General features: G+C 56.7%; 104 protein-coding genes and 1 tRNA gene (1 of these 105 cut by a window edge). 51 read left to right on the top strand and 54 right to left on the bottom strand.

Annotation, left to right across the window (positions count from 1 at the left end):
• Positions 1-192: 192 nt before the first annotated feature.
• The 3 genes from LA5095_RS25725 (at position 193) to LA5095_RS25715 (ending at position 3,341) form a co-directional block, all read left to right on the top strand.
• A complete protein-coding gene (locus tag LA5095_RS25725) occupies positions 193-1,194 on the top strand; it encodes a taurine ABC transporter substrate-binding protein (RefSeq protein WP_055120237.1) in 1,002 nt (333 codons plus the stop codon).
• An 81-nt stretch (positions 1,195-1,275) separates the two neighbouring features.
• On the top strand, positions 1,276-2,082 hold the full coding sequence (locus tag LA5095_RS25720; protein ID WP_055120235.1) for a taurine ABC transporter ATP-binding protein: 807 nt from the start codon (positions 1,276-1,278) through the stop codon (positions 2,080-2,082).
• Entirely contained in the window at positions 2,079-3,341 is a 1,263-nt protein-coding gene (locus LA5095_RS25715; protein WP_055120233.1) for an ABC transporter permease subunit, read from the top strand. The genes LA5095_RS25720 and LA5095_RS25715 overlap by 4 nt, the downstream gene beginning before the upstream one ends.
• Positions 3,342-3,389: 48 nt before the next feature.
• Here LA5095_RS25715 and LA5095_RS25710 read toward each other — a convergent pair whose 3' ends face one another.
• A complete protein-coding gene (locus LA5095_RS25710) occupies positions 3,390-4,403 on the bottom strand; it encodes a LacI family DNA-binding transcriptional regulator (protein WP_082442969.1) in 1,014 nt (337 codons plus the stop codon).
• Between the two features lie 107 nt (positions 4,404-4,510).
• Here LA5095_RS25710 and LA5095_RS25705 point away from each other — a divergent pair, with 107 nt between their 5' ends.
• Positions 4,511-6,838 (top strand): trimethylamine N-oxide demethylase, encoded by a 2,328-nt coding sequence (locus tag LA5095_RS25705; RefSeq protein WP_055120231.1) that lies wholly within the window; start codon positions 4,511-4,513, stop codon positions 6,836-6,838.
• A gap of 192 nt (positions 6,839-7,030) precedes the next feature.
• Here the strand turns inward: LA5095_RS25705 and LA5095_RS25700 are convergent, their stop codons facing one another.
• The gene (locus LA5095_RS25700) at positions 7,031-7,927 is read right to left on the bottom strand and encodes a hypothetical protein (RefSeq protein ID WP_055120229.1); all 897 of its coding nucleotides are present in this window, start codon (positions 7,925-7,927) and stop codon (positions 7,031-7,033) included.
• A gap of 610 nt (positions 7,928-8,537) precedes the next feature.
• Between LA5095_RS25700 and LA5095_RS25695 the strand changes: the two genes are divergently transcribed.
• The gene (locus tag LA5095_RS25695; protein WP_055120227.1) at positions 8,538-8,789 is read left to right on the top strand and encodes a hypothetical protein; all 252 of its coding nucleotides are present in this window, start codon (positions 8,538-8,540) and stop codon (positions 8,787-8,789) included.
• Positions 8,790-9,071: 282 nt separating this feature from the next.
• Positions 9,072-11,117, top strand: a complete 2,046-nt coding sequence (locus tag LA5095_RS25690) for a trypsin-like peptidase domain-containing protein (protein WP_055120225.1) — start codon at positions 9,072-9,074, stop codon at positions 11,115-11,117.
• Between the two features lie 3 nt (positions 11,118-11,120).
• Here the strand turns inward: LA5095_RS25690 and LA5095_RS25685 are convergent, their stop codons facing one another.
• Both LA5095_RS25685 and LA5095_RS25680 read right to left on the bottom strand, forming a co-directional pair.
• The gene (locus LA5095_RS25685) at positions 11,121-12,425 is read right to left on the bottom strand and encodes a S8 family serine peptidase (RefSeq protein WP_158510440.1); all 1,305 of its coding nucleotides are present in this window, start codon (positions 12,423-12,425) and stop codon (positions 11,121-11,123) included.
• 274 nt (positions 12,426-12,699) lie between these two features.
• Positions 12,700-13,614: a LysR family transcriptional regulator gene (locus LA5095_RS25680; RefSeq protein WP_055120223.1), complete on the bottom strand. Its 915-nt coding sequence runs from the start codon at positions 13,612-13,614 to the stop codon at positions 12,700-12,702.
• A 116-nt stretch (positions 13,615-13,730) separates the two neighbouring features.
• Between LA5095_RS25680 and LA5095_RS25675 the strand changes: the two genes are divergently transcribed.
• Positions 13,731-14,153 carry a hypothetical protein gene (locus LA5095_RS25675; protein WP_144436166.1) on the top strand — a complete coding sequence of 141 codons (423 nt, stop codon included), beginning with the start codon at positions 13,731-13,733 and terminating at the stop codon, positions 14,151-14,153.
• A complete protein-coding gene (locus tag LA5095_RS25670) occupies positions 14,137-14,781 on the top strand; it encodes a class I SAM-dependent methyltransferase (protein ID WP_082442967.1) in 645 nt (214 codons plus the stop codon). The genes LA5095_RS25675 and LA5095_RS25670 overlap by 17 nt, the downstream gene beginning before the upstream one ends.
• A 136-nt stretch (positions 14,782-14,917) precedes the next feature.
• Here LA5095_RS25670 and LA5095_RS25665 read toward each other — a convergent pair whose 3' ends face one another.
• The 4 genes from LA5095_RS25665 to LA5095_RS25650 are packed head-to-tail and all read right to left on the bottom strand — an operon-like array spanning position 14,918 to position 19,216.
• Positions 14,918-16,111 (bottom strand): CaiB/BaiF CoA transferase family protein, encoded by a 1,194-nt coding sequence (locus tag LA5095_RS25665; protein WP_055120217.1) that lies wholly within the window; start codon positions 16,109-16,111, stop codon positions 14,918-14,920.
• Positions 16,112-16,138: 27 nt separating this feature from the next.
• Positions 16,139-17,662 (bottom strand): tripartite tricarboxylate transporter permease, encoded by a 1,524-nt coding sequence (locus tag LA5095_RS25660; protein WP_055120216.1) that lies wholly within the window; start codon positions 17,660-17,662, stop codon positions 16,139-16,141.
• Position 17,663: 1 nt separating this feature from the next.
• Positions 17,664-18,176, bottom strand: coding sequence for a tripartite tricarboxylate transporter TctB family protein (locus LA5095_RS25655; RefSeq protein WP_235808897.1), 513 nt, complete (start codon positions 18,174-18,176; stop codon positions 17,664-17,666).
• Positions 18,177-18,235: 59 nt separating this feature from the next.
• Positions 18,236-19,216, bottom strand: a complete 981-nt coding sequence (locus LA5095_RS25650) for a tripartite tricarboxylate transporter substrate binding protein (protein ID WP_055120443.1) — start codon at positions 19,214-19,216, stop codon at positions 18,236-18,238.
• Between the two features lie 114 nt (positions 19,217-19,330).
• Between LA5095_RS25650 and LA5095_RS25645 the strand changes: the two genes are divergently transcribed.
• Genes LA5095_RS25645 through LA5095_RS25635 form a run of 3 tightly spaced genes read left to right on the top strand, consistent with a single transcriptional unit; the run spans position 19,331 to position 22,388 of the window.
• Positions 19,331-19,996 carry a response regulator transcription factor gene (locus LA5095_RS25645; RefSeq protein ID WP_055120212.1) on the top strand — a complete coding sequence of 222 codons (666 nt, stop codon included), beginning with the start codon at positions 19,331-19,333 and terminating at the stop codon, positions 19,994-19,996.
• Complete coding sequence (locus LA5095_RS25640; protein ID WP_055120210.1) at positions 19,993-21,378, top strand: sensor histidine kinase; 1,386 nt, start codon at positions 19,993-19,995, stop codon at positions 21,376-21,378. Before LA5095_RS25645 ends, LA5095_RS25640 begins: the two co-directional genes overlap by 4 nt.
• The gene (locus LA5095_RS25635; protein WP_055120208.1) at positions 21,348-22,388 is read left to right on the top strand and encodes an ABC transporter substrate-binding protein; all 1,041 of its coding nucleotides are present in this window, start codon (positions 21,348-21,350) and stop codon (positions 22,386-22,388) included. Before LA5095_RS25640 ends, LA5095_RS25635 begins: the two co-directional genes overlap by 31 nt.
• Positions 22,389-22,394: 6 nt before the next feature.
• Here the strand turns inward: LA5095_RS25635 and rraA are convergent, their stop codons facing one another.
• From rraA to acnA, 3 genes are read right to left on the bottom strand one after another with little or no spacing between them, the layout of a single operon-like run.
• Positions 22,395-22,907 carry a ribonuclease E activity regulator RraA gene (gene rraA / locus LA5095_RS25630; protein ID WP_055120206.1) on the bottom strand — a complete coding sequence of 171 codons (513 nt, stop codon included), beginning with the start codon at positions 22,905-22,907 and terminating at the stop codon, positions 22,395-22,397.
• Positions 22,904-24,058, bottom strand: a complete 1,155-nt coding sequence (locus LA5095_RS25625) for a 2-methylaconitate cis-trans isomerase PrpF family protein (RefSeq protein ID WP_208992859.1) — start codon at positions 24,056-24,058, stop codon at positions 22,904-22,906. Before LA5095_RS25625 ends, rraA begins: the two co-directional genes overlap by 4 nt.
• Complete coding sequence (gene acnA, locus LA5095_RS25620; protein ID WP_055120203.1) at positions 24,058-26,637, bottom strand: aconitate hydratase AcnA; 2,580 nt, start codon at positions 26,635-26,637, stop codon at positions 24,058-24,060. Before acnA ends, LA5095_RS25625 begins: the two co-directional genes overlap by 1 nt.
• Before the next feature lie 89 nt (positions 26,638-26,726).
• On the opposite strand from acnA, the gene LA5095_RS25615 reads away from it, so the two are divergent.
• On the top strand, positions 26,727-27,398 hold the full coding sequence (locus LA5095_RS25615; protein ID WP_029062097.1) for an IclR family transcriptional regulator: 672 nt from the start codon (positions 26,727-26,729) through the stop codon (positions 27,396-27,398).
• A 101-nt stretch (positions 27,399-27,499) separates the two neighbouring features.
• Positions 27,500-28,375 carry an isocitrate lyase/PEP mutase family protein gene (locus LA5095_RS25610; protein WP_055120201.1) on the top strand — a complete coding sequence of 292 codons (876 nt, stop codon included), beginning with the start codon at positions 27,500-27,502 and terminating at the stop codon, positions 28,373-28,375.
• A 585-nt stretch (positions 28,376-28,960) separates the two neighbouring features.
• Here LA5095_RS25610 and LA5095_RS25605 read toward each other — a convergent pair.
• On the bottom strand, positions 28,961-29,230 hold the full coding sequence (locus LA5095_RS25605; protein ID WP_144436165.1) for a hypothetical protein: 270 nt from the start codon (positions 29,228-29,230) through the stop codon (positions 28,961-28,963).
• Between the two features lie 54 nt (positions 29,231-29,284).
• Between LA5095_RS25605 and LA5095_RS25600 the strand changes: the two genes are divergently transcribed.
• From LA5095_RS25600 to LA5095_RS25590, 3 genes are read left to right on the top strand one after another with little or no spacing between them, the layout of a single operon-like run.
• Positions 29,285-29,572, top strand: coding sequence for a hypothetical protein (locus tag LA5095_RS25600; RefSeq protein ID WP_055120196.1), 288 nt, complete (start codon positions 29,285-29,287; stop codon positions 29,570-29,572).
• Entirely contained in the window at positions 29,565-30,695 is a 1,131-nt protein-coding gene (locus tag LA5095_RS25595; protein WP_055120193.1) for a WD40 repeat domain-containing protein, read from the top strand. Before LA5095_RS25600 ends, LA5095_RS25595 begins: the two co-directional genes overlap by 8 nt.
• 18 nt (positions 30,696-30,713) lie before the next feature.
• On the top strand, positions 30,714-30,902 hold the full coding sequence (locus tag LA5095_RS25590; RefSeq protein ID WP_196879117.1) for a hypothetical protein: 189 nt from the start codon (positions 30,714-30,716) through the stop codon (positions 30,900-30,902).
• Here the strand turns inward: LA5095_RS25590 and LA5095_RS25585 are convergent.
• Positions 30,899-31,840: a hypothetical protein gene (locus tag LA5095_RS25585; RefSeq protein ID WP_144436164.1), complete on the bottom strand. Its 942-nt coding sequence runs from the start codon at positions 31,838-31,840 to the stop codon at positions 30,899-30,901. The genes LA5095_RS25590 and LA5095_RS25585 overlap by 4 nt on opposite strands.
• A 670-nt stretch (positions 31,841-32,510) precedes the next feature.
• On the opposite strand from LA5095_RS25585, the gene LA5095_RS25580 reads away from it, so the two are divergent.
• From LA5095_RS25580 to LA5095_RS25545, 8 genes are all read left to right on the top strand, one after another.
• Positions 32,511-34,175 (top strand): aromatic/alkene/methane monooxygenase hydroxylase/oxygenase subunit alpha, encoded by a 1,665-nt coding sequence (locus LA5095_RS25580; protein WP_055120189.1) that lies wholly within the window; start codon positions 32,511-32,513, stop codon positions 34,173-34,175.
• A gap of 85 nt (positions 34,176-34,260) precedes the next feature.
• A complete protein-coding gene (locus tag LA5095_RS25575) occupies positions 34,261-35,319 on the top strand; it encodes an NADH:ubiquinone reductase (Na(+)-transporting) subunit F (RefSeq protein ID WP_055120187.1) in 1,059 nt (352 codons plus the stop codon).
• A 50-nt stretch (positions 35,320-35,369) separates the two neighbouring features.
• Positions 35,370-36,434, top strand: a complete 1,065-nt coding sequence (locus tag LA5095_RS25570; RefSeq protein ID WP_055120185.1) for an aromatic/alkene monooxygenase hydroxylase subunit beta — start codon at positions 35,370-35,372, stop codon at positions 36,432-36,434.
• A 17-nt stretch (positions 36,435-36,451) separates the two neighbouring features.
• Positions 36,452-36,823, top strand: coding sequence for an MmoB/DmpM family protein (locus LA5095_RS25565; protein WP_029062090.1), 372 nt, complete (start codon positions 36,452-36,454; stop codon positions 36,821-36,823).
• 89 nt (positions 36,824-36,912) lie between these two features.
• Positions 36,913-37,938 carry an amidohydrolase family protein gene (locus tag LA5095_RS25560; protein ID WP_055120183.1) on the top strand — a complete coding sequence of 342 codons (1,026 nt, stop codon included), beginning with the start codon at positions 36,913-36,915 and terminating at the stop codon, positions 37,936-37,938.
• Positions 37,939-37,942: 4 nt separating this feature from the next.
• Positions 37,943-38,740, top strand: a complete 798-nt coding sequence (locus LA5095_RS25555) for an iron-sulfur cluster assembly protein (RefSeq protein WP_055120181.1) — start codon at positions 37,943-37,945, stop codon at positions 38,738-38,740.
• A gap of 57 nt (positions 38,741-38,797) precedes the next feature.
• Entirely contained in the window at positions 38,798-40,435 is a 1,638-nt protein-coding gene (locus tag LA5095_RS25550) for a molecular chaperone GroEL (protein ID WP_055120439.1), read from the top strand.
• 65 nt (positions 40,436-40,500) lie between these two features.
• Complete coding sequence (locus LA5095_RS25545) at positions 40,501-41,544, top strand: NAD(P)-dependent alcohol dehydrogenase (protein ID WP_055120179.1); 1,044 nt, start codon at positions 40,501-40,503, stop codon at positions 41,542-41,544.
• Between the two features lie 123 nt (positions 41,545-41,667).
• Here the strand turns inward: LA5095_RS25545 and LA5095_RS25540 are convergent, their stop codons facing one another.
• Together LA5095_RS25540 and LA5095_RS25535 are read right to left on the bottom strand one after the other, a co-directional pair.
• Entirely contained in the window at positions 41,668-43,704 is a 2,037-nt protein-coding gene (locus LA5095_RS25540) for a sigma-54-dependent Fis family transcriptional regulator (protein ID WP_082442966.1), read from the bottom strand.
• A gap of 67 nt (positions 43,705-43,771) precedes the next feature.
• The gene (locus tag LA5095_RS25535) at positions 43,772-44,257 is read right to left on the bottom strand and encodes a hypothetical protein (protein WP_055120177.1); all 486 of its coding nucleotides are present in this window, start codon (positions 44,255-44,257) and stop codon (positions 43,772-43,774) included.
• Positions 44,258-44,789: 532 nt separating this feature from the next.
• Between LA5095_RS25535 and LA5095_RS25530 the strand changes: the two genes are divergently transcribed.
• Positions 44,790-45,380, top strand: coding sequence for a GNAT family N-acetyltransferase (locus LA5095_RS25530; protein WP_055120175.1), 591 nt, complete (start codon positions 44,790-44,792; stop codon positions 45,378-45,380).
• On the opposite strand, the gene LA5095_RS25525 is transcribed toward LA5095_RS25530, so the two are convergent.
• The 7 genes from LA5095_RS25525 to chvE form a co-directional block, all read right to left on the bottom strand.
• Positions 45,373-45,627, bottom strand: coding sequence for a hypothetical protein (locus LA5095_RS25525; protein ID WP_055120173.1), 255 nt, complete (start codon positions 45,625-45,627; stop codon positions 45,373-45,375). The two genes, LA5095_RS25530 and LA5095_RS25525, sit on opposite strands and share 8 nt — an antisense overlap.
• A 959-nt stretch (positions 45,628-46,586) precedes the next feature.
• The gene (locus LA5095_RS25520) at positions 46,587-47,510 is read right to left on the bottom strand and encodes a Gfo/Idh/MocA family protein (RefSeq protein ID WP_055120171.1); all 924 of its coding nucleotides are present in this window, start codon (positions 47,508-47,510) and stop codon (positions 46,587-46,589) included.
• Positions 47,510-49,252 (bottom strand): L-arabinonate dehydratase, encoded by a 1,743-nt coding sequence (araD, locus tag LA5095_RS25515; protein WP_055120169.1) that lies wholly within the window; start codon positions 49,250-49,252, stop codon positions 47,510-47,512. Before araD ends, LA5095_RS25520 begins: the two co-directional genes overlap by 1 nt.
• 5 nt (positions 49,253-49,257) lie before the next feature.
• Entirely contained in the window at positions 49,258-50,253 is a 996-nt protein-coding gene (gene araD1 / locus LA5095_RS25510; protein WP_055120167.1) for an AraD1 family protein, read from the bottom strand.
• A gap of 4 nt (positions 50,254-50,257) precedes the next feature.
• Complete coding sequence (mmsB, locus tag LA5095_RS25505; protein WP_055120165.1) at positions 50,258-51,511, bottom strand: multiple monosaccharide ABC transporter permease; 1,254 nt, start codon at positions 51,509-51,511, stop codon at positions 50,258-50,260.
• Between the two features lie 9 nt (positions 51,512-51,520).
• The gene (gene mmsA / locus LA5095_RS25500) at positions 51,521-53,035 is read right to left on the bottom strand and encodes a multiple monosaccharide ABC transporter ATP-binding protein (protein ID WP_055120163.1); all 1,515 of its coding nucleotides are present in this window, start codon (positions 53,033-53,035) and stop codon (positions 51,521-51,523) included.
• 76 nt (positions 53,036-53,111) lie between these two features.
• Complete coding sequence (gene chvE / locus LA5095_RS25495; RefSeq protein WP_055120161.1) at positions 53,112-54,176, bottom strand: multiple monosaccharide ABC transporter substrate-binding protein; 1,065 nt, start codon at positions 54,174-54,176, stop codon at positions 53,112-53,114.
• A 174-nt stretch (positions 54,177-54,350) separates the two neighbouring features.
• Between chvE and LA5095_RS25490 the strand changes: the two genes are divergently transcribed.
• Positions 54,351-55,280, top strand: coding sequence for a LysR substrate-binding domain-containing protein (locus tag LA5095_RS25490; protein ID WP_055120159.1), 930 nt, complete (start codon positions 54,351-54,353; stop codon positions 55,278-55,280).
• A gap of 266 nt (positions 55,281-55,546) precedes the next feature.
• On the opposite strand, the gene LA5095_RS25480 is transcribed toward LA5095_RS25490, so the two are convergent.
• Positions 55,547-55,915, bottom strand: a complete 369-nt coding sequence (locus LA5095_RS25480; RefSeq protein ID WP_055120154.1) for a VOC family protein — start codon at positions 55,913-55,915, stop codon at positions 55,547-55,549.
• Between the two features lie 290 nt (positions 55,916-56,205).
• Positions 56,206-56,295 (bottom strand) — tRNA-Ser (locus tag LA5095_RS25475).
• A gap of 328 nt (positions 56,296-56,623) precedes the next feature.
• Here LA5095_RS25475 and LA5095_RS25470 point away from each other — a divergent pair.
• The 5 genes from LA5095_RS25470 (at position 56,624) to pabB (ending at position 61,922) form a co-directional block, all read left to right on the top strand.
• Positions 56,624-56,950 carry a hypothetical protein gene (locus LA5095_RS25470; RefSeq protein ID WP_208992858.1) on the top strand — a complete coding sequence of 109 codons (327 nt, stop codon included), beginning with the start codon at positions 56,624-56,626 and terminating at the stop codon, positions 56,948-56,950.
• Positions 56,951-57,111: 161 nt separating this feature from the next.
• Positions 57,112-57,765 carry a peptide-methionine (S)-S-oxide reductase MsrA gene (msrA, locus tag LA5095_RS25465; RefSeq protein ID WP_144436163.1) on the top strand — a complete coding sequence of 218 codons (654 nt, stop codon included), beginning with the start codon at positions 57,112-57,114 and terminating at the stop codon, positions 57,763-57,765.
• A 251-nt stretch (positions 57,766-58,016) separates the two neighbouring features.
• Complete coding sequence (locus LA5095_RS25460; protein ID WP_208992857.1) at positions 58,017-58,340, top strand: hypothetical protein; 324 nt, start codon at positions 58,017-58,019, stop codon at positions 58,338-58,340.
• Complete coding sequence (locus LA5095_RS25455; RefSeq protein ID WP_055120152.1) at positions 58,337-59,827, top strand: methyl-accepting chemotaxis protein; 1,491 nt, start codon at positions 58,337-58,339, stop codon at positions 59,825-59,827. Before LA5095_RS25460 ends, LA5095_RS25455 begins: the two co-directional genes overlap by 4 nt.
• 238 nt (positions 59,828-60,065) lie before the next feature.
• Positions 60,066-61,922, top strand: coding sequence for an aminodeoxychorismate synthase component I (gene pabB / locus LA5095_RS25450; RefSeq protein ID WP_055120150.1), 1,857 nt, complete (start codon positions 60,066-60,068; stop codon positions 61,920-61,922).
• A 229-nt stretch (positions 61,923-62,151) separates the two neighbouring features.
• Here pabB and LA5095_RS25445 read toward each other — a convergent pair whose 3' ends face one another.
• Both LA5095_RS25445 and LA5095_RS25440 read right to left on the bottom strand, forming a co-directional pair.
• Positions 62,152-62,904: an SDR family NAD(P)-dependent oxidoreductase gene (locus tag LA5095_RS25445; protein ID WP_055120148.1), complete on the bottom strand. Its 753-nt coding sequence runs from the start codon at positions 62,902-62,904 to the stop codon at positions 62,152-62,154.
• Positions 62,905-63,235: 331 nt separating this feature from the next.
• Positions 63,236-64,465, bottom strand: coding sequence for a diaminopropionate ammonia-lyase (locus tag LA5095_RS25440; protein ID WP_208992856.1), 1,230 nt, complete (start codon positions 64,463-64,465; stop codon positions 63,236-63,238).
• Positions 64,466-64,527: 62 nt separating this feature from the next.
• Here LA5095_RS25440 and LA5095_RS25435 point away from each other — a divergent pair, with 62 nt between their 5' ends.
• Positions 64,528-65,007, top strand: a complete 480-nt coding sequence (locus LA5095_RS25435) for an Lrp/AsnC family transcriptional regulator (protein WP_055120427.1) — start codon at positions 64,528-64,530, stop codon at positions 65,005-65,007.
• Between the two features lie 170 nt (positions 65,008-65,177).
• Here LA5095_RS25435 and LA5095_RS25430 read toward each other — a convergent pair whose 3' ends face one another.
• On the bottom strand, positions 65,178-65,834 hold the full coding sequence (locus LA5095_RS25430; RefSeq protein ID WP_055120146.1) for a nucleotidyltransferase family protein: 657 nt from the start codon (positions 65,832-65,834) through the stop codon (positions 65,178-65,180).
• 183 nt (positions 65,835-66,017) lie between these two features.
• On the opposite strand from LA5095_RS25430, the gene LA5095_RS32505 reads away from it, so the two are divergent.
• The gene (locus tag LA5095_RS32505) at positions 66,018-66,359 is read left to right on the top strand and encodes a hypothetical protein (protein WP_144436162.1); all 342 of its coding nucleotides are present in this window, start codon (positions 66,018-66,020) and stop codon (positions 66,357-66,359) included.
• Positions 66,360-66,415: 56 nt separating this feature from the next.
• Positions 66,416-66,751, top strand: coding sequence for a hypothetical protein (locus LA5095_RS25415; protein WP_104704663.1), 336 nt, complete (start codon positions 66,416-66,418; stop codon positions 66,749-66,751).
• 102 nt (positions 66,752-66,853) lie between these two features.
• Here the strand turns inward: LA5095_RS25415 and pheT are convergent, their stop codons facing one another.
• From pheT to LA5095_RS25395, 4 genes are all read right to left on the bottom strand, one after another.
• Positions 66,854-69,271, bottom strand: coding sequence for a phenylalanine--tRNA ligase subunit beta (gene pheT / locus LA5095_RS25410; protein ID WP_055120142.1), 2,418 nt, complete (start codon positions 69,269-69,271; stop codon positions 66,854-66,856).
• Positions 69,272-69,333: 62 nt separating this feature from the next.
• Positions 69,334-69,987, bottom strand: a complete 654-nt coding sequence (locus LA5095_RS25405; protein WP_055120140.1) for a hypothetical protein — start codon at positions 69,985-69,987, stop codon at positions 69,334-69,336.
• Between the two features lie 27 nt (positions 69,988-70,014).
• Complete coding sequence (gene pheS / locus LA5095_RS25400) at positions 70,015-71,097, bottom strand: phenylalanine--tRNA ligase subunit alpha (protein ID WP_055120136.1); 1,083 nt, start codon at positions 71,095-71,097, stop codon at positions 70,015-70,017.
• 493 nt (positions 71,098-71,590) lie between these two features.
• Complete coding sequence (locus LA5095_RS25395; RefSeq protein ID WP_055120134.1) at positions 71,591-72,508, bottom strand: LysR substrate-binding domain-containing protein; 918 nt, start codon at positions 72,506-72,508, stop codon at positions 71,591-71,593.
• A gap of 136 nt (positions 72,509-72,644) precedes the next feature.
• Between LA5095_RS25395 and LA5095_RS32945 the strand changes: the two genes are divergently transcribed.
• The 3 genes from LA5095_RS32945 to LA5095_RS25385 all read left to right on the top strand — a co-directional run bounded on the left by LA5095_RS32945 (position 72,645) and on the right by LA5095_RS25385 (position 73,972).
• The gene (locus tag LA5095_RS32945) at positions 72,645-72,782 is read left to right on the top strand and encodes a hypothetical protein (RefSeq protein WP_173937411.1); all 138 of its coding nucleotides are present in this window, start codon (positions 72,645-72,647) and stop codon (positions 72,780-72,782) included.
• A gap of 231 nt (positions 72,783-73,013) precedes the next feature.
• Positions 73,014-73,376, top strand: a complete 363-nt coding sequence (locus tag LA5095_RS25390; protein ID WP_055120132.1) for a MerR family transcriptional regulator — start codon at positions 73,014-73,016, stop codon at positions 73,374-73,376.
• Positions 73,373-73,972, top strand: coding sequence for a short chain dehydrogenase (locus LA5095_RS25385; RefSeq protein ID WP_055120130.1), 600 nt, complete (start codon positions 73,373-73,375; stop codon positions 73,970-73,972). The genes LA5095_RS25390 and LA5095_RS25385 overlap by 4 nt, the downstream gene beginning before the upstream one ends.
• 191 nt (positions 73,973-74,163) lie before the next feature.
• On the opposite strand, the gene LA5095_RS25380 is transcribed toward LA5095_RS25385, so the two are convergent.
• Together LA5095_RS25380 and lepA are read right to left on the bottom strand one after the other, a co-directional pair.
• A complete protein-coding gene (locus LA5095_RS25380; RefSeq protein WP_055120128.1) occupies positions 74,164-75,345 on the bottom strand; it encodes a glycosyltransferase in 1,182 nt (393 codons plus the stop codon).
• 334 nt (positions 75,346-75,679) lie between these two features.
• Entirely contained in the window at positions 75,680-77,485 is a 1,806-nt protein-coding gene (gene lepA, locus LA5095_RS25375; RefSeq protein ID WP_055120126.1) for a translation elongation factor 4, read from the bottom strand.
• Between lepA and LA5095_RS32500 the strand changes: the two genes are divergently transcribed.
• Positions 77,460-77,642, top strand: coding sequence for a hypothetical protein (locus LA5095_RS32500; RefSeq protein ID WP_144436161.1), 183 nt, complete (start codon positions 77,460-77,462; stop codon positions 77,640-77,642). The two genes, lepA and LA5095_RS32500, sit on opposite strands and share 26 nt — an antisense overlap.
• An 80-nt stretch (positions 77,643-77,722) precedes the next feature.
• Positions 77,723-78,241, top strand: a complete 519-nt coding sequence (locus LA5095_RS25370; protein WP_055120124.1) for a GNAT family N-acetyltransferase — start codon at positions 77,723-77,725, stop codon at positions 78,239-78,241.
• A gap of 123 nt (positions 78,242-78,364) precedes the next feature.
• On the opposite strand, the gene mepA is transcribed toward LA5095_RS25370, so the two are convergent.
• Positions 78,365-79,399: a penicillin-insensitive murein endopeptidase gene (mepA, locus tag LA5095_RS25365; RefSeq protein ID WP_408010426.1), complete on the bottom strand. Its 1,035-nt coding sequence runs from the start codon at positions 79,397-79,399 to the stop codon at positions 78,365-78,367.
• Between the two features lie 125 nt (positions 79,400-79,524).
• On the bottom strand, positions 79,525-80,610 hold the full coding sequence (locus LA5095_RS25360; protein WP_055120120.1) for a patatin-like phospholipase family protein: 1,086 nt from the start codon (positions 80,608-80,610) through the stop codon (positions 79,525-79,527).
• 303 nt (positions 80,611-80,913) lie between these two features.
• Between LA5095_RS25360 and LA5095_RS25355 the strand changes: the two genes are divergently transcribed.
• Positions 80,914-81,957, top strand: coding sequence for a M42 family metallopeptidase (locus tag LA5095_RS25355; protein WP_029062054.1), 1,044 nt, complete (start codon positions 80,914-80,916; stop codon positions 81,955-81,957).
• A gap of 217 nt (positions 81,958-82,174) precedes the next feature.
• Here the strand turns inward: LA5095_RS25355 and LA5095_RS25350 are convergent, their stop codons facing one another.
• From LA5095_RS25350 to LA5095_RS25330, 5 genes are all read right to left on the bottom strand, one after another.
• On the bottom strand, positions 82,175-82,789 hold the full coding sequence (locus tag LA5095_RS25350; protein ID WP_055120425.1) for a hypothetical protein: 615 nt from the start codon (positions 82,787-82,789) through the stop codon (positions 82,175-82,177).
• Positions 82,790-82,907: 118 nt separating this feature from the next.
• Positions 82,908-83,570 carry an alpha/beta hydrolase gene (locus LA5095_RS25345; RefSeq protein WP_055120118.1) on the bottom strand — a complete coding sequence of 221 codons (663 nt, stop codon included), beginning with the start codon at positions 83,568-83,570 and terminating at the stop codon, positions 82,908-82,910.
• 6 nt (positions 83,571-83,576) lie between these two features.
• Positions 83,577-84,830: a TCR/Tet family MFS transporter gene (locus LA5095_RS25340; protein WP_055120116.1), complete on the bottom strand. Its 1,254-nt coding sequence runs from the start codon at positions 84,828-84,830 to the stop codon at positions 83,577-83,579.
• A 118-nt stretch (positions 84,831-84,948) separates the two neighbouring features.
• Positions 84,949-86,256 carry a tetratricopeptide repeat protein gene (locus LA5095_RS25335; protein WP_055120114.1) on the bottom strand — a complete coding sequence of 436 codons (1,308 nt, stop codon included), beginning with the start codon at positions 86,254-86,256 and terminating at the stop codon, positions 84,949-84,951.
• Positions 86,257-86,320: 64 nt separating this feature from the next.
• Entirely contained in the window at positions 86,321-86,521 is a 201-nt protein-coding gene (locus LA5095_RS25330; protein ID WP_029062142.1) for a cold-shock protein, read from the bottom strand.
• 487 nt (positions 86,522-87,008) lie between these two features.
• Between LA5095_RS25330 and LA5095_RS25325 the strand changes: the two genes are divergently transcribed.
• Positions 87,009-87,416, top strand: coding sequence for a DUF5071 domain-containing protein (locus LA5095_RS25325; protein WP_055120112.1), 408 nt, complete (start codon positions 87,009-87,011; stop codon positions 87,414-87,416).
• A gap of 104 nt (positions 87,417-87,520) precedes the next feature.
• Here LA5095_RS25325 and LA5095_RS25320 read toward each other — a convergent pair whose 3' ends face one another.
• The 7 genes from LA5095_RS25320 to LA5095_RS25290 form a co-directional block, all read right to left on the bottom strand.
• Entirely contained in the window at positions 87,521-87,979 is a 459-nt protein-coding gene (locus tag LA5095_RS25320; protein ID WP_055120424.1) for a YtoQ family protein, read from the bottom strand.
• Between the two features lie 149 nt (positions 87,980-88,128).
• The gene (locus LA5095_RS25315) at positions 88,129-89,934 is read right to left on the bottom strand and encodes an adenylate/guanylate cyclase domain-containing protein (RefSeq protein WP_055120110.1); all 1,806 of its coding nucleotides are present in this window, start codon (positions 89,932-89,934) and stop codon (positions 88,129-88,131) included.
• Between the two features lie 36 nt (positions 89,935-89,970).
• Entirely contained in the window at positions 89,971-90,834 is an 864-nt protein-coding gene (locus tag LA5095_RS25310; protein WP_055120108.1) for an SDR family oxidoreductase, read from the bottom strand.
• A 4-nt stretch (positions 90,835-90,838) separates the two neighbouring features.
• Positions 90,839-91,666, bottom strand: coding sequence for a TrmH family RNA methyltransferase (locus LA5095_RS25305; RefSeq protein ID WP_055120106.1), 828 nt, complete (start codon positions 91,664-91,666; stop codon positions 90,839-90,841).
• The gene (locus LA5095_RS25300) at positions 91,663-92,616 is read right to left on the bottom strand and encodes a class I SAM-dependent rRNA methyltransferase (protein WP_055120104.1); all 954 of its coding nucleotides are present in this window, start codon (positions 92,614-92,616) and stop codon (positions 91,663-91,665) included. Before LA5095_RS25300 ends, LA5095_RS25305 begins: the two co-directional genes overlap by 4 nt.
• Positions 92,617-92,760: 144 nt before the next feature.
• On the bottom strand, positions 92,761-95,196 hold the full coding sequence (locus tag LA5095_RS25295; protein ID WP_144436160.1) for a methyl-accepting chemotaxis protein: 2,436 nt from the start codon (positions 95,194-95,196) through the stop codon (positions 92,761-92,763).
• 191 nt (positions 95,197-95,387) lie between these two features.
• Entirely contained in the window at positions 95,388-96,146 is a 759-nt protein-coding gene (locus tag LA5095_RS25290; RefSeq protein WP_055120100.1) for an SDR family NAD(P)-dependent oxidoreductase, read from the bottom strand.
• Positions 96,147-96,271: 125 nt separating this feature from the next.
• Between LA5095_RS25290 and LA5095_RS32170 the strand changes: the two genes are divergently transcribed.
• Both LA5095_RS32170 and bfr read left to right on the top strand, forming a co-directional pair.
• A complete protein-coding gene (locus LA5095_RS32170) occupies positions 96,272-96,514 on the top strand; it encodes a (2Fe-2S)-binding protein (protein ID WP_082442963.1) in 243 nt (80 codons plus the stop codon).
• Between the two features lie 15 nt (positions 96,515-96,529).
• Positions 96,530-97,015 (top strand): bacterioferritin, encoded by a 486-nt coding sequence (bfr, locus tag LA5095_RS25285; RefSeq protein WP_029062134.1) that lies wholly within the window; start codon positions 96,530-96,532, stop codon positions 97,013-97,015.
• 4 nt (positions 97,016-97,019) lie between these two features.
• Here the strand turns inward: bfr and LA5095_RS25280 are convergent, their stop codons facing one another.
• The 7 genes from LA5095_RS25280 to LA5095_RS25250 all read right to left on the bottom strand — a co-directional run bounded on the left by LA5095_RS25280 (position 97,020) and on the right by LA5095_RS25250 (position 105,813).
• On the bottom strand, positions 97,020-97,733 hold the full coding sequence (locus LA5095_RS25280) for an ATP-binding cassette domain-containing protein (RefSeq protein WP_082442962.1): 714 nt from the start codon (positions 97,731-97,733) through the stop codon (positions 97,020-97,022).
• 6 nt (positions 97,734-97,739) lie between these two features.
• Entirely contained in the window at positions 97,740-99,440 is a 1,701-nt protein-coding gene (locus LA5095_RS25275) for an ABC transporter permease (protein WP_082442961.1), read from the bottom strand.
• 6 nt (positions 99,441-99,446) lie between these two features.
• A complete protein-coding gene (locus LA5095_RS25270; RefSeq protein ID WP_055120098.1) occupies positions 99,447-100,664 on the bottom strand; it encodes an ABC transporter substrate-binding protein in 1,218 nt (405 codons plus the stop codon).
• Positions 100,665-100,812: 148 nt separating this feature from the next.
• Positions 100,813-103,284, bottom strand: a complete 2,472-nt coding sequence (gene hrpB / locus LA5095_RS25265; RefSeq protein ID WP_055120420.1) for an ATP-dependent helicase HrpB — start codon at positions 103,282-103,284, stop codon at positions 100,813-100,815.
• A 10-nt stretch (positions 103,285-103,294) separates the two neighbouring features.
• Complete coding sequence (locus LA5095_RS25260; RefSeq protein ID WP_082442960.1) at positions 103,295-104,335, bottom strand: ROK family protein; 1,041 nt, start codon at positions 104,333-104,335, stop codon at positions 103,295-103,297.
• On the bottom strand, positions 104,332-104,763 hold the full coding sequence (locus LA5095_RS25255; RefSeq protein ID WP_055120418.1) for a methylglyoxal synthase: 432 nt from the start codon (positions 104,761-104,763) through the stop codon (positions 104,332-104,334). The genes LA5095_RS25260 and LA5095_RS25255 overlap by 4 nt, the downstream gene beginning before the upstream one ends.
• A gap of 198 nt (positions 104,764-104,961) precedes the next feature.
• On the bottom strand, positions 104,962-105,813 hold the full coding sequence (locus LA5095_RS25250) for a DUF1194 domain-containing protein (protein ID WP_082442959.1): 852 nt from the start codon (positions 105,811-105,813) through the stop codon (positions 104,962-104,964).
• A gap of 548 nt (positions 105,814-106,361) precedes the next feature.
• Here LA5095_RS25250 and LA5095_RS25240 point away from each other — a divergent pair.
• From LA5095_RS25240 to LA5095_RS25205, 8 genes are all read left to right on the top strand, one after another.
• Positions 106,362-107,345 carry a sugar-binding transcriptional regulator gene (locus tag LA5095_RS25240; RefSeq protein ID WP_029062127.1) on the top strand — a complete coding sequence of 328 codons (984 nt, stop codon included), beginning with the start codon at positions 106,362-106,364 and terminating at the stop codon, positions 107,343-107,345.
• 70 nt (positions 107,346-107,415) lie between these two features.
• Positions 107,416-108,417: a BMP family lipoprotein gene (locus tag LA5095_RS25235; RefSeq protein WP_029062126.1), complete on the top strand. Its 1,002-nt coding sequence runs from the start codon at positions 107,416-107,418 to the stop codon at positions 108,415-108,417.
• A 79-nt stretch (positions 108,418-108,496) separates the two neighbouring features.
• The gene (locus LA5095_RS25230; protein ID WP_055120093.1) at positions 108,497-109,492 is read left to right on the top strand and encodes a BMP family lipoprotein; all 996 of its coding nucleotides are present in this window, start codon (positions 108,497-108,499) and stop codon (positions 109,490-109,492) included.
• Between the two features lie 64 nt (positions 109,493-109,556).
• Positions 109,557-111,110, top strand: coding sequence for an ABC transporter ATP-binding protein (locus LA5095_RS25225; protein ID WP_055120091.1), 1,554 nt, complete (start codon positions 109,557-109,559; stop codon positions 111,108-111,110).
• Positions 111,107-112,213: an ABC transporter permease gene (locus LA5095_RS25220; protein WP_029062123.1), complete on the top strand. Its 1,107-nt coding sequence runs from the start codon at positions 111,107-111,109 to the stop codon at positions 112,211-112,213. The genes LA5095_RS25225 and LA5095_RS25220 overlap by 4 nt, the downstream gene beginning before the upstream one ends.
• The gene (locus LA5095_RS25215) at positions 112,210-113,184 is read left to right on the top strand and encodes an ABC transporter permease (protein WP_408010368.1); all 975 of its coding nucleotides are present in this window, start codon (positions 112,210-112,212) and stop codon (positions 113,182-113,184) included. The genes LA5095_RS25220 and LA5095_RS25215 overlap by 4 nt, the downstream gene beginning before the upstream one ends.
• The gene (locus tag LA5095_RS25210; protein ID WP_055120089.1) at positions 113,181-113,579 is read left to right on the top strand and encodes a cytidine deaminase; all 399 of its coding nucleotides are present in this window, start codon (positions 113,181-113,183) and stop codon (positions 113,577-113,579) included. The genes LA5095_RS25215 and LA5095_RS25210 overlap by 4 nt, the downstream gene beginning before the upstream one ends.
• A 6-nt stretch (positions 113,580-113,585) precedes the next feature.
• Positions 113,586-114,149, top strand: partial view of a purine-nucleoside phosphorylase gene (locus LA5095_RS25205; protein ID WP_055120086.1) — the 5' portion only. The gene runs 246 nt beyond the window's last position; only the first 564 of its 810 coding nucleotides appear in the window; it begins with the start codon at positions 113,586-113,588; its stop codon lies off the right edge, out of view.

Here is a 114,149-nt window from a genome sequence, read left to right as displayed (position 1 = left end):
AACACGGGGGCGTGGGGACATATAGGGCCAGATCTGGATTTACTTTAGATCCAGTTGAGTGTTTCTATTGTAACCGCGTCGTTCTGCCGTAACCATTTTCATATGCAGGCAAGCCAACGTTCGACGAAGGTGGCAAGAGACAGGAATACCTGCGCGTCTGCAAAGTATCGAGGGAACAGTGGGAAAGCATAAATGACCTACAAATCTAAACTAATCGGCTCTCTGGCAGCTCTGGCATTCATGAGCGGCTTGCCGGCAACGTCCGCGGCTCAGGAATTGACAGTCGCGTATTTCCTGGAATGGCCGATGCCGTTCCAATACGCCAAGGAAAAGGGCCATTACGAAGAAGCCCTGGGCGTTCCGATCAACTGGGTTTCGTTTGACACAGGCACTGCAATGTCCGCAGCGATGGCGTCTGGCGATGTGCAGATTGCCGTCAGCCAGGGCGTGCCGCCATTTGTTGTCGCAGCTTCCGCCGGTCAGGATCTCATCCTGACGGACATTGCGGTCAGCTACTCGGAAAACGACAACTGTGTGGTTGCCGAGGCTCTGGAAATCGACAAGAACAATGCCAAGGAACTGGAAGGCAAGCAGGTCGGCGTGCCGATCGGGACAGCGGCGCACTATGGCTTCCTGTCACAGATGAAGCACTTCGGCGTCGACATTTCGACCATGGAGATCGTTGACATGGCTCCGGCCGATGGTGCGGCAGCCTTCGCGCAGGGAAGCCTTGACATGGTCTGCGGTTGGGGCGGTGCCCTGCGCCGCATGGTGGAACACGGAAATGTCCTCCTGACCGGCGCCGAGAAGGAAGAGCTCGGTATTCTCGTTTTTGACGGTATCAGCGTTCCGGCTGATTTTGCCGCTGAAGAATCCGAGATGCTGACCAAGTTCCTGAAGGTGACAGCCGAGGCGAATGCCATGTGGAACGCAGGTGAGAACAAGGCGGAAATGATCGAAGTCATCGCCAAGGACGCCGGCATGGATGTCGATGCGACCGAAGCCACGCTTGCGACATTCACGTTCCCCAACGTTGAGGACAAGCTGAGTGACAAGTGGATGGGCGGAAATGTCCAGACATTCATGCTCGGTGTTGCAGATGTCTTCCAGGAAGCCGGCTCGATCCCGCAGGCCCTCGACAGCTATGTCGATGCCGTGGACTCAAGCTACCTGGCTGCGACGGGAACAGAATAAGCCAGCATCCCTGCAAGTCTTGGGGCGGCAACTGACGTCGCCCCAATTTCCCATTCTTCACACTGCAGGAGATGACTCTCAATGGACGGCCTCCATATCGAAAATTTATCCATGCGTTTCGACCTACCCAACGGAACGCACGTTCAGGCACTCAAGGACGTTTCCATTGAGTTGAACACCGGCGAAATCATGTCGGTACTGGGTCCTTCGGGCTGCGGGAAAACCACCCTTTTGAACATTGTCGCCGGATTTCTGGCTCCAACGGACGGACAGGTGCGATTGAATGGTCACATCGTCACCGGTCCCGATGCCGAACGTGGCATGGTGTTTCAGAAAGGCGCACTCTTCGAATGGATGAATGTCCGCAAGAATGTCGACTTCGGTCCACGCATGAAATCCATGCCGAAGAAGCAGCGTGACGAGATTGTCGATCATCTGCTTGAAACAGTGGGTCTGCAGGACTTCAAGGAAAAGGCTGTCTATGAGCTTTCAGGCGGCATGCAGCAACGCGTTGCTCTTGCACGGTGCCTGGCCAATGATCCCGACGTCATTCTGATGGATGAACCCCTGGGAGCTCTGGACGCACTGACGCGCGAGAAGATGCAGGGTCTTGTCCTGAAGCTCTGGAAAGAAACCGGCAAGACCGTCATCCTGATCACCCACTCGGTGGAAGAGGCCCTGCTTCTGGGAGAACGCCTTCTGGTGATGGCCCCGAGACCGGGACGCATTCACAAGGAATACCGCTTGCCTTTTGCCGATCGCGGTGTTGAAGCCGATCTCAGGGAAGTCAAAAAAAGCGAGGGTTTTGGTGAAACCCGTGAAGAAATCCTCTCGATGATCTGGGAAATGGAAGAGGAAATCATGGGTCGATCGGAGACAGCGGCATGACCGGGTCAATTGTTTTTCTGACTTACGCTGCGCTGTTTCTGGCGAGCTATTTTCTGGTCAGTTATCTGAGCACGCTGATGCAGCGAGGGCAGTCTTACACCAGCCTGAAAACGGTGACGTTTGGCGACGAGAGCGCAATCCGCCCAAACAGGGCTGCATCCGTAATTTCGGTGCTCGTTATCTTCTTCATCTGGGGTGCGTTCACCGGTTCGAAGCTGGTTCCTTTCCACGTGCCCGGTCCCTTTACCGGTGAGACGGGTTTCAGTTACACCGTTACCAACGAAGCTGGTGAAACCAGTGAAGCCAATGTGGACGTCATCGTCCACGAACCCGGCAAAAAGATCGATGCTCCCGAGGTGGCGCCAAAGGAAGGCTTTGCACAGGACGATTCAGGAACTGTTGGTGCCTGGCGCTCCGTGCTTTTGCGTGTAACCCGCAATGACGGTGAGGGCGCGCGCGTTACGGAAGTTGACGGTCAGCCAATCGCACCTGGCGAAAGTGTCAGCGTTTCCAACGGCAGGGTAAGCATGACACCCAAGGGGTCACTGAATTTTGAACCCAGCAAGGGGCTGCAGATGGAACCCATCTGGATGCCTTCACCGGAAGCTGTGGTCAGTCGCTTTGCGGAGATCGCTTCCGAAGGGTATCAGAATTTCACGCTGTGGGAGCATCTTGGCTGGTCGCTGCTGCGCGTTATCGGTGGCTTTGTCGCCGGTTCGATTATCGGGATCCCGCTAGGATACGCCATGGGCCTGTCCAGCTGGGTGCGCGGTTGGTTCGATCCGATCGTGGAATTCATGCGCCCGGTTCCGCCGCTTGCGCTGATCCCGCTGGTCATCATCTGGTTCGGTATCTGGGAAACCGGCAAGATCGTGCTGCTGTTCCTGGCAGCGCTCTGGATCATGACGATTGCAGCCAGGGCCGGCGTTTCAGGTGTCAATATCAGTAAAGTCCACGCGGCCTTTTCGCTCGGTGCCAACAAGCGCCAGATCCTGCGCTATGTCATCGTTCCCAATTCCCTCCCCGAGATCTTTACCGGTGCACGCGTTGCCATGGGCGTCTGCTGGGGAACGGTCGTGGCCGCCGAACTGGTTGCCGCGCAGAAAGGTGCGGGGATGATGATTATCGCTGCATCGAAGTTCCAGCTCACGGATATCGTCATCATGGGCATCATCCTGATCGGTATCGTCGGCTACAGCATCGATATCCTGATGCGCATGGCCGAGCGGGTTCTGGTGCCCTGGAAAGGCCGGGCCTGACACTGAGAAGATTACGGCAGGCGCGGTGATACTGCGCCTGTTCCTGTTTCAAGCAGGGCGCCGGATACCGGTCGAATCCCTGGCGACCAGTTCAGTTGCAAGTAGCATCCCGGACGGCTTCAGTCCGTTTTCAATCCATTCGGAAATTGCAACGGCTGTTGCATGCCCCATTCTGACGACAGGAAGGTGAACTGTTGTCAGGCTGGGTGACGCATGCGCCGATCCGGGCAGATCGTCGATCCCGATGACCGACACGTCCTGCGGCACTCCGACGCCCTGGCGTTGCATTTCATAAAGGACACCGGTCGCAAGCACGTCCGACAGGCACAAAATGGCTGTAGGCCTGTGTGCGGCCGAAAGGATGGTTTGCGCGGACTTGCAACCGTCTTCAATTGATAGATCGGCTTCGACAAAACTCAATTCAGCATCGCCCGTATCTTCAAGACCCTTGAGACGCGCAAGTGTGCGGTCATTACCGATCAGGGAGCCATGCACCACGGCAATGCGTGAGTGTCCAAGGTCAAGCAGGTGCTGCAGCGCGATCCGGCCGGCGCCGGCATTGTCGTAACCGATGGTCGGCAGGTGAAAGTCCGGATCGTAGTAGGATGTCGCAACAGCAGGCAGCTGGCAGCGTTCGATCAGATCATAAAGCCCGGGTTCATGGGTGACCCCGGAGACTATCAGTCCTTCCGCGCCGATATCGACAAGAGTTTGCGCCTTTTCGGCTTCAATTGCCGCGTCGCCCTTCGTGGTGGCAACGACCAGGGAGAGACGATAGCCGGACAGCGTTTGTTCAATCGCCGCCAGGTAACGTGCAAAGATCGCATGATCGAGCGTCGGCACGAGTGCGCCCACCACGCGGGACCGACCGGAATTGATCGCGCGGGCCGCGGCACTCGGCACGAAACGCAGCTCTGCGATCGCCGCGGTGACGGCGGCCTTGGTGGCCTCTGCAACGGAATCTGGTGTATTCAGGACACGGGAAACGGTCGCAACCGATACATTCGCCAGTTTTGCAACATCCCTGAGATTGGCGCGTTTGCGGGATCTGGTGTTCGCCATGTGCCTCTGAAATTGCCCAATGAGTAAATCGCAATTGAGAAAAACTTGACATAGGCACTCCGGGTAAACAAGCTGTGTAACTAGTTACATTCGGCGGAAACCCTGAAATGCGCGGCCAATCCGTACTTTACGCTTTCAACAATGTCGGCCATGAAACACCGGGAAGAAGCTTTCCCGGCTTCAGAAAGCCGACGCATGCAAGGGACTATTGGCTGGCCCCGCGTGAATCTGTCCATCTCGAAGTGAAACCCGGTGATCTTCTTTCGCTCGAAGATATGTCCGCGAAGGACCAGTTGGCATTGGTCGCTTTTGATGGGGCAGGAGGCGACGCTCTTGATGCGCTCGGGCTGATTTCAAATTCCAGAATGAATTTTAGCAAATTCGACAGTGCCGAACTCGCTGGCTGGATCTCCACAAACGGCGGTCGGGACTTTGATGCAATCGCCGCTCACGTGGTTGCGGTTTCGTCGGGAGTGCTGGTCCTGAAGGCAGAACGGCCTGTTGACCTGTGGCTGATCTACCAGTCGACCTCGCAGGACCTGGTCTGCGGTTCTTTGGGTGGACCCGTGTCTGTTCGTCACAAGCCTGCAGTGGTTTCAGGTCCTGTTCTGCCCCCACTTTTGGGCGAAACGCGCGACGAATTCACCGTGTCTCGGGGTACGGGACTGGCCTATGAATTGAAGAAGGGTGAAATCGTTCAGATCATTGATGTTGAAGGCCAGCAATGTTCCGACTTTACGGCCTTCAGATCGGACGCCCTGATGGCCGGAGAGGAGTGGATGATAGACAGCACCGCGACACGGTCGATGGTGCGACGCGCCTATCCCGGCCCTGGTCTGTTCGACAAGTTCTATGATCGCGAAATGCGTCCGATGCTCAATGTCGTACAGGATACCTGCGGCCGCCACGATACGTTCGGCCTGGCCTGTACAGCACGTGGTTACGAGGAGCGGGGTTATCCGGGGCATGTGAACTGTTCGGACAACATGTCAGAAGTACTCGACCCATATGGTATCGCGCGACGGTCGGCCTGGCCTGCGATCAACTTCTTCTGGAATACCTGGATAGATCCGGACGACCACACGATCCAGACCGCCGAATCCTATTCGCGTCCCGGTGACTATGTCGCCATGCGGGCGATGGAAAATCTTGTCTGTGTGTCTACGGCCTGCCCGGATGACATCGACGCGATCAACGGCTGGAACCCGACGGATGTTCACGTGCGCATTTACCGACCGGACCAACCTATGCGACGTGCCGTGGCCTATCGCGAAAAGGAAGACGCTCCCATGACCACCAGTCAGAACTCCGCGTTCCACGAGCGGCTGTCTGTTCTGACACAGCATTTCGCACCCGCACGCAATCTCTGGGCTCCGGTCAGCTATCCCGCTTTTGGAACCTTGGGCGAATACTGGGCTTGCCGGGAGGCTGTGGCGATTCAGGACATGAGCGGTTTGCGCAAATACGACATTGTCGGCCCGGACGCCATGAAACTGATGCAGCTCGCAACGACGCGCAATGTCGAGAAACTTGCGGTCTGGCGCGCCTCCTACACGCTGATGTGTGACGACAGCGGAACCGTTATCGATGACGGCACCCTGTTGCGCCTGGGACCGGACCTGTTCCGCTGGTGCTGCGGTGCGGAAGAAAGCGCCCGGGCGCTTGAAGCGCTTGCGCATGAACTTGGCTTGCAGGTTCGTATTCACGATGTCCGCGAAAGCCTTCCGAATCTGGCACTTCAGGGGCCGAAAGCGCGGGATCTGCTGCGCAAGATCGTGTTTACACAGCCTCAGGTCCCGGCTCTCGATCAACTGAAATGGTTCGGTGTCACAATGTCTCGCCTAAGGGATCGCGAGGGAGCGCCATTTCTGCTGTCCAGAACCGGATACACCGGTGAGCTCGGCTATGAAATCTTCTGCTCCAAATCCGACGCGATTGAAATCTGGGATGCAGTCATGGCAGCCGGTGAGGAATTCGGCATTGTACCGATGGGAAGTGCTGCCCTCGAAATCGTGCGTATTGAAGCCGGGCTGGCCGCACGGAACGCCGAAATCGCGCCGGGTATAGATGCCTTCGAGGCCGGTTTGGGATTTGCGGTCGATCTTGCCAAGAAATCTTTCACCGGCAGGCGGGCGCTGGAACGGAATGCCCGCGACCCTCGCCGATTGCTCAAGGGGCTTCTGATCGATAGTGATGATGTACCTGCGCATGGTGCCCCGGTCTATGCCGGCGAGCGGCAGGTTGGCATCGTCACCTCCGCCACACGTTCGCCAACGCTGGAACGTGCAATTGCAATGGCTCGGATCGCCGTCGAGCAGGCGGGAAACGGAACGTATCTCGAAATCGGTCAACTCGACGGGCGCATGAAGCGTCTTGGTGCCAGCGTTTCCGACACTCCTTTCATGGACCCGCAAAGAACGCGCGCGAGCGCCTGAAAGACGCTGATCACGTCAGCCGACGTAACGGAAAACGGAAGTCGGTACGGATGAGACGTGAGTCGGTGTATGCCTTTAACAGCTGACGAAAGCGCTGATAGATGGCCAATCGCCAAGTCACCCTGACGCAGTTACCTGCGTCAGGGTGACAGGAAGAGTAAGCTTGAAGTTATTGTCTGTCTGAGCTTGGGCTTAACCGGTCTGTGTTGTCTTTCTGCGGCCGAAAAAGAAAACAGCCAAGCCGCCGGCAAGCAAGGGAAGTGTGGCTGGAAGAGGAATTGGAACAGGGCCGTGCGGCGGGACGCCGACAGAATAGTCAAATCCGCTCTCCGAGCTCGTAAAGCCACCGGATACCTCTTTGCCATCCGTATCGAAGACGGACGACCCGATTAGCCGCAAGCTGTTGAAGGCGTCTACCCCGAGCAGGCATGAGCCGGTCTTGTTGAAAAAGTTCCCGGTATGCATGGCTCCGCATCTGGATTCCGAAAAAAGGCTTGCGTGCAGGTCGAGCGATCCTCCGGTAAACGCCAGATCGACGAAACCTCTTCCGGCTGACCCGAAGTCGTCGGTGGACGACAGACTGGCAACTCCCGTTGTCAAACTGTTCGTGTATTCGTGCCTACGCTGGAAGATCGTTTCATCGCCGATCCTTACAGAAAAAATGTTGCGGCCAAAGGGCAGGGAACTGCCGCCGAAAGAACCGCTGACTTCCTCGATCAGGGAGATCGCGATATCGGTGAAAAGCCGGAAGGTTCCGCTGTCGACCGAAAATGAAAGCGTGTCGTTCATGGCTGCTGCGCCGCGCCAGAAGTCATTTTCCTCTGGTGTGCCTGTGCCGATGACACTGCTCGGTCCTGCAGCCTTCGTTCTGATGCCGATGCTGCCGAAACTGGCACGGGCATCAATGCCATCGCCTGAAGAATAGGACCCGCAGGAGGCCGCAACGCTCCCCGAAGCGGAGGAATTGAAACTGCAGGTCGAGCCGAGAGTAAATTGCGTATTTGCAAGAACAGACGGCGCTGCGTTCGCGCTCACAGGCATGATTGCAATCGCGCCAAGCAGGAGTGCAGGTCCAAAAATGGTTTTCATTGGAATTCCCCCTCAAAATACATTCATTAAGTAATTGTTAAATTATATCGCGTGCTCGAGACGGTACATCACCCGAATGGGCTATGAAATTTTTCGCGAAATCTGATGCGCCTGAAATACGCGTAAGCTGACGGGACGATGCAACTCAAAATCTGAGTGCTCAATCTTCTTCCTCTGTTTACGCATGGATGCTGAAAGTCGGAACTTGATGTTTCCCTTGCCTCTTATGCCAAGTTGGCACTGCGTCCCAGGTGCTGACTGTCACAGTCACTGGACATCCGCGATTGATCAATTCGGTCTCGACAGGCCAATTTGAACGGGGATGTGGCGTTGATGAGCCAAAATTGAAATTAGGTAACTTTTCAAGTAATATTCCATAGGTGGCTTTTGCAGTGAAATTGTCACCTGTTAAGTGCGTGTCTGATTATTGAAATTCACGCTCTATTGTTAGTAGTGCTTAGTATTGTTTGGAAGGTGGCGACCTTTGTTGGTTGACCCGAGCGGTTCGTGACGCCTTCTTTCACCCGATTGCAACATGACGAACATCCGGCCTCGAGCCGAATTTTGATGGTGAATTGTTTTTTATAGTGCGTTTAGAGGAAGTTAGGTCATGAAGTATGCTGTCCCGTCGAACACACATTTTACTCTGCGTCAGGAGTTGGTCGGAGTCCTTTGCAAATACCAGGATACGCTCTGCCCTGCAGAGTTGCTTGCAGTCTCCAGCCAGGTTGTCGGCAACCTGATTGCCCTGCAGGACGAAACGCGATTGTCACCGGAGCATGCCATAGAAATTGTCATGTACAACATCGAGGAAGGCAATCGTGCGGCACTTGGCGATCTCGACCAGACCGACGCGGCCTGACGAAACGAACTCCGGAAAGCAGCTTTGCCGAGTGACAACCTCAGGCTCATGCCGGGTCAGATGAGCGCGGGCTTGTCTTGGGTAGGCTACTGTTTCGAAGCTTCTTGGTTACAGAGTTTCGTTCAGGCTTGCCCGGTTCGGGGCGCCATGCATGTCAGTCCGTGTCACCAGCTACTGACAGGTCGAAGATGTCAGGGCCGGCTTTTCGACAAGCTCCGATAGGTCTAAGTTCAAACGACCTGAAAACGTGACTTGCGTTTCATCCCAATTCCGGAGCTTTGGATGCCTCGTCGTACTGGTTTTTCTGTTTTTTTTGCCTTGATTGTGTGCCTGTTCCTGACCACGGCTCCGTTATCGGCAACGCCTGAGGAAACGCTGGAACACGTCGTCTCCGTCCTTCCTGTATGGCCCGGACACGAGCAAGGCGGACAAGGCGCGTCTCCCGGTACCGCGCCGGAAGGCAGTGGCGTGGTCGTGCGGCGCGGAGTAATCGCAACCGCCTTCCATGTCGTGGAACCTGCAGAGCGTGTCGATATTCGTCTTTCAGATGGAAGAGTATTGCCGGCTCGCCTGATCGCCGGCGATGCGGCAAGCGATATTGCGCTGTTGTCGGTCGAGACGGATCTGGTGCCGTTTGAAATCAGCCCTGCCCCTGGTTTGGCGCAGCCGGCCTGCGCGATCGGCAATGCATTCGGACTTGGACTATCCGTCACCTGCGGCGTCGTTTCAGCGGTCGGGGTCACAAATGCGGGCTTCAATGCGGTCGAGGATTTCGTTCAAACAGACGCCGCGGCGAACCCGGGCTCCTCTGGTGGCGCATTGGTCGACGCGCAGGGCCGGTTGATCGGCATGATGTCCGCCATTTTTGCGTCCGGAGCGGATGCGAATATCGGCGTGAATTTTGCCGTATCAGCCAAGTTGTTGATGCGTGTGACCGACGCCCTTCTTGCAGATGGCAAGGTCGAATACCTGTCTGCTGACTGGAGACTCGGCTCCGCGGACAACGCCCAACTTGCAAAGGTTGCCGCACCCGTTGTTGGAACGGTGCGCGCAGGTGGCAAGGCGCACGCCGCCGGTATCGAAACCGGTGACCTGATATTGGAGATCGGATCCCGTCGAACACGCACACCACGCGACGCGCTCACGGCGCTCGCGCTTTTGCCACCACAAACGACCGTTGTGGATGTCGGGGTGCTGAGAGGTGGTGCGGAGAAGACTGTCAGTTTGTCGTTCGTTGAGCCGACCAGGCAGCCGGATTTGGATGTACAAAAAAATTCCGATCCGGATTGCCCGCATCCGTCTGCAGTCTGCGCGCTGCGCCAGGCTGTCTTTCCGGTGTCCAGTTTCGATCCGGTCGGCAGTGCGACCAGGATCGCGAGCGACCTGCTCGTCACCAACCGGCATGTGGTTGGGAACCGCAAGGATGCAACGGTTCATACTCCCGGCGGTTCGAAAACCGCCAAGGTCGTTCCGTCAGCCTTTCGCGGTGATCTTGTCCTTTTGAAGGTGGATGGATTGCCCGAAGACGGACAGATACTAGATCCGGCGTCGGCAAGACCGGCAGAAGGACCATACTACGCAATTGGTGCCGACATTGCGCGACGGGAAGTGCGTGTCTTCGAGCCGGGTGAACTTATTCTGGCACCTGCGGAAGGAGCCGATCTCGGGCGGCTCCACGTGCGTGCCCGCATGCAACCCGGCGTCAGCGGTGGAGCTCTGGTCGACGGGGACGGAGACCTTGCAGGCATCGCAGTGGGTGGTGGAGACGGCAGGTACGAGGCCATACCTGTCGCGGCGATACAATTGCTCCTCCAGCAGCGGGAAAGTCCCGAAGCCACCAGGATGACGAACCGGCTCGGGATCAATTTCGCCGCGTGTGCGACCGCCATCGATTCCGTTCTGGCAGGTGAACGGCAGGAAGAGGCGCTTGGACAGCTTTCCAAAACATGCAAAGCGTCGTCGAACCATGGCCAGCTCCTGGAAGCAGGACGCCTTCTGGCTCAGGCGGGGGACTTCGACGCCGCGATAAGCCTTCATGGACAAGCGTCTGATCAGGTGCCGAACTCCATCAATTCCCGGATGTCTCTTCTGGTTTCGCTGCAACTGGCGACCCGTTTTGAAGACATGACCGACCATGCCCGCTGGCTTCTCAAGGCTGCGCCCGACGACCCGCAGGCGCTTCGGTTTTCCATTCAATCAGGTGTTTGGGGCGGCGATCCGGAACTGGCCGAAGCGGGATATCGGGCGTTGCTGAAGGCAGATCCGAGGCAAGCACAGGCGGCACGCCGTTTCATTGACAGTGCGCCGCCCGCGCCGCGGCGCAGGTAAGGCTCAATCTGTATCCGGGTCGGGAATCCATCCTGTCGCAACAGCGCCTTGCCGCTCAAACGGGGAAGGTGATGCGCGTTCGAGGATCCTTGCCTTGAGTTCCGGTACCGTAAGACCCGGGTCATCGGCAAGAATGCGCGCTGCCAGCGCGGCAAGTCGAGGCACCGCATAACTTGATCCCGATGTCACGCCGGTGGCGCCTCTGAAATCCGTCACCTCGATGTTTTCCGCAGGCAGCATGATGTCGACGCTTTTGCCACCCCAGTTGGAACCAGTCGCCAGTCTGCCGAAGGCATCTGCGGACGTGACCGTCAGGATGTTCTCAAGCTCCAGCCCCGCCGGGTAGACAGGGTCATTGTCGATGTCCCGTCCGTCATTGCCGGCGGAGACGATTGCCAGAATGTCCTTGTCTTTCAGCGCGTCTTCGAATGCTTTCCGATCATCCGGGTTCCGGCTCCCGAGCGGCATGGCGATGATCTTTATCCCATGTTCGAGAGCGTGTTCGACCAGGTCGGTCAGTCTGCTCATGTCCGGCCGTGGATAGCGATAGGGGACGAGCGCGGCGTTCGGGGCCTCTCGTGCCAATATGGAGGCAACAGCCGTTCCGTGCCGTATCGGCAGAAATGGCCCGCGGGAAGTGTCTCCGTCATAAGGCCAGGGATCCATGTCCCAGAAATCAAATCCGATTGGCTCCCCGTCGTCGTCGCGCGCAAGGCGGCTCGCAAGGAGCGGCAGATCGTAGGCAAGTCCTGAATCGACGAGTGCGACCCTGACACCACCCGGGTCATCACCTTCCGGCCAGGGAGCCTGAAGTGTTTCTGCCCACCTCAGTGTTTCAAGGTCATCCTCGAGCTGATCGAGAAAGATCCAGGGGCCTTCTTCCTCGCGGATCTCGCGGGCAGAGCGAACCGTACAGCTACCATCGGCAATCGCAAGAAGAGCCGGTCTGAGTTCATTGCCGTCGAAATTTGAATAGGAAGCGCGGAATTGACGAAGCATTCCGTTGGCCAGGCGCGATTCAAGTGTCATCTCATCGCCTCCCGGCAATGCCAGTCGAAAGCTTGTCCTGACAGGCGCGGTCTCGTTTGGCTGGTAGTTTTCTTCAAGCAGCCAGCTGCCTGCAAGAGCGTTCTGTATCTGAAGACCGCTCATATCCGCCTTGCCGCAGACATGCGTGGTGGCTTGCCGGATCCAGTCCCTGGCACTGGACGGCGACCCGGCATGCGACGCCACATTGAAAAACAGCGTCAACAGCACACAAGGTACGGCGCGCGTGCAATATGTGAGAACGTATTCAAGAATGGGCACCAGCTCCCGCATTTTTCTGCGAAGACAATCGGATGATTTTCCTGGGTAGCAGACTAGTCGTTAGCGGGAACCAGTGCCAGATATCTCCGGATCAGGAAATTTCGATGATCCTCGGCGCAAGCGGTCAGCAGGGCCAGCGCCAATATGGCTCTGCGAAACCGGAGGAATCCAGCCACACTGTCTGTTTATTCCGGTGTCCGTTCCACCGACGCGGTGTTCTCGCGTGCGAAGGCCCGGATGGTTCGCTGCCTGTTTGCGCATGAACCTCGAGAAATCAATCGGCCGGACACATCGCCTCCGGAGCAGACCTGACCGCCTCGGCCAGATAATCACGCACCCAGCGATGCGATTTCGAGTTTTGTTTCCTCGGATGCCAGATCAGACTCATTGCGATCGGGTCGAGTTTGAAGGGTGGTTCGCACGTGGCAAACCCGACACCCAGCTCCCGAACGATGTTGCGTGGTGTCAACATGATCAGATCGGTGTTTCTCACAACTTCGAACGCCGAGACATAGTTGGACAGCGTCAGTCGCACTCTGCGGTTCAGGCCGGCGTTGCCGAATATTTTCTCGATGCGGTTCGCACGATGGACGGATATCGGCACAACCCTCAGATGCTCGCATCGGGACAGAGCTGCCAGCGTGACCGGCTCCTCAAGCAATGGATGACCGTCCCGCATGAGATAAATGAAATCAGCTTCAAAAAGCCTTCTGATCTGCATGTTGTCCGGCGCCAGAAAATTCGGCAGGACCGTCAGGTCGAGAGACCCATTTTCCAATGAGTCGACGACTGTGTCGATCACCAGTGGAGCAACCGTTATCCTGACATTCGGAGCGTCGTTTTGAAGCTTCCGTATCAGACCTGGCAAGATGCTCGACAGCGCGAAGTCCGATGCCGAGATGCGAATTTCCATCTCCGCTATCTTTGGGTCAAAGGGAGTTTTCTCCGCTTCCAGCGTGTCGACCAAGCGCACGATTTCCCGCGCTTTTTTCAGCAAGTCGACGACGGTATCTGTCGGGAGAAGGCCGTTGGATGCACGAACGAACAACGGGTCCTGAAACAGATCCCGCAAGCGCCGCAACGTTGTGCTCATGGCCGGTTGACTGACCCCCATGCGCCGGGCGGCCGATGTCACGCTTCTTTCTTCGTCAAGAACAATCAGTGTCTGGAGCAGTCGAATATCCAACATAATCAAAAGTATATATTATTTATAAATTCTATCAATTTGATTTATGGATTTGCGCGTGTGAATTTTGCCCTGCGCGAATGACCTACGGATCTCCAATGGTATTCAAGAGGGAAAAAATGTTCAAAACATTCCAGAAACACATACTTGTCCTTGCCGTTCTGGCCGCAGGTCTCAGCACTGGTTCAGCTGCGGACAAATCTGAAAGGCTCGCTGGAAAACAGGTGGAAGGCTATCTGCAGGGCAACACGGTCTACATTGATGTCCTGCCCGGTGACGGTGCGTTCGGCAAAGGCGGTCTGTCTCCATTTTACTATGGTCACGACGGGACATTCGCCGCGGACCTTCCTGCTCGAAAGATTACCGGAACCTGGAAGCTTTCAGCCGACTCAAGCTACTGCATTGACGTTGTCGAGGCTGGAAGAACATTTTGCACGAATGTCTACAAGAAGGGCTCCGGCATCGAGCATCACAGCGTCGGTCTTGGTCGGCTGATGGGATCTGTTGTTCGAATTGTACCAGGCAATGATGCGGACCTGTGATCCCGGTGCCCTGCGTTTGCGTCGGTTGCCTCGCCCTGACGTGTTCAGCGGCAGTCGCTATGCAAGATCGCATTCGCGATGGTTACGTCATGCCGGCGGTGAGGCGCAGTGCGCAATCGAAGGAGCATTGACGGCTTCGCTGCGACCCGGAATGAATGTGCTTGATGTTGCATGCGGAACCGGCGATATGGCTCGCCGCCTGATGTCGGGAACCGATGGGAGTATCGAGTTCGTCCTGCTTGATGCCTCCAGAACCATGCTGGAAACCTGCGCAGACATTCCAGCGACCCGGGTGCTGGGATGCATGACAAATCTTCCGTTTGCGGAAAACAGCTTTGATCTTCTGACCTGTACTTGGGGCATCGAAACGATTTCCGAAACTCAGTCGGCATTGAGCGAGTTCGTGCGTGTGACCCGGTCCGGTGGATACATCTTTCTTGTCTATTGTGCTGACAGACCGACACGCTCCCTGTTCGGCATGGCCATGCGCCATCACATCGCACTCACCGGCCGCGGACAATTTCTGAGCCAGGAGGCACTCTGCGAGCAAGCCGCAGCAGCAAGGGTCAAACGAATGCAGCCGCTGTATTGCAACGGTCCCGCGGCCGCGATGATCCTGCACATCTGAACACCGGCCCAACTCCCGCGTCCGCAGGCTGCACACGGGAACACGGGCATGAGCACAGGACGACGAGGGGTCTGCCCTGGCGCCATGCCTGGTATTTCGGTCGGGCATCAATCGGACAGGTGGCTGCTCACAAGGATCACAGCGCGCCGTCGTTCTCCAATTCGGTCAACTCCGCTTCACTGAGACCGAGGTCAGTCCAGATTTCATTGTTGTGTTCGCCAAGAAGAGGCGGAGGATCGTCGACACGTGGGGCTTCTCCGTCCAGTTTGATCCCTGTCGTCGTCACGGAAATATCCCGGCCAACACCGGGCACGTCCTGGAACGTCTTCAGAAAACCACGATCTGCGACCTGTGGCATTGCCAGAACCTCCGGCACAGTCAACACCGCACCGGATGGAACACCTATCCTGTTGAGTTCCTTGGCCCAATCGCGCGCAGGCCGTGTTTTCAGAACTGTTTCAAGCTCGGCTTTCAAAGCCAGGCGGTTTCGCTTTCTGTCTTCACGCGTGGCGTATTGCGGTCGCTCGCGGAGCGCGCCCAGTCCCAGATGGTCCGTTAGCAAAATCCACTGCTCGTCCTTGTTTGCGGCAATATTGAGAAGTCCGTGTTCTGCTTCGAAGGCCCCGGAGGGCGAAGACGTCACGTTTTCATTTCCGTTGGCGGCCGGTTCAACGCCGGCATTCAGATAATTCGAAACCACCCATCCCATGGTGGCCAGCACCGATTCAAGCATGGAGACGTCGATGAAGCTACCTCTCGGCGAGGCGTTCAGAGCAGAGGCGACGGCAAATGCGGCAGTTATGCCTCCAACGGTATCGGCAACCGGATATCCGACGCGCAGGGGCGCACTTTCGCTGTCACCCGTGATCGACATGACGCCGGATGCACCCTGAATGATCTGGTCGTAAGCCGGCCGGTGGACCCAGGGTCCGTCCTGTCCGAACCCGGAGATCGCGCAATAGATCAGCTGAGGCTTTTCTTTCTTGAGCGTATTGTAACCGACGCCAAGCCGCTTCATCACTCCCGGACGGAAGTTTTCAACCAGCACGTCTGCGGTCTTCACCAGCTTGAGAAAGAGCTGCTTTCCCCTTGGATGCTTGAGATTGACCGTGACGGATTTCTTGCCGGCATTCTGCGCGAGGAAGGAAACGCCCATGCCCTTGTCGTTCAGGTCCGGATCAGCGCCCAGCCGACGCGCAAGATCGCCTCGACCGGTAGCCTCGACCTTGATGACCTCGGCACCGAGATGTGCCAGATGATGACAGCAAAAAGGGCCGGCAAGAACATTGGTCAGGTCAAGAACCCGAATGCCTGCAAGGGGTTTTGACACCTGGCGTTTCCTTTTGTTCGGTCCGGCTCAATCCCCGTCGGCCACGCCTTCTGCCCGCAGCCGCGCGCGGCGAGCCCGATATCCGGGCAACACCACCAGCATGACGGCCAGTATCAGCAATCCCAATGTCATCGGACGTTCCCAGACGAAACCAATTCCGTCGTAAAGCTGCATTGCCCGCGAAAAGTTGTTCTCCAGCAGCGGGCCGAGAATGAACCCTATCAGGAGCGGCGCGAGAGGGTAGTCCGCAAAACGGAACAGCGTCGCACAGATCCCGAATCCGACCAGAAGCAGGAGTTCGGTCGCGTTGTTCTGTCCGATATAGGCACCCATCAGCGTAAAGAACAAAATGAACGGGATCAGGTAGTTGCGCGGAACCGCCAGGACCTTGGCGATATAGGGGATCAGCGGCAGGTTCAGGATGAGAAGCACCAGATTTCCGAGATACATGGAAATGATGACCGCCCAGAAGATTTGCGGTTCGTCCACCATCAGGCGTGGACCCGGGCTGACATTGAGCGCAATCAGCGCACCCAGCAGGATCGCGGTTGTTCCGGATCCCGGGATACCCAGGGTAAGAAGCGGAACGAAGGACCCTGTACAGGCTGCGTTGTTCGCGCTCTCCGGTGCGGCAATGCCCTTGACGGAGCCTTTTCCGAATTCTTCCTGTTCTTCCTTGGATGCGATGTTGCGCTCGACCGCGTAACCCAGAAACGAGGCGATTGTTGCGCCGGCGCCAGGAAGAACCCCGATGAAGAACCCCTGGAGCGACTGGCGCCCGATGACCGGTGTAATCTTGCGCGCCTCTTCCCTGGTTATCCGCAAATTCTTGATCTTGCCACTGTCGCTGCCATCCCCGGTCTTGGACCGACCCGGATCAAGCACGAGGAAGATGGCTTCCGGCAATGCGAACATCGCCATGGCCAGCGTAATGAAACCAAAACCGGATTGAAGGTCCATGACCCCCATCGTGAAGCGTGGCGCGTTGAAGAGCACACCTTCCCCGACAGTCGCCATCATCAATCCGAGGAATGTCATCAGCAGAGCCTTGCTGACCTGGCCCGTCCCGGCAAATGCGGCGATCGCCGACAAGCCTACGACCATCAGTGCAAAATACTCGGAAGAATGAAACAGCAGTGCGACCGACGCCAGCGCCGGCGCGAAGACCATGAGCAGGATGGCACCGATGGTGCCTCCTGAAAACGACGCGATCGCAGCTACGGTCAGCGCCTTGCCCGCCTGGCCCTTTCGTGCCAGCGGATATCCGTCGAAAGACGTTGCCACCGTCGAGGCGACGCCGGGCGCATTGATGAGAATGGACGAAGTCGACCCGCCGAATACCGCGCCGTAGTAAACTCCGGCCAGCAGGATCAGGGCGGCCGACGGATCACCGATCGTGATGGCGACCGGGATCATGATGGCGATGATCGACATCGGGCCGAGACCCGGCAGCATGCCGATGAACGTGCCGATCAGGCAGCCTCCGATCACCATCATGATGTTGGTAAATGTGAAGGCCGTCGAAAGGCCTGCCAGAAGTCCTTCAAGCATCTCAGCCTCCACTCAAAAACATCGGGAACGGGCTCAGGAATATTCCAAGCACCACGTCCACCAGATACCAGACCGTGCCGGCAGCGATTGCCGCAACGAGGATCATCAAACCGAAGCGGCGCTCACCGAGAATGAAACTGCCGACGCTCAGAAACAGAAAGGTCGCCGCAAGAAAACCGATAGGACGAAGCAGAAGCGCATATGCCACCATCAGGACCAGGAGCAGAACCGCCTGGCCGACCTTGTATTCGTGCAAACGCGACAGATTGATATCCGCCGCGTCCGACTTGTCGGGAGATTTTTCCAGGCCCAGCAAGATGCTCAGCGACAGCAGAATGGCTCCGATAACCAAGACTTTCGGAAAGCTTGATGGCCAGATTGGACTGCGTTTCATGATCGGCGGTAAAAGCGCGTCCATGGTGAAGTAAGCTGCGTAGCCATAGGCCAGGCAGATCAGCAAGATGACCAATGCCAGCCAGCGATCGAGCGCCATCGTTCCCCCCGTAGTTTTCATGGGTGATACGTTCGGGCGAGCCCGAACGTATCTTTCTTGTCAGCGTTGCCGGTCGTGGCTCAAAGGAAGCCCAGCTTTTTCATGAGATCGCCGATGGTCTGTTCCTGACCTTCCAGGAACACGCGGAAGTCGTCGCCGGGATTGTGGATGTTCACCCAGCCGTTGCGTGCCCGGACTTCTTCCCATTCAGGGGTGTCGTACATCTTTGCGATCGCAGCCTGATATGCGGCCAGTTTATCTGCCGGCAAACCGGGTGCGGCAAAGAACCCGCGCCAGTTGACGAATGTCGTGTCGTTTCCTTGCTCGACCATGGTCGCGGCATCCGGATAGGCATCGACGCGCTCCGGCGCCGTGACACCGATGATGCGGACTTCACCGGCCTTTGCCAGTTCTACGGCCTCGGAAAAGCCGGTCGAAACAGCCTGGACTTCGCCGGACAGCAAGCCGGCCATCGTTTTGCCACCACCATCATAGGGGACATATTTCATAGCGACCGGATCAGCTCCGGCTGCCTGAAACACCATGGCAGCAACCAGATGGTCCATTCCGCCCGGAACCGAACCTCCACCGATCGCAGTTCCCGCAGGATCAGCTTTGAAGGCGTCGATGAGACCGTTGACGTCCTTGACCGAACTGTCGGCGGGCACAACGAGAGCGGCATAGTCGCCAATCGTGCCGGCGACCAGTGTCAGGTCACGGAAGTTTTGCGGAAACACTCCCGTGAGTGAGCGGATCACGATGGGTGTCGAATTGACCATGAGCGTGCCATGGTTGCTGTCTGCGTTTTCGATCAGGTACCCGATGGCCTTGCCGCCGCCGCCGCCTGACATGTTCTCGTATGACGCGGAGCCAACGAGACCAGCCTTGGTCAGGGCTTCGCCCGTTCCGCGCGCTGTACCGTCCCAGCCGCCGCCAGCACCACCCGGAATCAGGAAGTGAATGCTGTCAACTGCTTCTTCGGCAAATGATGGCGTTGCAAATGAAAGGGATGCGGCAGCCGCCGCCAATACGACCCGACGGGTCATCTTTATAAGTGTCATGTTTTCCTCCCGGACACGCCGGGGCTTCACGAGCCCCTTGCAAACACCAAAAGTATTGGGAAAGCTGACACGAACCTGTCACGTCACAAAAAAAATGGGAAAATGGCCGAATAAATGCGATTCCTGCTGATCGAGGACAATGAAAAACTGGCTGCAGCCATCGTTGAACGGTTGGGGCTTGACGGGCATGTCGTTGACCACGCGCCGGATCTGGAGACAGCAGCGGACTGTTTGGCGGGCACCGGATACGAACTCATACTGCTTGACATCATGCTGCCGGATGGCGATGGGCGAAACTTTCTGGAATGGCACCGGACCTGCGACAACGACACACCCGTGATCGTGCTGACGGCGCGTTCTGAAGTTTCCGACCGCGTCCGTATGCTTGACCTTGGCGCTGATGACTACATCACCAAGCCGTTTGACTTTTCAGAGCTGGAAGCCCGGTGCAGGGCCGTCCTGCGACGGCGACAGGGCGCCGCCCGCAACCAGAAAACCTATGAGGACGTGGTCTTCGATCCACTTGCCGGAACCGTCGCCGTTGCCGGCAGTGTTTTCGAATTGAGGAACCGCGAGTTGCGTCTGCTGGAAGTATTCTTTTCCGCCCCCGACATGATCTTTTCGAAGTCTCACCTGGTCGACAGGCTGTTTTCCTACGACGAGGAAGTTTCGGAAAATGCGATTGAGGTCTATGTCGGACGCGTCCGGAAAAAGCTGCAGGGGGGACGCGTCAGAATCGAGACGGTGCGCGGGGTCGGTTACCGGATGACCGCCACATGACCGTTGTACACGCACGAGGGTCACTGAGACGCAGGCTTTTGCTACAGCTGCTGCTGGTCGCCGCAATTCTGTCATTTGCGCTCTATTTCACTGTGCGCGTGCTCGCCCAGCAAGCGGCCGAGACCACCCAGGACAATATCCTGATCGCGTCGGCAACGGCGATTTCCGAAGCTGCCAGGGCAGAACGTGGACAGATTCTGGTCGACGTCCCCTATTCGGCACTTTCCATGCTTGGTTCGATCGCGGAGGAACGCGTTTTCTATCGGGTTACCGCCGATGATCTCACGGTCACCGGGTACGATGATCTGCCGGCACCAGCCAGCGCTGCCGAGACCGGAAAGCCCGTATTTGCAACGGCAATCTACCGGGATGACGAAGTGCGGATCGCCGCGTTGCCGCGGCGACTGACCGTCGGGGACGAGACCGTGATCCTGACAGTACTCGTCGCGCAGACACGCCTTGGCCTCGCCGCCGTTTCGCTGCAGATCTCCATTGCTGCGGCCGCTGCCGGCATCGGCTTCTTCCTGTTGTCCGGTGCACTCAGCTGGTTTGCCACCAACAATGCAATGCGTCCGCTCAATCGATTGGCACAATCTGTCGAGCGGCGTGGTCCTCAGGACCTGAGCCCGGTTGCGACATCAGCTCCGACGGAACTCGTGCCGCTGCTTCAGTCACTCAACACCTTCATGGCCAGGCTGAGCGCTTCGCTGGCACGAACGGAGGATTTCATAGCTGAAGCCGCCCATCACGTCCGTACCCCGCTGGCGACCGTCAGAACCCAATCGGAAATTGCCCTGCGCAGCGTGCGAAAACCGGAAAACAAGCAGATCCTGCGCGAGGTGATCCGCGCGGCAGACGAAAGTTCGCGCTCTGCCGGACAGCTGCTCGATCATGCGATGGTTGCCCTGCGCTCCGACAATCTGGAGAAAGAACAATTGAACATGAAGGATCTCGCGCAAGACGTGATCCGGTCGATCAGTCCGACGGCGGATCTCAAGGATATCCGCATAACCTGCTCCGGATCCGACACGACGAGCGCGGTCGAGGGCGACCCGATCCTGTTGCAGAACGCGCTGCGCAATCTTCTGGACAATGCGGTCAAATACTCGCCGGAGGACAGCCGGATAAAGGTGGAAATATCCGAAGACGCTTCAACTGTCAGGATCGATGTCCTTGATGAGGGCAGGGGTCTGGGAGACGGTGATCGCAGCCGCTTGACGGAACGCTTCGGTAGGGGCGACAACGTGCGCGATATTATCGGATCGGGGCTGGGGCTGACAATCGTGGAGGAGGTCGTGAGCGCTCATGGCGGGTCACTTGCGTTGACCGACAATCCGGAAAGGAGGGGAACATGCGCGTCTCTTACATTGCCCTCGGCCTGATCGGATGGATCTGGGTCCAGATGACGTCCGCCCACGGTTTTGTTGCCGAAGAGGAACGCCTCTTTGAAGTCGATCGTCCGGCGGCGACACTGAACATTCTGTCAACCGCGGACCTCAGTGTTTTTGCGCCGTTGGTCGAAGCCTTCCAGGCCCGCAATCCTACTGTTGAAGTACATTATGTGACCGCGTCGAGCAGCGAACTCATGAAAGCTCTCTATGAAGAGGACGCGGAGTTCGACATTGCAATTTCATCTGCCATGGATCTTCAGACAAAGCTCGTGAATGACGGGTTCGCAGAGCGTTATGTTTCAACGGAAACCGCGTCGCTCCCGGATTGGGCGAAGTGGCGAGATCGCCTTTACGCCTTCACACAGGAACCGGCGGTCCTTGTGTACTCGAAGATTGCGTTCGAAGGTCTTCCACAGCCGACAAATCGTGATGAACTTATCGCCCTGCTGCGCGAAAACCCGGACCGTTTCCAGGGCAGGGTAGGTACCTATGATATCCGGGAAAGCGGCGCCGGCTATCTGTTCGCAACGCAGGATTCGCGCCAGTCCGAGTCGCTCTGGCGCATGGCAGAAGTAATGGGCCGGCTCGACGCCCGGCTCTATTGCTGTTCCAGCCGGATGATCCGTGATGTGGTCGAGGGGCGATTGGCGCTCGCCTACAATGTTCTTGGAAGCTATGCAGCTGCGCACCTTGCCGACAACACGGATCTGGGCATTCTTCAGTTCAGTGATTTCACGACCGTGATGTTGCGCACCGTGCTGATACCCAAGACAGCCGGAAATCTCGATCTGGCCGGACAATTCGTCGATTTCCTGGTGTCGGAAGACAACCGCGACCTGATTGAGGATCTGACCGGGCTACCGGCCATTGATCCGGGTGTCCTGCAACGTGAGGCCGCCTTCCGTCCGATACGGCTTGGTCCGGGATTGCTGGTGTATCTGGACCAGTTGAAACGGCGAACCTTCATACGGGCGTGGCTCAACGCCATGGTTCAGCCCTAGGGGCGCCTAGGCGGTCAGGGGCTCCTGAGAAACAAGAACGCCATCCTCGTCGCAGTAGATGTATTTTCCCGGTTCAAAGAGAACGCCGCCAAAGGCAACCGGCACATCGATTGCTCCACTTCCCGTTTTGCCCGAGCGTATCGGGCTTGTCCCGAGAGCCTTCACGCCAAGGTCCAGATCGGCGAGGCGGCGGACGTCCCGCACTGCACCGTTGACGACAATGCCCGCCCAACCGTTCGCGATCAGTCGTTCAGCCATCCTGTCACCCAGCAATGCGGTACGAAGTGAACCTCCTCCGTCCAGCACGATGACATCGCCATTGCCTTTTGACGAAAAGAGCGTTTCTTGCGCAAGCTTTGTGTCCTCGACCATGACCGCGGTTCGTAGTCTTCCGGCAAATCGCCTCTTCGCTCCGAAGTCACGAAAAGACAAATGCACGAAGTGGACCTTGCCGGGATTGGCATCGTTCAGGTCACAGGTTGAAAACCCGGTCAGATTGCCGGCCAAACTGTTGCTCATGACGCGTCCTCCAGATACTCGGCAGGATAAAGGACGGCACCTTCCATGATCCGCCGCTGTGTCCGGTAGGTTCCGGCGGTCACGGCTTCCGGACCCTGGTCACCGGTGCGCACGTCAGCTGTCACGGTCAACACACCTGAAGGCGTGCCAATTCTCAGGTCGGGTCCGGCGGCGCTCGAGGCTTCCTGCAGCAGTGAGCCCTGTATCTGCGACGCAACCGCCGTACACATGCCGCCGGTCAGTGTGATTGCCCGATGAAAGTTGCCCATGGACACCAGCCGTACATTCAGGTCATGGGTTTCGGGCCCGTGCGTTTCGCCGTCAAGAGAGGTGAACGTTTGCGCGGCACCGACGAGGGCGACCTTGGGGGTCGAACGCTTTACGTCGCCGGTGGTATCTGCCATCCCCATCGCGACTGCACCCGCGCAGCGAATTTTCTCGAGCAGGGCCATGAGAACGGCATCGCCGTCAAGGGTTTCGGGACGCTCTGTCGCTGTTTTTACCAGATCCGTCGCCCGGACATAGACAACTGGGTTTGCCGCATCCATCAGCGACACCGTGACAGGTCCGACCCCATCCACCCTCAGGTCGTCGATCGGCCGGCCGCTGGGCAGCAGTTTTCCGGTCGCCGCACCGCCCGGCGCAAGAAAGTCGAGCACGACGGGTGCACCTGTGCCCGAAACGCCGGGTATCCGGACCTCTCCCTGCTCGACAGGTCTGCCATCCAGAACCGGAAAACCGGCGTGATAGAGCCGGTCGGTATTGGTGTCATAGATCCGCACAAGCGCTTCGGTCTGTCCAGGCTGCAGGCTGATCATGCCTTCTTCGACGGCAAAAGGCCCGACGCAGGAGGCCATGTTCCCGCACGCCGATCCGTAATCGGTCAGCGGTTCATCGACTGCGATCTGGACAAAGGTGTAATCGACATCGGCATCCTCACGGTCCGAAGGCCTGACGATGACAACCTTGGACAGCGAGGACAGGCCGCCACCCATGCCGTTCAGCTGGCGGCCGTAGGCGTCGGGACTGCCCAAGACATGAAGGAAAATCCGGTCGCAAATCGCACGGTCGTCCGGCAGGTCCTTGCCGTTGAACACGACCGCCTTGGATGTTCCTCCGCGATAGAAGGCAGCCCGCAACCGCTTCTGCATCATGCCGCTCCTGCAAGGAATTTTCGGAATGCGCGCGGCAACAGGCCGCCGGCAGCGAATGTGTCCCGCTCGCCATCATTGTAAAGGCGAAGGTCAAGAGGTGTCATGTCGTAGCTGCCGTCCTTGCGATGCACTGTCAGCCTGGCTCCCAGCAGATCCTCGTCAATATCTATATCGTATGTCTCACTTCCGTCGAGGCGCAGTGTCCGGCGCGTGACACCCTTGGGAAAGCAGAGCGGAGCGATGCCCATGTTCACAAGGTTCGAGCGGTGGATCCGCTCGAAACTCTCCACAATGACTGCACGGACACCGGCAAGCCAGGGCGCCTTGGCCGCCGTATCTCTTGAAGAACCGCAACCATATTCCTTGCCGCCAATCACAACGAGTTTCTGGTCCCTGTCGAGATAGGTCTCAATTGCCTTGAAAACGGAAGTGATCTCACCCTCCGGCTCGATCCTGGTCCAGGAACCCTCGTTGTCCGGGGTCATCTCGTTGCGCAGTCTGTAGTTCGCATAGGTGGAGCGGACGACAACGTCGGAGCAGCCGCGCCGCGTCCCGAAGGAATTGAAATCCCTTGGCTCGACACCTTGTTGCTGAAGATACCTGCCGGCCTCCGACTCCGGCGTGATGATGCCCGAAGGAGAAATGTGATCGGTCGTGACGCTATCCCCCAGGATGACCAGAGGGCGCAGGCCCTTGAGTGGCCCGACAGGTCCGGCGACCTTGTCGATCTTTCGGACGAAAGGTGGGAACGACACGTAGTTCGAGGGCACCCACTCGTAAGTGCCCGCATCTGCTGCCAGATCATTCCAGTGCACATTTACATCGTTGATTGCGGCATAGTTTCTGCTGAATTCTGTCGGAGTTACGAATTTTTCGACAATCTCTGTCACTTCATCTGCCGACGGCCACAAATCCGACAGCATTACCGGATCGCCGTCATGGTCGTATCCGAGTGGTTCGCAGGTGATGTCCTTCAGGATCGTGCCTGTCAATGCATAGGCAACTACGAGGGGAGGCGAAGCTATCATGTTGCGCGACGCGAGCGGGTGAATGCGTCCCGCAAAATTCCGGTTTCCGGACAGCACTGCGATGCCCTTGACATCATCGGCCTTGATCGTTGCCTCATGTGCAGGATGCAAAGGTCCCGACATGCCGTTGCAGGTCGAGCAGGAAAACGCCGCGATTTCAAAGCCGAGCGCGTCAAGCGGGCCTTGCAGACCGCTTTCCTCCAGATAGCTCGCCACAACCCTTGATCCGGGAGCGAGAGACGTCTTGACATGAGGTGGGACCTTCAAGCCCCGTGCGACCGCATTTCGGGCCATCAGGCCGGCGGCCACCATGTTGCGGGGATTGGCGGTATTCGTGCAGCTGGTGATCGCGGCAATGATCACATCGCCATCGCCGATGTCATGTGACGTGCCCTGAACCGGTACCCTGCGCTCCGTTTCTCCCTTGAGTTTCAACCGCTCGCTGGCATCCGCCAGGTCGATCCGCTGTTCGGGACGAGACGGCCCGGACACCGAACGCCCGATCCGGCCGAGGTCAAGACCGACGACCTCATCATACTCCACATTCGTGTCGGAGCCATCGACCCACAGATCCTGTGCCTTGCTGTAGATCTCGGTGAGGTTCGCACTCCTGCCGCGTCCGGTGTCACGAAGATAGCCGATTGTCCGCTCGTCGACCGGGCAGAAAACCATTGTTGATCCATATTCGGGAGCCATGTTTGCGATCGTCGCCCGGTCCGCGACGCTCAACGTGCGATAGCCTGGCCCGAACAGTTCAACAAATGTGTCCACTACGCCAACTGCGCGCAGTTTCTCTGCAATGACAAGTGCGATGTCGGTCGCCATGATTTCATCAGAAGGGGCGCCTGTAAGTTCCAGTCCGATGACACGGGGCACGTTGACAGGCGTTGTTTCTCCGAACAGGACTGCTTCTGCCTCGAGGCCACCGACGCCCCAGCCCATGATGCCGAGCGCATTGATCATGGGTGTATGGCTGTCAGTCCCGAGGCAGGAGTCGGGCACAAGCAGATTGTCATCCTCGTGGGATGGCAGAACAGTCTGTCCCAGGAACTCAAGGTTGACCTGATGGCAGATTCCACCACCCGGAGGAATGACGCGCAGGCGCGGGAACCGGGTTTCGCATGCCTTCAGAAATTCGAACCGTTCACGATTAACCTCGAATTCGCGATCCATGTTCTTTTGAAGTGCAAACCTGTCCGCCCAGTGGTTGATCGACATGGAATGATCGATCACGAGGTCCACCGGTAGGCTCATATCGACACTGAGCGGGTCGCGCCCTTGTTCTTCCAGAAGGTTCCGCATCGCCATTATGTCGATCAGGGCCGGAATCCCGAGCATGTCGTGCAACAAGAGGCGCGCAGGACGAAACGGAACGGCATCTCCCTCGCGCGCCAGAACATCCAGCGCCGCTTCACCGCCTTCGGAATGGCGCGCCGCGTTCTCCGCCAGCAGGCGCAGGGAATGCGGCAGGCTGCGATACCCGTCGCCGATGACCGAGCGATAATCGGTTGCCGAAAATTTGGAATTGGGGATGATCTTGAACGTCACTTAGCCTCTCCTGAACTACCGGCAAGCTAGACAGGGTTCCGGCATTGCTGCAAGGTGCTCCTTGTTGCGTTTCATCTGACAGAACGAGAATGGCCACCAACCGCACTGAATCCGTCGAACGCGCCATGTCGATCCTGAGTGCCTTTTCGACGCAGAAGCCGATTATGTCGCTGGCGGAACTCGCGGAGGAGACAGGCCTCCACAAGAGCACGATCCTGCGGTTGACCAATTCGATGCGCATTTATGGTTTCATTCAGCGCGACGAAGACGGCAGGTTCAGCGTCGGTCCAAGTGTCTGGCGTCTTGCTCTGATCTTCCGGCGAGACTTCACCAAGCGAGAACATGTGGCACCCGCGCTCAGGATCCTTGCCGAAGCGACAGGTGAGACAGCGTCTTTCTATGTGCGAGCAGGCAATGAACGCGTCTGTTTGTACAGGGAAAATTCGCCAAATTTGCTGCGCTTTCATGTCGAGGAGGGTATGCGTCTTCGGCTTTCAACGGGGGCATCCGGTTTGGTTCTACGCCGATACTCCGGAGAAGACATGGACGACTTCAGCAGCTTCAATGAAAACGGAACCGCAAGCTCTGTCGGGCAAACGAATCCCAACATCTCTTCCATATCGACGCCTGTTTTCAGCGCGGCCGGTGAACTTGTCGGTGCGCTTACGGTATCAGGCCTCGCAACGCGGTTTGACGAGGAAGCGCGCGCACGCGCGATCCCGCTGCTGGAGAGACTTGCTCATGGCCTGACCACGACATAGCCACGCGATTTTGCCTGATAGAACGTTCCTGGCTGCAGCTTGCCAATCCGGTGAACGGGTATTACGCACATTGCAATTGCAGGATCCCGGAGAACGCAGCCATGATGAACCATGAAATCAACAAGGCGTTTCGCATGCGCCTCGATCAGGGCGGCGCCATTCTGATGCCGGGCGCTGCCAATGCGCTGGCGGCACGTGTCATTGACCAGCTGGGCTTCGAGGCAGTCTATATTTCAGGTGCCGGGTTGACCAACACATATCTCGGCATGCCGGACCTGGGGTTCGTTTCGCTTCCGGAGATTGCGCAGCACACCTCGACGATCCGCAACGCGACCCAGCTGCCCATTGTTGTCGATGCGGACACCGGCTTTGGAAATGCCCTCAACGTCCATCACACGGTTCGTACGCTCGAACGGGCAGGCGCAAGCGCAATTCAGCTTGAAGACCAGGTCAATCCGAAACGCTGCGGCCATTTTTCCGGAAAGGATGTTGTGGACCTGGAAGAAGCGCGCAGCCGCATAAAGGCGGCCGCTGACGCCCGTATCGACCCCAATTTCATGATCGTTGCGCGCACCGATGCGTGCGCGGTACACGGGTTTGACGCTGCCATCGAAAGAGCGGAAGCCTTCATCGAAGACGGCGCGGACGTCACCTTCATCGAAGCGCCGCACAAACTGGAAAACATTCGGGAGATACCGGCGCGGCTTGCAGGCACGCCGCAGTTGATCAATCTGGTCGTCGGCGGCAAGACACCGATCATCGACTTTTCGGAGCTCGATGGAATGGGTTACGCCCTTGTGCTCTACGCCAATGTCGCGCTTCAGGGGGCCCTGAAGGGTATGCATGACGCGCTGTCCCTTCTGAAAAGCGATGGGCGCATGGATGAAGACGGACCGGTTGCGAGCTTCGAAATTCGCCAGAACGCGGTTCACAAGAGCTTCTATGACGATCTCGAAAAAAACTATTCTTCGAAGTAGCAGTCCAGGACCATGTCTGACTGGTCCCGTCCCCTGTTCGTGGTTCGACCTTCGTTGAAAGATGACGAACATCAGTCGTAGTCGGCCAACATTCATTTGCATCGGATGACGGGTAGAAGCCTCTTCGGTCTCAGGTCTCGCGTATCGTCTCGGGGCTGTGAGCGGCAATCTACATCTGCGGTCCCGAAGACTGATCCCGTCGAGAAAAGACAAAGATCGGACTTGGGTGTTGGACGCATCTGGATTGCATGCGTGCGATGACAAACTGAAGTTAAAACCGATCAAACATGTAAAATTTCGTTACGTTCAAAAACAAATGCGTAAAGAAAAATTACAGTAATTATTTTATTTTATTATATTGATCATTATTTTTGCTTTCCTGAAGCATGTATTATAATTTCGTGTCTGTGTCTTGCGGTATTTGTTCTTTTGCTGAAGCAGCAAGTGCCCCGTGAAGAAGCCGGATTACGAGTGCGTGAAAATGTACGCAATATTTCAACACAGGCAATTTTGGGCAAAGTCATGAGAATGGTCTCGACTGGCGAGTTGCCAGCAATTGCCAGACAACAAGCGAGCTTCGTACCGCTAGTTGGGCTCATTGCTCTCGGCGTGAGGAAGTTGCCCCCAGATTGCCGAAATATCTTCGCGCATGTGTTTGTGAACGGCGCTCATGAGAGTGTCGCGCGTCTCTTCAGGAAGAGCGGAGAGCGCTTTTTGTATCTCGTCGACTGTCTCCGCATCGACAGTCGTGCCGGCTGCTTCAATTTTGGAAATCAACGGATGACCGGCGCCAAGGATGTCCCGGCCAACGCTAGCTACGGCCGTAATGAACTGTCTGGTTGCTGTTTGCTGCATGATTTCTGTCCTCCGATCCGATCTCACTCGACGCGCCAAATGTAGGAAAGCCAAATGTCAGGTCAATCTCAGAAAATCGGGGACCTTCTTCGCCAGCGGCTTCACATTGTGCAGGAATTGTCGGCCGCCAACGCTGAACATCATCGTCTTTTGCAGGTCTCCGGGGGCGCTGATTTTCTGTCCCTCCTGTCAGCGACGGATCTGGAAGAGGTCGTTGATCAAAGGCCTGCGACCCCCGATCTGGAAGCGAATGCTACTCGCCTGAGTGAGCTGGAGGCGGAGTTGGAGCAGGTCGATAAGTTGCTCGAAGAAACAAAAACGAAGGGGAAACATCATGAATGAGCAAAGTTCCAGAGGACTCTCAGCATTTGAACTGCTGGCCATGTCCTGGTCCTTTGACGAAGAGCCGGTTCATTCGATCTTTAGCCAAGACGGTAGCTTTGCTGCATTCCTGTTGACATCCGGCAAGCTGGCGATCGTCCGGACGTCGGACGCTGAGTCGCCGGCCCGGCGGACCGTGATCGACAAGGAGAGTGGCCGAACGACGATCCGGCCGCGAAAAGTCGACCCGATACCGGCATCAATTCTGGATGTGTCTGCGCTGACGCACCTGCCAATTGCGCGCTTCGGCGCCCAGGGTTTTGCGATCGCATGCAAGGACGGCACGATACGACAGGCAACGGCCCGCGGACTTGTAATTGAACGTGTGTCGTCTGGAAGCGGACCCATTTGCGCATTCAACGGTGATCCCTCGGGCGAGCACCTGGTCTTCGCCCGCGAGAACGAAGTCTTCGTCACCGGCACCGGGAACGATGCCCAACTGGTTTCGTTGAAACTGGATCATCAGGTTACCTGCCTTTCCGGCATCGCCGGGGATGGAAAAATCGCGGCGTGGGGAGAAGGCTCGATTTCGATCCTGGAGCGTTCAAGAGACTTGAAACTACAGTGGAGCGCTGACTGCGTTGGCGAAATTTTGTCGATGAACTGGAATTCGCAATCCACTCATGTGGCTTGCGGATGTGCAGAAAAAGCGATGCTGGTGATTAATTGCGTCGGCAGGACGGTGGAGAAAATTGGCAATTTTCCGAGAGAGGTTCGCAACGCCGACTTTAACGACGCCGGAGGTGCCCTCGTCGCATCGGGAGCCTTCCGTCTTGTCGGATGGAAAGTGTCTGATTTGCCGGAAAACGACCATCCGGGATCTCCGTTGTCATCGGGAAAACCTGGTTTCGTGGTGCTGGAGGCCATTGCTTCACACCCAACAAGAAACCTGGTCGCAGCCGGATATGAAAACGGAATGATCGCGCTGACCTCCATTGGAGATCCAGACGAACTTCTGCTGAGGAATGCGTCAAACGAGGCAATAACCACAATGAGTTGGTCGCCGGATGGAGAAAACCTTTCCGTCGGCGACAAGGCTGGGGAAAGCAGCATCGTCGCCTTTCCCGAACAGATGTTCAAATAAGGACGTAGGAGGAAGAAAATGCAGGACGTGAAACCAAAGCTGACACCCGAAGAAGAAAGCAAGGACGAGTTCTTCAGGCGGGTATCGGAAATTTCCGAAGAAATGATTGAAGAACACGGCAAGGACTTCGCCATGGGTACGTTGGTGATGGCTGCTCAATGGATTGCACGCGGAGAAGTAAAGGGTAGCGACACAAGTCGCCACTAGCTCTCTCGTTGACCTGACAATCCGAATGGATCTCTTGCAACTGTTCGGCGCCAGTGTTCCACGGTGATTTCGCTGATTGCTGCGGCCGAGATGGCAAGAGACTGGTTTAGGCCTGGCTGCGGCTGTTGTTTGCTGATGTATTTCAGATCTTTCGACAGCCGCTCCTGCAAAACATTTGAATAGGCGCACATCTCGTGAAGACGCAGCGTCACGAATTCAAGACAGTCATGGGTATCCCTGAATTGCCCGTTTTCAGTCGCGGCACCATCGGAGCGTGAGTGCCTGAGGAACGACGTATGGGCGGCTGTACCCAAGATCGCCAGCGTGTCACGACGCCAGTCGGAATAGTCTCCCTGCTTGCCGAAATCCAGGCCGACTTCATACAACCGGTCTGCAACGACACGAAACGCCCGGCCTCCTGAAATATGACGACGCCAGAACTCGTTTGCTTCTTCTGTTGTGCGGCACGCCGTAAAGCGTTGTGCAAGTTTGCGGCGGATCAGAAATGCCAATGCCATGTCGGCATCTTCCGAAATTGAACGTGCGATCTGCATCGACGGAATCGGCAAGTCCGACAGAAACAGCATCCGGACAGCGTCGAGCTGTTCCATCAGTCGATAGGTGACTGCCTGCAGGCTTGACCATTGAGCCCGATCAAGCTGCACATCCTGCAGTGAGGCAATGCAGTTGGCCGCAGAGTGGAGCGAGGCCACCCAGATGATCGCCTGATCAAACAGGAAAAACGCATCCATCGGGGCACTGCTGTCTTCTTCTTCCGGAAAATCGGCGGCCCGGAACCCCCGCAAGGATCCGACTGTCCGAAGCCAGGTGCTTTCCAGATCCAATCCCCTTGCAGACCACAGCTGCTGGGTGTGTGCGATCAACTGGGGCGATGCACCGCGATAGCAGCCTGCAAAAGATATCCTATCAAGCTTCATTTCTTCCTTTCCCCGGGCATCGACGACGAGGGGGCTTGGTGCAGGTCGAGAAGGCGACAGCAGGTTCGATAACCGGTCTGCGACCGGGTTCAGATATTTCTACGATGTTCTGGTCTGAAGACAATCAAAAACCAAGTACGGCTGCCAACATTTCTGACCGGCGCAAGAAATGTATCAGTTGGCGCGGACAACTATGTAAAGAGACGTAAAGTTTCATAACACTTTTACACTGTCAGAATTTCTCAGTCGACGGGCGGAGGTCTCGAAGTAGTTTTCCGGAAATATTTCTTCAAATAATTTTCGTTTAAAAAACAGTCTCTTATGTGTTTCGAGAGATTAATTTTTCTTGATTTCTTCGATTGGTTCCAAAACTGGAATCATCCTTGCAATTCCTCAAGCACAAAACAGCGCCTTGTCTAGCAAGGTGCACCAAGAACGAAGGAATTGGGAGGTTAAGCACCGGACGGCCAGCAGCCGGCAGTCATGGTGCAATTCCAGGAGACACGCGTTGCAGCGTGAATCTGCTCAACCTTTGCCGTCATTCGTCTGATCCCATGCAGTGGGGGAGTGCCTGCTCCTGCTACCTGCATGTTTCGGGTCCGACAGTCAGGCAGCTGTCTGCTGCCATCCATGAACCGGTTCGCCGGTACGAGCTGAGGAGGCTCCAGGAATGGCAATAACGTTGAACAAGATCACCTCTCAACGAGGCATCTCGGTGGGTGAGGCCACCAAGAAAATATCTGACCTTGGTTGGAATCCTACCTATGTGCAGGAAGCCTCGACATTTCCGACCGACTACAAGATCACCAAGGCCCCGCGCGATCCGATGAAGCAGGTGCTTCGTTCCTACTTCCCGATGGAAGAGGAAAAGGACAATCGTGTCTACGGTGCCCTGGATGCCGCTTTGCGCGGCGACATGTTCCGAAATGTGGAGCCGCGCTGGATCGAGTGGATGAAGCTCTTCCTTGCGATTATTCCCTTTCCGGAAATCTCCGCCGCACGGTCCATGGCAATGGTTGCCCGCCTGGCACCGGGCGAGGACCTTCGTACCGGCTTCACCATGCAGATGGTCGACGAGTTCCGTCACTCCACGATCCAGATGAATCTGAAAAAGTGGTACATGGAAAACTACATCGATCCTGCCGGATTCGATATCACCGAAGAAGCCTTCGGCAAGTGCTATGCCACGACGATCGGCCGTCAATTCGGTGAAGGTTTCATCACCGGCGATACCATGACTGCTGCATGCATGTATCTGACGGTTGTCGCAGAAACGGCGTTCACCAATACCCTTTTCGTTGCGATGCCTTCCGAGGCGGCAAGAAATGGCGACTATGCGCTGCCGACCGTGTTCCTGTCGGTACAGTCGGATGAAAGCCGTCATATCGGGAATGGTCACTCCCTGTTGATGGCAGCTCTGAAGGAACCGGAAAACCACCTGCTTCTCGAGCGGGATCTCCGCTACGCGTTCTGGCAGAACCACGCCATTGTCGACGCGGCGATCGGTACGTTCATCGAGTACGGCACAACCAACCGCGACAAGGAGAAAGAATCCTACGCGGAGATGTGGCACCGCTGGATCTTTGAAGACTATTACCGGACTTACATGCTGCCGCTTGAAAAGTACGGTGTGAAGATCCACCACGATGACGTCCAGGAAGCCTGGAAGCGTATCACCGACAAGAAATACGTCCACAAGGTCGCACAGTTCTTCGCTGTCGGCTGGCCGGTAAATTTCTGGCGGATCGAAGCCCAGACGGAAAAGGACTTCGAGTGGTTCGAGCACAAGTATCCGGGTTGGTACGCCGAATTTGGCGACTTCTGGAAGTGGTACGAAAAACTCAGCAAGCCCGGCGAGAAGGTGATCACCTTCAATGAAGAGACCGGATATGTGTATCCGCACCGTTGCTGGTCATGCCTTGTTCCGTGCCTCATCCGTGAGGACATGGTGATCGACCAGATCGATGGCAAATGGCACACCTTCGCGCACGAACTGGACCGTTGGACCGCCGTGGATGCCTTCTCCGACGAGTATCAGGGTCGGCCGACACCGGCGATGGGTAAATTTTCCGGCAAGCGTGAATGGGAAACCGTTTACGACGGCTGGGACCTCGCCGACGCGATCAAGGATCTCAACTTTGTCCGCGATGACGGCGAAACCCTGGTGCCTCAGCCGCACCTGCGCTTCGACGACAAGGATCAGTGGAAGCTTGAGCACGTGCGCGGGCATCAGCTGGCCTCACCCCTCAACGCATTGCGGGCAATGTCCGATGCCGAGCGGGATGCGCATGTGGGCGAGTACCGCAAGGGCTTCACCATCAATCCATGCACTTAAGACAATTGCGGAGGCCAGAAATGGCCTCCGTTTTCCCAAGTCCGTGAGACGCGCCACGGCATATTGGAATACGGAGACTGAGCTGATGTCAGAAACCTACAATGTCCGACTGGAACCGGTAGGTGTGGAATTTGAGGTGGCAGAGAACGAAACGATTCTCGATGCCGCATTTCGTCAGGGAATAGCGCTGCCGCATGGCTGCAAGGAAGGTCAATGTTCTGCCTGCAAATGCGTGCAGCTGGATGGCGAAAGCGAGATGCTGAACTACTCGACATTCGCCCTGAACGATATGGAGCGAGATACCGGTCACGTCCTCATGTGCCGGACGCTGGCCTTCAGCGACATTGAAATAGAGCTGCTGAACTACGACGAGGAAGTTTTGTCGAAGTCGATCCCGGTAAAGGAATATGCCGGCGAGATCGTCGATTTTCAAAAACTGACGCATGATATCCGCGGCGTTCAGATCAAACTGCATTCGCCGCTCAAGTTCTGGGCCGGACAGTATGTCGACATCACGGTCACCACGGAAGCGGGGGAGACGATTACACGCTCGTTCTCCATGGCAAATCCGCCGAGCGAAACCGAAAACCTCTCCTTCATCATCAAAAAGTATCCCGACGGAAAGTTCTCCAACGAACTCGATGAAGGCGGGATCAAGGCCGGAGCCAAAGTCCAGGTCACGGGACCCTACGGAATGTGCTTCCGAAGAGAAGGACGAGAAGGACCACTTATCCTAGTGGGAGCAGGGTCCGGAATGTCACCCGTCTGGTCAATCCTGAACGATCACCTGGCCAGTGGGGAAACTCGGCCGGTCCACTTCTTCTACGGCGCCCGCACCCGGAATGATCTCTTCAAGATGAAGGAAATCACGGACATTACGGAGAAAAATCCGTCCGTCGAGTTCATCCCTGTCCTCAGCCATGCAGAAGAAGACGGCACCTGGACAGGCGAACGGGGCTTCGTGCACGAATGCGTCGATCGCTATCTGAAGGAACTGGGCATCGATGGCGACGGAGACGTCTACGCGTGTGGGCCACCGCCGATGATAGACGCCCTGACGCCGGTGCTGTTCATGCACGACTTCGATACCGAGCGCGTTTTCTTCGACAAATTCACTCCAACTACCGGTTCATCGGCCCACTGACATTCGGGCTGATCGCTAGTTGAAGGACTATCACAGGGAGGAATACTTCGATGGTTGCAACATCAAGCTCAGTTGGATCCGGCGCTGCAGGCGCAGCGACATTCGTTGGATCAAACAGCAGGAAGTACAACTATTTTGAACCGCGCGGGAAGCGTGCAACGCACTATGAAGACGTCACGGTGGACGTGCAGCCCGATCCCGAACGCTATCTGATCCAGGACTGGATCATCGAGTTTGAAGGTGGCAAGGCCGGTGGTGCCTATCAGAAGGACTACACCGCAGCGCTCAGCTCGAACTGGCACGCGTTTCGTGCACCGGATCAGGAATGGGAACGCACGCACTATCAACGTCAGTCCAAGATCGTGACGATGGTGCAGAACGTCATTTCGAATGCGCGCAAGGCAGGCGCTCCGGCAGCCTTTGACAAAACCTGGTGCCGGGTCCTGCAGGCACATCTGGGCGCCTGGAAACATGCCGAATTCGGTCTTGGGACGTCGCTGATGCAGGCACAGCGGTATGGCTACACGCAGATGATCAACAACGCGACGCTCACCAACTCGAGCTACAAGTTGCGTCTGGCTCAGGACATTACGTTGTATCTCGCCGAAATCGGCATGGATATCGATGGTTGGGATGACGATCTCGGCAAAAAGAGCTGGCTTGAAGATCCAGTCTGGCAGCCCACGCGTGAAGCAATTGAAGCGATCATGGGGAGCGAGGACTATCTTGAGCAATACTTCGCGATCAACATCATCTTCGAACCCCTTGTCGGCGAGCTGATCCGTTCCGGCTTCTTCATGCAGGTGGCTGCGGCCAACAACGATTTCATCACACCTCCGGTCATCTCGGCGGCCGAAGCGGATTACGAACGAAATCTCGCCAACGCGATTGACCTGATGTTCCTGCTCGTCAACGACGAAAAGCACGCGGACCACAACAGGAAACTGTTTCAGTCCTGGATCGCCAAGCATGGCCAGCTTGCCGAAAAGGCCGTGCAGAACCTGCAACCCATCTGGTCGCAACCCCACTCAAAACCCGTCGCGTTTGAAGACGTTAGAGCCGTATCGCACGAGCGTATCGATCAGATCCTCGGTGAACTCGGTCTCAGCCGCTAATCATAGGAGATTTCACCATGTCAAATATCGCTCGCGACGCGTCGAAGCAGAACATTTTCAAGTCGATGGACGAGATCAAGTTCGAGAGGACAATTTCCCACCAGTGTGGTGTCACGATGAACGATAGCGTGGAAGCGCGCGCCATCGCCGAGTTTATGGGCGAGGACCCCAAGGTCACCGTGACATACAACCCCGCAACAATCCGCATCGACGGTGAAGGCAAGCTGATCTTCAGGATGGATGAAATCGGCGAATTTCTGGGTCGTGAAATGACCGCCGAAATCTTCGAGGTCAACACGTCAACCCACTACGGCCGAATGGTCCGTGTTGACGACAACACGGTCATCCTGTTCGGCAACATGGATGAAGTCTTCGAATACATCGAGTGACACGATTGCCACGGCGCGACGGTGCGTAACCGCTGCGCCGCGGCTCCCTCTTTAGATCCGGAAGCAAAGCAAAATGATGGAGGAGCATGATGTATAAGACCGAAGACGGAAGAGAGATCTTTGTTCTCGATGGCCACACACACTTCTGGGACGGAAGTCCGGAAAACCAGGCCAATGTTCATGGCAAGCAGTTTATTGATTGTTTTTACGCCTATCACACCAACCTGAGCCCGGCTGAGGAGCTTTGGGAAAAGAGCAAGTTCGAAAAATACACTGCGGACGATGTCTATCGTGACCTGTTCATTGATGGTCCGGACGACATGGCGATCATTCAGTCGACTTATCTGAGTGACTTTTACAAGAACGGCTTTTCCAGCATTGAACGCAGTTCCGAGATGGCTTCCCGCCACCCCGAGCGCTTCATCGTCAATGGCACATTCGATCCGCGCGACGGTGAAAAGGCGTTGGAATACATCCACTACATGAAGGAAAACTTCGATATTCAGGGTGTGAAAATGTACACCGCTGAATGGAACGGAGACAGCAAGGGTTGGGCGCTGAATGATCCGGCAGCCTACAAGTGTTTCGAGCTTTGCGACAAACTCGGGATACGGAATATCCATGTTCACAAGGGTCCGACGATCATTCCTCTGAACAAGGATGCCTTTGATGTTCACGATGTCGACTATGCGGCGACAGATTTCCAGAACCTGAACTGGATCATCGAGCATTGCGGCCTTCCGAGACTCGATGACTTCTGCTGGATCGCCACGCAGGAGACAAACGTCTACGCAGGCCTGGCCGTTGCCTTGCCGTTCATCCACTCCCGCCCCCGTTACTTCGGCGAGGTCATGGCAGAATTGCTCTGGTGGGTCGGGGAAGACAAGCTCCTGTTCGGTTCCGACTATGCAATCTGGACACCTGCCTGGCTTGTTGACCAGCTCTGGAACTATCAGATTCCGGAAGACATTTCGGCAGAACGCGGCGGCGTTCAGCTCACGGACGAGGTCAAGGAAAAGATACTCGGCCTGAATGCTGCAAGTCTGTACGGCATCGATGCCGCCGCGAAACTCAAGCAACTGAATGCTTCGCCAATTCAAGTCGCAGCGGAGTGAGTAGATGCTGAAGGAAATTCAACAATCTGAATTGGCGACAACCGTCTGGGAACAGCTGGAAAATGTCTCCGATCCAGAACTCGACGAACCCATCACCGATATGGGTTTTGTCGAGCGGGTTGAGGTTTTTACTTCTGAAAAGGTGGAAGTCGATTTTCGGCTTCCTACCTACTGGTGCTCGCCGAATTTCGCCTTTCTCATGGCGTTCGGCATCCGGCAGGAAGTGGAAAAACTGAACTGGGTGCGTGAGGTTACCGTCACGCTCAAGGATCATTGCTTCGACGTTCAGGTAAATGAGGGTGTCAACGGAAGCTGCAGCTTTGACGAGGTTTTCTCCAAATATTGCAACGGCGAAGAGCTGGAGAGCGTCAATCTCAAATTCCTTGAAAAGGCTTTCATACGCCGGCAGGAAACCGTTCTGCTTGCCTTGCAGCAGGCTGGATTGTCCGCCGAAGCAATCGTTTCCATGACGCTTGGGGAATTCGACCTGATCGAGTTTCAGGGCGAAGAAGAAGTCAGGCAGAAACCGCGTTACCGCTCCTTGCTGGTTTCTCGCCAATTGGCTTCCGGTTCGGATGATCCGGCGTTTGTGACCTGGACCGGCCAGCGGATAGAAGCGGGTAACTTGCGCCAGCACCTCAGCGAATTGCGATCCGTGCGGATCAACATGGAATTCAACGGGGCACTTTGTCGTGGACTGAGCAACACCCGCTACAAGGAAGTTGAGATCGGGCCTGACGGTCCCACTCTGGTGGACTTCATTCAAGGGCGTGTCCCCCCACAAAATTTTGAGTCTGTCTAAGCCAGGCGGAGCCAGATGCGCCGCGTGCGGCGCTCAAAAAATTCAAGGAGACAGATGATGGCCAAGCTACTCATCCATAACGGAAGTGCGCGTTCTGCGCTGGCAAATGGTGTCGCGAAACTTGCTGCAGCGGTAGAGCCGACGCTCGGGCCAAAGGGGCTCAATGCAATGATAGATCGTCCCGTGGGCACGCCGATCGTGTCCAGGGACGGGGTCACGATCGCTTCGGAGATCGAATTGACCGACCGGTTTGAAAACATGGGAGCCCAGGTCGTACGCGAAGTGAGCATGCAAACCAACGAGGTCGCGGGAGACGGAACGACAACGGCCATTGTGCTGGCGAACGCGCTGATACAAAAGGGCGTTGAGATCACGGCGAATGGCGTCAAGCCCGTCGACCTTTGCAAAGGTATCGAGCTTGCCGTTTCAGGGATTGTCGAGGGTCTTGACGAGTCGTCCCGCTCCTGTGAGCAACATCCGGAATACCTGAGAGCGGTTGCGCGCGTTTCCGCATCGGACCCCGAACTGGGCGCACTGGTGGCCGAAGCCTTCGAGCGCGTCGGAAACACCGGAATAATTTCTGCCGATTTCGGCGTGACCATCGACACGACGTTGGAAATTATCGAGGGAATTTCCTTCGACCGCGGCTACATCTCGCATCACATGGTGACTGATCAGGAGCAGATGGAAGCTGTTCTTGAGAACCCGTTGATCTTGATGACGGATCACAAGATCCCGTCGCCGGACGTGTTGCACGAAGCGCGTGAAATTGCCAAGTCTGCCGGTCGGCCCCTTCTTGTTGTTGCAGAAGAAATCGCACCGGAAGTGGTTGTCAGTCTGCTGGACGACGGTGGTCCCGGAAAATACCTGATTGTGCACCCGCCAGAATACGGTCATTGGCGTTCAGCGATGATGGATGACCTTGCAATTCTCACCGGTGGCGAGGTCATATCCAAGGGACTGGGCAAGAAGGTCGAGGACGTAACGCTCAAGCAATTGGGCGGGGCGAGAAAGGTAAGAGTATCCGCCTCGTTGACCAGCATCATTCAAGGCGAAGGAGACCCGGATCTCGTTGCCGCACGTCGTGCCCAGGTTCAGCGTCAGATCGAGGTTGCCCCGCCGAATATCGAGCAGGACAAACTGCGTGAGCGTTTGTCCAAGCTGACCGGTGGAACAGCCGTCATCTACGCCGGTGGTTTCACGCCCGTCGAACAGAAACGCAAGATCCAGCTGATAGATGACGCGCTCTCGGCCGTGAGGGCTGCTTCCGAGGATGGTGTCGTTGCCGGCGGTGGCACGGCGTTGGCGCAGATTGACTGGGTTCTGCAGGATCTCGCCTCCGACAACGAAGCCGATGTCAGGGCCGGTGTCGAACTCGTTCGCTCGGTATTGACGCGTCCAGTCGCCAGGATCGCCAGCAATGCCGGTGCGGATGCCGATTCAGTTGTTGCCTCGGTCACGTCCGCGGCGCCGGGACAGGGGTTCAACGCCGAAATCGGCGAATTCCAGGACATGTTCGAAGCAGGTGTAATCGACCCGGTACGTGTGACGGCGAGTGCGTTGGTAAATGCGACCTCGGTAGCGACGCTGATACTGACCACGGAAACCCTGATCGGTGACCTTGACGAAGGCGAAGCGGATCCGACTGCAGGTCCGGCGCTGGGTGGCGGGGCCGAACTTCTGGGACGCGCATAAGAAATCAATTCGGGCGCATTCGCGTTCTGCGCCCGTCGACCTCATTCCTGCGGAAGGAACCTGTTATGAAAGCTGCTAGGCTTTATGAATATGACCCGGCAATGAATGTCCAACTCAGCATTGAAGATGTTGCACCGCCGACGATCAACGCAGCTGATGAAGTTGTCGTAAAAGTGGGGGCGGCCGGCTTATGCCGCACGGACCTGCATATCATTGAAGGGGTGTGGAAGGACATCATGGATGTCGAAGGGAGCCTCTTGCCATACATTATGGGCCACGAGAATGCCGGTTGGGTAGAAGACGTCGGCAGCAACGTGAAATCCGTAAAACCTGGTGATGCGGTGATCGTACACCCTCATAGAAGTTGCGGAATTTGCCTGAATTGCCGGTATGGCCACGACATGTATTGCGACCACGGGCAATTTCCGGGGCTCGGACTGGATGGCGGTTTCGCGGAATATTTCCTGACAAACGAAAGTTCACTGATCAAACTGAACACCAATGTCACTCCTCTGGATGTGGCGCCGATGGCTGATGCCGGTATTACCGCCTATCGTGCGGCAAAACGGGCAGCCGGTCTCGTTTACCCGGGAGCATATGTCACCGTCCTGGGCGTGGGCGGGCTTGGACATATTGCGATCCAGTGTCTGAAACACCTCTGTGGTGCCCGCGTCATTGCGGTGGATCGTGAGCCGGGCGCGCAGGCACTTGCCCGGGATCTGGGCGCTGATGTTGTGCTCGACGGCGGGCCCGACCTGATCGAACAGATCAAAGATATCACCGGTGGCGGAAGTCAGGTGGTGATCGATTTTGTCGGCGAACTGGGCGTGGAGAACATCTGCTGGAAATTGCTGCGCCAGGGCGGGGAATTGATTGTTGTCGGGTATGGCGGACAGATCGAAGTTCCAACGGTTGAACTTGTTGTAAACGAAATAAAAATCGGCGGCAGCCTCGTCGGAGACTATACCGAGTTGGTTGAATTGATGGAGCTGAATGCCGATGGCTTGGTGAAGATGCACTACACTGAGTATTCGCTGGACAACATCAATGCGGCGATTGACGATTTCAAAAATCGCAAGTTCACTGGCCGAGGTGTGATCGTTCCGTAAGTATAGTAGAATATGATTTGTGGGCGACATTCAGTATCATCTCTGTCGCCCACTAGTATTCTGGATTTTTTTTTCGGTACTGTTGTTTTGTATTTCAAATTTGCAGTACGCATATAACGCGTTCTATTTTCCTCGTTCAAGCCCGTATAACTTTATCTTTCGATAGAGAGTAGGGCGTGAGATGCCCAACGAGGCGGCAACTTTGGACAGATTCCCGTTTTCAAGTTCAATTGTCCGCTGTATCGCGATTGATTCAATGTCGTCGAGGTTGAGCTTGTCAGCAGGTACCGGTACGTGGCCGGCTGGCAGGATCATATCGTCATCCGGAGATGTGATGTCCGGTGGAAGATCCCACATGGAAATCCGTTCGCTCTTTGCCAGCAGGCACAGTCTTTCGATGGTGTTTCTGAGTTCGCGTACATTTCCAGGCCAGCGATAGGTGCCGAGTGCCGTTCTTGCGCTGTCGTCGAAGGTCAGCAGAGGACGTCCGAACTTGCGCGATAAAACCCCATTGAACTGATCGACAAGCAGTTGAATGTCGTCACCTCTTTCGCGAAGGGGCGGGACTTCAATGACAATCGCGCTGATCCTGTAGAAGAGATCCCGTCGAAAATTGCCTTCTTCGATGTCGTTGCGCAGATTTCGGTTGGTCATTGCGACCAGCTGAACATCAATTGCGCGCCGCCTGTTACATCCGATGCGATAGACCGCTCGCTGTTCCAGCGTCCGCAGCAGATAAGATTGCAGTTCCAGCGGCATGTCGCCGATTTCGTCGAGACATATCACACCGCTGTTTGCCAGTTCGAACTTGCCGACCTTCCCTTCTCGCAACGCACCAGTGAAAGCGCCGGCGACATGTCCAAACAGTTCGCCACCGATCAGGTCGCTGGAAATGGCCGCGCAATTGACAGCGACATAGGGAGCGTTTTTCTTCTTGTGGTGGCTGTGAATCAGACGGGCGAACAGTTCCTTGCCGACGCCGGTTTCCCCTTGAACCAGAACAGTAACATTCGCTTCTGCCGCCCGGCGCGCATAGTCCATGGCTTCGAGCATTCTCGGGCAATTGCCGATAATCTCGATTTCATCTTCCTCGACGCCACTGCGCGCCGAGATTTTTACACTCTGGGACCTGGCCGCGGGTTTCTTTGATTGGGAGTCGCCAGGCAGGATCAGAACAGCGCCGCGAGTTTCACCGCCGGTCTTGAGAAGTTCGACGCCCTTGATGACCAGTTCACGTGGAATAGCTTCGGCAAGTTGCCCGTCGGTCATTTCCGGTTTCATGGCCAGCAACTTCCGGCCGATCACAAGATCCTGCTTGCGTCTGGAGGAAATCTTGTCGGTGTTCCGGTTGTAAACGATCCGTCCAGCCCGGTTGAGGAGAACGATGCCGTCGGTACTGCTGTGCGTAGAGGGCGAGTCGATGAGAGCTTCCAGAAGAAGTGTCCTTTCTTCCCGCAGTCCCTCTGCCAGGGCAATTTCAATCTCGCGTGCTGCGGCAACAACAAGCGCGAGATTGTGCGGTCGGAAAATGGCCGGCGGCCCGGACAGATCCAGTACTCCGGCGATACTCTTGTCTAGGGGGTCGAATATTGGCGCGGCGGCGCAAGTCCACGCCTTGATACCCACGCAAAAATGTTCGGATGCATGAACGTAGGCTGGTGTTCCCGTGCTCAATGCGGTTCCGATACCGTTCGTCCCGATGACGCCTTCCGCCCAGACGCCCCCGATTTCCAGCTGAATGTCACGTCCTGCGTCTATTGTCTCCGGATCGCCAATTGCCTCGATAATTGTTCCATTCTTGTCCGTTAGGATCAAAATGGCTCCGGATTCGGCCAAGTGCGGTGCGAGTCGTGCAAAGGCGGCCCTTGCGGCAATGACAAGCGTCTGGTTTTTCTGGGTCAGCGTGAAAATATTTTCAGCGGTAAGCTTTTTGGGAGAGGCTTGCGACAGCGCACTGATCCCGAGGTCTTTGCTTCGATCCCAGGACTTCAGTATTTCCGGTCGTACACCTGCAAGTCCGCGTTCGATTTCATTGGTATCCAGCCGACCTTCAACATACTGCTCCCAGGAGCGCATCGTTTGGCGTTCGGCATTGATTGAATTCGTCTCGCGCTTCTTGAAGCCGGCGTGATTCTGTGTCGTGAAATAGCTCGTTGGCATGTTGTCTCGCGTCCCTGACAAGTAGCAATTCTGAGCGTGAATTTTTTGTCCCTCCCTCAATTCGGGGTCAGGGGACCTGCAGTCTTTTCCGGATAACGTCGAGCATTTTTTCTTCGACTTCGGGGGATTCTATGACGACGCCGTCCAGATCACTCAAGGAGTGTTCAATCTCCTCGTCGACGGGTGAAATGAACCCGTTCTTCTTCGTTGACAAGGCGAAGTAGCGAAGAGAGTCCCGTTCCCGGACCTCGCCCAGAAACAATATCTGTTTTCCGGACTTGGTATCCATCACAAACACGCGCCCGTTCGGGCTCCGGCGCAATCGCGGTTCCGGTTCTTCAGGCGTTCTTGAATTGTCTAGGAAATGAAAAACCAGACCGTCAGGTTTGGGCTCCTGCCGCGATTCCTTCAGAAGCTGCCGCGATCGGCTGAAACCACCATTGCTTATCTGGTCAGCGAGCCGATGAATCGTGGACCTGTTTTCGTTGATCAGGCGTTTGGCGGCCACATCTTCACGCCTCGGTCCGTCCTTCTTGGAGATTATTTCGACCAATTTCTTCTCTCCCTACTTGTAACTTCGGTGCCGAAATCATCAATTTGACTATTCGCACCAACTTCGTTGCCGCATCGAAGCGGTTTCTTGTTCTTTCGACGTATCACCAAATATTCAACGGTGACTAACAAATAAAAATACAGCAAATTTAGGGGGAAATTGAGCAAATTACGTGAGAATGCTCCGCAAAGCGGTGCTAATTGAACGTACTATGCTCCCATGTTAACGCTGTTGACGGACATTTGAAGTTTATGTTTATTTCACAAAGTCGTCAGCACGTGCTTGATTGCTTCATATTTTACTTGTAAATTTTCCGAATGTCTATGATTTGTTCGTAAAAACACTTAATTTTTTTTATTATATAATTTTTGGAACAAATACGAAGGCGGCAGATGGCAGTGCGTATTGTGGTGGCTTTCTTTTATCCGGAGCTCTGGGTGAATGTTTCGACAAATCATTGTTTGATTGAGGTTATTTTGGGAACGTCGGAGTGTGGTGTGCTGTCGTATCACCGCCAGGATGGAGGCACTGAGTGAACAAGGGCGCGCCGGGAATAGTCGCAAACCTGCCGGATGAGTCGAAACTCACGCTTCCGGGCGGAGTGCTTCGCCTCAGACCCACATTGCCAAAGGACCGTTTGCCAATAGCTGTTGCGCTTTCCGATGAACGTGTGTCCCGATATCTCGCAGCACTGCCTTGTCCATTGGACGATCGGACATTGACCGAATACATGGATTTCCTGTGCGGCTCCGGGCAGGTATCGAGAACACTGGAGTTGAATGGTGAATTTACCGGCATTGTCTCGCTCTCGGACCAGATAATGTTTTGGGTTGCTCATGAGTATTGGGGTCAGGGTATTGCGAGCAGCGCTGTAAACTGGTTCGTGGATCATCATTTCGCTTGCCCTGACGGACTCTCGCTCAAAGCTGAAGTTCATGTTTCAAACGCTGGATCAATATACCTCTTGGAACGGTTGGGGTTCGAACGAACGGAACGAGTGAAGCGCCGGTTTTCCTTTGTTTCCGAAACAATTGAAGAGTTTCTGGTTCTCGTTCTTTCGAAATCTAACTGGTCAAACCTCGCACAATGCAACGCGAATGAAACGTGGTCCCGGTTCAAGTGAGCGTAACTTCGATGGAACCGTTGAAGGCCGGCCCCTTGTTGACGACATTTTTATGCAGGACCCTTGTTACGACACCGGTCAGTTCTTTTCCGTCCACAAAGTCGAACAAAGAATAAACACTGCCCAATTGTGGTATGCAAACCGCGGCTGCAGATGTCACGGAAGAACGTGTGACTTCGATTCCGCCTTCTATCTTCACGATCGTAAGTGTTGTTTCGTAGTTACTTTCAGATACATTGTGTGACATGTCGCCAGCCGCTTGTTTTGGATTTTGTCCGTTTCTTTATTCGGGGCCTAGTAGGGCGAATTTCGGTCAAAAGTCATGATCCTCGGTGACGATGGATGTGATCCGGTGACAACGGTTACGCACCGCCAGCAAGGCCTTTGGCGTTTAGGTCCGTATGCTTCAAGGCTCCCCAGGTAGTTTGGATATGCTGATGCTTCTCTTTTCCGCAGGTTCATGTGCATGAAACCTCCGGAAATGTCTGGTTGGGGTAAACTAAGCTCCAAGCTCTCACTTGCTGCGCTCCGTAAGTTTGCGTGTTGAACATAGTATAAATAGAATATAAAATCAACAATTGGAGAATATTTAAACTTTAAACTGATAAAGATATCGAAGTGTAGATTTTTTACTACACGAAATAAAGTAAAAGTGTATAGAAAAGTTACAAAATTGGTGGTGCGTGGCGCTGATTCTGAAAAGAATGTAAAGAAACGTTACATATGGCGTCTTTATGATCAGCCACGTGTGAGTGGCCGGTCCTTTGCACGCCAGACCACTCGTGGCCCTTCAGGGGTGTTGCCCGGAGGCGACACTTTGTTTTCGCGATCAAAAAACATTCTGGTGTTGAGCTTGTCACCCGCAGGCTAGGCGGCAATCCTGAAACCGATCTGGTTGGTGAAGCTGGAAACGACGTCCCGAGTGAAGAGGCGATGCGACACGGTCATGACGTGGTGTGCTGCGCACGGCCATGTCCAGGTGAGCCCGGTCAGTGTCGTGAACCATTTGCTCCTCAAACAACCGGAGAGTGCGAACGGGTTACCATCCAACCCGCCGTCTCATGGCAGGGCGTGCCTGTTATTGCCCGCTTTCAGGACGTCTTGCACAGTGGGCTCCACACACGCTTCAAGCTCATGTGATCCTCGTCCATTGAAGTGGTCCGAGGCTGGAAACCACTGCGCAGACCCGGGTAATTGAAAGAACGATCAGTATTCAAACGGAGAGGTTGTGATCCTCCGACCAAGGGAATACGCGTCGCAGACATGAATGAACGGGGACATGTCCATGTCGCTTGCACCGTTTCGAACCAGCTCGGACATCCTGGCATAGAGGTTCGGGTACTCGTTGTTGGAACCGCTCTTGATCAGCTCTCCGTTGATTTCGAGCTTTTCTCCTCCCAGCGACAATCGGGCGTCGCCGTCGGTGGTTTCAATTTCAATATCCCATGTCTGCAGGCCTTCTTGCCGCCAATCGAAAACTGCAGTCATTTCGGCTCCATTTGGATCAGTAAACTTGAGTTTGGCGGCGATCGGTGTGGCCCGGTTTTCCGGGTACTCCAGCATTGCTTCACAGACATGAACCGCATGAGGCAGGATCTCGGTCATGATCGACAGCGCATTTATGCCTGGGTCAAAGACACCCATGCCGCCCGGTTCCCAGATCCATTCCTGCCCGGGATGCCAATGTCGGACGTCTTCCTTCCAGACAATCGCGAGACGCTTGAGCTCTCGAGAGGAGAGCCAGGATTTCAGGTGAGGTACACAATCCGCAAATCTGGAATGCCAGGTTGCAAAGATTGAGACGTCCATTTCACGAGCGAGCGCTTCAAGCGCAAAACACTCCGCCAGACTTTGTCCCGGTGGCTTTTCGAGCATGACATGTTTGCCAGCCTTGAGGGCTGCTTCGGCATACGAAAATCGGGGTTGGGGCGGAATGGCGAGCGAGATCGTCGAAATGTCCGGCCGCTCCTCCAGCAAGGCCTCAAGCGTTTCAAAGGAGGCGACACCGTCAACCGATGCGTGACGGCTGACCGTTGCCTCGAGCGACCAGTTTGGGTTGCCGGATATTGCCGGAATATGCTGGTCTCGAGCGATCTTTCCGATGCCGACCAGCGCGAGTTTTTCTACCATCAATGTGAATCCTTCGGTACAGCGGAGCCCCGGCAACCCTTGAGAAAATCGAAATCGGCACCGGTATCTGCTCCTTGCACATGATCGTGAAAGAGACGGGCATATCCACTTTCCGGAACAATGTGAGTGGGTGTCCAGGCATCCAGCCGCTTTTGCAATTCTTCGTCGGAAACTTCCAGGTGAAGTCGGCGGTCGGGAACATCCAGTTCAATAAAATCTCCGGAACGCACGACGGCCAGCGGGCCGCCTGCCGCAGCCTCCGGCGCAGTATGCAGAACGACCGTTCCATAAGCCGTACCTGACATTCTCGCATCGGAAATCCGGATCATGTCTGTAATACCCTTCCGCAGGATTTTGGGAGGCAGGCCCATGTTTCCGACCTCGGACAATCCTGGATAGCCCTTGGGGCCGCAGTTCTTGAGCACCATGATGCAAGTCTCGTCGATGTCGAGGTCTTCATCGTTGATCCTGAGCTTGTAGTCGTCAATGTCTTCAAAAACGACCGCCCTGCCTCGGTGCTTCAAAAGGTTTGGCGACGCTGCCGAGGGCTTCAATACGGCGCCATTCGGTGACAAGTTGCCTTTGAGAACCGCTATGCCACCCTGATCGGTCAAGGCTCTTTCAACTGGCACGATCACATCCTCGTTCCAATTCTTGACACTCTTGACCTGATCCCAGATTGTCTCGCCGGAAGCTGTGATGGCTTGCTTGTTGAGCATTCCGGCCTCGCCGAGACGTTTGATCACAACAGGCAGACCGCCGGCGTAGAAAAATTCTTCCATCAGATATTTGCCGGAAGGCATAAGGTCGACGATCGTTGGTACGTCGCGCCCAAACTCGTCCCAGTCGTCAAGCGTGAGATCGATCCCGACGCGTCCGGCAATTGCCAGCAGGTGAATGACGGCGTTGGTTGATCCGCCGATCGCCCCGTTGGTCCGGATCGCGTTTTCAAAAGCTTCCCTGGTCAGGATATCCGACGGCTTCAGGTCGTCCTTGACCATCTGAACGATGCGGCGGCCGGTCAGATGCGCCATGACACGTCGTCGGCTGTCGACGGCGGGAATGGCGGCATTTCCGGAGAGCGCCATTCCAAGGGCTTCTGCCATCGATGCCATGGTAGAGGCCGTGCCCATGGTGTTGCAGCTGCCGGGCGACCGACTCATGGATACTTCGGCTTCGAGAAATTCCTCTCGGGTCATCTTGCCTGCCTTGACGGCCTCTGAAAACTTCCAGAGATGGGTTCCTGAGCCTACTCTTTCACCGTGGAACCAGCCATTCAGCATCGGCCCGCCGGAGACGGCAATCGCTGGCAGGTTCACGGAGGCGGATCCCATGAGCAGGGAGGGTGTCGTCTTGTCACAACCAACGAGCAGAACCACGCCGTCGAGAGGAGCCCCGCGTATGGCTTCCTCAACATCCATGCTCGCGAGGTTTCGGAACATCATGGCTGTTGGCCGCAATGTACTCTCACCCGTCGAGAAAACGGGAAACTCGACGGGAAACCCGCCCGCTTCATATATTCCGTGTTTGACGCGTTCGGCGAGGTCGCGCAGATGAGCATTGCACGGCGTGAGTTGTGACCATGTATTGCAAATGCCGATGACCGGACGTCCGTCAAACAAGTCGTCCGGCAATCCCTGGTTTTTCATCCAGCTGCGATGATAAATATTATCCCGGCTGGTGCCGCCAAACCACTCCGCGGATCTCAGTTTCCTCGGCCATTTTGCTGGTTGGAAAGTCATTTTTCCTAAAGCACCCTGACCGCAGTCATGCCGCTGTCCCTGACTTCAAAGGTCAACCGGTTTTTCAGCGGCACACCGAATCCTTTTGCTGCAATTTCAACAACATCCCCGTCAATGCAAGAAATACCGTCAGCGAAGGAGAGCGTAGCCGTTCCGAACATGTGGACATGAACATCACCTGGCTGGCAGAACAGGTCGTACTTGAAGTGATGATGTTCCAGGTTGGCCAGGGTGTGAGACATGTTGCTTTCGCCGGACAGGAACGGTTTCTGCCAAAGGACCGATCCATCGCGAATTAGCCGGCTGGTTCCCTCAACATGATCCGGCAGGTCTCCGACGAGCATTTCCGGTCCGAAGGAAGCAGGGCGCAGTTTTGAATGGGCCAGATAAAGATAGTTCTGCCGCTCCATGACGTGATCGGAGAATTCGTTCGCCAGCGCGAACCCGACCCGGTGAGGCGTCCCATCCGGGCCAATGACATATGTCCCGGCGATTTCGGGCTCCTCGCCGCCGTCGTCACAAAACCCGGGGCTGACCAGATCGCTGCCGGGAGCGACGGCACTGGTTCCGTTGCCTTTGTAAAACCACTCCGGTTGCACCCCGGCGTGACCATTGGTCGGCTTGCCGTTCTTCAACCCCATACGGAACATTTTCATGGAATCCGTCAGCTGGGTCTCGTCCGTCTCTGTCTTGGCGTGCATAGCATCCCGGGTTGCGGCCGAGCCCAGGTGGGTGAGGCCCGTTCCAGTCAAGTGCATGTGGGCCGGATCCGGGTGGTGAAGAGGAAGGAGCAGGCGGCCGTCTTCCGACAGTTTTTCAAGGTCCACAGCCGGCCCCAGTTCGTGGGAGCGAATACTCTCGGCCAGACATTGACCACTCCCGATTGCATTCATGACGAGCTGATAGGTCGACGAAACCCCTTTGAGGATACCTGCTTCGCTGCCGTTGCGCACAACAACGGCGCAGTTTCCTTCTGTATCCAGGATCTGTGAGAGCAGCATTTGACTATCCTTGCTTGTTCTTGTTGTAGACGTCGAAAATCACGGCGGCGAGCAGGACAAGCCCCTTGATCATCTGCTGGTAGTCTATGCCGATGCCCATGATCGACATCCCGTTGTTCAGGACACCCATGAGGAAAGCACCGACAACCGCGCCGATAATCGTGCCAACGCCACCGGACATTGAAGCACCGCCGATGAAGACCGCGGCTATAACGTCCAGTTCCAATGCAAACCCGGCCTTCGGGGTTGCCGTATTCAAACGGGCGGCAAAGACCAGGCCCGCCGCGGCAGCGAGGACCCCCATATTTGTGAAGGCAAGGAAGGTGAGCCTTTCTGTCTTGATGCCGGAAAGTTTGGCGGCCTTTTCATTGCCGCCGAGCGCATAGATGCGGCGGCCGATAGTGGTCGTCTCGGTGATGAAGGCATAGATGATCGTCAGCACACCCATCGTTATCAGGACGTTGGGCAGTCCGCGGAACAGCGACAGTTTGTACATGACGAAAATGAGTGCTGCGGCGACAATGATATTGCGCGCAAAGAAGAATATTTTCGGCTCATCCTCGATACCGTAAAGCCGGTTTTGTGCCCGCTGGCGAAGACCGATCCAGACAATCATGGCTGCTGCTGCGATACCGGTGAACAGCGCCAGCATGTTGACATGCTTGACACGACGGATCTCGAGTAGATTGGCTAGGGAGTCGCCCCAGCTTACGGGAAAGATATCGGGAACAAATCCTGTTGCCAGAATCTGAAACTCCTTCGGGAACGGTCCGACGGACTGTCCTTCCAGCAACCAGAGCGAAAGACCTCTGAACACCAGCATCCCGGCAAGCGTCACGATAAAAGAGGGGATTTTCCAATAGGCAACCCAATAGCCTTGCGCCGCTCCTATGATGCCACCGACGCATAGACATGCAACAATGGTCAGCGGAACCGATTGATCCAGGTTGACAATCATCACGGCAGCCAGTGCGCCGATGAAGCCCATGACCGACCCGACCGACAAATCGATATTTCCCGAAACGATTACAATCAGCATGCCGAGTGCCATGATGATGATATAGGAATTCTGCAACAGCAGATTGGTGACATTGACCGCACGCAGCAGGGTGCCGTCGGTGACGATCTGGAAAAACGCCATCACTGCAATGAGGGCGAACAGGAGGCCGTATTGTCTCAAATGCGACGACAGGTATTGCCCGATGCTTTTCGTCTTTACCTGTGGCGCAGGATTTGTATCGCTTTGTGCCAAGTCCATGACTAAACTCTATTCGTTTACTATGAGCGACATGATGCGCTCCTGGCTTGCGTCTTCGGCATTCAGTTCACCGACAAGAGCACCTTCGTTCATCACGTAAATCCGGTCGCACATTCCGAGCAGTTCCGGCATTTCAGAAGAGATCATCACAACGCCTTTGCCTTGGTCCGCCAGGTCGTTGATAATGGTGTAGATTTCGTACTTGGCTCCCACGTCGATCCCCCGGGTGGGCTCGTCAAGGATCAGGACTTCGGGTTCCGTGAAGAGCCACTTGGCCAGAACGACTTTTTGCTGATTGCCACCTGAAAGGTTCACCGTTTTCTGGAACACCGATGGCGTTCGAATCGCCAGGGCTTTCTTGAACTTTTCGGCGACCTTCGTTTCGTCATTCCGCTTCAGGACAGATCCTGAGGATACGCCCTCAAGATTTGCCAGAGTGGTGTTGAATCGGATTGTCTCATCGAGAACCAGGCCAAGCGATTTCCGGTCTTCCGTGACATAGGAAATACCCGCACTTATTGCCTTGTCGACGGTACTGACATCTATTTCGTTGTCGTTCAGTTTCACCGAACCCGAGATATTGCGGCCATAGGACCGACCAAATATGGACATCGCCAGCTCGGTGCGACCGGACCCCATGAGACCGGCGATACCGACAACCTCACCGGCGCGAACGGCAAAGGAGACATCGCGTATGACCTGTCGCCCGGTGTGCTCCGGATGCCAGACATCCCAGTTCTTGACCTCAAGCAAGAGCTTTCCCGGACTGCGTTGGTGTTCCGGGAATCGGTGCGTCATTTCTCGCCCGACCATGTCGCGAACAATCTCGTCCTCGCTCAATCCGGCCTTGGCATCCAAACGGGAAACAGTCATGCCATCTCTGATGACTGTGACCGTGTCTGCGACGTAGCGGACTTCGTTCAGCTTGTGCGAGATGATGATGCTGGTGACACCTTGCGCTTTCAGCTCGAGCATCAGGTCCAGAAGTTTTCGGCTGTCGTTTTCCTGAAGCGCGGCAGTCGGCTCGTCCAGAATGAGAAGCTTGACCTGCTTGGAGAGCGCTTTGGCGATTTCCACAAGCTGCTGTTTTCCCACGCCGATATTGTCCACCAGTGTGGACGGTGCTTCGGCCAGTCCAACTTTTGCAAGAAGCTCTTCGGTACGCCGGTTGGTTTCCCGCCAGTTGATCACACCACTTTTGGCGCGTTCGTTGCCCAGGAAAATGTTCTCGGAAATGGAGAGTTGGGGCACCAGTGCCAGTTCCTGGTGAATGATGATGATACCCTGGCGTTCGCTGTCTGAGATGTTGGCAAATTGCGCCGGTGCTCCATCAAACTGTATTTTGCCGTCATAGGATCCGTGGGGATAAACACCCGAAAGTATTTTCATGAGTGTGGATTTCCCCGCGCCGTTTTCGCCAACGACTGCGTGAATCTCACCTTGCTGAACATCAAGATTGACCTGGTCGAGAGCTTTGACACCCGGAAAGGTCTTGCTGATGTCTTGCATCGACAGGAGTGCCATCTACTCCGATCTCCGTGTTCCAAAAAAACCCGCCCGCAACTGAAGGGTTGTGAACGGGTCTTTTGCCGGGCCAAACTTACTTGACTTGATCAGCCGTATAGTAACCGCTGCCGATGAGGACATCTTCCCAGTTGGAAGCATCGACAGCCACCGGCTCCAGCAAATAGGACGGAACCACCTTGACACCGTTGTCATAGGTTTTGGTGTCGTTGATTTCAGGTTCGCCGTTATTGAGGATGGCCTCAACCATTCCGACCGTGACGCGGGCAAGTTCGCGTGTGTCCTTGAAGACGGTTGAGTGTTGCTCGCCGGCAAGAATGGACTTGACGGATGGAACTTCGGCGTCCTGTCCGGAAACAATCGGCATGTCAAGGTCGCCGGAACCATAGCCGACGCCTTTGAGCGACGACAGGATGCCGATGGAGAGGCCATCGTAAGGGCTTAGTGCACCATGCAGTTGTTTGTCGGTGTAGTGGGCGGAAAGGAGGTTGTCCATGCGCGATTGGGCGACAGCGCCGTCCCAGCGAAGTGTTCCGACAGTGTCCATGCCCATCTGGCCCGAAACGATGTTGATGGTGCCCGCATCGATGAGTGGCTGAAGCACCGACATCGCGCCGTCGTAGAAGAAATAGGCGTTGTTGTCGTCCGGAGAGCCGCCGAATAGTTCAACATTGTAGGGACCGTCGCCAAAGCGCTCTTTCAGGCCGTTGACCAGCGAAGTTGCCTGCTGAACACCAACCTTGAAGTTGTCAAAGGTCGCATAATAGTCGACGTTGCCGCTGTCACGGATCAACCGGTCATAGGCAATGACCTTGATTCCGGACGCAGCTGCGTTTTCCAGGGCGTTGGACAGCGTCGTTCCATCGATCGCCGCGATTACCAGAACATCGACACCTTTGGTGATCATGTTTTCGATCTGCGCCAACTGATTTGGAATATCGTCTTCCGCATACTGAAGGTCGGTTGAATAGCCCGCGGCCGTGAACTGCTCGACCATTGAGTTCCCATCGGAGATCCAGCGGGCGGACGACTTGGTTGGCATGGCGATGCCGACCGCACCCTTGTCGGAAGCGAAAGACACGCCGGACATCAGTGTTGCTGCCGCAGCGGCCGCAATCAGCGCTTTGGAAAAGAATTTCATGTGTTCCTCCCTGGTCAGCACAATACCGACCCTAAAATGACGGGCATCCCTAGATGCCGTTCTCAAACTTGCGAAAAGACACATGACCGTCAAATCATTCTTTGCTATCAAAGCTTACCGAAAAAGATATGATTCAGAGGGCGCAGCTTGGCACTGGACTTGTTACGGCGTGGAATGAAGATTTCGCATTTGCGGCTGTTGGCGGAGCTCGTTCGCCAAAGCCGATTGACGGATGCTGCGTCCGCATTAGGGATCACGCAGCCCGCGGCATCGCGCCTCATGTCGGAAATCGAACATGTTGCGGGCGCTGAAATCTATGTGCGCAGCGGGCGTGGTATCGAGTTGACCGAAGTCGGCCGGAAGCTGGGCGAGCGCTGCGTCAGGGTGCTTCAAGAACTGACCGATGCCGCACTGGATGTTGAACACCACGTTTCCGGACAGAGGGGGCATGTGAACATCGGGTCGGTCACGGGGCCAGCGGTGGAATATGTCTTGCCCGCCATCCGGCATATCCGTTTGAGCTATCCGGAAATATCCGTTTCGGTTGAGATCGGACCAAGTGTGGTACTGGCGCCAATGCTTGAAGACGGACGGCTGGATTTTTCGCTGAGCCGTGTTCCCCTGAACGCGGATCCGGACCTTTTCGACGAGCGGCCCTTGCGCCGTGAGCCGGCATGTATGGTTGCGCGGTTGGATCATCCCCTGACGCGTCACTCAACGCCTGTGACGGCGAGTGCCCTCCTGGGGTTTGACTGGGTGTTTCCCCCGGTCGGCGCCCCGATCAGAACAACTGCGGAATGCGCGCTTCGCGACATGGGGCTTCAGCTTCCGCCCAAAATCCTGACGACGTCATCGTTTCTTTTTACACTCGCAACCATTCAACGTTCGAATGCCATCGGACCAGTTGCCCGGTCCGTCGCGGAAAGTTTCGCGTGGTTGCCGGACGGGTCACCAGGCTCAATAGGCATATTGGAGACAGAACTGTCCTTGTTCGTGGAGACTTATTCCTTCCTGACTCGAAAAGGCCAGGTTCCCACCGCAGCCGCGCAGATCGTGTCGCGGGAAGTCCTTCGTGAAGTCAACGGAGAAAAGGTACAGGCCTAGGTCTCGGCAAGGTTGGGCCGGTCTGCAAGGCACATATTGACCTGGACATCTGTGCCGTCACCTCGCGTCAGAGTGGGCCCGTCACCGACGGACGGGTTTCGACGGGCTGTTCGGCGAAAACGGGCATTCACAAGCGCGGTGCACGAGGCTGCGGGCGGCTCGGAGTGGTCATTCAGGCGGGTCCGGCCAATGTCCGCATTGAGCCCAGGGCGACCATGAGAGGCAACTGTCAAGTTGCCTCTCATGGTCCATCGCGCCGAGGTCAGTCAGACCGTCAAGCTGATGTTGAACTTGTTTCCGTCTGGGTCACGAAAATAGCCACCGTAAAAGTGCTTGCCCCGATTGCCCGGGGCTCCTTCATCGGTTGCACCGAGCTCAATCGCTAGAGCATGAACGGCATCGACTTGATCTTGATCCTTTGCTGCAAGCGCAACCATGGTACCGTTTCCGTGAAAAGCAGTCTCGCCATCGTAAGGCGTGGTCACGATTATCTTGGGTTTTTCAGGTCCAAAACTATAGGCGATCATGTTGTCTAGGCTAAAGGCGCGCGTGCCGTTTATTGCGCAAAACAGCGCATCGAAAAAAGTTGCGGAAGCAGCAAGGTCATTTGACCCAACAGTAATATAGCTAATCATGATTTTTCTTTTTGCATGAGTAATTACTGCGCCCTACGAGGTGGCGCACTGTAAAACCAAAGAGTGGTTTGCTTGGAGATACTCAGGCAATCATGCGTGCACCGTATCTGCCCAATGACGGATTGGCAACGTCCGCCTCGTCCGCACAGAAGTCATCTGGCGATTGACAAAACACACCACCCGACACGCACCCGATGACTAGATTGGATACTTTGAAACTGATTTTGAAAACCGCGAAATTTATTCTGGTAGGGTCTTGTGTACCGAAAACGCTATCACTTTACGTGATATGGCGGACAGAGAGGGATTCGAACCCTCGATACGGTTGCCCGTATACACGCGTTCCAGGCGTGCGCCTTCAGCCACTCGGCCACCTGTCCATCCGAAGCAGCACCGTAGCCCCGCTTGAGTGCCGCGCAATATACTCAGCTATAGGTCAAGTGCAAGCGCCTGAACGAGTTTTTTTTGAACGGGTGCCAACCTGTGGAACATGGCTCGGATCAATCGGCTCTGACACGATCGTCGGTGGCCCAAAATCCGATTTGTTGCAGGAAAACTCACAAGAATGTGTTGTACGTCAATCTTTGTACAATAGAATTGCGCTATTACCTTAAGTCAGCGCACGGCATTTTCCATTTTTCGATGTGTCTGGCGGAAGAACAAAATATGTGCTCGACGAAAAAAATTTTTATAAGGTCAGATATCAAAATGTTCAGCGTATTGAAATTTATATTCCGTCTGACGGGACTGGCATTGCTTGCCGTCGCTATTATTGCCGGCATCTCCGACGCCAGCACGTCGATTGCCCAGTCTCAGGTTCAACTCCAGCCGCTGGGGCAACTCCTGTTCAGTCTTTTCCCCGATACTTTCCCGATCCTTCAGCCTGCCATCGAGCGTCACATCCATCCCGCGCTCTGGGATCCGGTGTTGCTGACACTCATGACCTGGCCGGTCTGGGCGGTATTCGCGCCGTTCGGTTTGCTGTTTCTGTGGCTCGGCGCGAGGCGCCAGCGTTACCAGACACAGTTCGCCTGAAGGAGCCGGCGGAACAGACTGAAGGCGCACCAGGGGACACTCCTGCGTGATGCCTCTTGGAATGTCGGCGCGAGTGCGCCACATTGCGGTCAATGATTGTGACAGTGCTCCTTCCCTGTCTGGTTTGCCGGGGAGGGGGCTGTTCTTATGGGAGATCCGCAATGTCCTTCATGACCATGTTGACCAAAAAGTTCTCCTTGCCCGGAAAGGAAGAGGCCCTTCCCGGGCGTACGGTGGCAATCGCGCCGTCCGAAGCGCATTTTGTGAACGGAAAGTCTCTCAACGGGCCTTATCCGGACGGAATGAAGACCGTGCTTTTGGGCATGGGATGCTTCTGGGGGGCCGAAAGGCTGTTCTGGCAACTGCCGGGAGTTCATGTAACCGCCGTCGGTTATGCGGGTGGTCATACCGCCAATCCCACATACAATGAAACCTGCTCCGGCCGGACGGGACACACGGAAGCGGTTCTTGTCGTTTACGATCCCGATGCGATCCGCTTGGAAGACCTGTTGAAGGTGTTCTGGGAAAGTCACGATCCAACGCAGGGCATGCGTCAGGGCAACGATACGGGTACGCAGTACCGCTCGGCAATCTATGTCAATTCGCCGGAAGACCTTGTTCTTGCCGAGCACACACGCGATGCCTACCAGGTGGCCCTGAACCAGGGTGGTGTTTCCGCCTCGATCACCACGGAGATCCGGGAACTGGATACGTTCTATTTTGCTGAAGATTATCATCAGCAATATCTTGCCAGGAATCCTGCCGGATATTGCGGCATAGGGGGAACCGGCGTTGCGTGCCCCGCCGCAGGCTGACCGTTGATCTGAAAACGATTTCTGAAGTCGAGTGCGCCGCAGTCCAGTGACTGCGGCGCTTCTGTTTCGCCGCACGGCATATGTAAATTTTACGAGAGATATACTTCGTATCTGTTTCGGGGTTTTCTCGCGTTACGCTTTGATTCTTGAAAAAATTACTGATTTCAATGCTCTAACTTCGATAATTCAGCATTTATTAAAATTACCGCGCAATCGTCGGCACGAGTACAGGGGTGCCGGGGGTTGATTCGATGACACGCTCCGCAAAGATCTTCGCGGGAGCCTATTTTCTGGGATGTTGTTCCCTGATGTTGCTTGCGTCGCTGGCGCCGGGCGGCAAAGGCCCCGTCGCGGTATTTGCAAAGCCCTGGGGCAAGCCGGCTTTGGAAGTAATAGCAGGCGCGGAAGGCCAGATCATTTTCATACGAGATGGCACCTGGGTGGCGCTGACCGAATCCCCCGATCCGCAGTTTATCGACCGGCTCTATCGCGCAGGAGCCGGTTTTGTCGCCTCGACCGCCATCGCTTATGCATGCGCGCGCTGGTCAGGTGTTTCACTGGAGAAGTCTATATGAGCGATAGTTTGGCAGGACTTTCGGGCCTGGATTGCTTCCGGGAACGGTTTTCAAAGATCGTCATCTATTTCACGTGGTTCAATGTTGCTCTCGTTGCGATGACCGCGTGGTGGTTTGGAAACGTTTCCTTCGTTGTCGTTGCAGGTGCGGCACTCGCGCTTGGTGTGGCCGCAACTCTTTCCTGGTTTAAATTCGGTGCCGGCACCGAAACACGCCTGGCGACGTCAATGTCCCTGGCCGGCCTGGTCGCGCTGTTCGTCGCGGCACTTTCGGTGCCTGCCGGACAGAACTCGTTTCAGCTCGACGGCCACATGTATTTCTTCGCTGTGCTGGCAATTCTGGCAAGCTGGGTCGATTGGCGCGCTCTTGTTGCCTATGCCGCGGTTGTTGCCGTTCACCATCTGGCTCTGAATTTCATGATGCCCTGGGCAGTGTTCCCGAATGGCGCGGATTTCACGCGCGTTGTTTTCCACGCCGTCATCGTTGTCGCCGAGGTTGGTGCGCTCTGGTGGATGACCAACTCGCTGGCAGCAGCCTTCACCGCGTCCGACCAGGCGCGCGAAGAAGCCGAAAGGGCTCAGGCCGAGGCATTCCACTTGCAGGATGAAAACTCCAGGCACGCTGAAACGGAGCGCGCGAAACAGGCAACGATCGAACACAGGATCATGGCCTTCCAGGAAGAGGTTGCGGCCAAGCTGGATGGGGTGAGTGTCAAGGTCGAGGAAATGCGCGGGTCTGCGGAAGAGCTGGGATCTGTCGCCCAGGATACCACCGGCCGCGCGATTTCCGTGTCCGATGCGTCCGAAACAGCATCGTCCAACGTGCAGATGGTCGCTTCGGCTGCCGAAGAGCTGTCATCCTCTATCGCCGAGATCTCGCGTCAGGTCGAACAGACCACCAGCATCGTGATGCAGGCAACTGACAATGCGCAAACCAGCAACAGGAAAGTGGCTGGTCTGGCGGAAGCTGCCAATCGCATCGGTGAAGTAGTCACGCTGATCCAGGCAATTGCCGAACAGACGAACCTGCTCGCTCTAAACGCCACGATCGAGGCGGCACGCGCAGGCGAAGCAGGCAAGGGTTTTGCTGTGGTTGCCGCAGAAGTGAAGGAACTCGCCACCCAGACCTCAAAGGCGACCGAGGAGATTGGTGCCCAGATTTCGGCCATTCAGGCGGAAACCAAGGATGCGGTTGAATCCATTGGCGCTATCGCCGCCACCATGGATGAAGTCAACAGCTACACCGCCGCGATCGCGGCCGCCGTCGACGAGCAGGGTGCAGCTACACAGGAAATCTCCCGCAATGTTGCGGAAGCTGCTGACGGAACAGGACGGGTTGCGGAAAACATCGGCGGTGTCCGCGAATCGGTCGAACGCACCAGCCAGTCGGCTTCTTCCATGGCCGAGGCAACCGAAGTGCTGGATGCGGAAACCTCTGACATGCGCCGTGCGATCGACACGTTCCTGGACGACGTTGCGGCGGCATAAGACAACCCGTCACAGACAGGGACCTGTGTGTGACGTTTGTTGCAGTTACCAAAAAAAGACGTCTGCAATTGATCTGGCCGGCTATCAATCAGCCGGCCAATTTTTTATCCTGCCGAGAGAAAACTTGACCTGATGTCGCTTGGATGTCATGAGCCGCTCTTTACGAGCCACTTGAGCCATCTGAAACAGGGCACATTATGGTCGATAATTCTGCATCCATCGGAAATCGGCACGGAAGATGTCTGTAAGCGCGCTAAAGTCCGGATCGGTATTGCTTCTGGATCTCCTGAAGCAGCGCTCGGCAATGCACTTTTTCGACCCTGTCGAGATCGTCACCTGTTCGGCGCTCGAAGACGTGACGGATTGCCTGGCAAGACTGGAGGCCGTCCAGGCGGAGGGCAAGTTTGCCGCCGGGTACATGGCTTATGAACTCGGCTTTGCCTTCGAGGAGAAACTAAAGCGTCGGTTCAGGCACACCGGAGACCCGCTCCTCTGGTTTGGCGTTTATGAAAATGTCCGGGAACTGGGCCTTGATGAAGCCCGCGAGATGCTGGAAACGGCAGCCGAAGGCAAAGATGCTTTCGTGCAGCGGCCGGACTTCGATATGGACAGGTCAGGTTACGGCAAGGCGTTTGAGCAGGTTCGCTCGCATCTCGCCAAGGGAGACATCTATCAGGTCAATCTGACGATGAGGGCAAGATTCGCGCATGAGGGGACACCGGAAAGCCTGTTTCTGGATCTGATGCGGCGGCAGCCTGTCGAGTTCGCTGCGTTTGTCCGGACGGGCGACAGAACGGTTCTTTCCCTGTCGCCGGAGCTCTTTCTGGAGCGTGAAGGTACCTGCCTGCGGACCCGTCCGATGAAAGGCACTGCGCCACGTGGCCGTTTTGCGTCGGAAGACGTCAGGATTGCCAGGGAACTTGCAAGTGATCCCAAGCAGCGCTCGGAAAACACCATGATCGTCGACCTGATGCGCAACGACCTGTCGAGGATCGCCGATACGGGCACCGTCAGGGTCACGAAACTTTGTGATGTCGAGCGCTACCCGAGCCTTCACCAGATGACATCGACCGTGGAGGCCCGTGTCCCCGAAAGTGTCGGCTTTTCCAGCGTGATCAAACATCTGTTTCCGTGCGGGTCGATCACAGGTGCTCCGAAACTGAGCGCCATGCAGATCGCGCACAATCTGGAAAGCGGACCACGCGGTGTCTATACCGGATCCATCGGCTGCCTGGCGCCCGGTGGTGATTTTCGTTTGAACGTCGCAATCCGCACGCTTGTGCTGCGCGACGACGGCACCGGAGAAGCGGGAACCGGATCCGGTGTTGTCTTCGATTCCGGAGCCGCACCAGAATATGACGAGTGCATTCTCAAGCTGAAATTCATGACTGAGGATACGCCAGACTTCGAGCTGATCGAGACCATGGCCTTTGATCCCTCCGAAGGCTACCTGCTGTTCGAACGGCATTTGCAGAGACTGCACAAATCAGCGGCTTACCTCGGTTTTCGGTGTGACCTCGACGGCGTGCGCCGGGCTTTGCTCGACACGTCGTCTGAATTCACGGGACCGCGCCGTGTCCGCCTCCTTCTGAACGCCGACGGCGGCGTTTCCATCACATCGACCGACCTGACACCGGTTGATCAGACGACCGTCTTCAATCTGGTTCTGGCACGGGAAAAAACACTCTCAACGGATCGCTTCCTCTATCACAAGACGACCAACAGGGCGTTTTATGACGACACCCGGAAACGCTACCAGGCCGAAACCGGCTGCCAGGAAGTCCTGTTCAGGAACGAGCACGGTAATCTGACCGAGGGCAGCTACATGACACTCTTCCTGAAAAAAGACGGCGAACTTCTGACGCCTGCGCTCGAACATGGCGTACTGCCGGGCACGCTGCGCGCCGGCTTGCTGGAGCGCGGCCTTGCCCGGGAAGCAGATCTCACTGCCGAGGACCTGGCAACCGCCGAGGAAATCTATGTCGGCAATTCGGTAAGGGGGCTCGTCCGGGGTCGTCTTCTGTCGGCAGCGCAGTCTGAAGAGACAGACCAACCGGAAAGCGAAGCTGTCGCCGTTGCCAGGCAGGCCGGCTAACGCAAATCGCGGCAGCCGAATGCTGGTCACTCGGCTGTATCTCCAGCGTTTGCAAGAGCGCCCTGTCTTGCCCTTCTTTTCGCGTCGGAACTGGCATCCAGGTGTCCTCCACTGACCCCCGGATGCGCGCACAACAGGTATCAAACAGACCAGCCAGCGGTTCAATCCACCCGACTGGCGGCGGCGGTCTTGAACTCGCACGCAGACAGCAAGGATCCGGTGAATTGCCTCAGATTGATCCTGCTTCGACCATGTAATTGTTCGCGCTGCACATCGCCGCGTCGTCAGACGCAAGGAAGAGAACCATGCGGGCAACATAAACAGGATCGATCAGATCCGGGAGACATTGACGCGTGCGATGGGCTTCCAGTGCTTCCGGAGTTGCCCAGAGTTCTTTCTGCCGCACGGTCATTATCCAGCCAGGAACCACGGTGTTGACGCGGATGCGGCTTTCGCCGAGGTCCCGGGCCATGGTGCGTGTCAGTCCATGCACGGCGGACTTGGCGGTGGCATAGGCCGGGAAACCACCCCCGGCTTCCCACCACGAATTCGACCCCATGTTAATGATCGAACCGCCTCCTCGTTCCATCATGCCCGGTGCGACGGCCTGGATCGCGAAAAACATGTGGCGAAGATTTGTGGCCTGGCGCTCGTCCCAGTATTCAGGCGTCACGTCTTTCCAATCGTGTCGGTCATCTCGTGCCGCGTTGTTGACAAGGACATGCGCTGGCCCGAGACGGTCCGTCAATTTCGTGAGCGCGGATTGCATTGCCCCAATGTCGCGAAGATCGCAGATTTCATACGTGACATTTTCTTTCGAAGCGGCAATTGCCTCGCTCGCGGTTTCATCCAGATCCAGAAATCCGACACGGGCGCCTTGCGCGGCGAATGCTTCTACAATTTCGGCGCCGATGCCCTGGGCACCGCCCGAAACCAGAACGGTCTTGTCTTTCAAACTCGGATAAATGGCAAAGTCTGGCATCGAGATATCTCATTTGTTGCGGTTCGAGAACTGCACTTGCAGCCAAGGACAGTGAAAATATTCGCATGGTAAGCTGTAGGATACCCCGGATACGTCGGCAACGATTTCGAAGTAGATATTCCGTGTCCGACCCCTCAACGACGACGAACACCGGTCTTTGTGAACCTGTCGGCACTCGCAGCAGGCACAACGCAGTTCTTCGTGCGGCCTGCCTCGATCATCCTTGTTCCAACGAAGCGGACTTTGTTTTCACAATGCATTGATCAGCATGCATCCATGGCTCCCGAACTCGACGCACGGTTCGATCGGGTATTTTGACCGTATGCCTCGTTTACTTGGCATCTGCCAGCAGTCGGTTGAAGACCGTTGGATCGGTTACACCTTCCGAGCCGATCAGTACGATGCGCGCATCTTCGTTCAACACCATTGCGTCGCGCAAATCGCGCTGCGTTGCAGCGCAGATCAAACCGCAAAGTCCGGCGACCGCGCTTTCACCAGCCTCTATGCGGTGGCTCGTTGCAATGCCGTTGGCAAGCATGCGAACCGCCGGTGCGACCACGTGTTCAGGGATCGTGATGAAGCCGCTGACCAGAGCAGACAAGACCGGCCAGGCGACCGCGGAAGGCACACCGCATGACAGGCCCGCCATAATCGTTTCTGCCTCGATGTCCACGGCAGTCATGGCCCCTGCTGCAGCGCTCGCATACAGGCATGGTGCGAGTTCTGGTTCAACCAGGAAAATACGGGGAGCGTCCGCGCCCCAGGCGTCGTGAAAAGATTTGCTTACGGCAGCTGCCAGTCCACCAACGCCCCCTTGAAGGAAAACATGTGTCGGCGCAGTTGGCAGGTCCCGCACGACTTCGCGCGCCATTACTCCATAACCGGCCATGACTTCCGTGGGTGTCTGGGTGTATCCCTCCCACGAAGTATCAGAAACAATGTGCCAACCGTGTTTTTCGGCATCTACCCGCGTTTGGGCGACCGTTGCATCGTAATCTCCGTCCAGGCGGATAACCTCTGCGCCCAGCATGCGAATTGTCTGGGCACGGTATTCACTCACTTCCGCATGTATATAGATGCGGCAACGGGCACCGAAGCGGGCAGCACCCCAGGCTACCGAACGGCCATGGTTTCCATCCGTGGCTGAAATCACGGTCAGAGCGGCGGCCTCTTCCGCGAATGTTTTCTTGCGGATTTCGGCAAGGCTTACGGGCTTGCCACTGGATTTGGCAATCTCGCGCTGAAGAAGAAGCATCACCGCGTAAGCGCCACCAAGCGCCTTGAAACTTCCCAGTCCGAAGCGTGGGCCTTCGTTCTTGTAGTGTATGCTCCCCAGATCGAGCGCCCTGCTCAGCCAGTCGAGTGGAACCAGCGGGGTTTTTTCATATCCATCCCAGCATGTGATCTCATTTTCCGCCAGGTCGAATTTCTCCCGGGTAAGCGCGCTGGGCACATTGGGCTCTTTTATGGCGCGCGCCGCAAAAAACTGAACATTGGCCTTTTCGAACTGGTCGAACATGAGAAGCGCTCCTTTTTCGATGATGGCGAAATATTCGCTCACTTCTCTCGAAATTTGCGCTATATTTTGCACCTTGTTTTGCAAAAAAAGTTCGTGTTGTGGCTGTGAAAAAAGCGAAACCATCTCTTTCTCTCGACACCTTCGACTTGGCGATTCTGAGAATTCTTCAACAGGATGCGACCGTACCGCAGCGATTGATTGGCGAAAGCGTAGGCCTGTCCGCACCTGCTGTTCAGCGCCGCATAAAGCGCATGCAAAATGACGGCGTGATCGCTTCGCAGGTCGCTGTGCTCGAACCTGGATACGTCGGACTTCCACTGACAATCGTGGCTGAAGTCGAACTGAAGACTGAATCGGGTGGGCGAATTGACGAGGTGAAGGCAGAGTTTCTTCAAGCCGAGGAAATTCAGCAATGCTATTATGTGACAGGCGAAACGGATTTCATTCTGATCCTGCTCGTCAGTGACATGGCAGAGTACGAGGCCGTTACGCAGCGACTGTTCTTTGGCAACGAAAACATCAGGAAATTCAAAACCTTTGTAGCGATGGACCGGACAAAGACATCCACGTGCGTGAACATCTGATCAGTAGACAGGCCGATCGAATTGCGAGGCAACCGGGTGTATCGATGTGAATTGCAGGATTTCCAGGACCGTGGCTCTTCGTTCGTGCCGTCGTTAAATCTTGCATTGTCGTCCGAGAACAATCCGCGAAATCGGAATGGATTTCCCGATTGTGCCGGCAAGCGGTTTTCTCAACCGCGTTGTTCACTGGTCTGCCACGGAACGACTTCCAGTTCTGGCCATTGCGCTTTCATCCTCAACGCCTTTTCGGCGTAGGTTTCGGGATTCAATTGTCCGTAGTTGGGCACCAGGCGCATGCCGAACAGGTTCGCCAGTCCGAAGGGAGCATGAATGACAAGTTCGTCGGTATGGGTAAGGCGCGCGGCGACTGCATGTGTACGTGCCGCATAGGTCGTCAGGGCATCCATCGAACAGTCCAGTGGCCGGTAGGGCCGTCCGAAGCGTTGTTCGTACCACAGATGTACACGGGCCTGGTTTCGCACTTCGACGAGATGGGCAAGATCGGGCAGGGCCGTGTTGACCGTTCGGATAACCAGATCCTCGGCCTCGTATGACGGGTCTGTGCCGTCGAAATAGATGACATCAAAATCCTTGATGCCGTGAAGAAGCGGTCGGTCGGTCAGAACGTTCCACACTGTCTGGTAGATCCCGCCAGACACCAGCCATGCATCGGGCAGGCCAAGATCGCGGGTCGCGCGGAGGATCTGCATGACGTGCGGGACAGCGCAAAGAATTGTCGCAAGGTGTTCGCAGCGCTGCTGCTCACAGGCCCCGTATGGGTCGCCAAGGCGGGCTGTCGCGCCATCGGTTATCGGAGTGTTTGTCATGAAATCAACCTGCTGGACTGGACGAAAACACTAGCCGATTCTGAGGTTTGAGACATCCGTAGCTTTGACGAGGTTTCAAAAGGCGGTTGAAAATGGCGGTCCAGCTGTACATCGTCATCTTGCTTGACACACCGGCACCGGGTGCCATTTTGAAGGTGGGGTCATCAGTTTTGGAAGTTTCGAATGAGCAGAACTTACGCGCTTGCGATGCAATCTATCTCAAAATGGCTGCCATTGACGCTCGGGTCGATGGCCTTGATGGCAGCTTCCGTACAACCGTCCGACGCCCAGTCCCGGCGGCCGGATTCGCGTGCCATGACGTGCTCGCAAGTTCAGTCGATGATTGAAAGGAATGGTGCCGTTGTCCTGAGCACCGGTCAGTACACGTTCGACAGATACGTCTATACCCGGAATTCTTGTCAGCACGGGGAAGTGACGCGCAACAAATGGGTGCCGACCAAGGACGTTCGGCAGTGCCGGGTGCGGGTCTGTATCGATCCGATGATCTTGAAGTTCAACGATTGATCGCTTACCGGTGACCCCGGATTTTCGAGCCTTGACAGCAAGCTGGAGGGACAAGAATGTCGCGTCTACAAAACACGTCACGAGAGCCGGGGCGGGTAGCCGTATTGGCCGTCGGCGTCATGATGTTGCTGGTGTCGGGCCCTCCGGCCGCTCAGGCTCAATCGGCTCGGCCGGACACCAGGCAGATGACTTGCGCGCAGGCCCAGTCACTCGTCAAGCAGCGTGGCAGCGTCGTCATGACGACGGGTCCGTCAACCTTCGACAAATTTATTGCAAATGTCAGCTATTGCCTGCCTGAAGCGAATATGATGCGCCCGAAATTCGCACCGACGAAGGACAACCCCAAATGTCCTGTCGGCAACAAGTGCTTCAGAAGCCGGAACGTCCGCTGATCGGTCTGTCGCCGGAAGGGAACGACCGGTCTGCGCAGTCGTGGGTGCTGCGCTGCATCCCGGGTACTCGATGCAACGCAGCCGACCGCGATGAGGATCAGGTTATCCTCTGAGTGTTCCGCCGGTTGCCTTTTCGACATTGGCGATGATCTTCTTGGCAACAGCGTCGATTTCTTCATCCGTCAGCGTCTTTTGACGCGGTTGCAGGAGAACATCGATTGCCACCGATTTCTGATCGTCCGGCACGCCCTGGCCCACGTAGATGTCGAACAGCGTCACGTCGGCAATCAGGGTCTTCTCCGCGCCGCGAGCCGCCTTTAGCAGGACCTCGGCCTTGACGTCCTTGCCGACCAGGAAAGCAAAATCGCGGCGGACCGGCATCAGGTGGCTGGCATTCAGCGCGCCTTTTGACCGTCCACCCTTGGTCTTGGGCTGCGGCAGCACATCCAGATAGATCTCGAACGCGACCAGCGGCCCTTCCAGGTCGAGGTCAGCAAGCGTCCTTGGATGGATTTCACCGAAGACGGCAAGTGCGTTTTTCGGACCGAGCTTCAGACAGCCGGAACGACCGGGATGAAAGGTACCTGGAGCATCCGTATGGACCTGCAGTTTTTCAACCGGGGCACCGATGGCTGCAAGCGCGGCCTCCGCATCCGCCTTGGCGTCGTAGACATCGACGCCTGTGGAAGACCCGGACCAGTGACGGCTGGCACCCTGTAATTTCGCAGTGCCGCGACGAACGCCCGCGGCGACCATCTTCTGGCCCTCGGGTGTATCGTCCTGAAACACCTGGCCGACTTCGAACAGCGCGACATCACCAAAGCCGCGGTCAGCATTGCGCTGGGCGGCGGAAAGCAGGCCCGGCAGCAGGCTCGGGCGCATGTCCGACATCTCAGGCGAAATCGGATTTGCAAGCTCCAGTGCGGCGTTTCCGCCACCGAAGAGTTCCGCCTGCGGTTTGGAGATGAAGGACCAGGTGACGGCTTCGTTGAATCCGCGTGTGGCAAGTGCACGCCTGGTCCTGTTGCGGCGGATCTGTCCGGTTGTGAGGACCTTCTGGCCGACGGTTCCCGTTCGCGGAAGAGGAGTAAGCGGCACGCGATCAAGCCCGAGGATGCGCACGACTTCTTCCACCAGGTCGGCCTTGCCCTCGATGTCCGGGCGCCAGCTCGGAGCTGCGACCTTGACCGTGTCGCCGGAACCCGAGATCCAGAATCCGAGAGATTTCAGGGTCAGGTTGGCCTCTGCTTGTGAAACTTCGACACCGGAAAGTCGGCGGATCTCCGAATAGGGGAAATCGATGATATTGCTGCTGTCGGGAACGCGGCCGGCCTGCGTTGTTTCCGACGGTTCACCACCACAAAGATCAAGCACCAGTCGCGTTGCATATTCGAGACCCGGCATCATGTAGTCCGGGTCGACACCGCGTTCGAACCTGTAGCGGGCATCTGTGTTGACGCCAAGCTTGCGGCCCGTTGCGGCAATGTCGTCCTCCTCCCAGAGCGCGGATTCGATCAGCACGTTGACAGTATACTCGGTGCACCCGGACGGTTCGCCGCCCAGGATGCCGCCGAGGCTTTCAATGCCGTTGTCATCGGCGATCACACAGACAGTGTCGTCAAGCTCATAGGATTTGCCGTTCAGGCCGTCGATGCCTTCGCCGGCCCTGCCACGGCGGACCACCAGATTGCCGTGCACCTTGTCCGCGTCGAAGACGTGGAGCGGACGGCCCTGGTCGAACGTCAGGTAATTTGTGATGTCGACAAGGATGTTGATCGGTCGGAGCCCGATTGCGGTCAGGCGGTCCTGCAGCCACTTCGGCGACGGGCCGTTCTTGATGCCCTTGACCATACGCAGGCCGAACGCCTTGCACATCGGCCTGGTGTCGCCGAAGTCGAGAGAGACGCTGACCGGGCAGGGATAGTTGCCGCGGATCTGCTCATGCGAGCGTTCCTTCAGCTTGCCGAGGCCAGCGGCCGCAAGATCCCGGGCAATGCCGTACACACCGGTACAATCCGGTCGGTTTGGCGTCAGGCCGATCTCGATCACGGGTTCGTCGAGCCCCGCCCATTTGGCGAAGTTGACGCCAACAGGTGCATCTTCGGGCAGATCGATGATGCCGTCATGCTCGTCGGAAAGCTCCAGTTCGCGCTCCGAGCACATCATGCCGAAACTTTCCACGTCGCGGATCTTGCCGACAGACAAGGTAATGTCGAGACCGGGTATGTGATCGCCCGGTTTGCCGAGCACACCGACCAGACCGGCGCGCGCGTTCGGCGCGCCACAGACGATCTGGACCGGTTCGTCTTGCCCGGTATCGACCTTGAGCACGCGCAGCCGATCGGCATTCGGATGCTGTTCGGCTTCAAGGACCTTCGCGATCTTGAACGGCTTCAGCCGGTCGGCACGGTTGGTGACTTCTTCGACTTCCAGCCCGATCATCGTGAGACGTTCCACGATCTCTTCCAGGCTGGCGTCGGTATCAAGGTGTTCCTTGAGCCAGGAAAGGGTGAATTTCATCTGCCTTACTCTTTATCGCTTGGGCGGCGCTATCAGGCCGCGAATTCTTCAAGATCGCTGCGTCAGTTACCGAAGCGGCCAACTTCTGGCAGAACAGTCGCATCGCCGTAGTTCTCGGCGAAACGGCGTCCGATCGCACCAAATTCACCGGTCCACTGGCCCACCATGTCCGGCGTGATCTGCTGGTTTGTCGCAATCGCCTGGGCGGCTTCCGCCTCGATGCGGTCGCGCAGGATGCCAAGCTCTACCTGGGCGGCATATTCCGCCCGGTATTTTCCGAGCCAGCCCATCGCAACGATGATGACCATGACCAGCAAGGCGGCCGTACTTGTCAGGCCCGCCCATTTGGCAGTGCCGCTGATGCGCTTGTCGCTGGCGATCAGCACGATCGAAGCAATTGTCAGGAACGCCACGATGTAGATGGCCTGCAGGAAGCTCTGGTACTTTTCGGCGGAGCTTGCCTCATGATTGGCACGCAGCGTGGTGATCCGGTCACGCAGATAGAGCAGGGCGTCGGCCTCCGTCCCGAGCTTGTCGCGAAAGTATGTATCGCAAAAGCGCAGGCGTCCGCGCGCCTCGATCTTCTCGGCGCAGGCTTCCATGAAGGAGGTCGGAGTCGGCACGCGCTCGTCCTTGTCCGCGGTCTGGGCCGCGGCTGGAAGGATTGCTGCAAGGGTCAGCGCAATGACGAGATATATGCGGGTCAGCAGTGACATGAAGTGTTGCCCCCAGGGTCCGGGTGATTAGTTGGACAGGCCGCCAAACAGCGTCGGCAGGTCGAGAGGGCGGAAGCCATAGTGCTGGATCCAGCGGACATCTGCATCGAAGAAGGCTCTCAGGTCCGGCATGCCGTATTTCAGCATTGCGATCCGGTCGATCCCCATGCCCCAGGCAAATCCCTGATAAACATCCGGATCAAGTCCGCAATTGCGGATAACGTTCGGATGAACCATGCCGCAGCCGAGGATTTCCAGCCAGTCGTCGCCCTGGCCGATCCTGACTTCGCCGCCGGACCGGTCGCACTGGATATCGACTTCCATGGACGGTTCGGTGAACGGGAAGAAACTCGGACGAAAGCGCATCTTGATGTCGTCAACTTCGAAGAAGGATTTGCAGAACTCCTGCAGAACCCATTTCAGATGGCCGAAATGGCTTTCCTTGTCGATCACGAGCCCTTCCACCTGGTGAAACATCGGCGTGTGCGTCTGGTCGCTGTCGCAGCGATATGTCCGCCCCGGGATGATCACGCGGATCGGCGGTTCCTGGGTCCGCATGGTGCGGATCTGAACCGGGGAAGTATGCGTGCGCAGCAGCAGGCGTTCACCGTCTTCCTTCTCGTTGAAGAAAAACGTGTCGTGCATCTCGCGTGCCGGATGGCCTTCGGGAAAATTCAGCGCCGTGAAATTCAGCTCATCGGTTTCGATGTCGGGGCCTTCGGCAATGGAAAATCCCATATCCGCAAAAATGGCTGTGAGTTCGTCGATCACCTGGCTGACCGGATGGATACGGCCGGTCTCCGCCGGTGAAGGACGCAAGGGCAGCGTGACGTCGACTGTTTCGCTGGCAAGGCGCTGCTCCAATGCAGCTTCTGCCAGGATGTCCTTGCGAGCGCTGATGGCGTCAGTGATCTTGGCTTTCAGGCCGTTCAGCGCCGGACCCATCACTTGTCGTTCTTCCGGGGTCATCTTGCCGAGTGTTTTCATTTGCTCGGAAATACGGCCCTTCTTGCCAAGAGCGTGGACCCGGACGTCTTCCAGTGCGGTTTCGGTCTCCGCGCCGTCAATGGCCGTAAGAAGATCGGATTCTAGGTTATCGAGATTGGACATGCATGCTCGGTTGTCGGTTCGCGCACAAAGCGCGGAAATGAAAGTCGGGGTCTTTTAGCGAATAATTGCGCACAATGCCACGGCCTCAAGCGCATTATTGCGTGAGCCTCCGGTGATTGGAAAAGCGCCGGAATAAAAGCGCATTAGCGCATAAATCGCCCACAGGCCGGACCCTGCCGTTGAGGAAAGCGCACGGCGCGTGTGTGCAACGCATAGGCGCGTTTGCGATCATGGCAGCGATGTGCATCTTGGCTGGTCATGCGCGTCAATTTAGCGAAAGGCGTGGCAATGGCAAGGGAAAAGGCAGTTTGCCTCGGCCACTTCATCCAGCGGAACGCATGTGTGTGCATTTCGTGCGATGGGTCATTCAACCTGGTGCTCTTCGCCCATGCTCCTGGACGGACATCATGTCCTTCTCAAGGTGAAGTTCTGCAAGTGAAACGGCCAGCCTGTCTTTCGGAAGTCCTCTTCGCCTTGATATCAACGGCAGCCTCTAGGCGTTCACCTCATCCGCACCTTTGGGCCGTCCGATGGAGGCCTGCAGTTCTTTCTTCAGCCAATCGCTGAAAGCCTGCTTCGCTTTCGTTCGCGGCGCATTTCTGCCGCTGATCAGCCAGTAACCGATCCCGGTCGCAGGCCTTTGTGGAAACGGAGCGATGACCTGTCCTGACTTGACCGCGTAAACTGCAAGCGTTTCCCATGCCAGAAAGACACCGTGGCCGGCGATTGCTGCGTCCAGGCACAACGAACCGTCGGAGAAGGTTGGGCCATCCCGCAGGATCGTTTCGTCAAGGCCAAAGAGATCCAGCCAGGTTTTCCAGGTGAACATCTGCCCAGGGTCGTGGATGATAGGCAGTTTTCCTATGTCCGCCGGTTCACGGATGTTCCGAGCGAGTGCGGGACTGCACACGGGAAAGACCCTTTGATTGAGAAGTTTCTCCGCATTCAGTCCGCGATAGGGACCGTGTCCGACCCGGATGCACAGATCGACGTCGCTTGTGTCGGGATCGACAAGTTCGACTGTGGCCTCGACCCGTACCCTGACACCGGGATATGCCTTGTTGAATTCCTTCAAATGCCAGACGAGCCATTTTCCGGCAAAGACGGGCGCAACCGAGATGGTCAATGCGTCTTCCCGTCCTCTTTCAGTGGTTGCGACGGCGATGGAAAGAGACGACATGGCAGACGTCAGATGCGGTTGCATGGCCAGCATGTGGGCGGTCGGCAGCAACAGCCGGTTCTGGCGTTCAAACAATTGGACGCCCAGCTGGCCTTCGGTTTTCTGGACTTGCTGGCTCACCGCCCCGACTGTCACGCCGAGCTCTTCGGCCGCCGATTTGATCGAGCCCAGCCTTGCGACCGCTTCGACGGCGCGCAATCCGGTAATGTGGATTCGGTTGAGGTTTTTCATTATAGATATTCTAAATCGAAATTCAGAAGAAGTCGATTTTTTAAAGCGGAAAAGGGATCTATATAGTCAGCATAGCTAAATTCAAAGAAGGAATTTGGCCATGAAGAAAAGAACAATAATAAGGAGACTGAATATCATGTTGAAACTGTTTATGCGCCGTCAGGCAAGAGCGACATCACCGTCCTGGTACGACCGGACCGATCCGCTGTCCCATCCGGCTATCCAGCGCATGAGCCCGCGTGAACTCGCGGATCTGCCGCTCACCCGGCGCTGACTGCTGACCGGCAGAAAAGCCGGTCACAAAAAACACCCGATCGGCCCTGCACTTGCGGCCGGTTGGAAAAAATCGCAATCAGAAAACGGCGCCTGGACCAGATCCGGCGCCGTTTCTGGTTTCAGGAGCCCTGCCGCAAAGAGTTGCGGGCCCTTTTTGTATTGATCTTTGTCCTTGACCTGGAGCCACTCCAGGCCCGTAGATTTGCCTCAAGTCAAAGAGGTGAGGCCAATGCGGATTTCCGAAGCAGCGACGATATCGGGCCTGAGCGCCGACACGATCAGGTACTACGAGAAATCGGGTCTTGTGCCGGCAATAAAGCGCGGTCCGGATCGATTGCGCCGGTTTTCACCGGAAAACATAGAATGGCTCACCCTGCTGTACTGGCTGCGCAAGACCGGGATGCCGATGAAGGAAATGCGGCGCTTTGCGGAACTCTACCGCCAGGGTGCGTCCAGCATCCCGGAACGCAAGGCCGTGCTGCTCCGGCACGAAGTGCGGCTTCGGGAACGTCGCGCTGACCTGGATCAATGTTCAAAGGTACTTGCCTACAAGATTGAAACATACAAGAAAATCGAAGGAGATCTGTCATGAAGATCATTCTCGTTGGTGCATCCGGCGACGTCGGCAAGACGGCCTTTGAGGAACTCTCCAGCCGTCACGAAATCATCACGGCCGGCCGGTCCTCCGGAGACATTGCGGTGGATCTCGCATCGCCTGAGAGCGTCGAGGCAATGTATTTGCAGACAGGCCCGGTCGACGCGGTCATATCGGCAGCCGGAGAAGTTGAATTCGGTCGCCTTAGCGACATGACGGCCGACACGTTTCGCTATGGCCTTGAAAACAAGGTCCTGACGCAGATCGGTCTTGTGCTTGCCGGACTGAACGCTGTGAATGATGGCGGATCCTTCACCCTGACCAGCGGCATTTTGGACCGGGATCCAGTCCTGATGGGGGCAGGGGCTGCAACGGCGAACGGCGCCCTGGCCGGTTTTGTGAAGGCTGCGGCAATCGACCTGCCGAAAAACCTGCGCCTCAACGTCGTCAGTCCCGGCTTGCTTGAAGTTTCCTCTGACCAGTACGGAGCCTGGTTTCCAGGGCACGAATTGGTATCTTCCAGACGTGTCGGTCTGGCGTATGCAAAATGTGTCGAAGGCGCGATAACCGGCCAGGTCGTTGCCGTGGACTGAAAAGGTTGACTGGACAGAAGGCGGCTCACCTAGCCATCACAACTCGACCGCCGAAGATTGCTATGCGCGATGCGCAGTCGGATTCAGGATGAACTCAGTGCACAAGAAGAAGGAGTTCTTTGTGGCGATGAATGTCGTGGACCGCAGCAGGCAATGATTGTCATGCCCGTGGGCAAATCCGGAACAGCTCCTCAGTCGAGATTCAACGCACGCCTGACCCTTGAGTATTTTTTCCTGAAGCGCGTCGCCGTTTTCGCAAGGAAAAGATCGGTTTTGACCGAGGCGCGCCGTTTGCGTTGAAGTGCCTGGGAAAGAAAGCTTCCCTTCGACATTATTATTCTTTTGTCCTGAAGGCATCGCTCCAGCGAGGTCACTGCATTTTCAAAGCACATCTTTCGAACGACATCGCGCTGCAGGTTCAACAGGCGCTCGTACTCAAGAGGATTGTCGTCCAGGTACCGGACTTTCTCTGTCAATTCTTCGAGATTTTCAACCGAGCAGCCTTCGGGAATCAACTCCTCATGGATCAGTGTGTCGCGAGGGAGGAGCACGAGAGTTCCGCAGGAAACAGCTTCAATGACCGAGTTGCCCCGGATCAGTCGTCCTCCCAGTTTGACGAAGTATTTTGCATCGTAAAGTTCCTGCAGATTTTCTTTGATGTTCTGCTTGTGGATGCGAACCCGATAACCGTCGTCAACGAGGGGTTTGAGCTCATCGGGAGGAGATTGGACCGGCCGCTCCGAGGACATGTTGATCTCTGCATATACGCCGTCCTGCAAAGATCCTCGCCCCAACTCCTGCCTCAGGAGGTTTTCAAGACAATGTGGACCAACAAATGTGTAGGGGAAGTCGACCGCACCGCCGATTTTCGACGTGATGTTGTTTGAGATCAGCTGGTTCAGGCAAACGTCGTAGCCGAATTCCGCCCATTTCGAGGCCAGGTTCGCTTCGCCGATCATGTAGCAGAACAAGACTTGCGGATGCTGGCGAATGACGTCTTTCGGAATTGAAACATTGATCGAAATGACAACGTCGAAATCCGACCAGTCGATTGAGCGGCAAGGCACAGAGAAATGACCGTTTGGGTACGGACTGCCGGGTCTTTTGAATTCTTCACCTGGAAGATGCTCGATCGTCTTGGTCTTCAGGAGTTTCACGTCATCTGCGATTTTCGGAATAACGCTTCGATAGATCTGACACTCCGGAGCCGGATCCTCATCCACAATGTAAAAGGAAGTGTCGAGTTCGGTGAACAGCCCGACCGGCCCGACCCTCATCATTGAGGAAAAGAGCAGCGCATGCGCGTCTTTTGTCCCTGCCGGACAGACATATAGGTCCTGGTAAACATCCTGTTTGACAAAAGCAATTTTCATACGAATCTCATCAGAACGTAAGACGGTGAAGCAGTCGCAAGTCGCTTAAAATACTTGATTGTGAATAACAAGCGTCCTCATGCAGCAGAGTTGAGCAGCCGAGCCTCCCTGCAGGTTCCGGAACAGGTTTTCGATACCAGGAGAACTATACAGGACATCACACAGTGTACATGTCTTTTGCGAGTGACCGGTTGTTATGACCGACCAGCAGAACACGTGCGCACGAACCTCGCAAACTGCCTATGCTGCGAATGCCGCAAGTGCGGTTTCTGCCTGTTTGAAATTGATTGGACAATCTCCGGGTCTTGCGCAGGGCTTCGTGACAGCCGGTTCCTTACTCATCCATCTTCAGGGCCTGGATGAAGGCTTCCTGAGGGATCTCGACCTTGCCGAATTGGCGCATCTTCTTCTTGCCCGCCTTCTGCTTTTCCAGAAGCTTTCGTTTTCGGGTCGCGTCGCCGCCGTAGCATTTCGCGGTTACGTCCTTGCGCAGGGCCGAAATGGTTTCGCGGGCGATCACGCGTCCACCAAGGGCGGCCTGGATCGGAATCTTGAACATGTGCCGCGGGATCAGGTCCTTCAGCTTCTCGCACATGGCCCGGCCACGGCGCTCCGCCTGGCTGCGGTGGACGAGGACGGACAGCGCATCCACCGGCTCATCATTGACCAGGATCGACATCTTGACGAGGTCGCCCGCCCGGTAGTCGGAAATCTGGTAATCGAATGAGGCGTAACCTTTGGAAACTGACTTCAGCCGGTCATAGAAATCAAAGACGACTTCATTGAGCGGCAGGTCGTAGGAGACCATGGCGCGTGAACCGACATAGGAAAGATCCACCTGGATACCACGCCGTTCCTGACAGAGCTTCAGGATGGCACCGAGATAGTCGTCGGGCGTCATGATCGTTGCCCGGATCCATGGTTCGCGGATTTCTGTTATCTTGACGACATCCGGCATGTCCGCCGGGTTGTGCAATTCGAAATCCGAGCCGTCTGTCAGCGTCATCTGGTAGACAACAGACGGCGCGGTCGCGATCAGGTCCAGATTGAATTCACGCGACAGTCGCTCCTGGATGATTTCCAGGTGCAGCAAGCCGAGGAACCCGCACCGGAAGCCAAATCCGAGCGCTGCGGAAGTTTCCATTTCGAAGGAAAAGCTCGCATCATTGAGCCGAAGCTTGCCCATCGCGGCGCGCAGGTCTTCAAAGTCGTTGGCATCGACCGGAAAGAGACCGCAGAATACGACCGGTTGGGCTGGCTTGAAACCCGGCAGGGGTTCTGCGCACGGCTTCTTGTCCAGCGTGATCGTATCGCCAACCCGTGTGTCGGCCACTTCCTTGATGGATCCGGTGATCACACCGATTTCGCCGGAACGAAGCTCATCCACCTGGATGAATTTCGGCGTCATGGCACCGACGCGGTCGACGTCGTAGGAGGCGCCCGTTCCCATCATCTTGATTTTCTGACCCTTCTTCAGCGAGCCGTTGATGACGCGTACCAGGACCATCACACCGAGATAGGTGTCGTACCAGCTATCGACCAGCATCGCTTTCAGGGTTTCGTCCGGATCACCTTTGGGCGCCGGCAGCTTGTGGACGATCGCTTCCAGCACATCTTCGACACCGAGGCCGGTCTTCGCGGAGATCATGCAGGCATCGGAGGCGTCGATCCCGATGACGTCTTCGATCTGTTCCTTGATGCGCTCCGGTTCGGCAGCCGGCAGATCGATCTTGTTCAGGACCGTGACGATCTCGTGGTCGTTGTCGATCGCCTGATAGACGTTTGCGAGCGTCTGCGCTTCCACACCCTGCGAGGCGTCGACCACAAGCAGAGAGCCTTCGCAGGCGGCCAGCGAACGTGAAACCTCATAGGCAAAGTCCACGTGGCCGGGGGTGTCGATCAGGTTCAGCGTATACTGCTGGCCGTCCTTTGCAGTGTAGATCAGCCGGACAGTCTGAGCCTTGATCGTGATACCGCGTTCGCGCTCGATATCCATGGAATCGAGAACCTGTTCGGTCATTTCGCGGTCGGTCATCGTTCCTGTCATCTGGATCAGACGGTCGGCGAGCGTCGACTTGCCATGATCGATATGGGCCACGATGGAAAAATTTCGGATGTTGGAAAGCGTCTTCGTCGTCATGGCCGCCCCTTTACCACCGCAATTTGCTTTCGACCAGAAAAATGCGCGCGTGGTAGCCGGAAATCCGTTGCTTTTTTGCGGAACGAACGATGGTCAGGTGCTGCAGCTGTTCGGCGGTGCCGGTTCCCTACCGGCAAATGACGTATATCAGGCATGATATTTATCATGACAATTCAAATTCGCCGTGAGATCGGTCGTCACCCGCGGAATTTGGACTGCCCGCAAATGAGATGAACCATGCATATTCGAAACGCTGAAGCCAAAGATATCCCCGCCATCCTGGCGCTCTACAATCATGCGGTGCGAGAGACGACGGCTGCCTGGACAGGCTGCGAGGAGACGCTGGAGGACCGGGTGACCTGGTTTGAAGCCAGAAAAAGCCAGGGCTTCCCGGTGATTGTAGCAGTGGACACACAGGAAAGCGTGGCAGGGTTTGCCAGCTACGGGCCATTCCGTTCGAAGGAGGGCTACCGGTTCACCGTTGAACATACGGTTTATGTCGATCCATCAAGGCACAGGCAGGGGATTGGCAGAAATCTGATGTTTCGTATTCTGGAGATCGCTGAAGCCGACGGGATTCACGTTCTTGTCGGGGGCGTCGACGGCGACAACCTCGCTTCTATCCGTCTCCACGAGGCGCTTGGCTTTGAAGTCACTGGAAGATTGCCGCAAACGGGCACGAAATTTGGCCGCTGGCTGGATCTGGTGTTTCTGACGAAGGTATTGAGCGAGACGAGAGCGCCTGAAGGCCGGTAGGCGTTCTGTGCCGATATGCGTTTTGATCGTCATGCCTAACAAGTTCGCGACTGCGACAGCGATTGAAAATTTGGCAAACCGGCGATCCGAGCATGGTCCATGACACTGGAACGGAGAACAATCCTACTGCGCCGTCAGCACAGTCTGGCAGGCTTTGGGCAGGGCTGCGAGTGCCATTGGTCGTTTTTTGACGATTTTCGGTTTTTCACCCGGCTTGGGCGGGTTCTTCGGCACCCATGGTTCGTCGGACAGCCAGTAGGTCAGATGTGAACCGCATCCGTCACCCGGAGGCGGTGGGTTCTGGTTCTTGCAGCCGCCGCTTCCTTTCGGACAGGCAAGGCGGACATGGAAATGATAGTGGTGCCCCCACCACGGGCGCACCTTGCGCAGCCAGGCACGGTCACGGCTCTTTTCGAATTCGCACAGGGCCTTCTTGATCGTCGGATTGACGAAGATCCGGGCGACCCGCTTGTCGGAGGCCGCACGGCGGATCAGGCGCGCATGGGTATCTGTCCACTTTCTCGGATCAACCCTACGATCGGCGCCTTTGATATCGAGAGGGCCCTTGAGCATCGAAATCGCGGAGATTTCCTCGCGCTCTTCAACCGTAAGCCTCCGGTTCGGCATTTCCGTCAGCCAGATATCGGCATCAAGGCCGATCTGATGACTGGCGTGGCCCGAGAGCATGGGTCCGCCGCGGGGTTGGGCGAGATCTCCGACCAGAAGACCGTTCCAGCCGACATTCGGTGCATCGGTCGCAAGATCCTTGAGATAGTCGATCAGTTCCGGGTGTCCCCAGTTTCTGTTCCGCGAAAGTCGCATTGCCTGCCAGCTCGCCCCGTCAGGTGGAAGCGAAGCACCACCGGCAAGACAGCCTTTGGCGTAGGAGCCAATTGCACGCGCTTTCAGGGGAGCCGGGCCGTTCGCGGCTCCGAAATAGTCCTTTGCCGGCAATTGCGAGCGAAGCACCAGCTTGGGTTTCGTTGCGACGTAGCCCTCCGGAACTTCCCGTTTTTTCGCAGGAACAGGGACACCGGCAACAACTGTGAGGCTCGGCTGATAGTCTTCAGAAGCGGTTCCGCCCGGTTTGGCCGCCGGGACAGGTGTGACCGCGGCAAGAGAGGGGCTGACTGCGACAACCGCAATCAACGCCACCAGGCCGGCAAAATGTCTCTTCCGGAAAGTCCGCTCAGATCGTCCACGCTCGGTCACGGGTCAGCCTCGTGCATCTGTGTCGGCAGGTTGCCGCAATCCTGCCTGTCGGCAATGCGGCAGCCTGATCTTCAGGCAGCATGCACCAAATCGGGATGCTGCGCATCCGTTTCTGATGTTTCCATGTGGGCTTTCAACAGATCGGCCAACTCGTCGAGCAGAACAGTGTGGTCGCGGATCACCCGATCGGCTGCTCCGTTCAACGCGATGATGTTGCCGGGACGTGCGTTGTCCATGTCTTCGGCTTCCGCGTCGAGAACAGCGTTCAGACGGTGATACGTCACGTTGGGCAATTCGTCGAAAAGGTGCTGTGCCTGGTAGGCGGACGTTTGAGACTGTCCGTCCGCAAAAATGGACAGGATGGGTACACCCTTGGACGGCTGCATCCATCCGAGCGCGCCCCATCCAATCGCTTCCTTGTAGGGGAACGGTCGTTTTTCAGCCTTGCCGGTTCCAAGTGACAGTATGACCAACTCGTCCTGGTCCCAGCCGATCTTGCGGGCTTCCAGATAGGCCGCGATTGCCGGATCGTTCATGAAGACACCGCCGTCGACAAGAGCCTCATCGCTCTTCAGGGTGAGGTTCTCGACACGGGCAGGTTCGAAATAGGAAGGTGCAGCCGTGGTCGCGCGCACGGCCTGCCAGAAATAGTAGTCATTCGGCTGGCTGCCGTTTTCCTCAAGTCCGTTGGTCATGAACACGGCCTTGCGCTGTTCAATGTCATATGCGGTCAGGACCAGTTTTGTCAGCGCGCTGGCCATGGAGGTCCAGCCGAACCTTTCTTTCAGGAGCTTTTCCAAAGGCCGCGTGTCATAGGTCTCGTCGAACAGGCCGAGCGGATTGCTCAGCGCGCGCGCCAGCCGTGCCGTGATGGAATTCTTGAAGATGTCCCGCGCCTCGCGCTCGTAGAAATTTCTGAGCTCGGCAATGGTGGCGGCGGCTTCTCCGGCTTTCCCGCCGGGCCGCGGTGCGCTCAGTCCGGCGGTGATCAGTCCGCCTGTCGAAGTTCCGGCCATCAGGTCGAAAATCTGATGCATTGGCTTGTTGACGCCCCGCTGGCCAAGGCGGCTTTCAAGCGTTTCGAGAATGCGCAATGGAATAAGTCCGCGGACACCGCCGCCGTCAATAGATAGAATAAAACGTCTTTTCTGGGTCATGGTTGGTCCCCGGGGTGGTCAATCTGGAAGGGGCAGCGTCTGTTCGCAGGTCCGCCACACACGCTTATGTTATCTGTCCTTAAATGTTTGCGACCAATTACGACACTGCAATGGCAATTTGAAAAAGATAGGACTTAATCGGAAAATTTGGAGAGCAATCGGTTAATCGAATTGCTGGAATTCTGCAGATTTTCAGCTCCCTTGGCAATTGCAACCCACAATACGCGTTTGCCGCCCTTTATCCGGAGGTTGATTTCGGCATAGGATCTGTCCGGATTTTTTACCACTCCGACAGGATGTTTCATGAATATCGAACTACTTCGCCGTCTGTGCGAAACACCGGGCGTCCCGGGGCACGAGCACCGGGTACGCGAACTCATTCAAGACGAGATCAAGGGGCTTTTCGACGAAGTGACCGTGGATCCGATGGGATCACTTCTGTGCCGGCGGAACAGTCGCAAGAGTTCCAGGAAGGGTGACCCGAAGAAGGTGATGCTCCTGTGTCACATGGACGAGATCGGCTTCCTGGTCTCGCATGTCACCGACAAGGGGTTTCTTCACGTTCAGCCAGTCGGCGGTTTCGATGCGCGCAACCTGTTCTCACGCCGGGTTCTCGTTTCCACCGACGACGGTGAATTCAAGGGCGTCATGAACCCGGGCGGCAAACCCATTCACATCTCTTCGCCCGAGGAACGAAAAAAGGTTCCCGAGCCAAAGGACTTCGTGGTCGATATCGGGCTTGGCGACAAGGCCAGGGACGTCGTCAAGGTCGGTGACATGGTGACGATGGACGAGCCCCTGATCGAGATCGGAGACAAGATCGTTTCCAAGGCACTCGACAACCGTATCGCTTGCTGGCTCGGTGTGGAGGCCGTCAAGGGACTTGGCAAGTCAAAGCACGAATGCGAGATCCACGTTGCCTTTACGTGTCAGGAGGAGGTTGGCCTGCGCGGTGCGCGAACCGCTTCCTTTGCCATCAAGCCGGATATCGGCCTGGGTGTCGACACGACCCTTGCCTGTGACACGCCTGGTGTTCCCGAACAGGACCGCACGACAGTCCAGGGCAATGGCTTCGGTCTGCATGTCAAGGACAGCAGCTTCATCGCCGACCGTGATCTTGTAAAGGAATTCGAGGCGCTTGCGGAAAAGGAAAAGATCCCGTTCCAGCGCACGATGCTGGCGGCGGGTGGCCAGGACGGGGCAGCGGCACAGCAGGCTGCCGCAGGTGCCAAGGCCGTCGGCATCGTCGTCGGTACGCGCTACATCCACACGGTGACGGAAATGATCCACAAGTCGGATCTTCAGGCGGCCCTGGACGTTCTGGTGGCGTATCTGAAGAAGGCTTGAGGACTTTCTGATGGGCAAGGAGGCGTAAGCGTCCTTGCTCCAGTCCTTTGGTCGTCATCCCGCTCAAGCACATCGTGAACCGGGACCAGGGTGCGTTCACCCCTTGGAAGTTGGGGATTGTCTCGGGCTCTGACACATGCCGACCCCGGATATTTGCCACACGGTGTCCGGGGCGACGATGCCAGGATTTGGTGTCGAAGTCTTGCGGATGGTTTGCTTACGCCAACAGACCGGCGAGGTTCGAAACCTGTTCGCCCGTTCCGGCATAGAGTTCGCTGACAGACGCGCTCTGGTAGCTGAAGGAGCCGTTGTCGAATTCTCCTTCGATGCTGGACGCGCTTGCTGAACGAACCGAGAGCCCGGTTTCGCTGTTGTAGGAAACCCGTTCAAAAGAAACGAATTGCGCTGACACGGTTTCGCCGCCGATCTCCGCTTCGATGGTGGTGGTGGAAATGGAGGCGCTCTCATAGGCAAGGGAAGCGGAAGGACCTTTTTCTTCCTCGCCGAGAGCAGCTTTCAGTTTTCCGGCAGCTTTCTGGTAATCCTCGACGGTCGCAAGGGCCTTGTCCTTGCTCTTCTCGTCGTCTTCGCCCTTGCCCTTGTCGACAGCTTGCTGAAGCGTGGCGATAACCACGGCATCTTCTTCGGCTTTTTTGCTCGCCGCCTCGAGAACGGATACGGCGGGGGCCTTGTTATGGCCGTTACGCTGGCCGATATCGTGCCCGTATGCATGACCTTTCGGACCGTGCCCGGATCCTTCTGGACCACCGCTTGAAAAGGAAGCTGAAAACAGGCTCGAACTCTGGGTCGTGGTTTCGACGGAGATCTGCATGTGCTTGAATCCCGGTTTCGCCGGCCCTTCCTGGTCCGGCACAGATCCTGACAGCATCCGGCAATTGGGTTAATAGGCCATTAACCAGTAACGCCGGGAAACGGATCAGGGTTGGACTTCAGCCGAAAAGGTGGTTTTTGAGGAAGCCTCCGCCAAGCGATAGACCCCTGTCGTCGATCGTATGACCGAGGCCTTCCAGCTCGTGGTAGTCGACCTGCAGCCCGGCGGTGGCCAGCGCATCACGCGCAGCTCTGCCGTGATAGCTTGCCACGACGTCGTCTTCAGCACCGTTGACGATCAAAACGGGAGTGTTCGTGTTGATCCGATTGAGCCTGTCTACCCTGGGAAGCAGACCCGAATAGGCAATGAGCGCGGCGGGCGGCGTTGTCCGCCGCAGGCCGCATTGCAGCGTCATCATCGCCCCCTGACTGAAGCCGACGAGCGAGAGCGATTGCCCATCGAGTGAAAGCTTGTCCAGTTCCCGGTCTAAAAACCGGTCGAGGATGGGCTGGGCGGTTTCGGCGCCGATCCGGTATTCCGTCGGCGTGCGCTCGTTCAGGGCAAACCACTGGCGCCCGCCGAAGCCTTCAAACGGCAAGGGCTCTGGTGCATGCGGTGAAACGAAGGTCGTTTCCGGAAAAAGAGGTTGCCAGAAACGAGCCAGGTCGATCAGGTCGTTGCCGTCAGCCCCGTAGCCGTGCAGAAGAACGATGAGGTGCCTGGCAGCCCCGCCGGAGGCCGGTGGCAGGCGTGGTCCATCGAGAAATGAGACCTCGGACATTGGGAACTACTCCGCTGGGTTTTCCCGTTCCGAGGCGGTGGCGTCGGACAGATGTTTTTGCTTCAGTTTCATGAAGGGCAGCGCGATCAGCATTGACGCGAGGATCAGGAGCCACGCAAGCGCGAACGGCGCACCGGGAAATGAGATAACTGCATCTGGGCCGGAGAAATGGGCAAAGGTCTGTGTCATGACGAACGGGCTGACCACCATGGAAAGACCCGCGGCGCTTGAGATCAAGCCTTGAAGTTCGCCTTGTGCATTATCAGGAATTCGGTTTGACATCAGTCCTGTGAAGGCGGGGGTTGCCAGCGCACCGAATGCGGCGAACGTGACCATTGCATAGGCCATCCAGCCCGTATCGGCGACAGCCAGGCCTGCGAAGGCGACAAGGTTGGCGCAAAGCCCGATCAAGAGGGTTCGTCCTGGTCCGAATTTCGGCTCCAGCACCCGGATAAGGTACCCCTGCACAAACGCAAAACCGACACCGACAAAGGCAAGTGACAGACCGATGTCGCCGGGCGTCCATGCGAAGACCTCCTCGGCGTAGTAGCTCCAGACCGCCGGATAGACATAATGGGCAATGTCGAACAGGAAAACGGCCAGCAGAAGTGTCCGGACGGCAGGGTACTTGGCGATCTGTTTCAGGGCACCAAGAGGATTGGCGCGCTTCCAGTCGAAGGAGCGCTTGTTGTCTTCCTTCAAGGTCTCCGGCAGCATGAAGTAGCCGAACAGGAAATTGATGAAGGAAAGCAACGCTGCGGCATAAAATGGCGCTCGCGGTCCATATTCGCCCAGGAAGCCGCCAATCATCGGGCCGAGCACGAAGCCGACGCCGAAGCCGGCGCCGACCAGCCCGAAATTCTTGGCCCGGTCCTCCTTTGAGGAAACATCTGCAATATAGGCGGAAGCGGCCGAGAAGGTCGCACCTGCAACGCCGGACAGCGTCCTGCCTATGAAAAGGATCACCAGATGCCAGGAAAGGGCCATGATCAGGTAGTCGACAGCCATCGCGAACATGGACACGAGCAGCACGGGCCGACGCCCGAACCGGTCCGAAAGATTGCCGAGCGTAGGTCCGCACAGGAACTGCATCAACGCGTAGATCACACTGAGGGCTCCGCCCCATCGAGCTGCCTCGCTCACCGGGAGCGACGTCAACTCGGTCAGCAGCGAAGGCATGACCGGCATCATCAGGCCAATACCCATGGAGTTGATGATCAACGTGATCAGAATGAACGTGAGAGCGCTTCTCTTTGACATACCGGCCGGCAAGATGACTTCCTTGGTGAGGCGATAATAGTTCGCCGGGTGCCGATTTGCGACCCGCCTTCCGCGAATGGTCCGGTCACGGCCGCAAGTGCGACCGTGACAATCTGGTTCAGTTCGCCTCTGGTTTCTGGATCTGGAAAATCAGCCCCTGAACCTCCTGGCCAAGTTCCTTGCGCAGGACTTCCTGGCGGTCCGTCTTGTAAATCAGCGAAGCTTCTTCGGTGGATTTGCGAATGTAATCAGGTGTATGTGCGTAGCGCCCGGAGGCGTCGACACGAAATTCGGGTCCGGAATCGTCGACAAGATGTTCAACACTGGCAACCAGGATACCGCCGGGTTTCAGCGCACCTGCCAGTGCCTTCATGAACGGGCGCAGATTGCCGATATAGCAAAGCGTATCGACGCAAACAGCCAGATCGAAACGGGTTGGCAGGTCGGAACTCAGGAAGGAAACCAGTTCTCCCTCGACCAGAAAGTCATAGACGTTCAGTTGCGCTGCCTTTTCCATCATGCCGCGGGACAGGTCGACACCGGTCAGCTTGCCGCAGTGGTCGCTGATCAGCGGACCGCACAGACCGGTTCCGCAGCCGAGATCGACGACGTCCGGAAAGGGTTCCGTTTTTTGACCGGCGAGCGCAACAACGTCCTCGGCCACGAGTTCCGGCGCGCGATACCCGAGACCTTCAAGAACTTCATCGAACGAGTCGGAAAACTTGTCGAAATGGGTTTTGACATAGTCCTCCGGAGCGTGTTGCAGGTCATCTCCGCGCACCGCTGAAAGATGATAGTGCGCGGCTTTGTTCTCCGGATCGGCAGCGACAATATTCTCGAGGTGGATTTTGGAAAGATCGGGGCGTCCAAGTGCACTCAGAACGCGCGCGCGCCAGAGAGCCTGCGGCGCTTTCGGGTCATCGAACCTGAGCGACTTCTCGAAGGCGTCTGAAGCTTCCTCCTTCGAACCCGTGAACATCAGCGCGAGGCCGTAGGTATGCCAGGCGTTGGGATTATCAGGGTCGAGGCGAACGATCTCCGACATGATCGTCAGGATTTCGTCATAGTCGCCCGACGCCCGCAGAAGGACATTGATGTTTTTCCACGCTTCTTCGTGCCTGGAATCGAGTTCGACGGCGCGAACATAGGCTGCAAATGCTGCCTTTGGCTCGCCGACGATCTTGAGAATGTTACCGAGATTATTGAGGGCCGACGTGTTGCGTTCATCATTTTCAAGCGATTTCTGGATCAGATCGATCGCGCTGTCGGCTCGTCCCGCATCAAAATGCAGCAAGCCGAGAAAATGTAGTCCGTCCGCGTGTTCCGGATCCTTGTTCAATATTTCCAAATAAATGTCTTGTGCAGTTTCCAGATCACCTTTGCGATGTGCTGCGATGCCTTCCTGCAACCTTTCATCAGTCTGCATGTTTCCCCCAATAAAAAAGGGCGGTCGAACCGCCCTTGCATTCGGAAAGTTCTGTAAAGCGACTTTACAGGACTTTCAGGTCTTCAGCCACCATCTGCCCACGGCGCCACTCCAGATCGAAAACCACAAGCTGGCCTTCCGTCAAGGTGTCGATGCCGGACCGGTGCAGGGCCGAGATGTCAACGAGGATGTCCTCGCCGTCTTCGGGTTCGATTGTGCCGACACCGCGGCCCTTATCAAACCATTTCACGTTTCCATGTTGCATGGAGCTTACTTTCCAATTTTACTCATCGAGACATACAGTTTGAGTTCCTACCTTCATTTTTCGACGTCTTGATGACAGTGTTTCTGATAGCGCTAAAGTACTTTTCAAATTACCTTTTGAAATAAACACGCACGTGCGCAGCTACTGTGTGCCGCCGCAAACTTTTGCGCAGTTCAATTTCAGAAGGAATCAGCTTTCCCGGCTAATAAGTGCGGGAAGTCTTAGCTTCTCTTAGTATGGTAAGGAATTTGTTAATTTCAAGGTAGGACCTGATACGTGTGAGTCAGGCCGCGCTCGCGGTGTTTGTTCAATCTGGCAGAACGAGGGTGTTGAGACTGCCGTAGAGCCTATTTGCCGTCCAGAAATAATGAGACACGACTTAGGTGCGAAGAGTAAGAACGAAATGAGTGGATGGATTGCAAGTCAGTGCAATGCAGAGTGGCGGCCACTTCCGCTCTGATCGACAGGAAACTGAAACGGATTGTGCATGGATCCAACAGATTTTTTGACCGAAGAACTTGCTGGCCTGGATTGGAAGCAGCCAAAAGAAGTGCAAGCCTCAGCTAAAGAGTCCATTAGGCGGAAAATCGGTGACGATCTTTCTCCGCTAATGATCCAGAACCTTCGGAAAACCCAATGGGAAAATGCAGCCGAAATACTCGAAGGTCTTGAGCCTTCAAAAGTTGTGCAGTTTGTTCCCGACCTCTTGGAGTGGCTGAAAGACATGAATTGGCCCGGCGCTGACCGAGTCAAAAAGATCTGTCTGAACTTTGAGAAACACGAACTGCTCCCAGACATTGATGCCAAGATTTCAAAGGCACGCGAAGACACTGATGAGGATTGGGTGGAAGCTCTTCTCTCGTTGCAAAGAGAAGTGAAGGACAGAGCCAATTAGACAGACGATTTGGCGAAGACGCGGACTTCGAAGAAAGAGACAAGTCCAGGACCGCAAATCGATGCACGGCGGTCGCCGGACCGGTCCGCCGTGGCAATACGCAGTTACCTGTCCAACTGCCCGAGGATCACGTATTTCAGGATCTCAGCAACCTGTTCCGACGTTTCGGCAACGGCAAGCGCAGCACCGTCGACTTCCTTGAGCGGATGGGTCAGCGACGGATCGTGAACGACGATCAGCGATTTTCCAAGCGCAGACGCGTAGCCTGCGTCGAAGGCCGCGTTCCATTGCTTGTACTGATCCCCGAACCGGACGACGACGATGTCCGCCTTTTCGATCAGCGTACGGGTCCGGATCGCATTGACCTTGGCACCCTTGTGGTCATACCAGAATTTCTTGTCCTCGCCGCCGAGAATGACAGCGCCGCAATCATCGCTCGCCGAATGGTCTGTCACCGGTGCGGAAAATTCCACCGGCAGGTCAAGTGCTTTCACACCGTCGACAATTCTTTCACGCCAGTCGGTATGAATCTCACCGGAAAGATAAACGCGCCACATGCTCATGCTATCGACCTCTTGATCATTGGTTCTTTGGGACACTTGAATTGATACTGACGCTGAGGTGTTCCGGAGGCTGCGTCAAGGTTGAGCTCTTTTTCGGATTCCGAAAAACTGGATGTGGACCCTGGCAGCCGAATCCAGCGACTTTTAGATTACTTCGTATTCAAATGCCACACGCCATCCCAGTCGGCCGGTGCGCCCTGCGCCGAGATCAGTTCAAGCCGGTTTAGAAATACCGTAGCGATCTGATCGTTTGGAAAAGTTCCGAGAATTTCTTCAAAAGCCTGCTGCGCCTCCGACCAGCGTGCCTGGGAGAAGGCACGAAGTGCTTCTTCTGAAGCGGTTTGCAATTTCGACAGATCCTCGGTCATTTCGTCTGATCGCGCCAGCGGGGTGTAGACACTGGTCGGCTCCGTCTTGCCCTTCACCTGGATCTTGTCGACTGCGCGGAATTCGATTGCCGAGACCGTGTCCCGGGTTCTCTGGCAAACGAGGATCTGGGTGCCATAGATCTTGTTGGCGCTTTCCAGCCGCGCGCCAAGGTTCACCGTGTCGCCCATGATCGTATAGTTCTTGGTCTTTTCCGACCCGATGGAGCCGATCACGGCATCGCCGGTCGCAAGTCCGATCCGTTGCCTCAGGACCGGCAGGTTCTTTTGAAGACCGGTCAGTTCCGGCAGTTCCTTCTGGAACTGCAACATCAGTTGGACATTGCTGAGGGCGCTCTCAACCGCGAGTGTTGCCTGATCCCCGTCATTGCTGAACGGTTGGGCCCAGTAAGCCATGATCGCGTCACCGATATATTTGTCGATCACGCCCTGGCGGTCGGTGATCTCGGTCGACATCAGATCGAGATACCTGTTGAGGACCCGAACGAGACCACCGGGCGTGAACTGCTCGGATATCGTTGTGAAGTCGGCCAGATCGGAGAAATATGCGGTGACCACCTTTTTCTCGCCCGCCGACGCGTCGGATTGATCCGAGATCAGACCTGTAACCACACGCGGATCAAGATACTGGCCGAACGTGTCCTTGATCTTCTGCGTCGATCTCAGTCCGTCGACCATTGTGTTGAAGCTTTGGGTCAGGGCGCCGATCTCATCGCGCGACAGCGGTTGGAGCCGGACGTCAAAGTCGCCATCCTCGACACGCTTTGCCCCGGACGAAAGGGCCCGCATAGGTTTGAGGATGCCGGATATGACGAGGGTTGAAAGCAACAAGGCCAACGCACCGGCGGAGGCCGTTGCCGCTATGCTGGCATAAAGGGCCTGTTGCTCGTGAAGAGCAGCGGTAGCAATAGACTGGTCGGTAAAGGCGCTGACATGCTGGCGAAGCGAGTCGAGCCGTTCTGTCAGTTTTTGTTCTTCACTCTCCAACTGCTCCTCAAGGTTTTCCCGTGTCGCTGGTGGCAGGTCCGCTGACTTCACCAGATTGAGTGCATGGCTGTGGAAGCTGCTGTGTTGTGTTTCTATCGCGATCAGCGTCGGATAGAGGGCTGCCAGTTCCAGCTTGTCCGTCAGGGACGAGGCCGTGTCCTGAGCGGAACGGACGCGTCTTTCTGCCGATCTCAGAAGAGACTCAACGGTGTTTGCATGGGTCTCGAACAGGTCGAGACCCGCCTTGAGCCTTGCTTCCAGGTGGTTGATCCTCGCTTCAATGTCCGGATGTTCACTGATCGCGGCATCGATTTCCGTATCGGTTGCTCCGGAATTGAGTGCTTCAAGGCGGTCCGCGCGCAGTTCCGCTTCCAGTTTCTCAACCCGCTCCAGCTCAAGCTCTTCCTTTAACGCAATCACTTCGATTTGCGCGACTTCATGCCGGAGCGGCGAAAAGACCTGCGAGATCAGCTGAAGTTCCTTGTTGATCTCGAAGATCTTGTAGATCGAATAGGTGGCAGCGGTCGCCATGACCAGAAACACGATCAGCGAGATTCCGAATATCTTCCATGCAATGCGCATTGTTTGGTTGGCCTAACGATCCGGGCAGATGATGGACTAAACCTGTTTCGGTTGTAGCAGGTCTTCGAGTGCCACACGATAGTTGGGATACTTGAAGGAGTATCCCAGTTCTTCCTTCACTCGCTTGTTTGAGACCCGCTTGTTTTCTCCATAGAAAGATCGGGCCATCGGCGTCAGGTCAGCGGTCTCGAACGGAATTTCCGGCGGTGGTTCGACACCAAGCAACTCGGCGGCAAAGGCAACAACGTCCTGCGGGGGAGCAGGCTCGTCGTCGGTTATGTTGAAGACCCGGGTCACAGGCCGTTTCATAGCAAGGCTCATGGCGCTCGCGATGTCTGCGACATGGATCCGGTTGAAGACCTGGCCCGGTTTGACGAGCCGCCGGGCTTTGCCCTTTTTGAAGTTCTCGAACGTGTTGCGTCCGGGGCCATAGATTCCGGACAGTCTGAAAATTTGAACCGGCAGATCATGTTCCGCTGCAAACTTCAACCAGGCTTCTTCGGCTGCGACGCGTTGTACGGAGCGCCTGGAGACCGGTTTGCAGACCGTGGTTTCGTCAACCCATGCACCATCGTGATTGCCGTAGACACCTACCGTTGACAGATAACCGGCCCAGTCTGGTTTCCCGGAGGCGATATCCTCTCCGTGATGATTGAGCACCGGATCACCGGTTTCGTTCGGTGCAATTGAAATCAGCACATGTGTTGCCCGCTGCAGCGCCTCGGCAATGCCGTCACCCTTTGCTTCGCCATTGAAAAGAAAGGGCGCGACTCCCAGTTTCCTGAGTGCGTCTGCTTTTTCCGTTGAGCGGGTCGTTCCGCCAATCCATTCGAAACTGTCGCGCACTTCCTCGACAAACGCTGTTGACGAATAGCCGACACCAAAGACAAACAATCGCATCTAGTCAGAGCTCCAGGTGGTTTCGGCGGATTTCGTAGAGTGCAACACCGGTGGCAACTGCCAGATTGAGACTGTCGGCCTGACCCGTTTGCGGAATTCGGATCAGGGTGGAACAGGCGGCGGCCATGTCGTCTTCAAGCCCCTTCTGTTCGTTGCCCATGACCAGAAGGACCGGTTCGGAGTAATCGGGCGTCCTGTAGTCGACGGCGCCTTTCAAGTGGGTGGCGGCAACCGTTCCGGGCCACTTTGCGGCAAATGTCTTGAATTCTTCCTTTGTCATCTTGGCGAGCGGCACATGAAACAGGGAGCCCATGGTCGCCCGAACGGCCTCGACCGCGAACGGGTCCGTACAATCGCCGACAAGGACGACACCGCTTCCTCCGACCGCGTCGACTGTCCGGATGATCGTTCCGAGATTTCCCGGATCGCGCACTCTGTCGAGGGCAACCCAGAGGACGCCGCTCGTTGGGTCGATATCTTGTGCAGAAAGGATCTTTTGTTCATAGACCCCGACGACCGTCTGGGGATTGTCCTTGCGGGTCATTGCCGACATCACAGCTGTCGAGACTTCAAGGATCAACGCACCGCGTGCCTTGGCGTTCGCAGCGGCCTTCTGGGCAGCTGGATTGTTCCTGGCTTCCGGGCCGATCGCCAGATACCGCACATTCCAGCCGGCCTCCAGCGCATCGGTTGCCAGCTTCAGACCCTCGGCAACGAACAGGCCCGACTGATTACGGTGCTTGCGTTGCGCTACGAGGCCCTTGATTTCCTTGACTATGGGGTTCGAATGGCTGGTGATCTGTTTCACCGCGCCCTGGTGCTTTTCGATCATCGGCTGCTCCACCTGGAAAAGAGCGATGTCGACAGCGCGCGTTCGCCGTTTTCTTCACGGATGACGAGTTCCCCCGACTCCAGCAGGCCGCCTTGTTGCGACAGTGTTTCCGCCATGAGTTCGTGTATGGCCACGAAGCTGGAACGGATCGCGTAAGCTGTAAGGATCATGAACAGGGAGTCCTCGGTCAGCAACTGCCTGAGATCCCGCAGCATTCCTGGAAGACTGGTGTAAAGATCCCAGACCTCGCCCTTGGGGCCGCGTCCGTATTTCGGCGGATCGAGAATGATGCCGTCATAGGTGTTGCCGCGCCGAACTTCCCGCGCAACGAACTTGGATGCGTCCTCGCAGATCCAGCGGATCGGCAGATTGTCGAGGCCGGACAGTGCCTGGTTTTCACGTGCATAACCGATTGCCTTCTTGGAGGCATCAACGTGTGTTACCTGGGCACCTTCCGCAGCAGGCAGCAGAGAAGCAAGGCCGGTATAGCCAAAGAGATTGAGGATCTTGAGGGGTCTGTCGGGAACGCGCTCAAGTTCACTGCGAACCTTGCCGTTCACCCAGTCCCAGTGCGCGGCCTGCTCCGGAAAGACACCGACATGGCGGAACGACATGAAACGGCCGTTGTAACGAGCCGGGCCGTAAGACATCGGCCAGGTTTCAGGCACATTGCCCGAGAACTTCCAGCGACCGGGCCCTTCTTCCTCCGTATCTCCGGAAAAGACGGCATCCGCCCGGTTCCAGAAACTTTCCTTGAGCTTGCGGGCACCCATGGCCTGGGGTTCCGGCCGCACGATCGTAAATCGACCGTAGCGTTCCAGCTTTTCGCCTGCGCCCATGTCCAGCAGCCGGTAGTCTTTCCATCCCTTTGTTTCCAGAATGACGGGCCAGATCTGGTCGGGCGGTTTTCCGAATGGGGAAAAGGAAGGGGCGTTGGTCTTGTCCGCCACGATGATCTCTCGTTGGTTCGATTGTTCGAGTGTCTTCTCGCCTTAGTCGTCCTGCGCGGCAAGGTCAATGTTCAGCCCGAAGTGGTGAACGAAAAAGGGCGGAGTGCCTGGCACTCCGCCCTGTTGAACCGATGCGGTTCCCGGTCAGGCCGCGGCAACTTCCGATAGGAATTGCTCGACCTCCTGCTTCAACTGGTCGGTTTTTTCCGTCAGTTCGCCGGATGCCGACAGGACCATGTCCGCGGACGAGGAGGTCTGATCGACAGCCTGGGAGAGCTGTGTCATGGATGATGTGACCGCGCCGGTGCCTTCCGCGGCACGTTGCACGTTCTGTGAAATTTCCGCCGTCGCGGCTCCCTGTTGCTCGACGGCGGATGCAATCGCCGTTGTGTAGCTGTTGACTTCGTTCATCGTTTCGGTGATTTCGCCGATGGCAACAACCGATTCCTTGGTCGCGTTCTGGATTTCGGTGATCTGCGAGCTGATTTCCTCTGTGGCCTTCGAGGTCTGTGTCGCCAGTTCCTTGACCTCGGCAGCGACGACCGCAAAGCCCTTGCCCGCTTCACCTGCACGTGCGGCCTCGATGGTCGCGTTGAGGGCAAGAAGGTTGGTCTGCTCGGCAATTGCCTGAATCAGCGTGACGACCTCGCCGATCTTCGTTGCCGCTTCTGCAAGTCCTTCAACCTTTTCGTTCGTCACCTGTGTGCCCGTCGTTGCCCGGTCCACGATCTCGGTGGTCTGAGCGACCTGGCGGGAGATTTCACCGATGGAAGCGGCGAGTTCCTCCGCCGCGCTTGCGACCGTCTGCACGTTGTTCGTCGTTTCGTTCGACGAGGCCTGGGTCTCGGTGGCATAACCGGCACTGTCGCGCGCGATCTCCGTCAGGGCCTGTGCAGTCGTGTCGAGGCTGCCTGCGGTGGTCGCAACGGATCCGAGGGCGTCTTCGGCAGTTGCGCGGAAACTGTTGATCAGATCGTCGACCCGCTGCTGACGTTCGTGCCGCGAGGCTTCTTCCTGTGCGTTCTGTACCTGCAGCTCCGCGCGTTCAATGGCGTTGTCACGGAAGACCTGAACGGTGCGGCTCATGTTGCCGATTTCGTCGCCACGGTCGATACCCGGGATATCAACTTCGTTGTCGCCGTTCGCAAGACGATCCATGACATTCGTGATCGTCTGGATCGGTCGCGTAATCGCCATGTTCAGAACGAAGGCCAGGCCGACACCACCGAGAATGGCAAGCAGGATCGTCATGATGATCTGCATCTCGGCAGCTCCGGCTGCGGAATTGGCGGCCTGGGACTGAGCGTTGGAGATTGCCGCGATATCAGCGCTCATCTTTCTGGTCAGATTGTCCAGCTGCTGGCGTTTCACAATCAACTCGGACTTGGCGGACAGCATTTCCTTGAAGGACCGGTCGAGTGTTGCAATCGACGTCGCGATCCCCTCGATCGCTTCTGCCGCAGCAGGCAGAACATTGGCATACTTGACCAGACTTTCCTCAAGCTTAGCGAGCGAGGCGATCTGGTGTTCGACCTCTGTTGTGTCATCCGCGCCAAACGCGCCGAAGAGGTACAAGAGTTCAGCGCGAGCTGTCTGGGCATTCTGGTTGAGTGATTTCGCCTTGTCGGAAATAGAGCGGATCGTTGCCAGTCTCGTGGAGGCTGACAGAGCATCGGTTTTCGCCTTGTCGACCACAGGGGCGACCTGCTTCAATACTTCCACCGTTTGGGCATTCATGCCCTCGATGCCTTCGCCAACCGCGAGTCGGGCTTCGTAAGCTTCTGAAAAGCCGAGGTCCTTGGTGAGATTTTCGAGTGCACCAAGTAGATTTTTCGTTTGACCAGCAAGCTGGGCCAGTGCCTTCGGGTCCATGCCCTCGACCTGCTTGTAGCGCATCTGCTTGGCAGAGGAGACCAGGCCGCGTGCAATATGAATCGAGTTTTCCAGGGCTTCACCCTGAAGATTGCCGCTGCCTTCCAGATACATGAGCTGGACCTGGATTACTCCGTCCTTGAGTTCGAAGATACCGCGTTGAATTTGAGAAGCGTCATCCAGGCGACTGTCGGCGGAGAAAGCTTCCGCGCTGACGCGTTTTTCCTCGGTCGCGACCGCGTCACTGATGTTGAAAGCCAGTTTTCCGAGATCGGACGTGCTGTCTTGCAGCGTCGCAAGACGCAAGGCCTGCTGGTTTGTCTGGTCGACAACCTGATCGAATGTCGTCCCGAATTCGGCGACAGCTTCCTTGGCTCCGCTGACCTGGTCTTCCGCTTCCGGGTTTCCGGCAACTTCGTGTTCGAGTCTTTGAAGTGCGGTATCAATGCTGGCGATCTCCTGGTGGACCGCGTCGCTCAGTTCCGGTGCCGGATTGTTCAGATAGTCTTCTCTTTTAAGGGAAGTCGACTGAACCCGGCCGGCGACCTGGGCCGCATGGTCGGCAACGACAAAGCTCGATGAAAGGTTCTGGATGGCCACAAACCCGACGGCTCCGACCATCGCGGTCAGCAGCAGCACTGCAAAAAAACCACTACCGACCTTAAATCCGAATTTAAGGTCGACCAAAGTCTTCAATATACGTTTCATTCGATCCCCGCGCGGCTGTAGGAACAGCATTACCCGTTGTCAGTATTCGCAGGAGCAATGAATATTGGGTAAACTAAGGCTCGAGTTGGATATATTGCACAAAAATAGTGCAATCCAAGTATATTGGATACGATATTCAGGTTGCCGAAATAAATTTATCGAATTTATTTATTGGATAGCTGACGTAGAGTTCAAACATGTTGTCCACCGTTGATGTGGATCTCGGCGCCTGTAACATAAGAAGAGTTATTCGAGCATAGATAGAAGATCGTATCCGCGACTTCTTCAGGTAGCCCCAGGCGCCGCAGCGGTATGTCAGCAACGAGTTTTTCCGTTCCAGGTGAAAGGATCGACGTGTCGATCTCTCCCGGTGCGATCGCATTGACGCGTATGCCATGCGGTCCGAAGTCAGCTGCCATCTCGCGGGTGAGGGAGGCCAGGGCGGCTTTCGAGGTTGCATAGGCCGTCCCGGCAAAGGGATGCACATGCATGCCGGCAATCGACGTTACGTTCACAACGGAACCTTTCGCGGCTTTCATTTCCTCAAAAAGTCCCCTTCCCAGGAGAATAGGGCCGAAGAAGTTGACCTGAAAGACCGTTCGCCATTCATGCATTGCGGTATTCAGAGAATTGAGGCGCTGACCTTCCGGACCCTTGGGGCTGATACCGGCATTGTTGACCAGTGCATTCAGTCGCGATCCGTTCGCTTCCAGCCGCTTGCGGATCTCCTGGACTGCATATCCCAGGTTTTCGGGATCTGACAGGTCGACTTGAATGTGATCCTCTGGTCCCATGGGCCAGGGACACTTGTCTGAAAAAGCTTGCCGGGAACAGGTGATCACTCGCCAGTTCTCCGCTGAAAACCGTTTCACGGTCGCATGACCGATGCCACGGCTGGCACCAGTCAACACAAGTGTGGGGCGGGTGTCGGAGGTGTCCTTGCCGCTCATGTAAGATCCTTGCCAGATTACGAGGGATGCAGAAAAAGTTGACTCTTATAGTAGGGTTTCGTTATTGCGCATTAAACCCACAATGCCAATATGACCGGGCAAACGGATCCTGACCGAACCCTACAATGATCATATGCTCCTGTAATGTTCTTTCTGACGAGCAGCTCCGAAAAGCTGCAGAGGAAATGCGCGCCGATCCCAACGGGAAAGTGCCGACACCTGGAGCTGTCTTTCGCCATCTGGGTTGCCGGCCGCGATGTGGGGGTTGTTTTCCGTCGGTTATTGACACCATTCACGATAAGGGGTCAGAAGAGGCAAGGGAAACTGAACCGGCACCCGCGCCTTTGAAACGAACGGCGAGCCGGTGATCTGGAGAGGGTCTGATGAAGGGTGAACCGCAAGTAATCGATTATCTGAACAAGGCTTTGCGGCATGAGTTGACCGCGGTCAGCCAGTACTGGGTCCATGCGCGCCTTCTTGCGGACTGGGGTTTCGGCAAGCTCGCCGACAAGGAACTGGAAGAAGCAGACGAGGAGCGTCAGCACGCCCAGGATCTGATGGATCGGATTATCTTTCTGGAAGGGCTGCCCAACCTGCAGACACTCGATCCGCTGCGTATCGGTCAAAATGTCAAGGAATGCCTGGAAGGTGATCTTGCGGCAGAATATGTCGCCCGCGCTCTCTACCATGAAGCACGCGAAATCTGTCGCGACCTCGGGGACTATGTGTCCATGGCGTTGTTTGAAAAACTCCTCAGCGACGAAGAGAGTCATATCGATTATCTGGAGACCCAGCTCGACCTCATCGAGCGGATCGGCATCGACAACTATTCGCTCCTGCAGGCGAAATCGGCTGACCAGGCCGAATAGGGCCTCAACGTTTCGCGATCGAGATTTGCGGCTGCTGCACCTTGGAGCAGCCGTTGTTGTTTTTGTGGTTGTCCAGAAAATGAACCAATCCGCCGGCCGCAAGCGCATCCTCTTCATCGTGGGTGACCAGGAGCACCGGCAGGTCATTCTTCCTGGCCTGACAGAACACCAGCTCCCGCACTTCTGCCCGACGGGCCTGGTCGAGACTTGAGAACGGTTCGTCAAGCAGTAAAGCCATCGGTTGGGCCAACAGGGTTCTCATCAGCGCAACACGTGTCTGCTGCCCTCCGGAGAGTGTTGCCGGATCCCTGTCTCCAAATCCGTTCAGACCCACATCTTCGAGCGCCTGCCGCGCGATTTCCTTCCTGTGCTGACGTCCCCTGACTCTCGCGGGTATTGCGAACATGAGGTTTTGCATCACCGACATGTGGGGAAAGAGCAAAGGAGATTGAAACATTAGCCCGATGTGCCGTTCCTGGGCTGGCAGATCAGTCAGGTTCTTGCCATTGAGGAAAATTCGCCCTTCGGCATGAAGAGCCGGCTTTAAAAATCCTGCAATGAAATCCAGCAGGCTGGACTTGCCGCTGCCGCTTTCACCCATGATTGTCAGGATATTCCCAGGCGGAATGTGACAATCGATGTCAAGCAGCGGTGCGCCGTCAACATGGATGCTGACAGCTTCCAGGGTCAGACCCGCGCGGTCTAGTGCTTCAGGCATTCAGAACTACCTTTCCAACCGCATGGCGGCACGATTTCGGAACACCAGCGATGGCAGCAGCGCTGCAAGGACAAATCCTGACAGCGGTATGACCAGTTGCAAGAGGGCATATAGAGCGGCAACCTGGCGATTGCCGCCGCTTGCCAGCGCGACACTCTCCGTCGTCACGGTAACGACACGTCCTGCACCGATCATCAGCGTCGGCAGGTATTGGCCGACGGAAACGGCTGCGGCAACCGCAAAAGTCACCAGCACCGGGCGCAGAAGCAACGGCAGCTGCACCTGCCAGAAAATACGAGCCCGCGAAGCGCCGATGGAGGCTGCTGCCTTTGCATACTGCGGGTCGAGCCGGTTCCAGGGATCGCTGAGCGCAAGAAACGCATAAGGGAAAACGAATATCAGGTGCGCAAGCAGGACCGCTTCCATCGTGCCGCTGAGGTCAGCGCCCAGAAACAGTGTCTGCAAACCGAAAAGGAAGCTGATCTGCGGCAGAAGCAGGGGCAGAAAGATGTAAGTGTTCAGCCAGCCGTGTCTTGGTTTCTTGCGAAAGCCGCGCCCCTCGAGCACCCAAAGGGTCAGGGCGGTCGCAATACCGGCGGCAGATATCGCAAGCAACAGGGTTGCCAGCAGGGCAGGGCCACCCGTGCCGAAAGAATCCATCATCCTTGCAAGGCTCCAGCGCTGCGGCAGAACATCTGGAAACCACCAGGATTTCGCCGTCGTCCAGACCACAAGCAGAACGATGGAGACAGTCATGAGTGCAACAACGATCGACATCGCCCAAAGACCCGCCTGCCGAGCTGCAGCGTCCTGCCGTCGCCGGTGGCCACTTTCAAAGCGCGACTTCAGCCAAAGCGTCACGCCACGCTCCAGAAGCAGGTAGACAATCAGCGAGACCCCGCTGACGAAGAGCTGGAGAAGCGCACCTGCGGATGCCATCAGCCTTTTGCTCAGGTCCGGATCGTTCATCCAGCCGATCAGTCGAGGCGCCAGCGGTGGTGGGGTCGTCGGTCCAAGGAGATGCGCCACGTCGACCACGGATGTCGCATAGGCGATGACTGCCAGCATGGGAAGGCGGATAAGCGGATAGATCTGTGGCAATATCACCTTGATGAACGTGCTCATCCGGCCATACCCGAGGCTCGCCCCGGACTTGTAGAAGTCGCGGATATGCGGCCTGTTCAAGGCTGCAAGTGTCATCAGGAAGAGGAAGGGAACTTCCTTTGCAACCAGCCCCAGTGTCATTGCGATACCGGCCTGGTCATTCAGGATCAGGAGATCGGGCGGGCGCGTCCAGCCGGTTGCCCAGGGCGATAAAAGACGTACGAGAAACCCGGAAGGGGCAATGAGAAAGGCGAGCCCGATTGCTGCCGCAGCATGCGGCACAGACAGCAAGGGTGACAGAAATCGGGTCAGCCGCACGAAGGTCCTGGTTCCCGACCAGCCGGCGGTAAACAACAGCACGATTGCCAATGAAAGGATCGACGCAACAAGACCCGTACCGAAACTCAACAAAATGGAAATCTGAATGCCCGGCATGTTGAACAGGGCACGAAAAGGTTCAATTGAAAACGTGCGATAGCCGAGAACCGGCAGATAGCCGAAAGCGGGCAGGATCGTACCGGCGAGACCGGCAAGAACCGGTCCTGCAAGCAGGATCGTAACGAGAACGGTTGCAATGTCCGGTCTGCCGGTTGATTTGGGCAAGGGCCCTCACTCGCTCCCTGAACCGTATCGCTCCGTCCAGGCCTCTTCCAACGCGCTCACCCAGCTCGGGTGCGGTTCCGGCAGAACCGGGCCAAGGTCTTCCGGCGCCAGGATCGCGGGGCCAAGATCCTGGGATGTGAAAAGCGACCGTTCATTCGCCGGCAGTGCGTCGACATTCAGAACAGTCGGATCACCCCAGATTTCAGGCTCCTGTTTCCGTGTCTGGGCCATGGGGCTCAACAGAAAGTTCGCGTAGACCTTCGCCCCCGCCTGGTTGGAGCTGTTGAAGGGAATGGCGACGAAATGAGTGTTGCCGATTGTGCCGCCGTCGAAAACGAAGGTGCGCACGCTATCCGGCAGTTCGCCGTTCGCGATTGCGCCTGATGCATCCCCGGGATTGAATGAAAACGCTATGTCCAGTTCGCCGTCTGCCAGAAGCTGGCGCATGTCGGCGGCATTCTTGGGAAAAGCCCTGCCCTTGCGCCACAAATGCGGATGAAGCTCATCCAGATAGGCGAACAGGGGTGCAACGATTTCGTCGAAACCTGCATCGTCGACCGGTTCGGACAGTACGGTCTTGTCGGGGACCGTATTGACGAGGGCCTGTTTCAGGAAGGTCGTGCCGTAGAAATTGGGCGGCTGGGGATAGGAAAACCGGCCCGGATTGTCCCTGGCAAAATCCATCAACTCCCGAAGGGTCGACGGCGGTGTGTCCAGCCGCGCGCTGTCATACATGAAAACGAGCTTCGCCATTCCCCAGGGGCTTTCCTGCCCGTCGGTCGGCACGGTGAAGTCAACGACCACCGTCGGCTTGTTTTCGACGTCCACATATTGCCAGTTGGGGAGCGTTTGCGCCCAGCCGGGCGCCGCAAGCAGACCATTCGTTTTCATGGAGGCGAAGTTCTCGCCGTTGATCCAGATGAGGTCGACGGCACCGCCGGTTGCCTTTCCGACCGACTTTTCCGCCAGAACCTGCGACACGACGCTCGCCGTGTCACTGATTTTCACATGAACCACGCGAACGCCATAATCGCGCTCCACTTCACGGGCAGCCCACTGGATATAGGCATTGATGCGCGGTTCACCGCCCCATGCGTGGAAATAGACGGTCTCGCCCTTTGCATCATCGAGAATCGTCTGCCAGTCCTGCCCCTGAGCGTTCACTGAAAAAGTGGCCAATAACATAGCGAAAATGCCTGTTCCGGCAGCAAGCAGTCGGTTCATCCTGGTCCTCGATTCAAGACATGATCTGTGACCGTCCCATCGCGCAGGCTGTGTGACACGGTCAAGACAACGCTTCGTGAATGAAATATGCACACCCTGTTCATCAGGTCGGGGCGGTCGCCCGCCAACAGGCGCAGGTCTGGGCGAGTCAGGTCCCGCGACGCTTTGCTCGCCGGGTCGCGTCGGCCAGGGTAGGATCATCTGGCCACGGGTGCTTCGGATAGCGTCCCTTCATGTCGGCCTTCACGTCTTTCCAGGAGCCCGCCCAGAATCCCGGAAGATCCCTTGTGATCTGGATCGGCCGTTGCGCAGGTGACAGCAATTCCAGGATCAGCGGAAGCTTGCCGTCGCAGACGCTAGGATGAATTGTCAGTCCAAAGAGTTCCTGGACACGGATCGAAAGCGACGGGCCGGCGGCAGCGCCATAGTCTATCGGAACTTTGCTGCCCGTTGGCGCAGTGAAGTGGGAGGGTGCAAGCGCATCGAGTTTCGCGGCAGCATCAAAGGGCAGGAGGCCTGCAAGTGCGTTGCCGAGGAGAGCGGCATTCACACTTGCGAGACTTGTCAGGCCAGACAGATAGGGTTGCAACCAGTCATCAAGCGTGCCGGTCAGGTGTTGATCGGAAAGGTCGGGCAGGTCATCCGCACCGTTTTCACGAGAGTATGCGACCCGCTTGCGCAGCCGTTGCTGGTCCTTGCTCCACGGCAAACGGGACGTCCCTCTGCGCCTGATCTCATTGATCAGGGCTCTTTCGACCGCAGCGGGATCTGCCGACCTGATTGATGTCGACTGAAGTTCCACGGCCTTGTAGCGGACGACACGGCGGGCCTTGAGAGCACCTTCTCCGGTCAGCTGGACCTCGTCCTCCTCAACGATGTCACTGGCAAAAAGCTCTTCGATCTCACTCCGTGTGATGGGAGCGCAAAGCTGGACCCGGCCATTCGCCGCCTTTCCCTGTACTTCCGCAATCGCCAGGAATTCAGCGTCTGCGAGCGCGTTTTCGCGCTCCAGTTCCGCGCCTCGGCCATTGGCGAGACGGAATCTTCCGATCTGGCCACGCGCCTGGGCGACACGGTCCGGATAGGCGAGAGCCAACAATATTCCTGCGCTTTCGATTTCAACTCCGGTGCCATTGCCACCGGCCTGTTTGAGCCACCTTGAAGCGAGCGCGCGGCCATCCTTTGCACGTTGGCTCTTTTCGTTCCGGACAGCCCGCAAGCGTGCGCGCAGATCCGGGTCACGGCCACCGAGACCGGGTTCGGACAGGAGCAGTGCGATCAGGGCTGCGGTATATCCGAGACCCCGATCGGCACCTTCAATCACCATGTGCGCAAGGCGGGGGTGCAGCGGCAGACTGGAGAGTGCTTTTCCCTGCCTCGTCAGATGACCGGCCGCATCGAGCGCACCGAGATCCGCCAGGAGTGATTTGGCCTCTTTCCAGGCGGCTGAGGGAGGCGGGTCGGCGAAAGTGAGGCTTGTCGGGTCGAGCGTGCCCCAGGTCGCCAGATCCAGAACGAGACCTGTGAGATCCGCTTCGAGGATTTCAGGTGCTTCGGCTGCAGGGAGGGCGACAGTCTGAGCCTCGTCCCAAAGCCGATAGCAAACGCCGGGTTCCGTCCGTCCCGCGCGGCCTCTTCGCTGGTCCGCGGAGGCACGCGATACACGCACTGTTTCAAGCCGGGTGAGGCCCGTTTGCGGTTCGAATTTCGGAACGCGTGCTAGACCGCAATCGATGACAACGCACACGCCTTCGATGGTCAGGGATGTCTGAGCGATCGAACTGGCAAGCACGATCTTCCGGGTGCCGTCTTCTGCCGGTCTGATGGCGGCGTCCTGCGCTTTTGCGTCGAGACCGCCGTAGAGGGGTGCAACCTGGCAATTGGCGGGCAATCGGCCGGAGAGAATGTCGGCCGTGCGCCTGATCTCTCCCTGGCCCGGCAGAAACACAAGCAGCGAGCCAGTCTCCTCACTGACAGCCTGCCGGATTGCGCGCACGGCCTGCGGTTCGATCCGGTCCTTCGGATCACGTCCGAGATATTTCGTTTCGACCGGAAAACTGCGTCCCTGACATTCCAGAACGGGAGCATCGCCAAGCAGTTTCGAAATACTTGCAGCATCCAGTGTTGCGGACATCGGGAGAAGCCGCAGGTCTTCCCGCAAGGCGGACTGAACATCAAGCGCAAGAGCAAGCCCGAGATCGCCATCAAGGGACCGTTCATGAAACTCGTCGAACAGGATGGCCGCAATCCCGGAAAGCTCGGGATCGTCGAGTATGAGGCGCGTGAACACCCCCTCCGTAATGACCTCGATACGTGTCCTGGAACTGACCCTGGTCTCCATGCGAACACGGTAGCCGACGGTTTCGCCGGGCTTTTCGCCAAGTTCGCTCGCCATTCGGCGTGCGGCTGCGCGGGCGGCGAGCCGGCGTGGTTCCAGCACCAGGATCTTGCCGTCCTTTCGCCATTTGGCATCAAGCAGGGCAAGCGGGACGCGCGTTGTTTTGCCTGCGCCGGGTTCGGCCACGAGAACCGCATTGGTGCCGGCGTCCAGCGTCCTGAGCAGGTCCGGCAGAACGCCGTCAATGGGAAGTGGTGTTCCAAAGGCGCGGCGCACGGTCATTTCCGCCGGTTCAGCCCGTCGCGGCGACGCGGCCGGACGTCCACTGGCGCCCGTGCATGTCAACCGCAAAGGTGTCTGGCGACCGGGCAAAGGAAGCAAGACCTTCCAGGGCCGGATCCGGGTGTCGGACGATGAAAGTCGGGATTTTGGCCATGAGGGTCTCATGGGGTGCTTTCGCCTCGAAGGCGGCCCGGAAACCGTCATCGGTCAGGAAACGTGTGATCCTCGGTGTTATGCCACCGGTGAGATAAACTCCGCCCCGGGCAAGAACGGTCAATGCGAAGTCGCCTGCCACGCGACCGAGGCATCGAGCAAACACTTCCAGTGTCTTGACGGCAATCGGGTCGTTGCCGTCCGCAGCCTGGGTGATACTTGCCGGTGTCTCGAACCGGCGCTCGGCATTCATCCAGACTGCGACGGCCCGCGCAAGACGGGGCAGTCCTGTTCCACTGAGGAGTTGTTCAGCGCCTATGCGTCCGCCGACCTGCTCGATATGCGGCCAGATATCCATGTCTTCCCGGGTCACGGGGCCAAGTTCCACATGACCGCCTTCGCCCGGTACCGGAACCCAGGTATCGGACGCAAAGATCATGGCAGCCGCCCCGAGACCGGTTCCCGGTCCCAGCACGAATTTCGCGCTGTCTTTGCGCACGGCGCCCTTTCCGACCTGTTCGACATCCGTGCCGCTGTAGCCTGGCAAAGCGAGCGCTTGCGCTTCGAAGTCATTCAGGACAATGACCTCATCCAGCCCGAGGTCGGCGATCATCTTCAGGGGTTCGATAACCCAGGCGGCGTTGGTGAGCGGTATGGCATCGCCCGTAACCGGCCCGGCAACAGCTATGATCGCTGTTCTGGGTTTGATTTCAGTTTCGGGCAGGACAACCTGGCGGACGGCGGACGAGATATCGGAATGCCCAGCCGTCGCGGTCTTGCCACACATGCGGGTCGGTGCGTTGGCGTGGTCGACCAGCGCAAAGCGAGCGTTGGTTCCGCCGATATCGGCAACCAGAACCGGATAGGCAAATGATTTGGAATGATCGGAAAAACTCATGATGCAGTCGAACCAACCTCGGGCGTATCTGACGTTGTACCAAGCCCCTTCAATCGCGCGGACCGCAGGAGTATTTCCGCAGTGGATACGTTCAGCGCCATCGGAATATCGTAAACGATTGCAAGGCGCATCAAGGCTTTGACATCTACATCGTGCGGCAGGGGTGACATGGGGTCAGCGAAAAAGATCAGCCCCTGCAGCTTTCCCTCCGCGATCAGGGCGCCGATCTGCTGGTCGCCACCCAGCGGCCCGCTCTTGAGGCGGGTGAGGGAGAGTTCCGGACAGGCATCCAGGACGCGTCCTCCCGTGGTCCCGGTTCCGACCAGATCATATGCTGCCAGTTTGTCCCGATGGCCCCTGGCGAACTCAACCATAACGTCTTTCTTGGCGTCATGGGCGATAAGCGCGAGCGTGGGTATTTCGGACATGCAGATCCTCATTGCGATATGACAGACGGCGGGTTGGTATTAGCCGCAAAGACACGTCAGCGCAAAGGGCGATGTGCAAAAGACGATGTGAAATCACCGAACCGGTTCAGTCGGACGGTGCTGTCGCTGGCCGCCAGAAACAAAAAAACCGTGTTCCAAGCCGGAACACGGTCAATCAAAGAAAGAAACGTGGCCCGGTCAGTCGAAAAGGTTGCATCGCACGGGTTCACGGGCCGAAACACGCTGGAAATAGGGGTCGGGTTCATTCAGGTGCAGTCCGGCGATTTCGAGGACGAGTTTCATGCGGATAGCATCTGCAAATCCTTCCTTGGAGCGAACGGGAATTGCAAATGAACCCGGTCCACCGATCACGCAATCCTCGTAGTAGTGATCAAGGTTGAGCATCGCCTGCCAGGTGTTCTTGTTCGACTTCATCATCAGGGGAAGCCCGTTTATGGTCACGCCCGAGGCAATCATCCGGTCGCGCATTTCCGTAACCGAGCCTCCCTGGTTGTTCGGCCCGTCGCCGGATATGTCGATCACGCGCCGCAGGCCCATGTACTTGTTGTTCTCAACCAGTTCGACCGATTTCTGCAGGGCGGATGCAATCGATGTGCGCTGCACCTGGCGCAGCGGAGCTTCGGCGATTTTGGAAGCGAAATGGGACGCAGACGCGGCGTCCTGAACGATTGTCCAATTGGCGACGATGAAATGTTCGTCGACACCGCCCCATTCCATGTAGGTGACGGCGACACGGCCGATCGGGCCAACCTGGATTGCGTCGAGAAATTCCCTCGAAGTCAGGGCCGAAACGTAACCGGCGCGCTGAATTTCCTGCTCTTCAGTATCCATGGATTGTGAGATGTCGACGGCCAGGACGAGTTCGACGTCCACTTCGTTGGCCGGATCGTAGGTGTATTGCGCGGCGGCAGCCAGTGCCGGCCGGTAGTCCCGGGCTTGCGTGGGGGCGGTACTCACAAAGGCCGCACCTAATAGGGACAGTATTGTTGCTACTGCAAGTGCACAGTCTTTCGTTATGTCGAGACGCATGGTTTTCTCCTTTTCAGCCTTTCGGCTGAGGTGCCACGTCTCCCCAGTTTTTATTTTATTGTTCTGTTACTCGTCTTTTTGATCCTTGTGATTTCTACGCAGGCATCAGAAATGCCATGAAATAGTCTGAGATTTTACTTTGCAAACTACGTGCCAAGGGTACCGGAATTCAATTTATCTGGCAAAATCAAATGTGCACGGAGTGCGTATATTCCACAGATAGGAAATATCTGCCGGATTGCTAGGCAATTATTGCCTATTTGGGTCACGATTCTGACATCAACCGGCAAAAATTGCCGTGCCGCCAGGTTGCCAATGTGGACCATGCCTGCGGTGAAATGCAGCAAAATGCCCAAAATTCGGACGTTTTGTGGGTTGACGGATACGCCCTTGCTGGGCATGATCTGAAGAAATTCTCACTAGATGAAGAATTTTTCAGCGCATATAGCGAAGTATGCGCGACAATGAAAAGCTCCACCAAGGAGCGGTGTATCGTTGGTCGGAGCCGCATCGGCTGCGCCAACCAGAGGGGAAGGTGCTGACGCAGTATGCAGACGCGCGAAGACGACTGGACATCTTACATGGCCATCCGGGCGGCCTGGCTGTCGTTCGTGGGCGGCCGCACGCAAGGTGAGATCGCATCCCAATTGGGTGTGTCTCCGGCAAAGGTGCATCGTCTCATTGCCCACGCCCAAAAGGCAGGTTACGTGAAGTTCCAGGTTGACGGCAGGCCAATGGAATGTCTGCAGCTGGAAAAGGAACTTTCTCACTATTTCAGCCTGACCAACTGCATCATAGCACCCGATCTCGGCGGCGGAGATGATGAAGCTGTCCTGCGTGCGATTGCGGTTTCAGCGTCGCAGTTTCTCACTGGCCTGCTAACGGGTGCACACGTCACACGGTTGGGTGTCGGCATGGGTCGGACATTGACGGCGGCGGTAGAATCGCTGCCGAAGACGGCGCGGTCCGATCTCGAAATCATGTCGATCTGTGGATCGCTCACCCGCACTCTTGCTGCCAACCCATATGACATCGTCCAGAAAATGCAGGAGAGAACCGGCGGCATCGGTTATTACCTTCCTGTTCCCTATTTTGCGGAGAACCTGGACGAGAAGGCGATGTTCCTGACACAGCGGAGCGTGCAGGACCTGATGGCGCGCGCGCGCCAGTCCGATGCGTTTCTCATTGGCATCGGTTCGGTTGAGAATGAGGGGCATCTGGTTCAGCGCGGCATGATTTCAAAGCAGGAACAGGAAGAATTGATGTCTTGCGGGGCGGTCTGTGATTTGATGGGCCGCTTTTTGACGATTGAAGGAGAACTGGCTCCCGATCCGCTCGGCGATTGTGCCGTCGGTCTGCACTTTGACGAAGTGCGCGGGCGCCGCGTGATTGCGCTGGTGGGTGGCGAGAGCAAGGTGGATGCCACGCTTGCTGCACTACGTACCGGTGTCATTACCGATCTGGTGGCAGACGAGACCCTCGCGAGGGCTCTGAGTTCGCGGGTCGGATTGCAACTGGCACAGTCCGCATGAAGCGGCTGGGTCACGAGGGGAAACGGGCCGGTCAGATAAGACAGGCCCCCGCATGTCGGAGGACATATACGTGAAAAAGTTTCTAACCATCGGCACGGCGCTTGCCGGACTGGCCTTTTCCATCGCGAGTGCACAAGCAGCCGATATCAAGCCCGCCGTGCTATACGATCTGGGCGGTCGGAATGACGAATCGTTCAACCAGGCAGCTTTCACCGGAGCCGAGAAGTTCAAGGCCGACTACGGCGTTGAATTCCGTGATTTCGAAATTCAGAACGACGCTCAGCGTGAACAGGCTTTGCGCAACTTTGCCAAGCGCGGCATGAACCCGATCGTGGCTATCGGCTTCTCGCAGGCCAATGCGGTTGAGAAGGTTGCAAAGGAATTCCCCGATACACAGTTCGCGATTGTCGACATGGTCGTCGATCTGCCGAACGTCCGCTCGATCCTGTTCAAGGAACATGAAGGGTCCTACATCGTCGGCATGCTTGCCGCGATGGCTTCCGAAACCGGGAAGGTCGGTTTTGTCGGCGGGATGGACATTCCATTGATCCGCAAGTTCGCCTGCGGCTACAAGCAGGGCGTAATGGCCGTGCAGTCGGATGCGGAAGTGTTTGAAAACATGACCGGCACAACCGGCGCCGCCTGGAACGATCCGGTCAAGGGCGGAGAGTTGGCCAAGTCGCAGTTCGATCGTGGCGCGGATGTTGTCTACCACGCGGCAGGCGGCACCGGCATTGGTGTTCTCCAGGCTGCAGCCGATGCAGGTAAACTCGGCATCGGCGTCGACAGCAATCAGAACGGCCTGCACCCGGGATCCGTGCTGACATCCATGCTGAAGCGTGTCGACATCGCCGTCTTCCAGGCGTTTGAAGATGCCAAGAACGATAACTGGTCTTCCGGCTTCGAGGTTCTCGGCCTGCAGGAAGGTGGCGTTGACTGGGCACTCGACGCCAACAACGCGGAACTCGTTAACGACGAGATGAAGGCGGCCGTCGAAGAAGCCACCCAGAAAATCATCTCCGGCGAAGTTGTTGTCCATGACTACATGGCCGATGAATCCTGCCCGGGCTAAGTGACGGCCAGACCACTGCAGCCTCCGCGCATGGGCGCGGAGGTTTCCCATAATATGTTCTAGCCAGTTGGGGGACCGGATGTTCCGTCTGAGCTCAAGCGCCTGCGCAGCGATATTCGTTGCCGCGCTCTCTGCCACGGCTGCCTGCGCCGACCCGGCCATCGTCTACTCCGTTGGTGGTAAGTTCGACGGCTCATTCAACGAGAGCGCCTTTGCCGGCGTGAAACGGTACATGGAAGAGACCGGCGAGAATGTCAGGGAATTCGAACTGGAACGCGACGCCCAAAGTCTGCAGGCGTTGCGCAATTTTGCAAGCAGGGGCAATGCACCTGTCATCGCGATAGGCTTCAACCAGGCCAACGCCCTGAAGCAGGCGGCAGAGGCTTTTCCAAATTCCGACTTTGCGATCGTCGACATGGTGGTCGATCAGCCTAACGTGCGTTCCTATGTCTTCAAGGAGCACGAAGGTGCCTATATCGGCGGCCTGCTCGCCGCGATGGCTTCGGAGTCTGGCACTGTCGGTTTTGTCGGGGGCATGGACATCCCGATCATTCAGAGATTTCTCTGCGGCTACAAACAGGGTGCCTTGTCGGCCGACCCTGACATCAAGGTGCTGTTCAACATGACCGGCGACACGCCTGCCGCGTTTGCCAATCCGGTTCGTGGAGGCGAATTGGCAACTGCTCAGATCAAACGCGGTGCTGATGTGGTGCTTCAGGCAGCGGGTGGCACCGGGCTTGGCGTGTTGCAGGCTGCCGCGGATGCGGGCGTGCTGGGCATCGGGACGGATAGCAACCAGAATGGACTGCACAAGGGCAAGGTTCTGACGTCGATCCGCAAACGCGTCGACAACGCCGTGTTTGACAGCTTCAATTCTGCCCGGGAAGGCTCGTTTTCGCCGGGTATTCAAGTCCTTGGCCTTGCGGAAGGTGGTATGGACTGGGTTCTGGACGAGAACAACAGGCCATTGATTTCCGATGAAATGAAAACTGCGGCCGATGCGGCAGTTGCCGGAATATCAGACGGAACCATCAAGGTTCATGATGTCATCAGTGACGGAGTGTGCCCATACTGAGGTACGTTTGCGGCGATGGGCAAACAGAAATGAAAAGCAAACTACGTCGGGCCTGGGGGACGGCATGAGCGAAATTCCGGCAATTGAGCTGCGCAAGATCAACAAGAGTTTTGGACCGGTTCATGCCAACAAGGACATTGATCTTGTTGTGAAAAAAGGGTCCATCCACGGGATCATAGGAGAAAATGGCGCGGGCAAGTCGACGCTCATGTCAATTCTCTACGGGTTCTATCATGCTGATGACGGCGACATAATCATCAAAGGCAAGAAAGTGACGATCGCGGACTCCAAGGCCGCCATCGGCATGGGGATCGGCATGGTTCACCAGCATTTCATGCTGGTCGACAATTTTTCGGTTCTGGAAAACGTGGTTCTCGGCGCGGAGGACAGTGCGCTGCTGGCAGGCGGGCTGTCGCGTGCGCGCACCGAATTGAAGCGTCTGGAAGAAGAATATGAGCTGCGCGTCGACCCGGAGGCCCTCATTCAGGATCTGCCCGTCGGTCTGCAGCAACGTGTTGAAATATTGAAAGCACTCTACCGCAGTGCCGAGGTTTTGATCCTTGACGAACCGACCGGTGTTCTCACACCGGCAGAGGCGGACCATCTGTTCAAGATCCTCGACGTTCTCAAGAATCAGGGAAAGACTGTCCTGTTGATTACGCACAAGCTGCGCGAAATCATGGCTGTCACCGACACGGTGTCCGTCATGCGCCGCGGCGAGATGGTGGCGACCAGGGAGACGGGGAACACCTCCATGGAAGAACTGGCCGAGTTGATGGTTGGCCGGTCGGTTCTGCTGCGTGTCGACAAGGAGCCGGCGCAACCGGAAGCGCCGGTCATGGAAGTTGAAAATCTCACGGTCACTGACAGCCGTGGTGTCCAGGTTGTCAAGGATGTGAGCCTTTCGGTCCGGGCCGGCGAAATTGTCGGCATCGCCGGAGTGTCGGGCAATGGACAGTCCGAACTGCTGGAGACACTGTCCGGCATTCGCCGCGCCACAAGCGGAACGCTAAAAATCCATGGTGAAAGCATAGATCTTGGCACCAGCACACTTGATGCTGCGGACATGCGCAAGAAAAACATGGGCCACGTGCCGGAAGACCGGCACCGTATGGGCCTGATCAACAGCTTCACCGAATACGAGAATTCCATTCTTGGTTATCACCGCGACCCCGCCTATTCCCGGGGCTTGCTGATGGACCTGGCGGCGATCAAGAAAAACGCGGTCGCCGAGATCGAGAAATACGATATCCGACCACCCAATCCGATGCTCAAGACGGCGAATTTCTCCGGTGGCAACCAGCAGAAAATTGTTCTGGCACGGGAGATAGAGCGGGACCCGGAGGTATTGTTGATCGGTCAGCCGACACGCGGTGTCGACATTGGTGCAATTGAGTTTATTCACCGGCGGATCGTTGAACTGCGCGATGCAGGCAAGGGCATTTTGCTTGTTTCGGTGGAACTCGACGAAATCCGTGCGCTGTCGGACAGGGTTCTGGTGATGTTTGATGGCAAGATTGTCGGAGAGCGGGGGAGCAACGCTGATGAGGGCGAACTCGGCCTGCTCATGGCAGGTGTCGAAGACAATCGCATGACAGCTGAAGGAGGCGTCCAATGAGTGGCGGTCAACTTCCGCGCTGGGTCGATCTCGGCCTAATCCCCTTCCTGAATCTTTCAGCTGCCTTTCTGGTATCCGGACTGGTCGTTATCCTGATCGGGGAAAATCCGCTGGACGCCGTCAAGGTCCTCCTCTGGGGGTCGCTCGGTTATGCCGAGGGCTTCGGGTTCACGCTGTTTTATGCGACCAACTTCATTTTCACCGGCCTTGCTGTCGCGGTCGCCTTTCACGCAGGTCTGTTCAACATCGGCGGTGAAGGGCAGGCTTATGTCGGTGGCCTCGGGGTTGCGTTCGCCTGCCTGGCGCTCGACCAGTACGTACCCTGGTACGTGACATTGCCATTCGCGATCCTTGGATCGGCTGCGATGGGAGCAGCCTGGGCTTTCATTCCGGCCTGGTTGCAGGCCAAGCGCGGCAGCCACGTGGTTATCACCACCATCATGTTCAACTACATTTCGTTTTCGTTCATGGTGTACCTGCTGGGCAATGTCCTGAAGAAGCCGGGCTCCATGCAGAACGAGACCCGGACCTTTGAAGATGGCGGCCGGCTGCCGTTTCTGAACGACGTTTTCCCGTCCTTCGGCTTCGGCTATGCGCCGGTGAACCTGTCCTTGTTCGTGGCTCTGGCTGCCTGTGTGGCCGTCTGGTTCCTGATCTGGCGCACGAAACTCGGTTATGAAATCAGGTCCTTCGGCGCCAACGCCACGGCGGCCGTCTATGCCGGGATTTCACCGGTGCGCATCATCGTTGTCACGATGCTGATATCCGGCGGTCTCGCGGGCATGATGGCAATCAACGAAATCATGGGCTCGCAACACCGGTTGTTGATCGATTTCGTCACCGGTTACGGCTTTGTCGGTATCGCGGTCGCTCTCATGGGGCGCGCCCATCCTGTCGGCATCATCCTGGCGGCCGTGCTGTTCGGCATGCTCTACCAGGGCGGCGCGGAACTCTCGTTTGAAATGCCGAACATCACCCGCGACATGATCATCGTCATCCAGGGTCTTGTCATTCTGTTTGCAGGGGCGCTTGAACACATGTTCCGGCCGGCGATTGTCAGGTTCTTCACGCCCTCCCAGGCCCTTGCCGCGAAGGAGGCGTGATCATGTTCGAGACAATCATTTTGATGATGGACGCAACAATCCGCGTGTCGACGCCTTTGCTGCTGGCCTGCCTTGCGGGGCTCTATTCCGAACGTTCGGGTGTTGTTGACATCGGACTTGAAGGCAAGATGCTCGGTGCGGCATTCGGCGCAGGAGCGGTTGCCTACATCACCGCCAACGCCTGGCTGGGTCTTCTGGCCGGGATTTCGGTCTCCGTTCTGCTCAGCCTTCTGCATGGATTTGCGTCGATTTCAAACCGGGGCAACCAGATTGTCTCTGGCGTTGCCATCAATTTTCTGGCTGCCGGGCTGACAGCGCTCCTGGGGCAAACCTGGTTCCGCCAGGGGGGAAGAACTCCGTCTTTGCCCGACGGAGGACGTTTTACCGAAATCGTGTGGCCGTTTGCGGAACAGGTCCGCAATATTCCGATCATCGGCCCGTTCTATGCAGAAGTTTTGTCGGGGCACAAGATTCTCGTCTACGTCGCCTTTCTTGCCGTTCCGCTGACCTGGTGGATCCTGTTCCGAACCCGCTTTGGCCTGCGCCTGCGTGCAGTGGGCGAAAACCCGGCCGCCGTTGACACCGCGGGCATCTCGGTTGTCTGGATGCGGTATCGCGCCGTCATTGCGTGCGGCATCCTCTGCGGTGTTGCGGGATCCTATCTCTCGATCGCTGTTGGCTCGGGCTTTGGCGTCAACATGACGGCCGGTCAGGGTTTCATGGCACTGGCGGCGCTAATCTTTGCGAAGTGGAAGCCGGTCAGTGCAATGTTTACCTGTCTGCTGTTCGGTTTTCTTGATGCGGCTGGCACCCGGTTGCAAGGCGTTGAAATCTGGCTGATCGGTGAAGTCCCCCTGCAGGTGTTTCAGGCGCTGCCCTATGTCCTCACCGTCGTCCTGCTTGCCGGCTTCATTGGCAAGGCGATCCCGCCGAAGGCAGCGGGCATTCCCTATCTGAAGGAGCGCTCATGAGCGATTTGAACGCATTGTTCGAGGCGGCCAAATCTGTTCGCGAAAAGGCTTATGCGCCCTATTCGAACTTTCTGGTAGGGGCAGCGTTCCGCACGCCGGACGGGTCAGTTTTTACCGGCTGCAACGTTGAAAACGCCTCTTATCCGGTCAGTGTCTGCGCCGAAGGTGGTGCGGTCAGCGCCATGATTGCTGCGGGTCACCGCGAGATTGAGGAAGCGGTTGTTGTCGGCGACGCCGCACTTTGCACACCTTGCGGCATCTGCCGTCAGCGTTTCGCCGAATTCGGCGCAGACAATCTCGTTGTTCATATCGCCGATCTGAATGGCATCAAGCGCAGTTTCACGCTCGAGGAGCTGTTGCCTGCCGCATTTGAACTTGAAGACAGGAAGGACTGACCCTCAATGAGTGGTTACGGCCGTGAATGCGCGGACATCGTCCGCGCAGCCCGCAAGGGTTCCTACAAAATTGGCATGATTCTCGGCTCGGGGCTTGGAGCCCTGGCGGAAGAGGTCGAGGATGCCGTTCGCATTCCTTACGCACACCTGACAGAGTTTCCGGTGTCCACGGTAACATCCCACTCCAGCGAGCTTGTCGCCGGAATGCTGGCCGGTGTACCGGTGGTGATCCTGTCCGGGCGCGCGCACTACTATGAAAGCGGTAATCCGACGGTCATGCGCACGCCGGTTGAAACATTGAAGGAACTCGGCTGTGAGGTTCTGCTCGCGACCAACGCTGCGGGATCCCTGCGCGAAGAAGTTGCGCCCGGGTCGCCGATGCTGATCTCTGATCACATCAACTGGTCCGGCAAGAACCCGCTGATCGGGGAAGAGGACGAAAAACGCTTCCTTGATCTCAGCGCGGCCTACGATCCGGAGCTGCAGGCCGTTATGAAGAAGGTCGCAGCGGAAACCGGTGATCCGGTCGCGGACGGGATCTACATGTGGTTCTCCGGCCCATCCTTCGAA

The organism is Roseibium album (assembly GCF_001404515.1).
Classification (GTDB): Bacteria; Pseudomonadota; Alphaproteobacteria; order Rhizobiales; family Stappiaceae; genus Roseibium; species Roseibium album.
The sequence above is the reverse complement of the archived record's forward strand: the minus strand, read 5'-3'. Positions and strand labels throughout refer to the sequence as shown.

Excerpts from the sequence above, each read along its gene's own strand:
- LA5095_RS25645 (WP_055120212.1), top strand. The coding sequence starts at position 19,331 with ATGCGATTCCTGCTGATCGAGGACAATGAAAAACTGGCTGCAGCCATC.
- LA5095_RS25570 (WP_055120185.1), top strand. The coding sequence starts at position 35,370 with ATGGTTGCAACATCAAGCTCAGTTGGATCCGGCGCTGCAGGCGCAGCG.
- LA5095_RS25670 (WP_082442967.1), top strand. The coding sequence starts at position 14,137 with ATGATGCGGACCTGTGATCCCGGTGCCCTGCGTTTGCGTCGGTTGCCT.
- LA5095_RS25430 (WP_055120146.1), bottom strand. The coding sequence starts at position 65,834 with ATGACAAACACTCCGATAACCGATGGCGCGACAGCCCGCCTTGGCGAC.
- LA5095_RS25255 (WP_055120418.1), bottom strand. The coding sequence starts at position 104,763 with ATGTCCGAAATACCCACGCTCGCGCTTATCGCCCATGACGCCAAGAAA.
- LA5095_RS25545 (WP_055120179.1), top strand. The coding sequence starts at position 40,501 with ATGAAAGCTGCTAGGCTTTATGAATATGACCCGGCAATGAATGTCCAA.
- LA5095_RS25655 (WP_235808897.1), bottom strand. The coding sequence starts at position 18,176 with ATGAAAACTACGGGGGGAACGATGGCGCTCGATCGCTGGCTGGCATTG.
- LA5095_RS25210 (WP_055120089.1), top strand. The coding sequence starts at position 113,181 with ATGAGCGATTTGAACGCATTGTTCGAGGCGGCCAAATCTGTTCGCGAA.
- LA5095_RS25360 (WP_055120120.1), bottom strand. The coding sequence starts at position 80,610 with ATGACCCAGAAAAGACGTTTTATTCTATCTATTGACGGCGGCGGTGTC.
- mmsA (WP_055120163.1), bottom strand. The coding sequence starts at position 53,035 with ATGGCACTCCTGTCGATGCAAGACATCAGCAAGACCTTTCCGGGTGTC.
- LA5095_RS25520 (WP_055120171.1), bottom strand. The coding sequence starts at position 47,510 with ATGGTAGAAAAACTCGCGCTGGTCGGCATCGGAAAGATCGCTCGAGAC.
- pabB (WP_055120150.1), top strand. The coding sequence starts at position 60,066 with ATGTCTGTAAGCGCGCTAAAGTCCGGATCGGTATTGCTTCTGGATCTC.
- LA5095_RS25445 (WP_055120148.1), bottom strand. The coding sequence starts at position 62,904 with ATGCCAGACTTTGCCATTTATCCGAGTTTGAAAGACAAGACCGTTCTG.
- LA5095_RS25710 (WP_082442969.1), bottom strand. The coding sequence starts at position 4,403 with ATGGCGAACACCAGATCCCGCAAACGCGCCAATCTCAGGGATGTTGCA.
- LA5095_RS25715 (WP_055120233.1), top strand. The coding sequence starts at position 2,079 with ATGACCGGGTCAATTGTTTTTCTGACTTACGCTGCGCTGTTTCTGGCG.
- LA5095_RS25555 (WP_055120181.1), top strand. The coding sequence starts at position 37,943 with ATGCTGAAGGAAATTCAACAATCTGAATTGGCGACAACCGTCTGGGAA.
- LA5095_RS25675 (WP_144436166.1), top strand. The coding sequence starts at position 13,731 with ATGTTCAAAACATTCCAGAAACACATACTTGTCCTTGCCGTTCTGGCC.
- LA5095_RS25260 (WP_082442960.1), bottom strand. The coding sequence starts at position 104,335 with ATGAGTTTTTCCGATCATTCCAAATCATTTGCCTATCCGGTTCTGGTT.
- LA5095_RS25460 (WP_208992857.1), top strand. The coding sequence starts at position 58,017 with ATGACACGCTCCGCAAAGATCTTCGCGGGAGCCTATTTTCTGGGATGT.
- LA5095_RS25325 (WP_055120112.1), top strand. The coding sequence starts at position 87,009 with ATGGATCCAACAGATTTTTTGACCGAAGAACTTGCTGGCCTGGATTGG.
- LA5095_RS25700 (WP_055120229.1), bottom strand. The coding sequence starts at position 7,927 with ATGAAAACCATTTTTGGACCTGCACTCCTGCTTGGCGCGATTGCAATC.
- LA5095_RS25650 (WP_055120443.1), bottom strand. The coding sequence starts at position 19,216 with ATGACACTTATAAAGATGACCCGTCGGGTCGTATTGGCGGCGGCTGCC.
- LA5095_RS25350 (WP_055120425.1), bottom strand. The coding sequence starts at position 82,789 with ATGCAGATCTCCGTCGAAACCACGACCCAGAGTTCGAGCCTGTTTTCA.
- LA5095_RS25310 (WP_055120108.1), bottom strand. The coding sequence starts at position 90,834 with ATGCGATTGTTTGTCTTTGGTGTCGGCTATTCGTCAACAGCGTTTGTC.
- LA5095_RS25305 (WP_055120106.1), bottom strand. The coding sequence starts at position 91,666 with ATGATCGAAAAGCACCAGGGCGCGGTGAAACAGATCACCAGCCATTCG.
- LA5095_RS25385 (WP_055120130.1), top strand. The coding sequence starts at position 73,373 with ATGAAGATCATTCTCGTTGGTGCATCCGGCGACGTCGGCAAGACGGCC.
- LA5095_RS25695 (WP_055120227.1), top strand. The coding sequence starts at position 8,538 with ATGAAGTATGCTGTCCCGTCGAACACACATTTTACTCTGCGTCAGGAG.
- araD1 (WP_055120167.1), bottom strand. The coding sequence starts at position 50,253 with ATGCTGCTCTCACAGATCCTGGATACAGAAGGAAACTGCGCCGTTGTT.
- LA5095_RS32170 (WP_082442963.1), top strand. The coding sequence starts at position 96,272 with ATGATCATATGCTCCTGTAATGTTCTTTCTGACGAGCAGCTCCGAAAA.
- LA5095_RS25595 (WP_055120193.1), top strand. The coding sequence starts at position 29,565 with ATGAATGAGCAAAGTTCCAGAGGACTCTCAGCATTTGAACTGCTGGCC.
- LA5095_RS25295 (WP_144436160.1), bottom strand. The coding sequence starts at position 95,196 with ATGAAACGTATATTGAAGACTTTGGTCGACCTTAAATTCGGATTTAAG.
- LA5095_RS25705 (WP_055120231.1), top strand. The coding sequence starts at position 4,511 with ATGCGCGGCCAATCCGTACTTTACGCTTTCAACAATGTCGGCCATGAA.
- LA5095_RS25405 (WP_055120140.1), bottom strand. The coding sequence starts at position 69,987 with ATGTCACTGCTGACCCGCATATATCTCGTCATTGCGCTGACCCTTGCA.
- LA5095_RS25315 (WP_055120110.1), bottom strand. The coding sequence starts at position 89,934 with ATGCGCATTGCATGGAAGATATTCGGAATCTCGCTGATCGTGTTTCTG.
- LA5095_RS25335 (WP_055120114.1), bottom strand. The coding sequence starts at position 86,256 with ATGCAGACTGATGAAAGGTTGCAGGAAGGCATCGCAGCACATCGCAAA.
- LA5095_RS25580 (WP_055120189.1), top strand. The coding sequence starts at position 32,511 with ATGGCAATAACGTTGAACAAGATCACCTCTCAACGAGGCATCTCGGTG.
- LA5095_RS25550 (WP_055120439.1), top strand. The coding sequence starts at position 38,798 with ATGGCCAAGCTACTCATCCATAACGGAAGTGCGCGTTCTGCGCTGGCA.
- LA5095_RS25355 (WP_029062054.1), top strand. The coding sequence starts at position 80,914 with ATGAATATCGAACTACTTCGCCGTCTGTGCGAAACACCGGGCGTCCCG.
- LA5095_RS25590 (WP_196879117.1), top strand. The coding sequence starts at position 30,714 with ATGCAGGACGTGAAACCAAAGCTGACACCCGAAGAAGAAAGCAAGGAC.
- LA5095_RS25250 (WP_082442959.1), bottom strand. The coding sequence starts at position 105,813 with ATGCGTCTCGACATAACGAAAGACTGTGCACTTGCAGTAGCAACAATA.
- LA5095_RS25565 (WP_029062090.1), top strand. The coding sequence starts at position 36,452 with ATGTCAAATATCGCTCGCGACGCGTCGAAGCAGAACATTTTCAAGTCG.
- LA5095_RS25610 (WP_055120201.1), top strand. The coding sequence starts at position 27,500 with ATGATGAACCATGAAATCAACAAGGCGTTTCGCATGCGCCTCGATCAG.
- LA5095_RS25640 (WP_055120210.1), top strand. The coding sequence starts at position 19,993 with ATGACCGTTGTACACGCACGAGGGTCACTGAGACGCAGGCTTTTGCTA.
- LA5095_RS32500 (WP_144436161.1), top strand. The coding sequence starts at position 77,460 with ATGTTGGAAAGCGTCTTCGTCGTCATGGCCGCCCCTTTACCACCGCAA.
- LA5095_RS25635 (WP_055120208.1), top strand. The coding sequence starts at position 21,348 with ATGCGCGTCTCTTACATTGCCCTCGGCCTGATCGGATGGATCTGGGTC.
- LA5095_RS25395 (WP_055120134.1), bottom strand. The coding sequence starts at position 72,508 with ATGAAAAACCTCAACCGAATCCACATTACCGGATTGCGCGCCGTCGAA.
- LA5095_RS25585 (WP_144436164.1), bottom strand. The coding sequence starts at position 31,840 with ATGAAGCTTGATAGGATATCTTTTGCAGGCTGCTATCGCGGTGCATCG.
- mmsB (WP_055120165.1), bottom strand. The coding sequence starts at position 51,511 with ATGGACTTGGCACAAAGCGATACAAATCCTGCGCCACAGGTAAAGACG.
- LA5095_RS25240 (WP_029062127.1), top strand. The coding sequence starts at position 106,362 with ATGCAGACGCGCGAAGACGACTGGACATCTTACATGGCCATCCGGGCG.
- hrpB (WP_055120420.1), bottom strand. The coding sequence starts at position 103,284 with ATGACCGTGCGCCGCGCCTTTGGAACACCACTTCCCATTGACGGCGTT.
- pheS (WP_055120136.1), bottom strand. The coding sequence starts at position 71,097 with ATGTCCAATCTCGATAACCTAGAATCCGATCTTCTTACGGCCATTGAC.
- LA5095_RS25320 (WP_055120424.1), bottom strand. The coding sequence starts at position 87,979 with ATGAGCATGTGGCGCGTTTATCTTTCCGGTGAGATTCATACCGACTGG.
- pheT (WP_055120142.1), bottom strand. The coding sequence starts at position 69,271 with ATGAAATTCACCCTTTCCTGGCTCAAGGAACACCTTGATACCGACGCC.
- rraA (WP_055120206.1), bottom strand. The coding sequence starts at position 22,907 with ATGAGCAACAGTTTGGCCGGCAATCTGACCGGGTTTTCAACCTGTGAC.
- LA5095_RS25225 (WP_055120091.1), top strand. The coding sequence starts at position 109,557 with ATGAGCGAAATTCCGGCAATTGAGCTGCGCAAGATCAACAAGAGTTTT.
- LA5095_RS25290 (WP_055120100.1), bottom strand. The coding sequence starts at position 96,146 with ATGAGCGGCAAGGACACCTCCGACACCCGCCCCACACTTGTGTTGACT.
- LA5095_RS25270 (WP_055120098.1), bottom strand. The coding sequence starts at position 100,664 with ATGAACCGACTGCTTGCTGCCGGAACAGGCATTTTCGCTATGTTATTG.
- araD (WP_055120169.1), bottom strand. The coding sequence starts at position 49,252 with ATGACTTTCCAACCAGCAAAATGGCCGAGGAAACTGAGATCCGCGGAG.
- LA5095_RS25330 (WP_029062142.1), bottom strand. The coding sequence starts at position 86,521 with ATGCAACATGGAAACGTGAAATGGTTTGATAAGGGCCGCGGTGTCGGC.
- LA5095_RS25220 (WP_029062123.1), top strand. The coding sequence starts at position 111,107 with ATGAGTGGCGGTCAACTTCCGCGCTGGGTCGATCTCGGCCTAATCCCC.
- LA5095_RS32945 (WP_173937411.1), top strand. The coding sequence starts at position 72,645 with ATGTTGAAACTGTTTATGCGCCGTCAGGCAAGAGCGACATCACCGTCC.
- bfr (WP_029062134.1), top strand. The coding sequence starts at position 96,530 with ATGAAGGGTGAACCGCAAGTAATCGATTATCTGAACAAGGCTTTGCGG.
- LA5095_RS25480 (WP_055120154.1), bottom strand. The coding sequence starts at position 55,915 with ATGATTAGCTATATTACTGTTGGGTCAAATGACCTTGCTGCTTCCGCA.
- LA5095_RS25680 (WP_055120223.1), bottom strand. The coding sequence starts at position 13,614 with ATGTTGGATATTCGACTGCTCCAGACACTGATTGTTCTTGACGAAGAA.
- LA5095_RS25345 (WP_055120118.1), bottom strand. The coding sequence starts at position 83,570 with ATGTCCGAGGTCTCATTTCTCGATGGACCACGCCTGCCACCGGCCTCC.
- msrA (WP_144436163.1), top strand. The coding sequence starts at position 57,112 with ATGTCCTTCATGACCATGTTGACCAAAAAGTTCTCCTTGCCCGGAAAG.
- LA5095_RS25720 (WP_055120235.1), top strand. The coding sequence starts at position 1,276 with ATGGACGGCCTCCATATCGAAAATTTATCCATGCGTTTCGACCTACCC.
- lepA (WP_055120126.1), bottom strand. The coding sequence starts at position 77,485 with ATGACGACGAAGACGCTTTCCAACATCCGAAATTTTTCCATCGTGGCC.
- LA5095_RS25380 (WP_055120128.1), bottom strand. The coding sequence starts at position 75,345 with ATGAAAATTGCTTTTGTCAAACAGGATGTTTACCAGGACCTATATGTC.
- LA5095_RS25660 (WP_055120216.1), bottom strand. The coding sequence starts at position 17,662 with ATGCTTGAAGGACTTCTGGCAGGCCTTTCGACGGCCTTCACATTTACC.
- LA5095_RS25615 (WP_029062097.1), top strand. The coding sequence starts at position 26,727 with ATGGCCACCAACCGCACTGAATCCGTCGAACGCGCCATGTCGATCCTG.
- LA5095_RS25390 (WP_055120132.1), top strand. The coding sequence starts at position 73,014 with ATGCGGATTTCCGAAGCAGCGACGATATCGGGCCTGAGCGCCGACACG.
- LA5095_RS25525 (WP_055120173.1), bottom strand. The coding sequence starts at position 45,627 with ATGTCACACAATGTATCTGAAAGTAACTACGAAACAACACTTACGATC.
- LA5095_RS25490 (WP_055120159.1), top strand. The coding sequence starts at position 54,351 with ATGAAGATTTCGCATTTGCGGCTGTTGGCGGAGCTCGTTCGCCAAAGC.
- LA5095_RS25340 (WP_055120116.1), bottom strand. The coding sequence starts at position 84,830 with ATGTCAAAGAGAAGCGCTCTCACGTTCATTCTGATCACGTTGATCATC.
- LA5095_RS25560 (WP_055120183.1), top strand. The coding sequence starts at position 36,913 with ATGTATAAGACCGAAGACGGAAGAGAGATCTTTGTTCTCGATGGCCAC.
- LA5095_RS25370 (WP_055120124.1), top strand. The coding sequence starts at position 77,723 with ATGCATATTCGAAACGCTGAAGCCAAAGATATCCCCGCCATCCTGGCG.
- LA5095_RS25415 (WP_104704663.1), top strand. The coding sequence starts at position 66,416 with ATGTCGCGTCTACAAAACACGTCACGAGAGCCGGGGCGGGTAGCCGTA.
- chvE (WP_055120161.1), bottom strand. The coding sequence starts at position 54,176 with ATGAAATTCTTTTCCAAAGCGCTGATTGCGGCCGCTGCGGCAGCAACA.
- LA5095_RS25605 (WP_144436165.1), bottom strand. The coding sequence starts at position 29,230 with ATGCAGCAAACAGCAACCAGACAGTTCATTACGGCCGTAGCTAGCGTT.
- LA5095_RS25575 (WP_055120187.1), top strand. The coding sequence starts at position 34,261 with ATGTCAGAAACCTACAATGTCCGACTGGAACCGGTAGGTGTGGAATTT.
- LA5095_RS25280 (WP_082442962.1), bottom strand. The coding sequence starts at position 97,733 with ATGCCTGAAGCACTAGACCGCGCGGGTCTGACCCTGGAAGCTGTCAGC.
- LA5095_RS25540 (WP_082442966.1), bottom strand. The coding sequence starts at position 43,704 with ATGCCAACGAGCTATTTCACGACACAGAATCACGCCGGCTTCAAGAAG.
- LA5095_RS25455 (WP_055120152.1), top strand. The coding sequence starts at position 58,337 with ATGAGCGATAGTTTGGCAGGACTTTCGGGCCTGGATTGCTTCCGGGAA.
- LA5095_RS25470 (WP_208992858.1), top strand. The coding sequence starts at position 56,624 with ATGTTCAGCGTATTGAAATTTATATTCCGTCTGACGGGACTGGCATTG.
- LA5095_RS25600 (WP_055120196.1), top strand. The coding sequence starts at position 29,285 with ATGTCAGGTCAATCTCAGAAAATCGGGGACCTTCTTCGCCAGCGGCTT.
- LA5095_RS25625 (WP_208992859.1), bottom strand. The coding sequence starts at position 24,058 with ATGCAGAAGCGGTTGCGGGCTGCCTTCTATCGCGGAGGAACATCCAAG.
- LA5095_RS32505 (WP_144436162.1), top strand. The coding sequence starts at position 66,018 with ATGAGCAGAACTTACGCGCTTGCGATGCAATCTATCTCAAAATGGCTG.
- LA5095_RS25725 (WP_055120237.1), top strand. The coding sequence starts at position 193 with ATGACCTACAAATCTAAACTAATCGGCTCTCTGGCAGCTCTGGCATTC.
- LA5095_RS25230 (WP_055120093.1), top strand. The coding sequence starts at position 108,497 with ATGTTCCGTCTGAGCTCAAGCGCCTGCGCAGCGATATTCGTTGCCGCG.
- LA5095_RS25690 (WP_055120225.1), top strand. The coding sequence starts at position 9,072 with ATGCCTCGTCGTACTGGTTTTTCTGTTTTTTTTGCCTTGATTGTGTGC.